The sequence below is a fragment of the Bacillus sp. FJAT-28004 genome (assembly GCF_001280845.1).
GTDB lineage: Bacteria > Bacillota > Bacilli > Paenibacillales > Paenibacillaceae > Pristimantibacillus.
This window is the reverse complement of record NZ_LGHP01000003.1, coordinates 114,801-230,143: the sequence shown is the minus strand read 5'-3', so window position 1 is coordinate 230,143 and position 115,343 is coordinate 114,801. Positions and strand designations below refer to the sequence as shown.

General features: G+C 44.2%; 103 protein-coding genes, 2 pseudogenes and 1 other annotated feature (2 of these 106 cut by a window edge). Of the genes and pseudogenes, 21 read left to right on the top strand and 84 right to left on the bottom strand.

Annotation, left to right across the window (positions count from 1 at the left end):
• On the bottom strand, positions 1-559 hold the 5' end (the start) of the coding sequence (locus AC787_RS28865) for a PLP-dependent aminotransferase family protein (RefSeq protein WP_054028643.1). Its footprint begins 845 nt before the window's first position; the window shows 559 of its 1,404 coding nt (coding positions 1-559); it begins with the start codon at positions 557-559; its stop codon lies beyond the left edge, outside the window.
• Between the two features lie 103 nt (positions 560-662).
• Between AC787_RS28865 and AC787_RS28860 the strand changes: the two genes are divergently transcribed.
• Positions 663-1,208 carry a pyridoxamine 5'-phosphate oxidase family protein gene (locus AC787_RS28860; protein WP_054028413.1) on the top strand — a complete coding sequence of 182 codons (546 nt, stop codon included), beginning with the start codon at positions 663-665 and terminating at the stop codon, positions 1,206-1,208.
• Positions 1,209-1,311: 103 nt separating this feature from the next.
• Here AC787_RS28860 and AC787_RS28855 read toward each other — a convergent pair whose 3' ends face one another.
• From AC787_RS28855 to AC787_RS28770, 19 genes are all read right to left on the bottom strand, one after another.
• Positions 1,312-2,817 carry a stalk domain-containing protein gene (locus tag AC787_RS28855; RefSeq protein ID WP_054028412.1) on the bottom strand — a complete coding sequence of 502 codons (1,506 nt, stop codon included), beginning with the start codon at positions 2,815-2,817 and terminating at the stop codon, positions 1,312-1,314.
• A gap of 248 nt (positions 2,818-3,065) precedes the next feature.
• The gene (locus AC787_RS28850; RefSeq protein WP_054028411.1) at positions 3,066-4,910 is read right to left on the bottom strand and encodes a glycoside hydrolase family 127 protein; all 1,845 of its coding nucleotides are present in this window, start codon (positions 4,908-4,910) and stop codon (positions 3,066-3,068) included.
• A 27-nt stretch (positions 4,911-4,937) separates the two neighbouring features.
• Positions 4,938-5,768 carry a carbohydrate ABC transporter permease gene (locus tag AC787_RS28845; RefSeq protein ID WP_054028410.1) on the bottom strand — a complete coding sequence of 277 codons (831 nt, stop codon included), beginning with the start codon at positions 5,766-5,768 and terminating at the stop codon, positions 4,938-4,940.
• The gene (locus tag AC787_RS28840) at positions 5,765-6,703 is read right to left on the bottom strand and encodes a carbohydrate ABC transporter permease (protein ID WP_082361241.1); all 939 of its coding nucleotides are present in this window, start codon (positions 6,701-6,703) and stop codon (positions 5,765-5,767) included. Before AC787_RS28840 ends, AC787_RS28845 begins: the two co-directional genes overlap by 4 nt.
• An 85-nt stretch (positions 6,704-6,788) precedes the next feature.
• Positions 6,789-8,228, bottom strand: coding sequence for an ABC transporter substrate-binding protein (locus AC787_RS28835; protein WP_054028409.1), 1,440 nt, complete (start codon positions 8,226-8,228; stop codon positions 6,789-6,791).
• Between the two features lie 121 nt (positions 8,229-8,349).
• Positions 8,350-10,122 (bottom strand): sensor histidine kinase, encoded by a 1,773-nt coding sequence (locus AC787_RS28830; protein ID WP_054028641.1) that lies wholly within the window; start codon positions 10,120-10,122, stop codon positions 8,350-8,352.
• Between the two features lie 2 nt (positions 10,123-10,124).
• Positions 10,125-11,720: a response regulator transcription factor gene (locus AC787_RS28825; protein WP_054028408.1), complete on the bottom strand. Its 1,596-nt coding sequence runs from the start codon at positions 11,718-11,720 to the stop codon at positions 10,125-10,127.
• A 245-nt stretch (positions 11,721-11,965) separates the two neighbouring features.
• Positions 11,966-12,340 carry a RidA family protein gene (locus AC787_RS28820; RefSeq protein WP_054028407.1) on the bottom strand — a complete coding sequence of 125 codons (375 nt, stop codon included), beginning with the start codon at positions 12,338-12,340 and terminating at the stop codon, positions 11,966-11,968.
• A 38-nt stretch (positions 12,341-12,378) separates the two neighbouring features.
• Positions 12,379-12,948: a histidine phosphatase family protein gene (locus AC787_RS28815; protein WP_054028406.1), complete on the bottom strand. Its 570-nt coding sequence runs from the start codon at positions 12,946-12,948 to the stop codon at positions 12,379-12,381.
• Positions 12,949-12,987: 39 nt separating this feature from the next.
• The gene (locus tag AC787_RS28810; RefSeq protein WP_054028405.1) at positions 12,988-13,944 is read right to left on the bottom strand and encodes a serine hydrolase domain-containing protein; all 957 of its coding nucleotides are present in this window, start codon (positions 13,942-13,944) and stop codon (positions 12,988-12,990) included.
• Entirely contained in the window at positions 13,941-16,343 is a 2,403-nt protein-coding gene (locus AC787_RS28805; protein WP_054028404.1) for an ATP-binding cassette domain-containing protein, read from the bottom strand. The genes AC787_RS28810 and AC787_RS28805 overlap by 4 nt, the downstream gene beginning before the upstream one ends.
• Before the next feature lie 119 nt (positions 16,344-16,462).
• The gene (locus AC787_RS28800; RefSeq protein WP_054028403.1) at positions 16,463-17,482 is read right to left on the bottom strand and encodes a DUF4871 domain-containing protein; all 1,020 of its coding nucleotides are present in this window, start codon (positions 17,480-17,482) and stop codon (positions 16,463-16,465) included.
• The gene (locus AC787_RS28795; protein ID WP_054028402.1) at positions 17,479-18,033 is read right to left on the bottom strand and encodes an RNA polymerase sigma factor; all 555 of its coding nucleotides are present in this window, start codon (positions 18,031-18,033) and stop codon (positions 17,479-17,481) included. Before AC787_RS28795 ends, AC787_RS28800 begins: the two co-directional genes overlap by 4 nt.
• A 158-nt stretch (positions 18,034-18,191) precedes the next feature.
• A complete protein-coding gene (locus AC787_RS28790) occupies positions 18,192-19,070 on the bottom strand; it encodes a phosphotransferase (protein ID WP_054028401.1) in 879 nt (292 codons plus the stop codon).
• 177 nt (positions 19,071-19,247) lie between these two features.
• Positions 19,248-19,595: a hypothetical protein gene (locus AC787_RS28785; RefSeq protein WP_054028400.1), complete on the bottom strand. Its 348-nt coding sequence runs from the start codon at positions 19,593-19,595 to the stop codon at positions 19,248-19,250.
• On the bottom strand, positions 19,580-20,278 hold the full coding sequence (locus tag AC787_RS28780) for a Crp/Fnr family transcriptional regulator (RefSeq protein ID WP_054028399.1): 699 nt from the start codon (positions 20,276-20,278) through the stop codon (positions 19,580-19,582). Before AC787_RS28780 ends, AC787_RS28785 begins: the two co-directional genes overlap by 16 nt.
• Before the next feature lie 83 nt (positions 20,279-20,361).
• Positions 20,362-20,508, bottom strand: coding sequence for a hypothetical protein (locus AC787_RS34230; RefSeq protein WP_161807582.1), 147 nt, complete (start codon positions 20,506-20,508; stop codon positions 20,362-20,364).
• A gap of 4 nt (positions 20,509-20,512) precedes the next feature.
• Positions 20,513-20,722 carry a DUF2249 domain-containing protein gene (locus tag AC787_RS28775; RefSeq protein WP_054028640.1) on the bottom strand — a complete coding sequence of 70 codons (210 nt, stop codon included), beginning with the start codon at positions 20,720-20,722 and terminating at the stop codon, positions 20,513-20,515.
• A 115-nt stretch (positions 20,723-20,837) separates the two neighbouring features.
• Complete coding sequence (locus AC787_RS28770) at positions 20,838-21,389, bottom strand: hemerythrin domain-containing protein (protein WP_321166181.1); 552 nt, start codon at positions 21,387-21,389, stop codon at positions 20,838-20,840.
• A gap of 373 nt (positions 21,390-21,762) precedes the next feature.
• Between AC787_RS28770 and AC787_RS28765 the strand changes: the two genes are divergently transcribed.
• Entirely contained in the window at positions 21,763-22,440 is a 678-nt protein-coding gene (locus AC787_RS28765) for a Crp/Fnr family transcriptional regulator (protein WP_054028638.1), read from the top strand.
• A gap of 316 nt (positions 22,441-22,756) precedes the next feature.
• Here the strand turns inward: AC787_RS28765 and AC787_RS28760 are convergent, their stop codons facing one another.
• From AC787_RS28760 to AC787_RS34950, 13 genes are all read right to left on the bottom strand, one after another.
• Positions 22,757-23,047: a hypothetical protein gene (locus tag AC787_RS28760; RefSeq protein ID WP_054028398.1), complete on the bottom strand. Its 291-nt coding sequence runs from the start codon at positions 23,045-23,047 to the stop codon at positions 22,757-22,759.
• A gap of 5 nt (positions 23,048-23,052) precedes the next feature.
• Entirely contained in the window at positions 23,053-23,385 is a 333-nt protein-coding gene (locus AC787_RS28755) for a hypothetical protein (RefSeq protein ID WP_054028397.1), read from the bottom strand.
• A gap of 15 nt (positions 23,386-23,400) precedes the next feature.
• The gene (locus tag AC787_RS28750; protein ID WP_054028396.1) at positions 23,401-24,906 is read right to left on the bottom strand and encodes an MFS transporter; all 1,506 of its coding nucleotides are present in this window, start codon (positions 24,904-24,906) and stop codon (positions 23,401-23,403) included.
• On the bottom strand, positions 24,903-25,091 hold the full coding sequence (locus AC787_RS28745) for a hypothetical protein (protein ID WP_054028395.1): 189 nt from the start codon (positions 25,089-25,091) through the stop codon (positions 24,903-24,905). The genes AC787_RS28750 and AC787_RS28745 overlap by 4 nt, the downstream gene beginning before the upstream one ends.
• Positions 25,081-25,617, bottom strand: coding sequence for a Rieske 2Fe-2S domain-containing protein (locus tag AC787_RS28740; protein ID WP_054028394.1), 537 nt, complete (start codon positions 25,615-25,617; stop codon positions 25,081-25,083). Before AC787_RS28740 ends, AC787_RS28745 begins: the two co-directional genes overlap by 11 nt.
• Positions 25,618-25,642: 25 nt before the next feature.
• Positions 25,643-26,206 (bottom strand): 4Fe-4S dicluster domain-containing protein, encoded by a 564-nt coding sequence (locus AC787_RS28735; RefSeq protein WP_054028393.1) that lies wholly within the window; start codon positions 26,204-26,206, stop codon positions 25,643-25,645.
• Positions 26,203-28,374, bottom strand: coding sequence for a molybdopterin oxidoreductase family protein (locus AC787_RS28730; protein ID WP_054028392.1), 2,172 nt, complete (start codon positions 28,372-28,374; stop codon positions 26,203-26,205). Before AC787_RS28730 ends, AC787_RS28735 begins: the two co-directional genes overlap by 4 nt.
• On the bottom strand, positions 28,361-29,401 hold the full coding sequence (locus tag AC787_RS28725) for a hypothetical protein (protein WP_054028391.1): 1,041 nt from the start codon (positions 29,399-29,401) through the stop codon (positions 28,361-28,363). The genes AC787_RS28730 and AC787_RS28725 overlap by 14 nt, the downstream gene beginning before the upstream one ends.
• A gap of 669 nt (positions 29,402-30,070) precedes the next feature.
• Positions 30,071-30,757 (bottom strand): iron-sulfur cluster repair di-iron protein, encoded by a 687-nt coding sequence (ric, locus tag AC787_RS28715; protein ID WP_054028389.1) that lies wholly within the window; start codon positions 30,755-30,757, stop codon positions 30,071-30,073.
• A gap of 345 nt (positions 30,758-31,102) precedes the next feature.
• Positions 31,103-31,645, bottom strand: a complete 543-nt coding sequence (locus AC787_RS28710) for a hemerythrin domain-containing protein (protein ID WP_161807581.1) — start codon at positions 31,643-31,645, stop codon at positions 31,103-31,105.
• A gap of 88 nt (positions 31,646-31,733) precedes the next feature.
• Complete coding sequence (gene moaA, locus AC787_RS28705; protein ID WP_414731010.1) at positions 31,734-32,765, bottom strand: GTP 3',8-cyclase MoaA; 1,032 nt, start codon at positions 32,763-32,765, stop codon at positions 31,734-31,736.
• A 7-nt stretch (positions 32,766-32,772) separates the two neighbouring features.
• Positions 32,773-33,993: a gephyrin-like molybdotransferase Glp gene (gene glp, locus AC787_RS28700; protein ID WP_235561163.1), complete on the bottom strand. Its 1,221-nt coding sequence runs from the start codon at positions 33,991-33,993 to the stop codon at positions 32,773-32,775.
• Positions 33,935-34,099: a hypothetical protein gene (locus tag AC787_RS34950; RefSeq protein ID WP_235561166.1), complete on the bottom strand. Its 165-nt coding sequence runs from the start codon at positions 34,097-34,099 to the stop codon at positions 33,935-33,937. The genes glp and AC787_RS34950 overlap by 59 nt, the downstream gene beginning before the upstream one ends.
• Before the next feature lie 138 nt (positions 34,100-34,237).
• Here AC787_RS34950 and AC787_RS28695 point away from each other — a divergent pair.
• Both AC787_RS28695 and AC787_RS28690 read left to right on the top strand, forming a co-directional pair.
• A pseudogene (locus AC787_RS28695) lies at positions 34,238-34,966 on the top strand (Mrp/NBP35 family ATP-binding protein); the annotation flags it as partial.
• Between the two features lie 165 nt (positions 34,967-35,131).
• Entirely contained in the window at positions 35,132-35,335 is a 204-nt protein-coding gene (locus AC787_RS28690) for a hypothetical protein (protein ID WP_054028385.1), read from the top strand.
• Positions 35,336-35,453: 118 nt separating this feature from the next.
• Here the strand turns inward: AC787_RS28690 and AC787_RS28685 are convergent, their stop codons facing one another.
• On the bottom strand, positions 35,454-36,059 hold the full coding sequence (locus AC787_RS28685; RefSeq protein WP_054028384.1) for a molybdenum cofactor guanylyltransferase: 606 nt from the start codon (positions 36,057-36,059) through the stop codon (positions 35,454-35,456).
• A gap of 182 nt (positions 36,060-36,241) precedes the next feature.
• Between AC787_RS28685 and AC787_RS28680 the strand changes: the two genes are divergently transcribed.
• Positions 36,242-36,961: a Crp/Fnr family transcriptional regulator gene (locus AC787_RS28680; protein ID WP_054028383.1), complete on the top strand. Its 720-nt coding sequence runs from the start codon at positions 36,242-36,244 to the stop codon at positions 36,959-36,961.
• Between the two features lie 60 nt (positions 36,962-37,021).
• On the opposite strand, the gene pyrH is transcribed toward AC787_RS28680, so the two are convergent.
• The 3 genes from pyrH to AC787_RS28665 all read right to left on the bottom strand — a co-directional run bounded on the left by pyrH (position 37,022) and on the right by AC787_RS28665 (position 40,172).
• Positions 37,022-37,759, bottom strand: a complete 738-nt coding sequence (gene pyrH, locus AC787_RS28675; protein WP_054028382.1) for a UMP kinase — start codon at positions 37,757-37,759, stop codon at positions 37,022-37,024.
• 207 nt (positions 37,760-37,966) lie between these two features.
• Complete coding sequence (locus AC787_RS28670) at positions 37,967-39,040, bottom strand: Gfo/Idh/MocA family protein (RefSeq protein WP_054028381.1); 1,074 nt, start codon at positions 39,038-39,040, stop codon at positions 37,967-37,969.
• A 4-nt stretch (positions 39,041-39,044) separates the two neighbouring features.
• On the bottom strand, positions 39,045-40,172 hold the full coding sequence (locus tag AC787_RS28665; protein WP_054028380.1) for a Gfo/Idh/MocA family protein: 1,128 nt from the start codon (positions 40,170-40,172) through the stop codon (positions 39,045-39,047).
• 172 nt (positions 40,173-40,344) lie between these two features.
• Here AC787_RS28665 and AC787_RS28660 point away from each other — a divergent pair, with 172 nt between their 5' ends.
• The 3 genes from AC787_RS28660 (at position 40,345) to AC787_RS28650 (ending at position 42,998) form a co-directional block, all read left to right on the top strand.
• Positions 40,345-41,202 carry a helix-turn-helix transcriptional regulator gene (locus AC787_RS28660; RefSeq protein ID WP_161807580.1) on the top strand — a complete coding sequence of 286 codons (858 nt, stop codon included), beginning with the start codon at positions 40,345-40,347 and terminating at the stop codon, positions 41,200-41,202.
• Positions 41,203-41,301: 99 nt separating this feature from the next.
• On the top strand, positions 41,302-41,754 hold the full coding sequence (locus AC787_RS28655; RefSeq protein ID WP_054028378.1) for a MarR family winged helix-turn-helix transcriptional regulator: 453 nt from the start codon (positions 41,302-41,304) through the stop codon (positions 41,752-41,754).
• Positions 41,755-41,783: 29 nt separating this feature from the next.
• Entirely contained in the window at positions 41,784-42,998 is a 1,215-nt protein-coding gene (locus AC787_RS28650; RefSeq protein ID WP_054028377.1) for an MFS transporter, read from the top strand.
• Here AC787_RS28650 and AC787_RS28645 read toward each other — a convergent pair.
• The 16 genes from AC787_RS28645 to ilvB form a co-directional block, all read right to left on the bottom strand.
• Positions 42,990-44,801: a PAS domain-containing sensor histidine kinase gene (locus AC787_RS28645; protein ID WP_152970794.1), complete on the bottom strand. Its 1,812-nt coding sequence runs from the start codon at positions 44,799-44,801 to the stop codon at positions 42,990-42,992. The two genes, AC787_RS28650 and AC787_RS28645, sit on opposite strands and share 9 nt — an antisense overlap.
• 236 nt (positions 44,802-45,037) lie before the next feature.
• Positions 45,038-46,258 (bottom strand): 2-oxoglutarate dehydrogenase complex dihydrolipoyllysine-residue succinyltransferase, encoded by a 1,221-nt coding sequence (gene odhB, locus AC787_RS28640; protein WP_054028375.1) that lies wholly within the window; start codon positions 46,256-46,258, stop codon positions 45,038-45,040.
• A gap of 6 nt (positions 46,259-46,264) precedes the next feature.
• Entirely contained in the window at positions 46,265-49,180 is a 2,916-nt protein-coding gene (locus AC787_RS28635; protein ID WP_054028374.1) for a 2-oxoglutarate dehydrogenase E1 component, read from the bottom strand.
• A 309-nt stretch (positions 49,181-49,489) separates the two neighbouring features.
• Complete coding sequence (locus AC787_RS28630) at positions 49,490-50,479, bottom strand: acetylxylan esterase (RefSeq protein ID WP_054028373.1); 990 nt, start codon at positions 50,477-50,479, stop codon at positions 49,490-49,492.
• 166 nt (positions 50,480-50,645) lie between these two features.
• Positions 50,646-51,353 (bottom strand): DNA alkylation repair protein, encoded by a 708-nt coding sequence (locus AC787_RS28625; protein WP_054028372.1) that lies wholly within the window; start codon positions 51,351-51,353, stop codon positions 50,646-50,648.
• Between the two features lie 147 nt (positions 51,354-51,500).
• Positions 51,501-53,024: a leucyl aminopeptidase gene (locus AC787_RS28620; RefSeq protein ID WP_054028637.1), complete on the bottom strand. Its 1,524-nt coding sequence runs from the start codon at positions 53,022-53,024 to the stop codon at positions 51,501-51,503.
• A gap of 232 nt (positions 53,025-53,256) precedes the next feature.
• Entirely contained in the window at positions 53,257-54,627 is a 1,371-nt protein-coding gene (locus AC787_RS28615) for an ATP-binding protein (protein WP_054028371.1), read from the bottom strand.
• 198 nt (positions 54,628-54,825) lie between these two features.
• A complete protein-coding gene (locus tag AC787_RS28610; protein ID WP_054028370.1) occupies positions 54,826-56,181 on the bottom strand; it encodes an anti-sigma factor domain-containing protein in 1,356 nt (451 codons plus the stop codon).
• Positions 56,178-56,993, bottom strand: a complete 816-nt coding sequence (gene sigI, locus AC787_RS28605) for an RNA polymerase sigma factor SigI (protein WP_054028369.1) — start codon at positions 56,991-56,993, stop codon at positions 56,178-56,180. Before sigI ends, AC787_RS28610 begins: the two co-directional genes overlap by 4 nt.
• 132 nt (positions 56,994-57,125) lie before the next feature.
• Positions 57,126-57,542: a hypothetical protein gene (locus AC787_RS28600; RefSeq protein ID WP_054028368.1), complete on the bottom strand. Its 417-nt coding sequence runs from the start codon at positions 57,540-57,542 to the stop codon at positions 57,126-57,128.
• A 474-nt stretch (positions 57,543-58,016) separates the two neighbouring features.
• Positions 58,017-58,565, bottom strand: a complete 549-nt coding sequence (locus AC787_RS28595) for a peroxiredoxin (RefSeq protein WP_054028367.1) — start codon at positions 58,563-58,565, stop codon at positions 58,017-58,019.
• A gap of 144 nt (positions 58,566-58,709) precedes the next feature.
• A complete protein-coding gene (gene leuB, locus AC787_RS28590) occupies positions 58,710-59,789 on the bottom strand; it encodes a 3-isopropylmalate dehydrogenase (protein WP_054028366.1) in 1,080 nt (359 codons plus the stop codon).
• 374 nt (positions 59,790-60,163) lie between these two features.
• On the bottom strand, positions 60,164-61,708 hold the full coding sequence (locus AC787_RS28585; RefSeq protein WP_054028365.1) for a 2-isopropylmalate synthase: 1,545 nt from the start codon (positions 61,706-61,708) through the stop codon (positions 60,164-60,166).
• A 122-nt stretch (positions 61,709-61,830) separates the two neighbouring features.
• Positions 61,831-62,823 (bottom strand): ketol-acid reductoisomerase, encoded by a 993-nt coding sequence (ilvC, locus tag AC787_RS28580; RefSeq protein WP_054028364.1) that lies wholly within the window; start codon positions 62,821-62,823, stop codon positions 61,831-61,833.
• 123 nt (positions 62,824-62,946) lie between these two features.
• Positions 62,947-63,432: an acetolactate synthase small subunit gene (gene ilvN / locus AC787_RS28575; RefSeq protein WP_054028363.1), complete on the bottom strand. Its 486-nt coding sequence runs from the start codon at positions 63,430-63,432 to the stop codon at positions 62,947-62,949.
• On the bottom strand, positions 63,429-65,174 hold the full coding sequence (gene ilvB, locus AC787_RS28570; RefSeq protein ID WP_054028362.1) for a biosynthetic-type acetolactate synthase large subunit: 1,746 nt from the start codon (positions 65,172-65,174) through the stop codon (positions 63,429-63,431). Before ilvB ends, ilvN begins: the two co-directional genes overlap by 4 nt.
• A gap of 519 nt (positions 65,175-65,693) precedes the next feature.
• Between ilvB and AC787_RS28560 the strand changes: the two genes are divergently transcribed.
• Entirely contained in the window at positions 65,694-66,194 is a 501-nt protein-coding gene (locus AC787_RS28560) for a GNAT family N-acetyltransferase (protein ID WP_082361233.1), read from the top strand.
• Between the two features lie 68 nt (positions 66,195-66,262).
• Here AC787_RS28560 and AC787_RS35470 read toward each other — a convergent pair.
• The 5 genes and pseudogenes from AC787_RS35470 to AC787_RS28535 form a co-directional block, all read right to left on the bottom strand.
• Positions 66,263-66,415, bottom strand: a pseudogene (locus AC787_RS35470) (hypothetical protein); the annotation flags it as partial.
• A gap of 407 nt (positions 66,416-66,822) precedes the next feature.
• Positions 66,823-67,182 (bottom strand): 50S ribosomal protein L20, encoded by a 360-nt coding sequence (gene rplT / locus AC787_RS28550; RefSeq protein ID WP_054028358.1) that lies wholly within the window; start codon positions 67,180-67,182, stop codon positions 66,823-66,825.
• 50 nt (positions 67,183-67,232) lie between these two features.
• Positions 67,233-67,430, bottom strand: coding sequence for a 50S ribosomal protein L35 (gene rpmI / locus AC787_RS28545; protein WP_053374531.1), 198 nt, complete (start codon positions 67,428-67,430; stop codon positions 67,233-67,235).
• A gap of 34 nt (positions 67,431-67,464) precedes the next feature.
• A complete protein-coding gene (gene infC / locus AC787_RS28540) occupies positions 67,465-67,962 on the bottom strand; it encodes a translation initiation factor IF-3 (protein ID WP_054028357.1) in 498 nt (165 codons plus the stop codon).
• A gap of 56 nt (positions 67,963-68,018) precedes the next feature.
• Positions 68,019-68,176: a sequence feature (ribosomal protein L20 leader region), on the bottom strand.
• A 66-nt stretch (positions 68,177-68,242) separates the two neighbouring features.
• Positions 68,243-69,481 carry a glycosyltransferase family 2 protein gene (locus AC787_RS28535; RefSeq protein WP_054028356.1) on the bottom strand — a complete coding sequence of 413 codons (1,239 nt, stop codon included), beginning with the start codon at positions 69,479-69,481 and terminating at the stop codon, positions 68,243-68,245.
• A 704-nt stretch (positions 69,482-70,185) separates the two neighbouring features.
• On the opposite strand from AC787_RS28535, the gene AC787_RS28530 reads away from it, so the two are divergent.
• Complete coding sequence (locus AC787_RS28530; RefSeq protein ID WP_054028355.1) at positions 70,186-70,758, top strand: phosphatase PAP2 family protein; 573 nt, start codon at positions 70,186-70,188, stop codon at positions 70,756-70,758.
• On the opposite strand, the gene trmB is transcribed toward AC787_RS28530, so the two are convergent.
• Both trmB and AC787_RS28520 read right to left on the bottom strand, forming a co-directional pair.
• Positions 70,755-71,522, bottom strand: coding sequence for a tRNA (guanosine(46)-N7)-methyltransferase TrmB (gene trmB / locus AC787_RS28525; RefSeq protein WP_054028354.1), 768 nt, complete (start codon positions 71,520-71,522; stop codon positions 70,755-70,757). The two genes, AC787_RS28530 and trmB, sit on opposite strands and share 4 nt — an antisense overlap.
• A 241-nt stretch (positions 71,523-71,763) precedes the next feature.
• Entirely contained in the window at positions 71,764-71,973 is a 210-nt protein-coding gene (locus AC787_RS28520) for a hypothetical protein (protein WP_054028353.1), read from the bottom strand.
• A 281-nt stretch (positions 71,974-72,254) separates the two neighbouring features.
• Here AC787_RS28520 and AC787_RS28515 point away from each other — a divergent pair, with 281 nt between their 5' ends.
• The 3 genes from AC787_RS28515 to AC787_RS28505 are packed head-to-tail and all read left to right on the top strand — an operon-like array spanning position 72,255 to position 74,840.
• Entirely contained in the window at positions 72,255-73,220 is a 966-nt protein-coding gene (locus tag AC787_RS28515; RefSeq protein WP_054028352.1) for a TIGR01212 family radical SAM protein, read from the top strand.
• 6 nt (positions 73,221-73,226) lie between these two features.
• Positions 73,227-73,820 (top strand): tRNA (mnm(5)s(2)U34)-methyltransferase, encoded by a 594-nt coding sequence (locus tag AC787_RS28510; protein WP_054028351.1) that lies wholly within the window; start codon positions 73,227-73,229, stop codon positions 73,818-73,820.
• Between the two features lie 39 nt (positions 73,821-73,859).
• Complete coding sequence (locus tag AC787_RS28505; protein ID WP_054028350.1) at positions 73,860-74,840, top strand: type I phosphomannose isomerase catalytic subunit; 981 nt, start codon at positions 73,860-73,862, stop codon at positions 74,838-74,840.
• A 76-nt stretch (positions 74,841-74,916) separates the two neighbouring features.
• On the opposite strand, the gene AC787_RS28500 is transcribed toward AC787_RS28505, so the two are convergent.
• Together AC787_RS28500 and AC787_RS28495 are read right to left on the bottom strand one after the other, a co-directional pair.
• Positions 74,917-76,815: a B12-binding domain-containing radical SAM protein gene (locus AC787_RS28500; RefSeq protein ID WP_054028636.1), complete on the bottom strand. Its 1,899-nt coding sequence runs from the start codon at positions 76,813-76,815 to the stop codon at positions 74,917-74,919.
• 157 nt (positions 76,816-76,972) lie between these two features.
• A complete protein-coding gene (locus AC787_RS28495) occupies positions 76,973-78,523 on the bottom strand; it encodes a stalk domain-containing protein (protein ID WP_161807579.1) in 1,551 nt (516 codons plus the stop codon).
• Between the two features lie 190 nt (positions 78,524-78,713).
• On the opposite strand from AC787_RS28495, the gene AC787_RS28490 reads away from it, so the two are divergent.
• Both AC787_RS28490 and AC787_RS28485 read left to right on the top strand, forming a co-directional pair.
• Positions 78,714-79,640 (top strand): RluA family pseudouridine synthase, encoded by a 927-nt coding sequence (locus tag AC787_RS28490; RefSeq protein ID WP_082361231.1) that lies wholly within the window; start codon positions 78,714-78,716, stop codon positions 79,638-79,640.
• Positions 79,641-79,728: 88 nt separating this feature from the next.
• The gene (locus AC787_RS28485; RefSeq protein ID WP_054028347.1) at positions 79,729-80,064 is read left to right on the top strand and encodes a DUF1904 family protein; all 336 of its coding nucleotides are present in this window, start codon (positions 79,729-79,731) and stop codon (positions 80,062-80,064) included.
• Between the two features lie 156 nt (positions 80,065-80,220).
• Here the strand turns inward: AC787_RS28485 and AC787_RS28480 are convergent, their stop codons facing one another.
• From AC787_RS28480 to AC787_RS28430, 11 genes are all read right to left on the bottom strand, one after another.
• On the bottom strand, positions 80,221-85,458 hold the full coding sequence (locus AC787_RS28480) for an S-layer homology domain-containing protein (RefSeq protein WP_054028346.1): 5,238 nt from the start codon (positions 85,456-85,458) through the stop codon (positions 80,221-80,223).
• Positions 85,459-85,463: 5 nt separating this feature from the next.
• A complete protein-coding gene (locus AC787_RS28475; protein ID WP_054028345.1) occupies positions 85,464-87,137 on the bottom strand; it encodes a DUF4091 domain-containing protein in 1,674 nt (557 codons plus the stop codon).
• A 182-nt stretch (positions 87,138-87,319) separates the two neighbouring features.
• Positions 87,320-88,579, bottom strand: coding sequence for a Gfo/Idh/MocA family protein (locus AC787_RS28470; RefSeq protein ID WP_054028344.1), 1,260 nt, complete (start codon positions 88,577-88,579; stop codon positions 87,320-87,322).
• Between the two features lie 50 nt (positions 88,580-88,629).
• On the bottom strand, positions 88,630-89,517 hold the full coding sequence (locus tag AC787_RS28465; RefSeq protein ID WP_054028343.1) for a carbohydrate ABC transporter permease: 888 nt from the start codon (positions 89,515-89,517) through the stop codon (positions 88,630-88,632).
• A 17-nt stretch (positions 89,518-89,534) separates the two neighbouring features.
• Positions 89,535-90,389: an ABC transporter permease gene (locus tag AC787_RS28460; RefSeq protein ID WP_054028635.1), complete on the bottom strand. Its 855-nt coding sequence runs from the start codon at positions 90,387-90,389 to the stop codon at positions 89,535-89,537.
• 188 nt (positions 90,390-90,577) lie between these two features.
• Complete coding sequence (locus AC787_RS28455; protein WP_054028342.1) at positions 90,578-92,293, bottom strand: extracellular solute-binding protein; 1,716 nt, start codon at positions 92,291-92,293, stop codon at positions 90,578-90,580.
• 99 nt (positions 92,294-92,392) lie between these two features.
• On the bottom strand, positions 92,393-94,078 hold the full coding sequence (locus tag AC787_RS28450; protein WP_054028341.1) for a response regulator transcription factor: 1,686 nt from the start codon (positions 94,076-94,078) through the stop codon (positions 92,393-92,395).
• Positions 94,079-94,091: 13 nt separating this feature from the next.
• A complete protein-coding gene (locus AC787_RS28445; protein ID WP_161807578.1) occupies positions 94,092-95,825 on the bottom strand; it encodes a sensor histidine kinase in 1,734 nt (577 codons plus the stop codon).
• Between the two features lie 343 nt (positions 95,826-96,168).
• Complete coding sequence (locus tag AC787_RS28440) at positions 96,169-97,755, bottom strand: glycosyltransferase family 39 protein (RefSeq protein WP_082361229.1); 1,587 nt, start codon at positions 97,753-97,755, stop codon at positions 96,169-96,171.
• On the bottom strand, positions 97,755-99,047 hold the full coding sequence (locus AC787_RS28435) for an MFS transporter (RefSeq protein ID WP_054028338.1): 1,293 nt from the start codon (positions 99,045-99,047) through the stop codon (positions 97,755-97,757). Before AC787_RS28435 ends, AC787_RS28440 begins: the two co-directional genes overlap by 1 nt.
• Before the next feature lie 107 nt (positions 99,048-99,154).
• Positions 99,155-99,715: a GNAT family N-acetyltransferase gene (locus AC787_RS28430; RefSeq protein ID WP_054028337.1), complete on the bottom strand. Its 561-nt coding sequence runs from the start codon at positions 99,713-99,715 to the stop codon at positions 99,155-99,157.
• Between the two features lie 69 nt (positions 99,716-99,784).
• Between AC787_RS28430 and AC787_RS28425 the strand changes: the two genes are divergently transcribed.
• Complete coding sequence (locus AC787_RS28425; RefSeq protein WP_235561152.1) at positions 99,785-102,019, top strand: UvrD-helicase domain-containing protein; 2,235 nt, start codon at positions 99,785-99,787, stop codon at positions 102,017-102,019.
• Positions 102,020-102,037: 18 nt separating this feature from the next.
• A complete protein-coding gene (locus AC787_RS28420) occupies positions 102,038-103,024 on the top strand; it encodes an HD domain-containing phosphohydrolase (protein ID WP_054028336.1) in 987 nt (328 codons plus the stop codon).
• A 70-nt stretch (positions 103,025-103,094) separates the two neighbouring features.
• Here the strand turns inward: AC787_RS28420 and AC787_RS28415 are convergent, their stop codons facing one another.
• From AC787_RS28415 to AC787_RS28405, 3 genes are read right to left on the bottom strand one after another with little or no spacing between them, the layout of a single operon-like run.
• Positions 103,095-103,658, bottom strand: coding sequence for a GNAT family N-acetyltransferase (locus AC787_RS28415; RefSeq protein ID WP_054028335.1), 564 nt, complete (start codon positions 103,656-103,658; stop codon positions 103,095-103,097).
• A 30-nt stretch (positions 103,659-103,688) separates the two neighbouring features.
• Positions 103,689-104,183, bottom strand: coding sequence for a 2,4'-dihydroxyacetophenone dioxygenase family protein (locus AC787_RS28410; protein WP_082361228.1), 495 nt, complete (start codon positions 104,181-104,183; stop codon positions 103,689-103,691).
• Positions 104,184-104,209: 26 nt separating this feature from the next.
• On the bottom strand, positions 104,210-105,187 hold the full coding sequence (locus tag AC787_RS28405) for a phosphotransferase (RefSeq protein ID WP_054028334.1): 978 nt from the start codon (positions 105,185-105,187) through the stop codon (positions 104,210-104,212).
• Between the two features lie 252 nt (positions 105,188-105,439).
• On the opposite strand from AC787_RS28405, the gene AC787_RS28400 reads away from it, so the two are divergent.
• A complete protein-coding gene (locus AC787_RS28400; protein WP_235561151.1) occupies positions 105,440-106,468 on the top strand; it encodes a Leu/Phe/Val dehydrogenase in 1,029 nt (342 codons plus the stop codon).
• Between the two features lie 94 nt (positions 106,469-106,562).
• Here AC787_RS28400 and AC787_RS28395 read toward each other — a convergent pair whose 3' ends face one another.
• From AC787_RS28395 to AC787_RS28385, 3 genes are all read right to left on the bottom strand, one after another.
• On the bottom strand, positions 106,563-107,066 hold the full coding sequence (locus tag AC787_RS28395; RefSeq protein WP_054028632.1) for a ferritin: 504 nt from the start codon (positions 107,064-107,066) through the stop codon (positions 106,563-106,565).
• A gap of 95 nt (positions 107,067-107,161) precedes the next feature.
• On the bottom strand, positions 107,162-107,383 hold the full coding sequence (locus AC787_RS28390; RefSeq protein ID WP_054028332.1) for a DUF1450 domain-containing protein: 222 nt from the start codon (positions 107,381-107,383) through the stop codon (positions 107,162-107,164).
• Positions 107,384-107,451: 68 nt separating this feature from the next.
• Positions 107,452-108,876, bottom strand: coding sequence for a S41 family peptidase (locus tag AC787_RS28385; RefSeq protein WP_054028331.1), 1,425 nt, complete (start codon positions 108,874-108,876; stop codon positions 107,452-107,454).
• Positions 108,877-109,089: 213 nt separating this feature from the next.
• On the opposite strand from AC787_RS28385, the gene AC787_RS28380 reads away from it, so the two are divergent.
• Both AC787_RS28380 and AC787_RS35465 read left to right on the top strand, forming a co-directional pair.
• Positions 109,090-109,893, top strand: a complete 804-nt coding sequence (locus AC787_RS28380; RefSeq protein ID WP_054028330.1) for a Cof-type HAD-IIB family hydrolase — start codon at positions 109,090-109,092, stop codon at positions 109,891-109,893.
• Positions 109,894-109,917: 24 nt separating this feature from the next.
• Positions 109,918-110,103, top strand: a complete 186-nt coding sequence (locus AC787_RS35465; protein ID WP_054028329.1) for a cysteine-rich CWC family protein — start codon at positions 109,918-109,920, stop codon at positions 110,101-110,103.
• 60 nt (positions 110,104-110,163) lie between these two features.
• Here AC787_RS35465 and AC787_RS28370 read toward each other — a convergent pair whose 3' ends face one another.
• Positions 110,164-112,590, bottom strand: a complete 2,427-nt coding sequence (locus tag AC787_RS28370; RefSeq protein ID WP_054028328.1) for an EAL domain-containing protein — start codon at positions 112,588-112,590, stop codon at positions 110,164-110,166.
• A 182-nt stretch (positions 112,591-112,772) separates the two neighbouring features.
• Positions 112,773-113,252, bottom strand: a complete 480-nt coding sequence (locus tag AC787_RS28365; RefSeq protein ID WP_054028327.1) for a Fur family transcriptional regulator — start codon at positions 113,250-113,252, stop codon at positions 112,773-112,775.
• A gap of 228 nt (positions 113,253-113,480) precedes the next feature.
• Between AC787_RS28365 and AC787_RS28360 the strand changes: the two genes are divergently transcribed.
• A complete protein-coding gene (locus tag AC787_RS28360; protein ID WP_054028326.1) occupies positions 113,481-113,729 on the top strand; it encodes a type B 50S ribosomal protein L31 in 249 nt (82 codons plus the stop codon).
• Positions 113,730-113,818: 89 nt separating this feature from the next.
• On the opposite strand, the gene AC787_RS28355 is transcribed toward AC787_RS28360, so the two are convergent.
• The 3 genes in view from AC787_RS28355 to AC787_RS28345 are tightly spaced (at most 30 nt apart) and all read right to left on the bottom strand, a layout consistent with a single transcriptional unit that may run on beyond the window.
• On the bottom strand, positions 113,819-114,601 hold the full coding sequence (locus AC787_RS28355) for an SDR family NAD(P)-dependent oxidoreductase (RefSeq protein ID WP_054028325.1): 783 nt from the start codon (positions 114,599-114,601) through the stop codon (positions 113,819-113,821).
• Between the two features lie 30 nt (positions 114,602-114,631).
• Positions 114,632-115,060 carry a DUF4265 domain-containing protein gene (locus AC787_RS28350; protein ID WP_054028324.1) on the bottom strand — a complete coding sequence of 143 codons (429 nt, stop codon included), beginning with the start codon at positions 115,058-115,060 and terminating at the stop codon, positions 114,632-114,634.
• A 21-nt stretch (positions 115,061-115,081) separates the two neighbouring features.
• On the bottom strand, positions 115,082-115,343 hold the 3' portion of the coding sequence (locus tag AC787_RS28345) for an antibiotic biosynthesis monooxygenase family protein (protein ID WP_054028323.1). 35 nt of this gene lie beyond the right edge of the window; the window shows 262 of its 297 coding nt (coding positions 36-297); its start codon lies beyond the right edge, outside the window; the stop codon is at positions 115,082-115,084.

The following is a 115,343-nucleotide window of genomic DNA, read 5'->3' as shown; positions in this document are numbered from 1 at the left end:
GCAATAACATGCTAACGGCATGTTGTGTACCGGAGCAAATGAGAATTTGATTTGGGCTGCACGAAACTCCGCGAGATTGAAATAAGTATTTGGCAATTTCCTCCCTCAGTTCTTCGTCTCCTTGAGGATGTCCATATCCTAATATTTGATAAGGGTCCTTGTTTAAAGAATCCGACAAACATCTTTTCCATATGCTCATTGGGAATCGATTCCATTCAATATCACCATAGTTAAAATCATACCGATATTTTCTCTCGCTAACATCTTTAATGGAGCTATATTGAACCAAACCTCGGGTTGTGTTCAAATCCTCTAGCGGCAGCACTCTTAACCCATTTCGACTTTTACTTTCTACATACCCTTCTGCCAGCAACTGTTGATAAGCAGCTTCTACTGTGTTTTTGCTAATCTTCAAGTAATTCGCCAATTCACGAATGGATGGAAGCTTGGCACTTTCAGCAATTAATCCTGATTCAATTTGATCTTTAATATACGTATACAACTGCGAATATAAAGGATTTTTTCCCTGCTTATCGAGTAAAGGAGTTATCTCTATCACTTGCAACACCTGACCCCATGAAATATTTGAAATCTGCCCCTTTTCACAGGGACAATTCTTATTTACTATTACATTATCATAAAAATAAAGGGTGTGTATGAATATGTTTCCCGTTAGATTGCAGAAGAGAGAATGTACCGATCAGGACAAAATTCAATCCTTTTTATTAAACGCAAAAACGGGATTCCTTGGCCTTTCCGCGAATGGACTCCCTTACGTTGTTCCGTTAAACTTCACTTGGCTAAACGATACTGTTTACTTTCATGGTGCTGCTGAAGGGCGCAAAATCTCCTATATACAGCAAAATCCAGAAGCTTGTTTCACAGTGAGTGAAGAATATGGTACATTAACTCACCCCGTACCTGCTCATACGGATACGTCTTACATGAGCGTTATCATTTCTGGACAAATACAGTTTGTTAATGAATTAGATGAGGCTGCGGAAGCTATGCAAAGTATGCTGGACAAATATGTGCCTGGGTACTATAAACAACCATTGTCCAAATCACATTTGGAAAAATACGAATCATCTATGGGAAGTAAAACAAAAGTATTTAAATTAATCACGACTTCCATCTCTGCAAAAGAAAATGAAAAAGTAGAGAGCGCAATGTTTTATCCAGGAAAAACGGTACACAACGATTTGTAATAACATATTGGCATTAAAAAAAGAAGCCCCGGCAGCTCATCTTAACGCTGCTTGGGCTCTTTGTTTTGAAATATACTTTTACACATTCTAGTGACATACCTCTCTACTCGTTAGGACTGCTGATTGAAATTAATCGATTGTCCGGGTCCCAATCAATTTTATTATCAAGAGCCTCTATAACAAAACGTAATGGCACCATCGTCATCGTATCCACAATCATAGGAGGAAAGTCTAACGTTACAGCTCTTCCATCAATGGATGCCTCATTTTGTCTAATGGTAAGTTTCAGAATATGGTTAGCATTCGAAATCGTCATTTTACCCTGTACATATTCCACTTTTGCTCCTAGTTCATTAAATGTACTGCGCAGCGGCACAAACGTAACACCTTTGTAAATATATGGGTTAGTGGTGAGTGATATCGTCTTTCCGTCTAGCTGTACCGTGATTGCCTTCTTGACCTGACGCAGCTTTTCCCCCATTTCGTTGTATGGTACATTCATTTGATTGTAGTAATCAACTAAAGATTCATTTCCCGCTAAATATCCGAACGGAACTTTAGTCCAGAGTGTTCCATCTGCTTTTACAATAATCAGCTGATCTTGGTTAAGAGATTGGATAGCAAACTGCTTCACGTTAGAAATTCCTGCAATGGGTACTGGATTTAAGGTTTCTTCGGAGCCTCCGATTAGCCCCCGCACTGTTCCATCCGAAGACAGAGCTGCACAAGCAAAATTCCCACAGCTAATATCGGTGCCAGAAGTTAAAAGTTTCTTTAGTATTAAACCCTTCTTAACTTCCCAGATTGTCCCCTCTTTATCCATTACAATTGTGTTTTTCCAATTGCCAGTTACTTTATTGGCAAGGATCCCTTCGAGTTTAACTGGAGTCATCAAGTCCGTTGATTGATCTCCCCAGCCATTGTAATGACCCCAAATCCAAGTTTCTCCTTTGGTATTAATGGCAGCTGACAGGAAGCTTCCTGCATGGACAGATACGATATCCTTGAGACCCGTTACTTGTTTGGGAATATTCTCTTCACTAATCCGTTTTCGGAACTCTTCAGGCTTGTAGGCATTTATATCCATACGGCCTAATTGACCGAACTGACTGTTGCCCCAAGACCAAACTGTGCCATCAGCTTTTAATGCCAGATTGTGGTCTTCTTTTGCCGCGATATCAATAACATTCGAAAGATTACTGACTTTAGTAGGTGATGATATCGAAACGTTTTCTTTTGTTTCAAAGTTATCTAAGCCGCTTACCCTATTCCCATTGCCACCCCAAAACCAAACCGTACCGTCTTTTTTTAGTACCAGACTGTATCCACTTGTGGCTTGTATCTTATTTACGTCGCTGAAAACAGGTACAGCAGCCGACTTAAAACCAGTGGTACCGTCTCCGAGCTGCCCGTTGAAGTTTGCACCCCATGCCCATACAACTCCTTGTTTGTCTAATGCGAGAGCATAGCTACCGCCCATTTCGACATGAGTTATTTCTGTAAGCTCTTTGGAGCTGCTATCAGAGGCAGCATTTAGCGGAATAATCGGAATCAACATAACGGTCAACATAGCAGCTAGGCCAACTATTGCATGATATCGTTTTTTCAATTTATTCATCTCCTTTTTGTTCAATCTAAGCTAATTCCACTGCTATAAAGTCTAGATAATCTAGTTAAATAATTCCCAATTTATATTAAATTTGTTAACTCCTAAACGAACGAAATCCATTATTTGTTGCACAATTAGTTATTGAAACTTAGCCCAATGGCAAGCCAAATGAACAAAAACCCGAAAGATAGACACTTTGTAAAGAAGTGTCTTGCTTTCGGGTTTTTGTCGATTCTTATACTTGCTTCTCAATAACGATATAAGCCCTGATCTTCCGCTTCACGAACCCATATCTGCATAAAGCCGGCCTCACGGTTATCCCATGCATAATAAGGAATGAATAAACAAGGGAACCCTTCGGCTGCTTTCCCTCTCAGAACGGTCACGCCGCCAAGCAACTCAGCTCGGTGCTCGGTCAACAGCTGCTCATGTGCGGCAAGGGAAAATTCGTCATAGGATAACCCCAAATTATCGGTCTGCTCCATGCAGTACACGATCGGCCCACGTTGCAGGGCAATTCTTCCAACGTTAGCTTCCACTTCCATCCGTGACCGGACAACCTCAACCGGCATATCAAGCTCTAGTACAACAGAGTCTCCCGGCGCCCAGTGACGATTTAGTACGAGATAACCGTTGTCGATCAGTCCTTCCGATCCCAGCGTACGCTCGCCTAGAACCGATAGCTTATATCCTCTGCACCAGCCAGGTACACGAAGTCGAATCTCGAACATTTCCGCTCGATCTGGGCTTACCGTAAGCTCAATTCTTCCATCCCAAGGATACGCCGTTGTCTGCTTGAGCTTGACGGATATCCCGCTCTTCGCTTCCAAAGTCGTTTCCCCGTTCATGTATTGATTGACAACAAACCCATCATCCGTTGCAGCATAGGTATATTGACCAATGGATGGCAAGAACCTAACTAGGTTTGTCGGGCAGCAAGAGGTGCCGAACCAGTCTACTCGGTGGTGCTCCCCCTTTGAAGCAAGCGGATTAACGTAGAAAAATTTGTCGCCTGACAGCGAGATTCCGGCTAAAGCACCATTGTACATCTCCCGCTCCACAACATCTGCATATTTGGCATCGCCAAACAGCAAGTTCATCCGGTGATTCCAAAATACCATAGCGATAGCCGCGCAGGTCTCGCAATAAGCAGATTCATTCGGCAGATCGTAATCATGCGTAAAACCTTCATTATGCTGAGAAGGCCCGATGCCTCCTGTCACATACATATTCCGTTCAACTGTATGTGCCCAAACGCGGTGCAGCGCATCAATATACGTTGGATCACCTGAGGCATGCACAACATCCGCCATCGCGGTGTACAAATACATCGCTCGTACAGCGTGGCCCGTTACCTTCTCGATATCCCGAACGGGAACATCATCCTGACAGTATGCTGGGCCCCATTCCTCCTTGTCCCATATTGCACCGACACCATGGCCATGACCGCGTTCTTCAAGCAGCCAAAGCGCAAGCTTCCAATAACGATCCTCGCTCGTTGCGCGATACAGCTTCACAAGCGCAAGCTCAATTTCCTCATGCCCTTCCACCCAGTGTCGCTTGCCTGGTCCAAACAAACTGTCATAATGATCGGCCATACGGCATCCAACATCGAGCAGCTTCCGCTTGCCTGTCGCTTCGAAATAGGCAACCGCTGCTTCAATCATATGACCACCGTTATACATCTCATGTTTTTCCATGTCAGACCATTTGAGATCAGGCGCTTCAAGTGTGTAGTAAGTGCTCAAGTATCCATCCGCTTCCTGCGCTGAAGCTATGAGATCAATAATCCGATCGATTTCCGCTTCCAGTATAGGATCACGATCCGTCATCAGTGCATAGGCTGCGCCTTCAAGCACCTTATATACATCGGAGTCGTTATAATACATTCCTTCGAATTTGCCTTCCAGCAACCCGCCAGCTATGGCGAAGTTGGCAATGCGGCCCGTCTCCTCACATTTATCCAGACAAGCCTTCAGCGTAATATTTTTGAGCACTTCCAGCCGCGGCCTCCAGAAAGCGTCATCGATCGCAACATTTGTAAAGGATACGTCTTGCCAGCCTTTTATGGTCTTCGTTTCCGTTTGTGTCATGTCTAACCATCCTTTCATCGTTTATTCTTATCCTTTCAATCCCGTTAACGTAATTCCTTCCAGAAAATAACGCTGACCGATTAAAAATACGAGCACGCAGGGCATAACGACGGTTGCCGACGCCGCCATGAGCAAATCCCATTGCGCCGTATAGCTGCCTTGAAACATTTGCAAACCCAGTGCCAGCGTAAAGTTGCTATCACTCTTCAAATAGATAAGAGGTCCCATAAAGTCATTCCACGAACCTAAGAAGGTGAATAGCGCAACGACGATAACAGCCGAGCGGCTAAGCGGCATAAGAATTCGCCAGTAAATTTGAAAGTAATTAGCCCCATCTACATAAGCAGCTTCATCAAAATCACGCGGAATCGTCATGTAGAACTGCCTTAGCAGGAAGATATTAAAGATACCTCCACCGAAGAAGGCCGGAACGATCAACGGATAGAACGTATCGTAGAAGCCAAGCGTCTTCCATCCGAGAAAACTCGGAATTAAGGTAACCGCAGCGGGCAGCATCATACTGGTCATGAGAATCGCGAAGATGGTGTCCCGGCCCTTCCACTGAATACGGGAGAAGCCAAAGGCTGCGATTGTGCTCGTCAACACCGTGCCTATAATAACGCTGAACACAATAATAAGTGTATTTTTGAAGAAATCACCGAACGGCAACACGGTAAGTGCTCTCTCGTAATTGTCCCATTTAAAAGGATTCGGAATCCATTCAGGCGGCATAACGAAAATTTGCGATAAATCCATCACCGAACTCCGAATCAACCAGACAAACGGAATAATGAACATGGCCGAAACAAGTATAAGGGCAATATATCCTGCTGTCAGCTTGAGTCTGGACTCCCTCATGATTTCTCCCCCTCGTAGTACACCCAAGATTTCGAGGTCTTGAATACGATGAACGTAAAGAACAAAATAATGATAAATAATATCCATGCCAAGGCGGATGCATAACCCATCTCTGTATCACGGAATGCTGTACTCCACAGGTAAAATACGAAAAATAAGCTTTTGTTATTCGGTCCGCCCTGTGTCAAAATGTACGCTTCGCTAAACACTTGGAAGGAACCGATAATCGTCATAATGGTGTTGAAGAAAATCGTCGGTGTTACCATCGGGATGGTAATATGCCGCAGCTTATGAAACCAACCTCCGCCATCGACATCAATAGCCTCATAGTACTGCTTCGGAATACCCGAGAGTCCCGCTAGGAAAATGATAACCGTGCCGCCAATTCCCCAAAGAGTCGTTAAGACAACAGAAGGGATAACACTGCTTTCGCCGAACAGCCAGTTGCTTGTCGGTAGATGAAACCATGTTAGCACCGTATTTACTAAACCTAAATCAGGATTGAGCAGCCATAGCCATATCATGGACGATGCAACAGCCGGAACAATACTTGGCAAATAGATAATCGTGCGAAACAACGACCTTCCCTTTACATTCATATTAAGGAGCAGCGCCAGTATGAAGGAGATAATGATGACGGCAGGTACCCGCAAGATAACGAAGTAGAAGGTAACACCTAGCGATTTATAAAATAAGTCATCTTCACCTGAGAACAGCTTGGCGTAATTATCGAATCCAATAAACGAGGTTGTATCTTTAAACACGCTATAATCCGTTAGACTCAGCACCAGACTTGCAATCATTGGGCCGAGCGTAAAAATAATAAAGCCCAATATAGCGGGAGCTGTGAATAATAATCCATAAAATAAAGCCTTACGCTCTCTTATTCGGCTTTTTTTCTTTATTGCTGGAATGGTTTGCACAGGGATATCCATGTCGATACGTACCTCCTATCATAAGAAGACGGCGGTCCTCAATAAGAACGCCGTCAATCCTGACTACAGTTCTTTCTTTAAATCTTTATTGTACGTCGCGACGCCCTTGGACTTGCGCCTGTGCTTTAGCAGCGATAGAATCCATTGCCTCTTGAGCGGTTTGTTGGCCTAGCCATACTTTATCCAATGCGGGATTAACGATATCCATAATTTTATTGAAGTTTTTCACATAAGCGGTTGGCGTTGCATGGCTGTTGCTCAAGACCATCTCAACGACCGCATCCTTGTAACCTGATGGACGAGAAGGCAGGTTTTCGGTCCATCTGGATAGGTATGTCTCATCCGTGTACCACTCTTTATGAGAGGGCATCCAAGTACCGGCAGTAAGCAGTTCGATTGAAGCCTCTGGATCGATCAGCGCCTTCAAGAGCTCCCATGCTTCCTCGGGGTGCTTTGTTGATTTAAACATTGAGAACATGCCAGAAACGACAGTTGTCATCGGCTGTTTCATGACTGGAAGCACGCCAACGTTAAAATTGAATTTGGATTGTGCTAAGCCCGTGCTCGCCCATTGTCCGTCAAAGGCCATTGCTACTTTCTTTGTTTGAAGCGCAACGTTCGTGCCTGGAATATTTTTAGCTTGAACCGGTGACGGTGCAACATGGTGGACATTGATTAGATCGGAAATCTTTTGAATAGCTTCAACAGCCTCAGGCTGATTCAGAGCAAAACTCTTGCCGTCCGCGGATAAGAAGTCTCCGCCATTCGAATAGATGAAGTTACTATATGAGCCCCACCAAGTAGGTACGTTGACTCCGAACTGTTTAATATTTTTAGCATCAAAACCTTCTTCGGTCGCATTCTTGCCTTTATTGTCGATCGTAAGCTTTTTGGCAACCTCAACGAATTCATCCCATGTCCACGCTTCAGAAGCTTTGGCTGGTGGAGGTGTTAATCCTGCATCCTTAAATACATCTTCGTTATAAAATAGGGCAAAAGATTCTGGACCAGGCGCAATTCCGACTACATTGCCGGGCTCTGAGGAGTACATGATGTTAGGAACTAGTCTGTCAACAGTCAGCTCCGAATCCTTATCAAGGAAGTCCTGAAGGTTAACGAACTTACCTTCTTCTGCTAAAGGATAAGCGATCGTGCTAGACTCCATCATGGCAATATCAGGCTCGTCATTCCCAGCTACCATGGTCGTTAATTTCGTATCGTAATCAGCTGAGATCGCTTGGAAATCAACCTTAATATTCGTGTGCTTATCCTCAAAACTAGCGACTGCTTTCTTAAATGCAGCTATCTCATCAGGTGCACCCCAAGCTGTAAGACGCAGTTTGATAGGGTCTTTGGAGACATTTTCGCCGCTTCCAGTATTTTCTGTGCTGCTTGTACCGTTCGTGGCTTGAGCCTGAGAGTTGTTGTTACCCGAATCAGACTTCGTGCATGCCGATAATACGCTGATTGTCATGAGTAGTACAACCAAGAGAACGGAAACCGATTTCCATTGTCTTCTCATCATCGTAACGAGCCCCTTTCATTTATCAATCTCATTGGCTCATAGCTGCAGTCTATGATGCTTTTATTGTAATGGATAGATAACGCTTTCAAAACCCGAGTATTATTAGAATGGTGGACTATTATTAGGTTTGGAGCGGAAGTCGTATCAGAATGCTTGTACCTGATCCTTGTACGGGTCGAATCTCGATGCCGTATTCGTCGCCGTATGCCATCTGTATACGGGAGATGGTGTTCTTAATTCCGACCGAGGAGGACTCCTTAAACAAAATCAGTTTAATCATCTCTTCACTTATTCCTCGTCCATTATCGTTTATCTCAAAAAAACGGCTTCCTCCATCTTCCCATCCGCGAATGAAGATGACGCCTCCCTCATCCATCTGATTAAACCCATGCAGAATAGCATTTTCAACAAACGGCTGAAACAGCAGCCTCGGCACCTTATGATCATAAAGAGAAGGATCAATTTCATAGTTAACCGTAAATTTGCCTTCGAACCGAGCAGACATAATATAAAAATAGTTTTTCATCCACTCGATTTCTTCCGAAAGATGAACGGCACCCCATTCCTTCCGAGAGGTATAATGCAGCATATTGGACAAACAAACGAGCATTTTACTTAGTTCCTTCTGGTTATTCTCAATAGCCGTCCAATTCATAATATTGAGCGTGTTATACAAAAAATGAGGATTCATCTGCATATTAAGCGCGTGAATTTCAGCTTCCTTTTCCTTTAACTTAATCTCATAATTCTCTTTGACCAGCAGGTGAATCCGATCATTCATCCGGTTAAACCGCTGCATCAAAATTCCAAATTCATCATTCGTGCTGACCTCCACCCGGGTTTGAAAGTCACCTTCGCCAACGGATCTCATCGCTCCGAGCAGCTTCTTAATCGGACCGGTGATGCGGCTTAATATAAAATAAGCAAATAGAAAAGCGATGCCCCCCAAAATAGCAGCTAACACAATCGTCGAGGTTCGAATAACAGGCACTAGGTTGCCTACCAAGGCAGATTCTGGCGTTATTACGATAGATAACCACCCGGTTACGGTTGAGCGGTCAAAACATATAATCATATTCTCGCCGTTCAGCTTCATCCGCTGAGTGCCGCTTCCCGTCATGCGGAATGAATCCACCCATTTCTCGTTGAAACTTTTCGTTACTTGTGACACATCACTGCCAGCAACCACGATATTGTTCGGATCTAATACCATATAGCGAGAACCGACTGGTATGCTTTTCTCAAACAGAGCATCCAGTACGGTGGATTTGAAGCTAATCGTGAGCACAGGCCGCTCCACATTCGGATCCAGCTTAATTAAAGTACTGTCTTCCATATGTGTGAAATTGAGCAAGCGCGTAGCCGAATATAAATAGCGATAGTCGATCTTGCTCTTGGAAAGCCAAGACTGATCAAACATATCTACAAAGTCATAGGTAGGATACCAGATCATTTTCCCACCCGCTTGCTCGGCTTGCCGGTAAATATTCGAAAGTGTGGGATCTCCTTGCGGCATGTTTTGCGAATTGCCAAAGGTGAAGTAAGAAGTCCAAAGCTGATAGGCGTAAACATCCTCGTTTTGCGAGAAATATTTACTGAGAATGGTGGATACTCGTCGATCGGCTGCGAGCAGCTCCTCGTCCTTTGCTGGATTCAGCTTACTGAATATTTGAAATAGATCCTTGTCTACAAATAAGGCCAAGCTGTTCTGATCCACAACTTTGAGCTTCGTATCGATGACTTCATTATTTTTTTTGACGATCTCATAAACGTTTTTTTGCGCTTGCTCCGTCACGACCTTAAGGCTTGTACGATAAAATAATGTACTTAACACGAGGAACGGCAAAGCAATTAAAATAATATAGCTGATGAACAGCCGTCTTCGAAATGTCATGTTCATATCTCGTCTCTATTCGTCGAAAGGGATTTGTGCTTATAGGTTTCAGGTGATAGACCATTCTGTTTCTTGAACACTCTGCAAAAATACTTCGTATCACGGTAACCGCATTGCGCAGCAATATCATAAATTTTCAGAGTACCGGCTCTGAGCAATTCTTTCGCCCTTCTCATTCGAGCCTCAGTGATATGGTCAGAAAAAGACTTTCCGGTACGGCTTTTGATTAATGTACTGAAATAAGACGGATTAAAGGCGAACTGTTCAGCTGCCATCTCGAGTGTCAGATCCTCCATATATTTCTCTTGTATCCAGCTCAAACACTTATCCATAATGATTTCGCTTTTCCCTTGCTTCATGTTCCGTAGTGCTTGATGCAAATCACGAAGTTGATATTCTAAGAGCCCAAGCAGCTTACTGAAACTATCGCATGTGGGGATTTCCGTTATAACCGTATTCGTGAGGACGCTTCCAAAGTTTCTTTCGACAACATCTCTTGTTCGGCTTTTAATCTTCATGAGCGTGAGAGAGGCACACTCTTTAATGAGTTGCGGTTCTGTTTGACCTTCACCTGCCAGATCATGAAAGGCAGACCGGCACAGCATTATCGCAGCCATCGGATCGGTATCCTGCAAAGCTTCGAATAACCGTTCCCCATCTAAGTGAAAGGACTTGCTGGAAAGTCGCAGCTCATCATGAAACAAGACACCCTGCCAACGATCATGAAAATTATATATACATGCGGTTTGAGCTGATCGATACGATTGAGGCAACTGCTCTAGTAAGGAAAAACAGCTACTGCCAATTCCATGTACAAGTCTGCCAATCGGCAGCCATTCCTTGCTCAAAGCGGTAAATGCCGAACGAATTTCTTCGCGTCTATGCTGGAATGGGGCCTGAGTACGTACAATCGTAATGGCTTGGAATACATCATCTCGCAACGAATTTAAGGAGAAGGTACTAGCTTGACCGTAATATGACCCTAAATGCTCCAACTGCTGCAACAACGCTGGTGTATGGAGACTCTTATCCTCCTCTAGGCGAATGGTGAGTTCGGAGAATATTACTGTACCGCTTCCTTGCACAATATCGAGTGCTTCAAGTTCCTCTTGTTCCACTGCCGATAAGTTACCGCTCAGCCATAACAAAAGCAGATTCTTTTGGTAAGCAGAGGAGGTGAGTTTAAGTCTATCCTTTAGCTTTTCGGATACCTCATCCTGCTTTGACTCCGTTGCTATTTGCGCATCAAGTCGCCGCAAAATATCCTCCACTTTATCTGTATCAATCGGCTTCAACAAGTAGTCGTAAGCGCCATGACGAAGCGCGGTTTGCGCATATTCAAACAAATTATAGGCAGATACCATGACTACCTTCGGTCGATGTGGCTCATTCTCAAGCCATTTAAGCAAAGTAAGGCCATCCATATTAGGCATCTGGATATCCGTCAACATGATTTGGGGCCGATCCACTCGAATGATCTCCATAGCAGCCGCCCCATCTTTCGCTACAACAATTTCAGCGTTTGGCCGCATCTCGCTAACTAATTTAGCCATTCCTCTGAGATGCCTTGGCTCGTCATCCACAATTAGTATTTTCAATCCGCTCACGCTCCATCTTCATGCGGTCGCTTTCACTCATTAACTAATGAATTTCCGCATTGGTTGTCAATTTATAAGCGAGTATAACACTAAACAACTCGACTGTTGCAAGAAAATATTACAAGATTCTATGAATATAGTGAACGATTGGCATTGGAACTATAGGATACAAAAAGGCCATCCTTTGCAGGATGACCTTTGGTTTCAATGGATTACTTGTCGCCTTACTTACGCGGCTAGACTATTTACTCAATGACAGCAATTGCATCAATTTGCACTAAAATATCCGCACTTACGCAGGTAATTGCTCTTGCTGGATACGGAGCAGAAAAATACTCTTTATAGTAGATGTTGAACTCGTTAAAATCAGCCCCTGCTCCAAGAAACACGGTTACTTTGACGACATCCGTCATTTGGGCTCCTGCTTCTTCAAGAATGGCTTTCAAGTTGTCCAATGTCCTTCTTGCCTGATATTCCAACGTGCTGTCCTCGCACATGCCGCTTATAGGATCGAAAGGTCCCTGACCAGCTACATAAACGGTATTTCCAACTTTGACGGCTTGAGAATAAGGCATTCCTCCTGGCTGTTGAGCTTTGTCCGTTAAAATAATTTCTTTCATAAAACCAACCTCCTATAATGGATTACTATTAAATCGGTTCACTTCCACATTCTTTGCACATGCTCCAGCTGGTTCTGATTAAATGTCATTTTATAAATGTCTGGCTTGGAGGTCGTATTCCAAAAATCAAAGCCATACTTATCATCATAATGATTCATTATGATCGTCATAATGTTGCCATGTGTACCTATGATGACGTTTTCGCCTCGGTGTTCCACTAGTATCCTCTCAATGACGGGTATCGCTCTTTGCTCAGCGCTCCGAGTCGTTTCTCCGCCCTCCAAGGCAAAATCTTTGTCCGTAAAGGAAGTGCGTATTCCTTCATACAACACATCCCATGGAGCCTTATAATCCAATCCCTTTATCGGCCGCTCCACCAGCTCTTCATACTCTACAATATTCATAGATTTAAGTTCAGCTAAGTACTGAATCGTCTGCATAGCTCTTGTGTAAGGACTCGATGCCATATAATGAATATCTACTTCACTTAGCACCTCGGCAACTTGTTTCGCTGCTGCTATTCCCTCCACCGAAAGTCCGCGAGTTCGTTCTTGTCCAAATTCAAAGGGAGATTCTGCATGCCTTACCATATAAATGACCGTATTCATATACCTGTCCTCCGTTAGTTTCCAAATAATAAATAGCATTTATTTAATCGCTTTGCTAAGAAACATTTCGTGAATATCCGGATAAGATTTACTCGATGCCGTAGGTGTAGCTTGTATGACTGATACAAATTGATGTTTTGGAATAACATTCACCTCTTGCCCTCCAAATCCACGACATCCATATCCATTTGGAGACAGCCACCAAAGAAAACCATAAGACGGATTCGATGGAGTAATAGCTTGCTTCACAAACTCAGAAGAAACAATCTGCTTTCCATTAACCCTTCCATCTCCTAAAAATAGCAAACCTACCTTAGCCATATCTCTAGCAGACAAGTCCGATTGTTCTTCTCCCTTCATCACCGTATAGGAGAAACCGCATGGACTACTCGGCCAAATTCCACTGGCAATATCAAGCGGTTTATACATTTCATTATGGATTAAGTCGTAGGATGTACCTCCATATGCTTTACCTATAATCGCAGATAACAGCATGACGTCCCATTCCTTATATTGAAATGTCATGCCGGGAACACTGTGCATGTCAATATCAGCGATATGAGTCATCCAGTCCTGCGTACGCATCATTTGCTGCAACATCGGACAATGGTAATGAACACCGCCATTCCAGTAAATGCCTGATGACATAGTTAGCAAATGCCGAATCGTAATCAGCTTATGATAATGATGGTTATGCCCCGCAAATGAAGGCAAATATTTGCCAATCTGTTCATCCAGATTACCGATCAAGCCTTTGTCTAAACAAATGCCTATTGCAATGGCTAGAATGCTCTTCCATACCGATTTAATCGAATGCCTCGTGTTTTCATTACACTTATTGAAGTAGCGTTCGTAAACCAACTTCCCGTTTTTCACAATGATTACGCTGTTTATGAGTCTATATCGCTTTTGTTTCACATAATCATCTATCTGCTCAAGAAGATTAACATCCATTCCCTCCGCTTCGGGAGTGGACAAATGCCACTCAAAGCTCATTGCAGCACCTGCTTTATATATTTCCCTATGATCGATTTGCTGTTTGTCACAAGCTCCTGAGGTTTGCCCTCCGCGATAATATATCCCCCATCGCTTCCGCCTCCTGGACCCATTTCGATAATATAATCACAATTGGCGAGTACAGCAGGATCATGCTCTGTCACAATAATCGTATTGCCAGCATCCGCAAGCTGCTGCAGCAGTGTAATCAGCCGCTCCGTATCTGAAAAAGAAAGACCTGTCGTTGGCTCATCCAAAATATAAACATTTTCTTTCCCACTTTGCCTACACAGTTCTTTGGCGAGCTTAATTCGCTGCGCCTCACCGCCTGATATAGATGGCGTCTTCTGACCGAGCGTAATATAACCCATGCCTACACTTTCGAGCGTACTGAGCGTGCTCGATATCATTTTGTCATAAGCTATAGATTGTTCATTTCCAAAAAAAATGCTGGCCTCTGCCACGCTCATCATCAAAACTTCCTTAATGTTCTTTCCCTCTAGCGTCACACTTAAAGCTTCTTCGACGAATCCTGTTGCACCGCACATTTCGCACTCTACCTCAATGAAGTTGCCGAAGCCGACATAGTGGTTTTTAAAACCTTCCCCTTTGCAGCCCCTACAGCCTCCTTCAGAATTGACGGTAAACAAACCGGCTGTATATCCTTTTCCCACCGCATCGGGTGTTTTGCTGAACAGTGTACGGATTCGGTCAAATATGCCCGTATAGGTCGCTGGACAGGATGTTTTGCTCCTTCCGATTGGTTTCTGGTCAACCACTATGCATTTCTTGATATGCTCGATTCCGAGTAACGTCACCTCTTCTTGCAACACAAACTCCATTTCGTCATTCTCATAAACGAACTTGCTTTTGAGTGACTGTTTAAGCTTCGGTACGAGTGTATCTTGAATTAAACTGGACTTGCCGCTGCCCGATACACCGGCTATACCAACCATCAGTCCAAGGGGTATCGTTACAGAGACATCGCGAAGATTATGTAGATTCGCATGCTCCAGCCTAAGTACTTTACTTGGATCGACTACCTTATAGCTTTTTTTGGCATGCAAAGTTTTGGTGCCTTTCAAGTAAGGAGCTGTTCTCGATCGTTCACAAGACATAAAATCATGATAGCTTCCCTGAAAAATCCGCTCTCCACCATAGACTCCCGCTTCAGGTCCAAGGTCGACGATGTAGTCAGCTGCTTGCATAAATTTATGATCATGCTCTACAGCAACTACTGTATTTCCGCGCTCGACTAAGCCTTGAATGATACCGATCAGCATCTCCTTTTCTACTTCATGTAATCCGATTGTAGGTTCGTCGAATATAAAAATAATAGAATCCATATCAGCAATAATAAAAGACGCCAGAAATAGACGCTGGATTTCACCGCCTGAGAGGGTAGGAACTGGACGCGATAGAGAAAGATGATGTAGGCCTACATCGACCAAACACTCAAGCTTCATTATCATTTCATCCAACAAATTTTTACTCGATACATTGCTGTGCTGATTTTGCAGAAAAACAAGCAGTTCATTGATGTACATATCCTCGAGCTCTTTAATCGTACGCTCACCTATTGTTGTATGGATAGCTTGTAGACCTAGACCTGTTCCTTTACATTTCGGACATGGCATGGAATCCGCTTTAATCCCCCATAAAATCACTTCTTTGTCCTTGCTTCCATGTCTCTTCATTTTGCTCGTCATATGTTTCATCATTTCTGTAAAAACAACAACGGCACCTACAAATCCACTCTTACGGCAGCCATACTTAAATGAATGAAAAACATCATCAGGTAAAGCTCTGATTTTGTCATTAATATCAATCTCGTATATTTCACAAAACTTTTTAAAATTTCCTCTGTGAAAACGATGTTTGATCAAAAATCCATCAAACAAGTTTTTAATTTGCATTTCCGAATTCAAAATAGCTTCTTCTTGAATCAGGTGATGGCTTCCAGTACCGAGACACTTCACGCACATTCCCTTAGGCGAGTTCCTCTGAAACAATTCCATTGAAAGCGGCAGCCCATCATTGTAAGCAGCATCACGTACACCATACGTTGCAAATAAGATTGCAAGTAAATTGCCGATTTTCGTCCTCGTGCCTACTGTACTTCTAGGATTCGATTGCCGAATGATACGCTGCTCAATAGCTACTGCGGGAGACAAACCCGTTATTTTATCAAAAGACGACACCGCATCAACCATATACTGCGTACCCGAGAACAAGAGATAGCGCCGCTTTCCTTCTTCATACAACGTATCGAAAGCCAGACTCGACTTGCCGCTTCCCGATACGCCTGTAATGACCGTCAGCTTATTTTTTGGAATTCGGACATCGATATCCTTGAGGTTATGCAGCCTTGCTCCTTCTATTTCAATGAAAGCTTTCATGCATGCACTCCATTCTGGCATTAATCTCATAACCATAATTTACCGTACACACGTTCTTATGTAAATAGTTTACTAAAGGACTGCCAAATGGCAGCCCTCCCGTTTTCAAGAAATTGAAGTTAGTTCTCCGGTTCTACCCGGACATAAATGCTGCTGAACAGCTGATCATGGATATATACGTTTAGCCGCCACATGCCTGCTTCAGGCAGCTCCATTGATGATGGAATAGCAGCATCGGCACCATTCAAAGGACCACCAAGACCACGCGCAGAGAAAACATCGATTTCCCGAGTGGTGCCTTCTTTTACGGCCATAACGTTAAAGCTGCCCGCGAGCTCCTCCTTGCTCCCCCAAAAGTGCCACATATACTTATTTCCTTTGCCCGCAATAACTGGCTGTTGTTCGAGCAGCTCGCCTTTATCATTTTGATAGGGTCCGACAAGGAATCCAACCTTATCTTTCTCGCCTGCATGCACATAGTTATAAGGCATCCCATCGTTACCTGTATACGGCAAATTGAAAGTAGATGTACTCCTCCATGGTGAAGACTCCTGCACCTCCAAAACGAAGTCACCGTAAAATTGTTCATTCAGCTTGACCTCGAATCTCCATGTCCCGCCAATTGGAAGGCTAAAGCCTGTTGTAAAACGATCCAACGTCTCATAACCTGAGCTGGGCTCAGTAATTGTCACTGGGGGCATGACGATCAGGCGTTTCCCCGATAATGAGTGAAACCCCTCGATGGAAATCTTTTTCCCAAGAAAAACATCAATGGGCTGCGTAAAATGGATGACATATCCTTGATCAGCACCTGCAACAACATTCTCCTCAGGAAACACCTGAAATATCACTTTGCCGTTCATCATATATTCGGTTCGAGCTTCCTCTCCCCTACTGCTTCCAATCGTTCCGTTTATTTTCGAAGGATTAGTAAACAGCTTACTCAAATCTGCGGCAAACAACATATAAACAAGAACGGCTACGAGTGCACTTACTGCTCCCAGACGAGCTATATACGTCTTTTTCTTCGGTTTGTGATTGGCCTTATCAATAATTTTATCCCTCAACTGCGCAGTGAAACGAGGATTCACAAACGGAGAGTGGCTAAGCGCTTCTTCCCACTGTTTTTGCTCCTTCATAAGATGTTTCCTCCTTTTGACTCACTTTGCAATAAAATTGATATTTTTTTGCGTGCGCGGTGCAGCCTCGATTTAATGGTCCCTTCTGCTACATGAAGCATGCTCGCCATTTCCTGAATGGAAAGTTGATAATGGACTTCCAGTAAGAGAACTTCTCGGTAGCGAAGCGGAAGCTTCATAACGGCGTTCCAAATATACTTGGTTTCCATCCGGTCAAAAACTTCCGCTTCCGCTGATCTTGAAGTATCCTTTCGAGTTACGAAATCCATTAGCACCACTTTAGAGAAATAAGCATTTCTTCGGTACTTATACGTTTTGTTGCGTGTGACCGTCAGCAGCCAGCTCTTAATGCTGGCTTCGCCTCGGAATGTATGAATTTTCTCGTACACTGTCAAAAAAACGTCCTGACAAATATCATCCGCCGCATCTGCATCCCGTATCAAAAAGAAGGCAAAATTCCAAACGTCGTTGCCATGCGCATTCATCAAATCAATTAATACGGCATCCGTTTCATATCCTTTTGCCAAATACTTAATATATTCCAGCTCCACCTCATCACCTCTCTAATTAAGAAGACCCATCTGCGTACCAAAAGTTCCCTAAATCTGAAAAAATAATATAACTAGCCCAAAGCGCTTAACGAGCTCAGTTAGCATCTGCAAAAATGAAAAAAACGTAAGAATCAAATAACAATTCCTACGTCTCTTTTTCAACTGATCAATAGATTGGGCATGGACATCCACTTATGATAGTCAAAGGCTGGCCCCTTAATTTCCAGTAAACAAAAGAAATATCGGTACAATTCTCGAACCTCTGATAAATCAGGAAAAGGTAGGACTTCAGCGTAACCTTTCCGGAAAAAATGAGCTCCCAGCTCATCTAATGAACATTCAATCGCTATTAAATCCATTTCACGAGGACCAAGAACGTAGGCTTCTGTATCGACAATTGCGCTAACACGTTCCCCATTTGAAAGAAATTGTCTCGGATCCATATCAAGCATGATACATGAGGCATAAGTCGGTACCGGCATACTAGCAGCTAATGAACAGTAGTGATCGAGACGTTCGTTTATTACAGTATTTCCCATGTAATAACGTACTGCCAAGATTCGCATCGCATCTGCGAGCTTCTGGGGAAAATCACCCAATTCATATCGCAGTGATCCGTTTAGAGAGCCCCACTCAAAAACTTTATGGGAATGGATCTCCGCGATCGATCTACCAAGATCCTCCATCATCATCGAGGGTTTGGCTTGAAATGACAAATTGGTTCCATTCATTTTTTCAACTGCAATCACTTGTCTTCCATCTATTATGGCCTTACTAAATACTTTTGGAATAGCTATATTGCTCGTCAATCGTGAAAGATATTGATTAATAAGCTCCATATCAAAGGTTTCGCTTAATTCTTTACCGAACAAATTGCTGCATGCCCATACAAAAGGAGCATCAACCGTTTCATCCACGCCCGACGACCGAACAACGTATTCCCCCGCTTCCGTGTTTACTAGGAACACATCACTAGACCATCCACCCAGTGTGGATTGTGAAATAATCGGTTCATAAAATAATGTCTGTAGGTTCATGCCTTACCTCCTATCCAAGTTAATCAAATTTTTACATATTCTCACGAAAAAATATAGACTTATAATTACTGCTCTGTTATGATGTTGAATAAGGTCTTTACAAAATTCCCGACTCCTTAAAACCTCAAAGGACTGCTTTAAAGGCACTTATCCCGGCTTTTATCTAACGGGAGTACCTTAAAAGCAGTCCTTTTTATACGCCTCTATTCGTTCAAGTTCCTGATTCATTGCATCATGTACATTCTTGACTATCTCATCAATCTCTTCCTTTGTTGCATGGTCGACATGGATGCCCATCAATACGGTTACGGTTCGATTGAGCTTAGAAGCTGCAATTTCCGCGATTTCTGCCGCTAACTGATCTTCCCGATGTCCTGGTATCGTTATTGTTTCCGTATGAATCCGATCCATCTGTGGAAAAGCAACGGCTACAGCTCCGATATGAGCTTGACCGCCGCTAATAAGAATGATCAAATCATTCCCCATTGGGTAACTATGAATTTGAATACTTAAATCTCTCTCCAATGCCGAAGCGCCTCCATATCATGGATTACAAATCCTGAACGATCGGTTTCTACAATGCCCTCTTTGCGGAGTTGATTAAGCAACCGATTTACCGTTTCTCTCGTCGTCCCGATTGCATTGGCTATATCCTGATGGGTCATCGGGATTTCGATATGGTGTTTACCATTTTTCACCGTCCCATTATTCTCTGCAAGTTTCAACAAGAACAGTTGACCACGGTTTTGCACATCTTGACCAGTCAACTCTTGCAGCTTTTCCTGTAATTCAAGGATTTTTTGGCTCATTACCCACATGAGCTTAACCGCTATTCCAGGGTTACTTCTTAGAAGGAGTTCAAAGGGCTTGATCGGCATAGCAAACAGCGCCGTTGGAACAATCGTCTCTGCGGTTGCTGGATAATGATTCGTATGAAACAACCCAGTATGAGGAAACATATCTCCTGTTTTCAGAAAAGATACGATTTGTTGATGACCATTTTCATCCGTCTTGTAGGTTTTGATCAAGCCATTCTGAATGAAATATATCGCTTCTTTTTCACTACCTTCAGTAAATACAATTGTTTTTTTACGGTACGAACGTTGAATCATAATCCTGCTAAGTCCTGCTATTTCTTCCTCGGATAAATCACGAAACAACGGAACTTGACGAAGAAGTTCCTCGACATCTATTGTTTTTTCCTTCATTGTTATGTCCCTCTCCTTTCTTTGCATTTATCTTGTGTCAAACATGCAAAAAAGAGCCAGACTTTTACTCCGGCTCAATAATATTAAGAATAATCTAACTGTTCTTTTGCCACTTCTGTCATATGCTCTGGCGTCCATCGCGGCTCCCACACAACAGCAACATTTATATGACTAATACCTAGTTCCCCTTCCAACGCTCGATGAACTCCGCCAACAATTGTATCATGCATGGAGCTATGTCTCTGGCCCTTGTTCCAGGTACTCCCATGAAAACTGTCCGCTTCGTGTAGCTTCAAATTGATAACGCAGTGGACGCGGATCATGGTCATTAATCAGAAGCATAACCTCGCCCGGTTTTAGCTGATCGAACGATTCAAAGATAACTTTATGTTTTAACTGCGGTGGATACTCAGGAACTTTTATAATTGTTGTAAATAGGTCCATCATTAACCATCCTCCTTAGATATTCATTCTCAATTACAACTTCATTATACGAGAATGCTGCGTCCCAGCTTTTGATGGGTATCACGTTTATATAAAAAAATAGAAGTGATCTATATCATATCTGGCGATCCTTCAACTTTTGGAGTAATTGCTCCTTATCCTCCGCTGACAGCATTTTTTCGGCCAGTGGGAACAGGATATTTTCTTCTTTCAAAAAGTGATCTGTTAGAATCGTATAAGCTTTATGCACATACAACGCGATTTCTTTAGCTCGATTCAAATTTATTATTTTCAGATCCAGCTTTTTCATAGAAACCTGAAAGATTTTTAGATTTTCTTTGGCCTGATCGTGTTCATATTCCATCACAGCTATTGGCCCTGTAGTACGACCGATGTAGTTAGCCATCATTGGAAACAACACTCCTTCTTCCTGCTCAGAATGGGGTCCCAATTCCTTCATAAATGTTTCAACCTTGATTTCCAAATCAACTAATTCTAACTGCCAACGGTCGGACCCATTTTCAGAAACAATCGTATTCACTGAAAATGCAAGATCCTCCATTTGCTTACGCAGTGGATCATGTTCCTTCTTTAACCTTGCTAAAGGCTCACAAAGCACCTCATTAGCTCCCTCGCTAAACATTTTACTTGCACATTGATGTTCCACTTGTATCTCCTCGCTTTCCATTTAGATTACACGTCTAACTTCTCTTCTTTACAGTTTACCCTAGGTTCAGAAGTAAGAATGTTATATAAATCACACTTGTGAAATGACCTCATTTAGAATTAAAGCATTTGTAATTTCTATCACAACGAAGCCACTTTTTTTAGCTTTGGGGAATTGTGATTTAAATCACACCGGAATAGGGGATTTCGACTTAAAAGATCAGTGGAACTCCCGATAAACAAAATCAACGGAAACCTTTATGATGAAGGTAGCAAGAAATGTTGAGGAGTTGGTCCACATGACCACAAACTATCTGGTAAAAGAAGAAAAGAGTACTTGCGATAGAACGGAAATTGCAAATCATAAAGGAATTATGAAATTTTTCTCTGAAACAAATTTTGATAGATTGAAAAGCATTATGTATGCGAAACAAGCCATGAAAAGTGAGTATCTATTCTGGGAAGGCGATCCCGCAGATCGATTGTTTTACGTAATAAAAGGTGAGATCCGCATCACGAAGATGTCGGAAACAGGAAAAAGTTTTATCCTGAACCTTCATCAGGCGGGTGATTTATTCGGCCAAATGGATCCGTTTCTACATTCCGTACAAAGCTTCAGTGCGGAAGTCACAGTTGATTGCGAGATCGGTGTAATTCAGCGAAAAGATCTCGAGATTCTGCTATGGCAGCATGGAGATTTGGCTATTGAATTTATGAGATGGATGGGGCTCATGCATCGGATGACGGAAACAAAATTTCGCGATTTAATGATGTACGGCAAACCAGGCGCGCTTTGTTCCTTATTAATTAGATTAAGTAACACATTCGGGATTCCAAAAGGTGAGCATACCCTGATCAATTATAAAATCAACAATTCCGAGATGGCAGATATGATCGGTTCTACTCGCGAAAGCGTCAATCGGATGTTAAGCGATATGAAGAAAGAAGATGCTATTGAATTTATTAATGGTCAAATTGTGATTAAGAATGCAACCTACCTCCGTGATATCTGCCACTGTGAAAACTGTCCATTAGAAATCTGCAGGATGTAATTTCATCATGATACTCTATAAACTAAAAAGGACTCCATGGAAGTGGGATCCTTTCTTTGCATATTTGATCGTCTTATTTTACAACTAATACAGGAACCTTAATGCTTTAATTGTTCGATTTCATCTATTAGTTGCCGAGACCTCTTGGCATTCCCTTCAGCTAACTTATGCAGCCTGTCCCTCAACTGCAAGTTACTATGCAATCGTTCCGAAGTAATTGAAACACATTATTTATCCGACATCGAAGGCATACAAAAAAACCATTTTGAGCCTAGACATTGGCTGAAAATGATTTTTTTAAATATCCTAGTGATCACTATAAACCAAATTGAACTTTATACACTAGCTGAGCTGATAAATCAACTGAGCGAAGCACCGTTCCTTGATCCGAGCTTACCAAGCTCGTAAATTCAACTCCCCTCAAGGGGATAGCCAGAAATTGATGTTCATTCAGATACATTTGCATAAATCCTTGGTCATCGGAAATACGTATTTTTTCAAGAGTCATTTTTTTAGGCGGTGCTACAGGATCCAGACCTGCCTGATCCTCAATATGCACCTCGATCTGAGTGCCTAGCCAGCGCGACAGTTTTTCTTCCCACTTCATAGCTTTCACCTCGATTTTAAGCGGCAACAGCCCGCATCTAATTTAGGAGATACACTCACCTGGTACCCCTGCAGATGATCCCAGCAAGCCGATTCAGATGCTGAATCCATCCGTGCGGACTCTTCAATATACCGAATGATTTCGTCTTCAGTTTCCCAGGTCGCCAAACCTTTGACTTCGGCGACAGCGATGTCGAGTCCTTCCTCTTCCCTGTGGTCAATATACCAGGATCCTTTGCCGGCAAAAAGACCTTGCAATTGCTGATTAATGACCGACTGAAAGGGAGACTGTGTATGCTCACGAATAAAGCAAAGATTCAAAGTAAACTCAAAAGGCATCGTTCATCTTCCTTTCTACTTAAAGCCTTTTTGTTTGGTAATATCACTAAACATTCCGGCATAATAAACGACATCTCCGGCGTCATTTTTCACTGCGCTTATGGTAAGCCACTCCAGATAAATATCGCCATTCTTTTTACGATTCCAGATTTCGCCCTGCCAGAAGCCCTGACCACGAATTTTATCCCACATCACATTGTAAAAATCGCGATCTTGTTTCCCCGATTTTAACACGCTAGGCGTCAGACCAATAACTTCATTTGCCTCGTAACCTGTCAACTGAGTGAAGGCTGCATTAACCGAATGAATTTTTCCGATGGTGTCCGTCACCATAATGCCTTCTACTGTATTCTCAATGATTTTTGATGAAAGTCCCAATTTTTCCTGATAAAACATCCAGACTATAAGAATTAGACTGGCTAATGCCACTTCGGATAAAGCCATAAAACCAATTGCATAATGACCTGTTAGTTTTAAAAGGAAAGTAAGCATCAAGGGAGGGAAAAACCCTCCCAACCCGCCCATAGCGGAAATGATCCCGTTCGCAATACCAGCTTGTTTGGTAAAGTACATAGGGACGAGTTTAAAGATAGCCCCATTACCTGTACCAGCACAAAACGCGATAGTTAAACAGCCAACTGTGTACCAAGTCATTGTTGGTGCAAAAGATAACAATACCCCAGCCGCCGTTAACCCCGCAAAGACGAACATGAGAATTTTGAAAGGATTGAATTTATCCCCTAAGTAGCCCCCGATAGGTCGCATTGCTGTTGCTAGTACGATAAATCCGCCAGTACGCATCCCTGCATCAACTTTGGAAAGATGGAAGCTGCTAACCAGAAAGTTTGGCAAGTAAACAGTAAAGGCAACGAACGAACCAAAAGTTATAAAGTAGAATAAACATAAGAACCATAGCTTTGAATTTCCAGACACCCCTTTTATTTGCTCAACAAGAGAGGTTTTTACAGGAGGTTCTTTACGATCTCCGACGAAAAAGTTCAATACCGCCATCACAACGAGTAATATACTATAGAGCAGTATGGTTTTGGACCATCCAATGTGATTGGCAATTAATGGCGCACCGAAGGTGGAAAGCGCTGTACCTAGATTACCGATCCCATAAATTCCATTAACGAAACCATGCTTCTCCTTCGGATAATATTTAGGTAAGGAAGTAACACCCACGGAAAATACGGCTCCCCCAATCCCCAGGAAAAATCCTCCTATGATCAGATCTTCAAATGAGTTGGCTTGACTGACCCAATATACCGGCGCAAGCAAGAGAATAAAACTGATGGCAAAAATTTTTCTAGCTCCATATCGATTTGTCCAGTACCCTACAGGTACTCGCATCACAGAACCGAACAAAATTGGAATAGCGGTTACCCACGTAAGCTGAGAAGGCGTTAACTTAATAGTCTCTTTAATAAACGGCATTAACGAAGATAAAATGACCCATACCATGAAGCCTAGAATAAGACTGACGGTCTGCAGCGGCAATTGTATTTTTTTGATATTCATCGGATGTTACGCTCCTTACGATAGATCAATATTGCAGCTGGGAATAACAGAATATTACACACAGCGTAAATAATAACAGAACGATAGTGTTCGAAATAGTACGCATTCACTGCCTTCTGTGTACAAAGAATGTTCAGAAACAACACGACACAAAGTAAAATAACGCCTAAATAACTACGTTTCATAGCGTTTCACTCCCGTCGCATAAATCGCGCCTTGTTCCTTCTTCAGCAGCACCTCAGGCAGAGGTCTTCTCGGAGGGCCTGCTGTCGGAGTACCTGTTCTCGCGTCGAAGATACCGTGATGACAAGGACATACCATCTCATCCTTCTCCTTACTCCAGAAAACGGGACACTTGAGATGCGTGCACGCATTTTGGTACGCCTTGTATTCATTCTCGCCAAGACGAATGAGCAGCGCTGAATCATGCTCTCCCGGATATGCAAACTCAACAGCGTCTCCGACCTTCAGCGAGCTAATATCTGTGACCTTCAGGTCCGGATACGCCTTCTTCTTTAAGCCCGTCAATTCTTTTGCTGCCAGCGTTCCCCAAGGTAGTGTAGCTACAGCGAAGACGCCCGCGGCCCCGACCAGCGTCTTCATAAAACCGCGTCGGTCCAGCATTCTTTCGTTATTTTTTCTAATATTATGCGTATAATTGTCTTCATTAAATGGACTATGATTATTGTCTCGCTTGTTGTCCTGTTCCATATAGGCTCACCCCATCACAAGTAGATTAGAACAATTTTTGTTTTCCTTGTAGAATACCTGGAAGGCTGATCTTTACATTCGTTTCGCCTTCTAACGGGTCAAAAGGCTGATGGCTTGCTGTCCATTTACCGAGTTTATGCTGCTCTTTCTTCGCTGCCAGTTCTTCCTCCGTCACCCATTGTAATGTGTTGGTTGGACAAACCGAAGCACACATCGGAGGTATGCCTTCTTTGGTCCGATCGTAGCAAAGGTCGCATTTATACATCAGGTTTTGCTCTTCATCAAATTTAGGGATTCCGTAAGGACAAGCGATGGTACAATTCTGACAGCCAATGCACTTCTCGACTAAAGCGGAAAGCACTGCTCCTTCTTCCGTGATTTGAATAGCTTGAGCAGGACAACTTCTTGCACACGCCGGATTCACACAGTGTAGACACATGAGCGGAATCGTTTGACGCGTAACAAGTGGATTCACATCGTATACATAGTTGCGATTTCTTTCATCGTGTCCTCCACATTGCGTACAAGCAGCCAAACAGCTTCGACAACCGATGCAGTTATCCATTTCAATGTACAGATGTTGTTTCATCGGATGTTCACCTTCTCCGGTTGCTTTTCGATCTGGGCTGCACAGGCCTTAAATTCTGGCATTTTTGAAATCGGGTCTAACGCCGAGATCGTTAATAGATTAATAGATAGGTCATGACCGAAATGATAAGGAACGAATACAGTATCCTTACGGATTGCTTCAATGATTTTAACTTTATAAAAGGTTTCTCCGCGGCGTGTATACAATCGCACAACTTCGTCATGCGATATACGATATCTCGCTGCGGTTTCCGGATGAACCTCTACATAAGGCTCTGGGCACATGTCTCTCAGAAACGGAATTCTTCTTGTTTGATTCCCGGATAAATAGTGATACACGACTCGACCAGTGGTCAGACGAAGCGGATATTGTTCGCAAGGTTCCTCTGCAGGCGGTCTATAAGGGAGCGCGCATAATTGTGCTTTTCCATCTGGATGGTAGAACTTATGGTCTAGGAACATATGTGGTGTACCCGGATCTTCTTCGCTTCGACAGGGCCAGAAGACACCGTCTTGTTTATCGATTTTCTCCCAGGTGGCTCCGTAGTAATCTGCATAGCCTCCTTTGGAGGCAAGGCGGAATTCGTCAGCTACATCTCTTGCTGTCTTCAGATGGCGGAAATACTGGCCTCTGCCAAGTCGTTCTGCAAGTTCTACTGCAATCAACCAATCCGGCTTGGATTCACCGAGAGGCTCTTGGGCTTTATTAATCTTGATGATCCGTCCTTCAAGATTGGTTACCGTCCCCTCATCCTCCGACCAAGTAACAGATGGCAGTACCACATCGGCAAATTCAGCGGATTCCGATAAATACATATCTGAGCAAACCATAAAGTCAAGATTCTTTAATGCGGCGCGCACATAATTTAGGTTTGGCGCGGATACGGCCGGGTTAGAACAGAGTAAATAGAGGCTTCTGATCGTTTTGTTCATCATAAGCTCAAACATCTCGTAAGCAGAGACACCTGGCTGTGGCATTTCTTCAGGTGTAATTCCCCAAACCTTACAAACCTCTTCTACATGCTTAGGATTTGTAATCTTGCGGTATCCTGGTAGTGCGTCTGCCTTTTGTCCATGCTCCCTTCCTCCCTGACCATTTCCTTGCCCTGTAAAGGTAGCAACACCTGATTTAGGCCGGCCAATTTTGCCAGTTACCAGACACATATTGGTGTAGGCTGAAACATTGTCGGACCCTTTGATCTGCTGCTCGATGCCACGAGCAAACATGACGACAGCATTTGGTGCTTTGCCATAGATTTCCGCAGCACGAATCAATTTCTCAGGAGCAACTCCAGTGATCTCGCTTGTAAATTCAGGTGTGAATTCCTTCACAACCTCTTTCATTTCTTCAAAGCCATTCGTGTGATCCGTGACAAATTGGGCATCAACATGACCATTTTGAATCAAGAGATTGATCATACAGTTGGCGAGCGCCAGATCTGTACCTGGGCGTAGATCGAGATGAACATCAGCACGACGAGCGATTGGTGTTTCCCGAGGATCAGCTACAATGAGATAACCGCCGCGATTTTGTACCTCCCATACGCGAAACATGGAGGTAGGATGACACTCTGCTGTATTGCTGCCTGCAATAAACAAGCAATCCGTTTCATGAAGATCCGTCCAAGGTAATGTTGATCCCCTGTCTACGCCAAAGCTCCGAAGAAAACCTGCGGCAGCACTTGACATACAGAACCGTCCATTGTAATCAATGTAACGAGTTTGCAAAGCTACCCTTGCAAATTTCCCCGTCAGATAGCATTTCTCATTGGTCATCGATACACCGCTAAATACGGAAAGAGAATCTTTGCCATACTGACCCTGAAGCTTTTGGAATTTCCTTACGATCAAGTCGTAAGCCTCTTCCCAACTTGCTTCTCGGAAACCTTCTTTCGTTCCTTTTAAAGATGCATCATCTCGAATTAATGGAAGCAGCAACCTGTCGTCGTGATTGGTTTGTTGATAAGCTGTTACTCCTTTGGGACACATTTTGCCAAGCGTTACCGGCCAATCGTATCGCGGCTCAACACCGATAATTTTATTTGTATGTGTATCCACTCTCAGGTTCATGCCACACTGCATACCGCAATAAGAGCAATGCGTTTTCACCAACTTTTCATTCGGATGTGTCTTATTCGCGATTGCCTTAAAAAATTTATCCTTTGGCATTTTGGTTGGCCTCCTTCACACGAATCTGATGGGTCGGTATTCCGGTAAAGCGGGACATTCTGTATTTCCGGCGGCATGGCAGGCAAAGCTCAGCCAGGTGATAGCCCTCTTCTGTTTTGAATTCAATTTCGTTTACTTTCAACACGTCGATGACGTCATTGGATTGCTCGACCGATACAAAGCCATTTCCGCAAACCCTGCAGCTTTTCGTCGCTTGCTCGGCGTAATGCTCTCGATAATTTCTGGCAAACACGCTCATTGGACGGAATGGAATATGTGCCAATTTACCGAAAGGGATATAAATCAAAGTCACGATCACGGCCCATTGGTGGACTAACGTTACAACCGAGTGCCCATAGCCATGAAGGAATATATTGCAGAAGGTGAGCAGCAATCCTGTTAAGCTTACGAATAGAAGCATATACAGCGGCAGAAAATCATAGATTAGCGTTTGTTCAGCACGTGCCTGCATATTCTTAAGTCTGCGGTATAACGCCATGCATACGCCGCCGATAACCATGAAGGCTGTAATATTTAATGCGTTGTAGAAGAGAAACCCAAGAAGCCCATCCGCTTTAATCCGCATGATGTCGATGCCGAAACCAACGACTGTATAAGTTCCATTCTCTCCCATCGTGAAGTACATCCAGCCGAACACAAGGGGGAAAGTCACGAAGGCTGATAGAATGCAACCCCAACCAAGAAGAACGTGTTGTAACCAGCGGTACCACCCGCGATTCCAAATAAAGCGATAGGTAACCAAATGCTCCGTAGTTGTCTTTGGCGTACTTTTTCGCAGCAATAGCTTAATGCCTTTCTTCAAAATGATTTTGGCAGGCGGCCGTTCTCCCCAAGCAATAAAACGATAGAAGAAACCGCAGATGAAAACGACAGTACCTACCATATATCCATATAGAGCCAAGTCAATGTGTGTAAAAAGCCTTGATCCGATTCCCATGAGAATCACTAAACCACAAACTGCGATAAAGACACATTTGGCGAATTTTGACGCGAATGCTCGATCCATATTTATCTTTGCCCCTTCACTATTCGATCTCCTAAATCATTAAACCATGAGTTGACCACTGCGCTCTGTGAGAAAAATCACTATGAACCCGATTTAAATCGAACTACCCGTGACAATTTGAAATAAATCGCAATGATCAACGATCTTGTTTCTAATATACGTATAAGCAGCCTTCGTGAATGTGATCTTCAGCACACCTTTTCAGTTGTCATGGATTTGACAAATAAAAATGGCTTTCCTTCAGATCTTGTTAGATCTCAGGGAAAGCCATAGCCACCACAATGCGATTCATACTTAACGTACGAATACACGGGCGATTAAACTCATATACAGCAGTGAACCTACCGAAAGCAGGCATCCGCCAATCCAAACCAATAACATGCTATTTATACCTATGCCCAGTGCTGTAGATCGTCCAGCGAATCCCGGAGCCCGGGCTGCCTTTATGACGGTGCTTACATATATCTCTCAAGTGGATCTCGTAAATAATAGGTGTAGCCAGCATCAAGGCGATAACGATTCCGCCTAATGGGAGGCTCTCCTATCCATGATCCCAGAGAAAACAGGTATAGCACGTGAAATCCTAGAAAACTGAGAATCCCAGTCACTATGAACAACAGCGGAAGCCTGAACATAGATACTTCCCCCTTTTAAGACAATGACCATTCGCTAAGCGCGATTAAAAAGTATATTGTTCTCTAAATGGATGTGCTGAAACATATCCGATTCCAGTTCCTCTAGCTTCAAAAACGTGAGCTGAAACGTTGTGCAGGCATCCTTTGGCAGCTCGTAGTCGCCTGTGATCTCCCGGATTTGTTTTAATAGATCACCTGAGCCTTCATGCTCTTGCTCCAGCGTGTTCAGAATTTCTAGTAGACGATCCCGCTTTGCTTCCGTCGGATCATTTTCATAGGCAATCACAGCAGGGAAAGCTTCCAGCTCTTCCTTTTCCATATGGTGCTCCATATCGCTTCGCAAAGTTTCGAACCATTGGTGCACTTGGAAGAGTTCAGTGTGATTCGGTCCATGCACGCGAGCCACCTTTTTCACATATTCACTTATTTGCGGCAGTGCAGATTTCAAATAACCATGATGGATGCTAACGATGTGATCAATTAATTCACTCGAGCTTAATTCATTCCAGTTCAAGTCCTTGGATTTCGAGGATACCGCCGCCTTTCTGAGACTTTTTAACAATATCTCCTCCTCGATGTCTTGGTCGCGAATCACTTGAAGAAGCGATTTATTGCCCCCGCAGCAAAAATCAATGCGGAATTCCTTGAACACCTCAGCTGTTTTGGGATAGTTCGTTACAATATCTCCTACGCTGTGCATTAATTGAATGTTCATTCCCATGATAAAACCCTCCAAATCATTTGTGTTTCTACCCGATATCAACTATACCTGAGCATTGTAAAAGAGTTTGTGATAGTCATCACATTTGTGAAAATGATTCTCTATTGTCTTTTATGAAGGCTGCTTTATACATGCGCTTATTCAAATCTACGGCTAAATTGCCATAAAAATATGGCGACCTCTCTCTGACTGATTGCCGTGAGATGGTCGCCACATAATACTCATGTTATGCTTTATGCTGTTGTAATTAAACCATAGGTACCGTCATCGCGCCGATAAACCAATTATGACTTGTTGGAATCTCTAATAAGAAATAAATAGAAATAATTTCATATGATCCATCTCCTATGAGAAAAAGTGTTCCAGATCCGTCATCACTTCCTCGGTTAAGGGTAATATAAGCTTCTCTTCCATCGTGAAGTGGTCATTCAATATCAAGCATGCCTGTACGAGATGCGAGGCAGTTTCTGCTAACCGTTTTTTATTGACTAAAGGAGTTACTTCATTAACGGCCTCGTTGAACGATTGAATAAACGAAACGCCTAACTGGTGATCCTTTTCCAGAACCCAGAAGGAAGGCATGATAGATGGAGCCGGTTGACGGTGGAAATATGCCAATAGAAAGGGGAACAATTCCTGTTCCTCCCATTCTGAATGCTGCTCCAGTTCGTTCTCAAATTGAGCGGTCTGAGTCCTTAGTTGCTGAAGAATTTGCAAACCTTTTGCTGTATCAGCGATCAAGATCACTTCTTTGGCATTCGTTTCGAGAATCCTTAATTGACTTCGTAATTTTTCATGCTCTTCCTTTAAACGGTCTGTTGCAAAAGTAAGCGCAGCCGAGTTTGAAGCAGCGAGCCCTGAATTGTAGATTAAGTCATTTACCTCCACTCCGAATCCCTCCCAAGTTCTCATTACATTTTGCTTTATGTCTTTAGTATAGCTCCATATACAGGTTCTCGCTGTGCGATACATCACACTAACCACCTATATGAGACATTTCAACCTTCGGCACGGGTGTCGTTTGCGTAAGTCGCGTTTCAGAATAACGATCCTGGCGCTTCCCCCAAACTTCTGCAATTAATGATCTTATTTCGGCATCACTAGCACCGGCTCTCATTACACTTAGCACATCTGTCTTATCTGAAGCAAACAAACAAGTATACAGATGCCCTTCCGCAGAAAGTCGAGCTCGTGTACAGCTTCCGCAAAATGCTTGGGTTACGGAGGATATCAAGCCGATTTCATCTTGGGATCCCTGATAACGATACCTCGTTGCAACCTCGCCAAAATAATTTGATTCCGCCGGTTCCAGCGGCATCTCTTTATGAATGATTTCAATAATCTGCTTGCTGGGCACGACATGCTTCAAATTCCATCCGTTGCTATTTCCAACATCCATAAATTCAACGAATCTTAAAATATGCCCGCGCTCCCGGAAGTATTGGGACATGGGGATAATATCCTGATCGTTAACGCCCTTTTGGACAACCATATTCACCTTCACGGATAATCCTGCCAAAGCCGCGGCATCGATGCCTTCCAGCACCCCTTTTACCGGAAATCCTCTCCCGTTCATAACGCCAAATCGCTCATCATTCAGACTATCCAGACTTACTGTGATACGCTCTAACCCGGAGTCTCTTAATTCCCTTGCCTTTTGTTTCAGCAGTGATCCATTGGTCGTAACAGCAATATCCCTAACGCCTTCTATATCGCGGATCATGGTAATGATTTCGCCAATATTTTTCTTTAACAGCGGCTCTCCACCAGTAATGCGAATTTTCTCAACACCAAACGATACAAATATCCGCGTTAATCTTTCCAATTCAGGAAGGCTAAGCAGCTTTTCTTGCGGAAGAAAGCGAAAATTGGGGCCAAACACCTCTTCGGGCATACAATATCGGCATCTGAAATTGCAGCGATCTGTAACAGATATACGTAAATCCCGAAGCGGTCTTCCAAGAGCGTCTGTGATTTGAGGAGCTTGCTTATTGTGATTTTCCATCATTCGTCTCTCACTTTCCGCACAAGGTAATTTCATAGGGAAGAGGAATAACCTCTACTTGCTGACCTGCAGCAATTCCTTTCGAACCCGAAGGTATCAGGATGAGGCAGTTCGCATCTTGTATGGAAACCAGCATACTTGAGCTGTTTTTTTTCAACACACTTACGCTCATTTGCTGATTGGAAAAGGTCATATGTCCTCTGATATATCGATCGTGCGGACACCCTTTATCAAAATCATCCGCCATTACCGCTTTGATAGTGTGAATGAACGGGCTTGAGATTCCTTGCATGGCAAGCAGTGCAGGCCGCACTAGTAGTTCAAAACCAACGAAGCAAGCACCAGGGTTGCCAGACAAACCGAACAAAAGTTTTTTGTTGATTGCCGCCGCGCTAGTCGGGCTGCCTGGTCGCATGGCAATTTTATTGAAGAGAAGTTCCATGCCGTTCTCATTCTTCGCAGAAAAAAATTCAGCCATCACATCATAATCACCAACGGAGACACCTCCGCTAACAATGAGCATATCGCATTCTTCTATCGCCGTTCGAATCGTCCGAGCGACTTCACGAATGTCATCGGGAGCGGTTCCATACCTGACCGCGCGACCACCATATTGCTCGATTTGCGCCGCAAGCATGTAGGCATTACTATTGCGAATTTTCCCAGGTAGAAGTGGTTCACCAGGCGTAATCAGTTCACTTCCAGTTGTTAACACGCCTACGACAGGGCGACGGATAACAGGAACTTTTTCATAGCCTAATGACGCGAGCAGAGCGATTTGACCTGGTCCTATCCGGGTGCCTGCTCCCATGAGTAACTGCCCTGATTTGATTTCATCCCCTACATTGACGATGTTCTGTCCATAATTAACTTTATGCTTAATGTGGATAAAATATTGTCCATCCTCTTGGAGCTCTTCAGTCTGTTCGAACATGACAACAGCATTCGCTCGATCTGGAACGGAGGATCCCGTCATAACGCGAATCGCGGTTCCAGGAACCACCTGTTTACTTGATATACTTCCTGCAGGCACCTCTTCGATTACCTTAAGGCGTGTAGGATTTTGTGGAGTCGCGAATGAAGCTTCTTCACTCAAAATCGCATATCCATCCAACCCGGATCGACGAAAATGAGGCATACATTCTTTCGAGTGCAATGGCTCCGAAATCCTTCTATATAAACATGAATCGATGTATGCATGCTCGCTGTCCAGCTGCTGTACGTGCTGCATAATCATACTCTGGGCATGAACGACCTTGACTGCCCTGCGAGCAAACCTCTGGCTCCTGTTGATCATCCTGAAAAGTCCTTCCTTCATCCCATAATAATTGAATCATAAAGCTTTACGCCTCGTACAGATGTGATATTAATCACATTCACAACAAGTTGAATGCTGGGATACTTTCTATAGTGACATACATCACATCTACAGAAAAGGTTGACCGATATAATTTCCATTTCATAAACGAACCGACGTTACCTTTATTGCGATTGCCAGCGGCAAAGGCGGGGTAGGTAAATCTACTGTAACGGTAAACCTTGCTATAGCTCTTGCCAGACGGGGGAAAAAAGTAGGCATCATCGATGCTGACATCTATGGATTCAGTATCCCGGATATGATGGGAATCGAAACGAAGCCAAAGATTATGGACAACACGATACTTCCCGCAGAAAATCATGGCGTCAAGGTCATCTCAATGGGCTTCTTCGTAGAAGACAATTCACCGGTTATTTGGCGAGGCCCTATGCTCGGTAAAATGCTAGGACAGTTTTTTACCGATGTTGCTTGGGGGGAAATCGATTATCTGCTCTTGGACTTGCCGCCGGGCACTGGCGATATCGCACTTGACGTGCACCAAATGCTGCCTGAGTGCAAAGAAATTATTGTCACCACACCTCATCCACCCGCCTCCTACGTGGCAGCAAGAGCAGGCTCAATGGCTAAGCAAACAAACCACGAAATTATGGGCATCATCGAGAATATGTCCTACTTAGCTTGCCATACATGTGGAACCAAAGAATATGTTTTCGGCCGCGGCGGTGGAACAGCCCTTGCTGAACAATTGCAGACAAAGCTGCTTGCCCAAATCCCATTGGGGGCGCCAGACAATCATCCTTCGGAACCAGATTATTCGCCATCCATTTACAAGGCAGACAGCACAGTAGGAAAGTTATATTTGGATATTGCGGATCAAATCATCTAAGTAGAATGATTCAGAGGTAGACAATGGTGCAGTGCCGTGTTTGCCTCTTTTTGTTTTTATGCCATTAAATGCTCACATTAAGTAGAAAATCATGTGAAATAAATCACATACTAATACGCATTAAGAGTATATATTGAAATCATAAGAAGAGAAGGAGTGATTTCTATGACAACCCTGCAAAACAAAGACCTTGAAACTCTACGTGATGACTTCTGTTGCGAGTACGGCCAAGTATTCGCTGAACGGGTCTGTGGTTTACCTCATCAGGTTGAAGAAGCTATACACACGCAAGATGAAACCGATGCGGACATTGTAACTACCATGGACTATTTGCATAAAATCGGCCTTCGGGAAGAGTACTTACTGTGAGTTATTCTTTAAAAGAACAAAATAATAGTGCCTCGAATTATTCCGGCACTATTTTTTTTGTTGATTCATGAATTTAGGAAAGATGGAAATCCTCCTCTAAGAAAACTTGAACCATTTGTTACTTTTGCAAATTCTCCATAAGAAGCATAGCCTCGTAATCCGCCAACGTTTTGAAACTGGAAACAAAATTTAAATCCACACCATTCTCATATAAGAGCTGATCACCCAGTTCACTCCAGAATGCATGCTTAAGCAAAGCCGAAACGTGAATCTCCCCTTGTTTTAAAAGTGGAACGATGTGGGATACGCAAGCCCGATCATAGATGCCGTGTAATAGATGAGTCTCACCAGCCACCAAAGGCACAACAGCTTCGAAGCCATCCAACTTTCTGTTCAGCAATAATTTAGCCGCTTTACTTGATATATAAGGCATATCGCAGCCGACTACCCACACGGATGGATGCTTCGCCAGAGACAGTGCTGCATGCATCCCGCTAAGAGGACCATGGCTTTCAAAAAAATCGGTTATAATGCGAACGGAACGATCAACTATATTTAAATAGGGCTTTGGATCATTTGTGACAATAATCAACTCATCGCATAATTCCCTCATACGGTCAATTTGTCGAACGATTAAAGGCTTACCGCCAAAAGGAAGTAGTGCCTTCAGTTCTCCCTTCATCCGACGATTTGCTCCACCTGCCAAAATAACTCCTGAAAGCATGATCATCACTTCTCCTTTTCAATTTTTTGTATAGTTCAACTTTAGACAAAATAACTTGGTCTGTAAGTGAATAATGTCACACTGCCCATAAGTGCTGTTGTGACATGAATCACATCCAACAGTTAAAAAGATGGCTATACTTTATTAACTGAGGAAGCCTTGAGAATGGAGCGATCCCACGAATGAATACAATAAATTGTTCAAATGAAAGTAATGTCCGCAATACAGAATGCTTCTCCGCCGATAACTTAGTTAAACTCCAGCAAATGATGTGCGAAATCAAAGTTGCCAGTGGTTCACTTCTATTCTGGGAAGGCGACACTGCTGACAAGCTGTATTTCATCAAAAGCGGCCGGATAAAAATAACAAAGTCTTCTGACGAAGGAAGAAAATTCATCTTATATATGTATCAGGAAGGCGATATGTTTGGCCAAGTGGACCCTTTTCGCCAATCCTCTCATGTTTTTAACGCGGAAATCATCGAGGATAGTGTCGTCGGGGTTATTCTACAGAAGGATTTGGAAGTATTGTTTTGGCATAACGGAGATTTAGCTGTTGAGTTCATGAAATGGATGGGGCTTATTCATCGGATGACGCAGTCCAAATTCCGTGATTTAATGATGTTTGGCAAGCACGGCGCGCTATGTTCATTGCTCATTAGACTGGCCAACACTTATGGCATTGAACAAAAAAATCATATCGTTGTTTCAAAAGTACACACGAACACCGAACTCGCTGATATGATTGGCGTTACTAGGGAGAGTGTAAACCGTATGCTAAGTAAACTTCGTAAAGCGAATGCCATCAAAATTGAAAAAAGTCACATCATTGTAGAAGATCTTCAGTATCTCCGAGATATTTGCCATTGTGAGAATTGCCCTAAAGACATTTGCAGAATGTAAAAAATGCACCTGCCGAGTTAATCGGTTACAGGTGCATCTATCGTCCTCTTGTCTATATCGCTATTCATTATATGCAAGAACAGATTCACCGCTTATGACGGTTCCGTTATTTGCACCTTCACAAATCTCTTTCATCGAACCTGGCTTGTCGAAGTTGAACACATGCATAGGCAGATTATAGTCTCTCGCTAAAATGAAGGCTGACTGATCCATTACCTTTAAATCATGTTGTAAAACATCATTGTAATGAAGGGATTTGAATTTCCTCGCATTTGCATCATATTTAGGGTCTGCATTAAAAATACCGTCTACGCCTTGTTTTGCAACCAAAAGTGCTTCACTATTCACTTCAATTGCCCTTTGTACTGAAGGATAATCTGTTGTCACGTAAGGTTGACCGTTCCCTCCTGCAAATATGACGATATATCCTTGCTCCAAATGGTGGATCGCTCGCAGTCTGATATACGGCTCAGCGACCGATGTAATCGGTATTGCTGTCATTACACGAACTTCTTTGTCGGTCTTGGCTTTAAGAACTCCACGAAGCATCAAGCTATTAATGACTGTTGCAAGCGTGCCAATGTTGTCTGCTTCCGCTCTTTCGATTCCCCAGCTTTCCGCCATATTACCGCGGAATATGTTACCCCCGCCAATAACGAGTGACACTTCTACTCCTAAATTAACGACTGATATAATTTCATTCGCAATGTAATTCAACCTCTCAGGTTCAAATCCAAATTCAGTATTTCCTGCGACTGCTCCACCGCTTAGTTTAATAAGAACCCTTTTGTACCTCATTCGTCGTTACACCTCCATGTAATAAAAAAAAACACTAAAGCAATGGATGCTTTAGTGTAAAAGTGAAATGGGAATATGAAAAATGAAATTGGGATAAGGTCATCCTTCTTTTGATCCTCATATCCCCACTCCTTCCATTTATTATTTCCAACCTATTTTATACTGAGTACGAGTAAAAAAGCAACTGTCTATTAACAGAAACCATTTCTACTCCACTTTTGTCGCATGCTTCTGAGCAAGAAGCGACAGCTCTGCTGCTTTGAAGGTATGCTCCTGCGTCATTGCAAGCTCCGTCCCATTCAAGCAATCGAGAATCAGCTGTCCAAAATAAGGGAAGCCGACTTTGCCACGAAGCTGGATATGCTGTTCACCATCCCCGTTTACCAGATAAAGCTGGTCGCCGTCCTTATCTTTAGTGATATCAATATACTTCCTCATCTCGATGTAACCTTCTGTTCCGAGAATAATTGTACGACCGTCGCCCCATGTGCCAAGTCCGCTTGGTGTCAGCCAATCAACACGGAAGTAGCCGGTTGCCCCGTTATCTCCTACAAGCGTCATATCACCAAAATCCTCAAGCTCTGGATAGTCCTTATTTGCATAGTTGGCAACCTTGCTGTTTACGACACTCGCATTCTGATTACCTGTAAAATATAGAAATTGTTCAATTTGATGCGATCCGATATCACAAATAATGCCTCCGTACTTTTCCTTCTCAAAAAACCATGCCGGACGGGATGCTGCGTTCAAACGATGCGGGCCTAGTCCAATGACCTGAACAACACGTCCAATTGCGCCTTGTTCGATCAATTGACCCGCATAAACCGCACATTCCACATGCAATCTCTCACTGTAATATACAGCATATTTTTTTCCGGTATCTGCGTAAGCAGTGCGTGCGTCCGCGAGCTGCTCAAGCGTCGTAAATGGCGCTTTATCTGTGAAATAATGTTTGCCGCTCCGCATGACGCGAACGCCTAGCGGTCCACGCTCCGAAGTTATAGCAGCAGCTGCAACCAGCTGCACCTCAGTGTCGGAGAGCACCTGCTCTTCCGAGTCAGCTGCCTGCACCTGCGGATATTGGCGAACAAATGCTTCAACCTTAGCAGGGTCGGCATCATACACCCATTTTAAAGTTGCCCCTGCTTCCACGAGTCCATTGCACATGCCATAGATATGACCATGATCAAGACTAACAGCCGCAATTACGAATTGCCCGTCCTCAACTACTCTATTCGGTTTTCCCTTTGGCGCATACTTCATGCCATCCGCATTACTCATCGATCTAGTCCTCCTTCTGATAGGCAGAGCTTGCGATTCGCTCTTGCAAATGCTTATAAAATAACTCCTCATCAATCGGCAAATCTACCCAGCCATCGGTCCATGTCGATAGAAGCATCGCATTGGAGAGCATAAGCCCTTTGATGCCTTCTTCTCCTGGAGCAATTAATGGTTCATTGAACAGGATGGCATTCACCCAGTTTTGTGTAATTCCTTTATGATCGGGATTGCTTCCGTTAATTGGAATTTCGCATTTCCAGCATTCCGGCTGACCAAAGCCGCCTTTAAATTGCTTGTTGAATTCAGGCTCGGGAACGGTTAGACGCCAGAAGGTTAGCTGATTATTTTCGATTACAATTTTACCGCGATCACCGCTCACTTCCAGTCTATTCGTTCCTGGCGCTTCGCCCGTCGTCGTCACGAACACCCCAGTAGCTCCATTCTCGTATTCAACGAAAGCTGTTACATCATCCTCGACCTCGATGTCACGATGCTTGCCGAAGTAGCAGAAAGCACGGACACGCTTTGGCATCATACTGATCGTCCATTGCCACAAATCGAGCTGATGGGGATCTTGGTTAAGCAGTACGCCGCCGCCTTCACCACCCCAAGTTGCTCGCCAAGTACCCGAATCGTAATAGCTTTGAGAGCGATACCAATTTGTAATAATCCAGTTGGTCCGTCTCACTTCGCCTAGCTCACCGTTATCAATCAATTCTTTCAGCTTCACATATATCGGATTTGTCCGTTGGTTATACATCATGCTGAATTTAACATTCGCCTTGCTGCCCGCCTCATTCATCTCGCGAACCTGCTTCGTATATACACCCGCCGGTTTCTCGCAAAGCACATGCAGACCACGCTCGAAGCAAGCAATAGAAAGCTCTGGATGGGAGAAATGAGGAGTTGCGATAAGTACACCGTCAACAAGTCCAGAGTCCATCATTTCATAAGGATCCTCATACAATCCGACTTGATCACCAAGCTTTTCTTTTGCCCACTCAAGATTTGCTTGTACACAATCACTAACTGCGGTTACTTGGACTCCACTTACTTCGCCCTTCAGTAAGTAGCCAATATGCCCCTTGCCCATATTTCCTAATCCGATAATTCCCAAACGAACGATCTGCATCCGAATACCGCCCCTTATTTACGATGTTATAATAACAAAGCTTGCTTAATCGTTTTCACCTGCCTATATGGTAGCATTTTGGAATGCAGCCAACTTCATTCGCATTAACTTGTTTACGCTTTTATTTGACTGTGGTTGGTGTATAATGAGGGTATTTATAAGTGGAGGCGAAATGATGAGCACGCAGCAACAAATCCAATTACCTTTTACAATGGGAACCAGCTCTGATTTCAACGCTCAAATCCCCTATCATAGTCATTTTCATTATGAAGTTTATTATTTCCATGGCGGCAAAGTAAACTATCTCATTAATGATCGCATATATGTCCTTGAACCTGGTGACTTGCTGCTTATGCACGGGATGACATTGCACCGGGCAAATGTCGATCCAAGCGCTACTTACCACCGGTCGATACTCCATTTTGATCCCTATTACTTTAAGCAATTTATACAACCTCCTTTTGCTGCGGACCTGCTCGAACCATTCGAGAAGCTTCAAAATATACGATTGCAGCTGAGGGGGACCGAGAGAGCTGAAATCGAAGCAAGCCTTCATAAGCTGGAGCAGCTTTACGTGCAGCAGGACAGCTTCTCCAGGCAGCGATTTCAGGCGTTAATGCTCGATTTTCTTATTCAGATCAATCAGCTTTGTCAGAAGCCGCTAAAGGATAAACCAACCTTTCCTTCCTCCAAGGAGCGCCATGTTCAAGCCATCATCTCTTATTTGGAGTGCCATTATAATGATGATATTACGCTTGAGGCCATTCAAACAGAGCTTCACTTAAGCAAATATTATTTGGCCAAAACGTTTAAAGAGGTTACTGGATTTACAATCTTTCAGTTTCTAATGCAGCGCCGAATCTATCAGGCCAAAATTGAGCTTATCAATAGCGTTCTCCCCATTACCGATATTGGCTATGATGTTGGATTTAAGCATCCCTCTCACTTCAGCCGCGCTTTCAAGCTTCATACTGACCTTACGCCCGAACAATATCGCAAGCAGCATCACAACCCTCTCGATTCTCTGTAAGCAGCTTCATTCCAGATTTATGGATTGAAGCTGTTGACCTATTTAGTTGTTAAGCGTATTATTGTCATAACAACTAAATGGATATAGCAGGTGAAATCATTGGAATTTAAACAATCGGTAGGTTATATGCTCAGCAATACAGGCCGCAAACTAAACCTGCGGCTTCATCAGCTTTTTCAAGATTATGACGTTACGCCTGAACAATGGTCACTGCTCATGTATCTTGATGAGCATGATGGCATGACTCATAAAGATTTGGCACAGCGCTCCGACAAGGATCCAGCCAATATTACACGGCTTGTTGACCAGCTGGAGCGGAAAGCGCTTGTACGCCGTGTCGCAAATCCGAATGATCGTCGCTCACAGCTGCTTTATTTAACCGCTAATGGCAGAACATGCTCTAATGAACTGGCACCCATCGAAGAAAACTTTGTCGCACAGCTGTTGACGGATATTTCCATAGACGAAATTCAAGCATTCAAAAAATTTATGGCCAAAATAATTAAAAATGCGGATCAGCATCATGAATCTAACACAAAGACGAATCAATGAACGGCGAACATCTGAGAGGGGAACCTGTAATGAATGCCAATAAATTATGGAGCGCTGACTTCATAAAAATATGTTTAAGCAGCTTTTTTCTATTTTTTGCTTTTTATACGTTAGCAACAGCTCTGTCCGTTTATGTGACCAATGGTCTTGGAGGGTCTGACACGCAGGCGGGATTGTCAATGACCGTATTTGTTATCGCCTCTGTACTTCTTAGGCCCTTTGCTGGGCAACTGATGACTCGTTATGGAGAACGTAAAATCGTCATTATTTCCTTACTGCTGTTCTTATTGTTTTCCATCGCATATTTAGGTGTTTTTGGGTACGCCATGCTGCTGCTTGTTCGTTTTTTTCACGGCGGCACCTTCGCTATCGCAACCACCTCTACCAATACGACTGCAATTGGAATAATACCAGAACATCGTAAAGGTGAGGGGATTAGTTACTTCAGTTTATTTATGAGCCTAGCCATGGTCATTGGACCATTCGTAGGTTTAACGATAACGACACATGGCGGTTTTACAGCGATGTTCGCTTTATGCGCAGTATGCGCACTCATCTCATTTTTACTAGGTGCTTCAACAAAAGGCCAATCCAGCATCGCCAAAGCGAAGCAGCCGATCATAAGGACTAAGAGCAAGTTGCATTGGCGAGATCTTGTGGAACGGAAAGCCGTGCCCATCGCAATTAGCGGGTTTGTTGTCGCGTTCGCTTACAGTGGATTAGTGACGTTTATGTCCGTTTATGCTCATGAGCAGGCTATTGATCAATATGCCAGCTATTTCTTCGTTTGCTTCGGCATAATGATCGTATTGCCTCGTCCAATTGTAGGAAAATTGCTCGATCGTGTAGGCGAGCATGTCATTGTTTATCCCAGCATTGCTATATTTGCAATCGGCATGCTGCTGCTTAGTCAAGCGAGTTCGCCAGTGCTTCTGCTTGTTTCCGGTGCTGTCATTGGTCTCGGATACGGCGCCCTGCTGCCTTGCTTTCAGACCATAGCTATACTTGCTGCTCCTGCTCATCGCAGAGGGCTCGCTACAGCAACATTTTATTTGCTATTCGATCTTGGGTATGGCATTGGCTCATACACGCTTGGATCATTGGCTTCAAGCTACGGCTACAGCGCTATGTATGTGCTTTGCGCCATTATTATTGCCTTATCTTCCGTCATATACTTCACGCTTCATCATAAACGCAAAAGAATGATGGCCACTTCAGATGATAATGCCTATAGTTCATCCTAAGCTTGCCGGCAACTGCTCCTGAAAAGGCAACATGATTTCCACGACTGTCCCTTCATTCATCACACTGCTAATTTGAAGCGTACCTTTGTGCGCTTCAATAATGCGGTTGCTGATCATAATACCAAGTCCCGTCCCTTTTTCTTTCGTTGTCAGAAAAGGTTCACCGATTTTCTTAATTAGCTCCTCCGGTATACCCGAACCGCCATCTTTAATTCGGATATGAACGAAGCCATCCTCCAAACTTGCAACAGTCACAACAACTTCGCCGCCATACGTCATCGCCTCTAACGCATTTTTGATAATATTCAAGAAAACCTGCTTAAGCTGATCAACATTGCAAAATATCAACGGCCGTGTTTGGTCAAAACAAACCTTCAATTCCACGTTTATCAAAATAGCCTGTGTTTCCAGTAATGATAAGACGCTTCTCAGTATCGGCTCTAGAGGCTCGTTGCGAAAGTTCGTGAAATGCGGCTTGGCCAGCGTCATAAACTCATTTACGATAAGTGTAATACGGTCAATTTCATTGGCCATAATTGAAAAATAATGTTGGTTCTCCGGATACTTGCTGCTCAAAAGCTGCGTGAAGCCCTTAAGCGCCGTTAGCGGATTTCGAATTTCATGTGCTACTCCTGCGGCAAGCTGCCCAATCGCAGACAACTTCTCCGAACGAATAAGCACCTCCTCGGATCGCTTATGATCGGTCAAATCCCGAATAACGCTGAGCATGACATCCTTACCTAAATAATTATTAATCCGAATGCTTGATACTTCCACATCCAACAATTGTCCGTCCTGACGAATAAGAACTCGTTCTTCAAAAGGAGTAGGGTCATCCGTCGTCATGATATTATGCATTTTCTCCAGTGCTGATGCATGGTGGTTCGAATGAATAAAATCGAGTACACTTTTTCCTATAACTTTTGCTTCCGACTCAAATCCAAGTGCCTGCAAAGCTAGCTTGTTCGCGTAAAGGACGATCCCTTGATCACTCATAATGATGGGTTCGGGAACAAACTTTATAATTTTCTGATAAAGCTTAGCATTTTCTCTTAGCAAATTTTCCTTCTCACGTTTAGGTGTAACGTCTTGTATGGTACCGAGCAAGGACAGCTGCCCGTTGAACATTATAATTGTACCATTTCCTTCCAAATAAATGATGCTGCCGTCTTTTTTTATGCCCCTGCATTTGAGTGGAAATTGATTTAATCCAATAGCCATGCCATGCAAAATCTCGCTTTCATGGCGATTGATTTCATCCTGTGCCACCAAATCACTTGTCGACATGGCGTATATCTCCTCTACTGTATAGCCATACATCTCCGCCAAATAGGGATTGGTATAAACAATCTTATTATTTTGCCCCACGAATACGCCCGCTACAACATTTTCCATCAAGCTTTTATATAAATAATCCTTCTCGTGCAAGGAGGCTTCCATTCGCTTCTGCTTGGTTATATCATGCACAATAAGCTGGACAGCATTTTTACCATCAAATTTCACGGCAACTGCTCTCATTTCTACCTCTATCGCCTGCTGATCCAGACGAAGCAGCTCGTAATAGGTAAATGTAGAAGGATTGGCCTCACAAATTAAATAGTTAATCATTGCCGGAAACCGCTCCAAATACTCGGGATGAATGAACTTGTTTATAGGGAATCCAATTATATTATCGAATTTACTAATACCCAGCATGTTTAGCATAGCGTGGTTAGCAAATACAATATCACCTTCCAAAAATACGATAAGCCCGTCAGGAAGCATATGAACCAAATGCTGATATCTCTCTTCACTTTCCCTCAATTGTTCATTAACCTCGACGATTTCAATCCCCTCTTCTCATCACATTTCAACAAACTGCTCTCTCCTGTTGATTACTTTCAACATTCCCCGCCTTCTTCCTGCTCGTTTTCGACTTTAAAATATAAAAAAATTGCCGCTAACTGCGGATATACGATATATAATCGCAAAAAAAATAGAGACTGCCCATAAAGTAGATCATTCTACTTTAAGGTCAGTCTCTATTGGAATTCTTATTATTAGCCTTCGAGAAGAAGTGCTTCTGGATCTTCTAGAAGCGCTTTGACGGTTACGAGGAAACGAACAGCTTCGCTGCCATCCACGATACGGTGATCGTAAGACAATGCAAGATACATCATCGGACGGTTTTCCATGCGAACATCATCGATAGCTACTGGACGAATTTGAATTTTGTGCATGCCGAGAATACCAACTTGCGGTGCATTAAGAATTGGCGTTGACAGTAAGGAGCCAAATACGCCGCCATTCGTAATTGTAAAGCTGCCGCCTTGCAAATCAGAAATCGCAAGTGTGTTTGATCTTGCTTTACCAGCAAGCTCAACGATATTTTTCTCGATTTCAGCGAAGCTTAGACGGTCCGCGTCACGAACGACTGGAACGACAAGACCTTCTTTTGCAGATACTGCAATGCCGATATCATAGAACTTTTTAGTAATAATATCTTCACCGTCGATCTCAGCATTAAGCAGCGGGAATGCTTTAAGCGCACCAACTACTGCTTTTGTAAAGAAGGACATAAATCCTAAGTTCACATCATTTTTCTCGAAGAAAGCTTGCTTACGGCGTTTGCGCAAATCAAGAATAGCTGTCATATCCACTTCATTGAAAGTCGTCAGCATCGCTGCTGTGCGTTGTGCTTCAACAAGGCGGTTAGCAATTGTAACCCGGCGACGGGACATCCGTTTGCGTTCAGTCGGCTTAACATCTTTGCTTGCGTTAGCAGGCTCTGATTGTGTAAGCGGAGCAGATTTAACCGGAGTAGCAACCGCAGGTGCAGGAGCTTGTCCTTGCGCTTGCGAAAGATCAATGCCTTGCTCACGCGCACGTTTACGAGCTGCTGGTGAAGCATTAATCACTGCTGCACTTTCGCTTGCAGAAGATGCCGCAGGCGCTGCTGGTGCAGCTGGTGCTGGAGTTGCGGCAACAGGAGCTGCAACTGGTGCTGCCTCAGCTGCCGGAGCAGCAGGTGCGGCTGCGCCGCCCGCTGCTTCTCCAATCGAACCGATTGTTTCGCCTACAAGAACAACATCTCCGTCTTGCTTTGCGATGCGAGATACAACACCGCTATTGTCAGCGCTAATTTCTATGTTAACCTTATCGGTTTCAAGCTCTAGTAGGACATCTCCCTGATTGACGGAGTCGCCTTCCTTCACGAACCATTTGGTAATTGTGCCTTCAGATATGGACTCGCCTAGTTCCGGTACAATAATTTCAGCCATTAGTCACTACCCCCTTATCAAACTTGTTTCAACTGGTTTGCCGTTCAAAGCTGTCGAAATAATCCATTTTTGTTCTGCAGCATGTACTTCTTGGTGCCCGCTTGCAGTACTTGAGCGATCAGGTCTGCCAATGTAGCGAACCGCTGCCTTCTTAGGTGACAATGCACGAAGACGAGGCTCCATGAAGCTCCATGAACCCATATTTTGCGGTTCTTCTTGTACCCATACGATTTCTTCCAGCTTATCGAATTGCTTCACTATGCGTTCGATTTCTGCATGAGGGAACGGGTACAGCTGTTCTACTCTTGCAACGCGCAGCCATTCATAATCTTCAGCATTTGTCGAAGCAAGCGCCTCTTCAATATCAATGGCTACTTTACCTGTGCAAAGAAGCAAACGTTTTACTTTATCCTTCTGTTCCTTCGGCTCTGTCAGCTTGAATTGCGGAAGCACCGGCTTGAATGAGCCTTCGCTGAACGCAACACCATGAGACGCGACACGAGGATTACGGATCAAGCTCTTAGGCGCCATTAGAACGAGCGGGCGAACCTGCTCCGTACCAAGCGACGCTGCTTGCTTGCGCAGCAAGTGGAAATATTGAGCGGACGTTGAAAGGTTCGCAACTGTCCAGTTGTTATCAGCTGACAGCTGAAGGAAACGCTCAAGTCTAGCGCTGGAATGCTCCGGCCCTTGACCTTCGTAGCCATGCGGCAGCAAAATCGTGATTCCTGATTTTTGCGACCATTTCGCACGGCCAGCTGAGATGAACTGGTCAAAAATAACTTGGGCAACGTTAGCAAAGTCACCATATTGCGCTTCCCAAATGACGAAGGTTTCAGGCGCAAATACGTTGTAGCCATATTCAAAGCCTAGTACTGCCGTTTCCGACAATGGGCTGTTATGAACGGCAAAGGAAGCTTTCGCTTGCGGCAAAATGTGCAGTGGCGAGAACTTGGCTGCCGTCACATTATCATTGAGCATAATGTGTCGATGTGCGAACGTTCCACGCTCTGAATCCTGACCACTTAGACGGATTGGTGTACCGTCAGCGAGAATCGTTGCGAATGCAAGCGTCTCGGCATGTGCCCAGTCAACCTTCTCCCCGTCATTCAAAGCAGCAGCTCTACGCTGCAAAATACGTTGAAGCTTCGTATATTCTGTAAAACCTTCCGGACGGTTAAGCAGCTCAAGGTTAATTTCACGAAGCGTCTCAAGAGGCACAGCTGTGCGTGCTTCCTCAGCAGCAGGAAGCGCTGATTTACTTTGCTCTCCGCGAAGCTTCGGCTCGCCTTCCTTCGCTTTCATTGCATCATAAGCAGCTTGCAGCTTGCCGTTTGTACGTTGACGCAATGCTTCTATTTGCTCTGCCGTGATCGCTTTCTCACCTTTCAACTGCTCGCTATAAAGCACGCTTACGGTCGGATGATTACGAACCTTTGTATACATGAGCGGTTGTGTTACTTCTGGATCGTCCATTTCATTATGACCGAAACGACGATAACCAATCAAGTCGATAACAAATCCTTTATTGTAGCGGAGACGGTATTCGCAAGCAAGGCGAACAGCTGCTAGACAAGCTTCCGGCTCATCCGCATTTACGTGTACGATTGGAATATCAAAACCTTTTGCAAGGTCACTTGCGTAATGCGTCGAGCGTGAATCAATGCTATTCGTTGTAAAACCAAGACGATTGTTCGCAATAATATGCAGCGTACCGCCGTTGTGATAGCCTTGCAGTTTATTGAAATTGAGCGTTTCGGCAACAATTCCTTCGCCAATGAAAGCCGCATCGCCGTGAACGGCAATCGTAACAGCTTTCGCGGGATCTTGTGTAGGCATCCCCGGCTTGCTGCGATCCTCTTGTGCAGCGCGTGTAAAGCCTTCGACTACTGGATTAACAAACTCCAAGTGGCTCGGGTTGTTGGCGAGGGTAAGATTCGCACGAATCGTTTCGCCTTCCTTCACAGCTCTGTCTGCGCCTAAATGATATTTCACGTCGCCAGTCCAGCCGTAATTAAGACCCATAGAACCTTCAGACGGAATAAGCTCTTTGTTTGGTGCATGGTGGAACTCGGAGAAAATTTTCTCGTAAGGCTTGCCGAGTACATGCGTCAGTACGTTTAGTCGACCGCGATGCGCCATACCCATCAGAATATGGTTTGCTCCATCATGTGCAACGGAACGGACGATTTCATCAAGTACTGGCACGAGCATATCAACGCCCTCGATGGAGAAACGCTTTTGTCCAACGAATGTCCGGTGCAGGAAGTTCTCGAAGTACTCGACTTCCATTAGACGCTCAAGCAGCGCCGAACGTTCTCTTGCAGATAGCGGCGCTGGGAAGCTTCCCGATTCCGCCTGTTTGTTAAGCCAATTGCGTTCACTCTCATCATGAATATGTGTAAATTCATATGCCGCTGAACGGGTATAAATTTCTCTCAAGCGGTTTATTGCTTCCCAGCCATTTGAGATCGATGCTGGCGCATTATCCCAAATAAGCGATGCCGGGATAGAAGTCAAATCCGCTTGCGTAAGTCCGAAAGTTTCTGGCTCAAGCAGCTTTGTATCAGCAGCAGGGCTGAAGCCGAGCGGATCAATATCTGCAGCTAAATGGCCGTATCTGCGAATGTTCAGCATTAGCTGATGCGCAGCGACAACCTTTTTCAACATATTTGAATCAATCGGACCAGGTGCTGCTGCATGTGATGCAGCCTTTTGCTCGCTTGGCTTAGCGATAAAGCTCGGAGCATCTCCTTGTAGTGTAGCCGGAGGTTCCCCGAAACGTACAAACAGCTCACGAACAGTTGACTCCACGGAGTCAGGATCAGTTAAGAAACGCTCGTATTGCTCCTGCACATACCCAAGGTTGGGGCCATAGTAGCTTTGCCAAGGCGAATAATTTCGCTCATCATGGTTGCTCATTGCAGAAAATTCCACCCTCTCTATTCATTGCCATCCTATTATTTTCTAAGGCGATGCTCGCCATACATGCTCGCCAACTTGCACTTGCCTAAATCGTTTTCAATAATAATCAAGCAAACCCTATTCCCTTAACATTTAAAGGGAAAAGTAAGAAAAATGAAGATGTGTCAAGGACACAGATTAATAGCTCATATATATTTTAGTATATAGTACGCTCCCCATCCATAACCTTATTAGCATCGATATCATCCATTTCAAGCATTGATTGCCGCATTTGGACAACAAATTGAGCATTAATCCAGCACTTATTCACTCGATTGTATCAATAGGCGGCATTTCGTTATTCTTCAGCGCTTCCTGCAAAAACAAAATGGATTCTCGTGTCTGGTATTCGCTCACCTCATGCCCTGAAAACGGATAATCATTTAGCTGTTTAAGCGAGCGTATCCGGTTATAAACGGCGTAGATGGTCTCGGGCAAACATACCGTGTCTTTCCAGCCAACCGACATTAACACAGGCGCCTTAATACGTTCAGCCAAATTCAACAAATCAAAATGAGCAAGCGTAGACAACACAGAGTTAAGCCGCTCAGGATACCTTTTGATGTACTGCGCAATTTCCGTAAGCGAGCTTGTCGAATTCATAAGGCCAAAATCCATATGGCACATATTCGGAATATCAGCGACGACCGCGCTTACTTTGGAATTGAGCGCAGAAGCAAGCAAAGACAATCCGCCTCCTTGACTAGCGCCAACAACCGCAATCCGTGTTTCATCCACCTCATCCTGAAGGGCAGCTACATCTACCGCTCTAACCGCATCCATTGTAATCGCTCGGTAATAACTGCGATCAACATTTGTTATCCCTTGCGAAACCCAGCCTTTGACATCGCCTTCTTCAGACGTTAGCAAGTTACCCGTTTCGCCGCCCTGTCCTCTAGCATCAACTGCAAAAACAGCATAGCCCAGCAGCAGCCATGCGGCATAACGCTCCGGAAGTCCTTTATCACAAGTATATCCCTGAAAAATGACGACACAAGGGAGCTTCTCGCCAGTCAATCCTTGCTGAGGCAAAATGTATAACCCGTGAATTGGCGTATCATCTCCGCCTTTATAAGTTAGACGCTCTGTTCTCACAGTTGTGATAGGAGTTTCAACCGTTTGTCTGCTGACATCAAGCGGCCGCTCTGCATAGCTGTTTAATACATCTTGCCAGTATTGATTTAACTCTTCAACGTCCATCGTTGCTGATGGCCGATAAGCTAATAAATCATTTTTTCTTCTATTTATAGCATGCATATAAGTATACCCCTATTCCGCTATGTATTTTCGTTCTGACACTCAAAGAAAAATCTTCTTTGCTACTTATAATAAAAAAAGCTATCTCTAGTTTAACTCATGGAGTCAGACCAAAAATAGCTTTTTAAACTTTCGGACTTCATTATACTTTTTTTGAAAATAATATTTAGCATATACATGTTTTTTTCTTAACGCCTACTTTGCCCATGGAAACGGCTTTTTGGATATAATTAATAGCTAAAGGGACCTTGCATGCTGTATTTCCGAGATCCACATGCACCTTCCCGATGGATGAAGCAACAGCCTCTGCTACCTCACTCAGTTCTGCTACATAAATACCTACAGTAATAACGAAGCTGTTCATCGTATAACGGACTCGGTTTTGCTCATTATGAATAGTTTCCTCTATTCTTTTTAGCAATGAACGTATTTCATCTAGGCCCAGCTGCTCGTCAGGTGTAATAGATATGTAATTCGCATAAGTGTTCCAGCCGCAGATGGACACTATCTCTTCCGGTGAATCCATCCATTCTATCGCTAACTCATGGGCAAAAGGGCTTTCTGCTGCGACACCTGCTATTGTAAATTCTGCTGTAGCATACCAATAAGCTTGTTTGATCCATTGCTGAAGTGTCGCTTTGGCAATTGTTTTTGGATTAACTGTTAGTCCGGCCAAATACATGGCATCGCTATTTCCAGATTCGAACAGCTTAAGCGCTAGTTCTTGGTCTTTTTTCACAAACTTAACAAGTTTCTTCAAATCACCGATTTTCACACCGAAGAGCGGTTCCATCGCTCCATGACGTATAAAGGTCATTTTTGTTTGTTCACTACCTAATCGTTCTAACTCCCTCATTACCTCGTCATAGGTCATTAGCCAGCCCTCCACCCTCCACAAAGATCAAAAAATGAATAAAACAGTCAGCTACCAGCGAAGCGACAGCACATCATCAAGCTTTGCTAAGCAAATAAAGGAGGTGCGCTTAAAGCAGCGAACCTCCAAATACACTCTCCACATCACTTATTCTTGATGTACAATCAATTCAACTAAAGTTCTCACCATTACACCGGTAGCTCCTTTTGGCTCCCATCCTCTGCTCGAATCCAGCCATGCAGTTCCTGCGATGTCCAGATGAACCCAAGGCAATCCTTCTGCAAAATGACCGATGAACAATCCGCCAGTAATCGTACCGGCATATCTTCCGCCGCTATTTTTCAAATCTGCTGCATCACTCTTAATCTGCTTCTTATACTCCGGATAAGAAGGAAGCTGCCATATTCGCTCGCCAGCTCTCTCTGAAGCGAGCTGCACCTGCTTGTAGAGTGCGTCATTATTAGTAACTGCGCCTGTTGCTTGCGTACCCAATGCTACAGAGACAGCTCCTGTCAACGTTGCCACATCAACCAGCTTCGTTGCTCCTCTAGTGATTGCAGTCGTAAGTCCGTCTGCAAGCACTAATCTGCCTTCAGCATCCGTGTTCACAACCTCAACGGTATGACCGCTCATCATTCGCAGCACGTCTCCTGGCTTAATGGCACGGTCAGAAGGCATATTCTCAGCTGTTGGAATGACTGCGATGACGTTGATTGCAGGTTTCAGCTCTCCAATGATACGAATGGCTCCAAGTACTGCTGCCGCACCACCCATATCCGAGATCATTTCCTGCATGCCTTCCGCTCTCTTCAAGGAAATACCGCCTGTATCAAACGTAATTCCTTTTCCGATAAGTCCCCAGGCCTCTTCAGAATTCGGATTGCCTTTATAATGAATAACAATCATACGCGGCGGATTTATGCTGCCTTGACCGACACCTAACAAGCCGCCCATCCGCTGCTCAGCTGCACTCCACTCGTCAATAACTTCTATTTCCAAATCAAGCTCTCGCGCTAGCTCCTCAGCATGATGCGCTAAACGTTCAGGTGTTAGATCATTTCCGGGTAAATTAGTAAGATCTCGAGCTAAAATTACCCCTTCAACGTACAACTGACCTTTTGTTATCCCTTGCATCCATAATGCGGCTTCCTCTGCTGATGCAACTGCCCCCTGTGGTACGAACGCAACCTCTTTCAGCGTAAATCGCTCATTCTTCTCCCGTTTTAGCGGCTGACGATCATGAAGCGCGAGCAACAAGCCCTCAGTCAGCGCTTGAGCAGAAGACTCCGCTCCAATATTTGCAGTTGGTCCTTGAAGCAATGCATCAGACAGCAATACTTGAACATTCACCGCATGCAATTTTTTCAACGCTTTGGCAGCAGCCGCGGCAGCAAGCCGAAGGCTCGTTGATCCGCATTCTTGTTCAAGCCCAACAAAAACAATATGCGACGCGGGATACAATCCGAGTGTCGGCATTATTTCTATTTGCTCAGAATCCGCTTTAAACAATCCTTTAGCATAACTACCTCGAAGCGCTTCATCGATTTGAGGCTGAACAATCGGGTCAGCCGCTCCTCCTTGAACCAGTTCTTTTTTGCTGACAAAACGAACGACTGCATCCACCATTGCTTGTTCAGTGCCTCGAACCCCGTATGTAAATTGAATATTCATTATTATTTCCTCGCTTTCCAAATGGATTTACCTCACTGTATCCATTCCTTTTGAATCGTTTCAATGGCTTTTTTCAAACTCATTATACCTAAGCTCTCCGCTCTTTTCCATGTTTATAATTTTGGACTTGTCAATCAGCTATGCCTTAAGTGAAAAAGAAAAATACTCCCCGCCCGCGATAGGGGGAGAGCATTTGATTCATTTCTGCTGTGCCAATCCTTCTGTATATTCATTAAGCTAAAGGTAGAGTAAGGGTAAATTCAGTTCCCACTTCTAATTGACTATCGACACGAATCGTGCCGTTATGATTGCGGACAATTCGGTAGCTTACCGATAACCCTAGCCCTGTACCCGTTTGTTTCGTCGTAAAAAAGGGATCAAACAATCTGCTCATTGTCGCTTTGTCCATGCCTTTTCCATTATCTTTGATAATAATTTCGGCAAATTGTCCATTACCGCGCGTAACAATATCAATCAGGCCTCTTCGCTCGCTTTGGACCTCTTCAATCGCATCGAGCGAATTTTTAATGATATTCAAAATGACCTGCTTCACTTGTTTAACATCAATCGAAACGAGATGCTCTGAGCAATAACACTCTGCTTTGATCTCACAATTCCGCATCAATGCTTCGCTTTCCGTTAGAAGCACAACTTCTTTTATTAAATGATCGATAGACACCAATTGTTTCATTGGTGCTGATGGCTTGGACGAATTTAGAAATTCATAAATAATATCATTGGCCCGATCAATTTCCGTTAATATAATTCTTGCGTACTCCTCTTTGCCCACTTCCAGCAAATATGGCCGCAATAGCTGAATAAAGCCGCGAATGCTCGTTAACGGATTGCGAATTTCATGCGCTATAGCAGCTGCAATTTTCCCAAGCATCGCAAGCTTGTCATTTTGCAGTGCCGTCTGCTCGATTTGCTTATATTCAGATACATCCTTGACGCTAATTAAAAAATCACCGTCTAACTGATCACCGTATGTAACCGTTACCAATAGATGTTTACCGTCTTTGTGTTGGAACTCATAGTACCTGCTATGCATGAGAAACATTTCTTTGTAGAGCCTGAGAACGGTTCGCTTCGTGCTGCTAGTAAGCCGACGATGTCTTAAAATTTCCTTTATCGTACAACCAATCAATGTCTTGCGAGGGATGTCGAGCAGCTTGGCCATTTGCACATTAATAAACGATAAAATCCCATCGCTATCAAACAAAGCGATACCGCTATCCATATGCTGCAGTACGTTTTCGTACTTATTTTTGACCCGTTCAAAAGAGCGATTGGATCTGAAAAGCATTTCTCGCATTTCAGTAAATTTCTGTTCGGTTGATCGTTCTGGCTGCAAACGAAACCGGCAAGCTACCATGATCTCCATTAAGAAAACAAAGGAACGATTATATAATCGCACAGCCTCCTCCGAGTCAACATTCGCGGCCAAAGACTGTATGCATTCCTCATGTACGGCAATAATTTCTTCTGGATTTATTCCATAAAGCTCCTTGCCAAGCTCGTTAGCATGGAATAATGATACTTCCTTACCACTACGAATATACTCGGCAAGCGCCGGGAAATAGCGCTTTCGAATGGCCGACATCATCTACTCCTCCCCGACAACGTCTATAAATAACGGTTACAGTTACTACTAATCATAGGTCGAGTTTACAATCGCTGTCAATCGGAAATCCTGTCGAATTATGTACTCCGAGTAGGCAAAAAGTCGTCCCCTTAATCACCTAGGACTTTCGCCTACTACATTTCAATACGCCAAATTATTCATACATACAACGGAATTCTAGTCATTATTATTGCTGTTTTGACCTTTATCCCCTTTATCCTTATTCTGCTTCCAATCCTTATTATTTTTATCATCATATCGATTTTTCCAGCTTTGGTTTTCTTGCTTGTTGCGATAATTATTTTCATAATCGTTGCGGTTGCTGTAACGATCATAATTTCTATTATTATCATTACGATTTCGATTTCTATTATCGTTACGATCACGGTCATCATCATCATCGTTATTATTTCGATCATAATTTTGATTCTTGTCATTGTCTTTATCATTATTTTTGTCGTCGTTGTTGCTATCGTTTTTACGGCCGTTCGGCTGTGTTGGCTTATTTGGTTTTCCCGGAGTGGTTACCGGCTTGTTGCCCCATGTCCCGTTTTTATTGGGCTTATTTGCCCTGTTATCCTTATTTACACCGCTAACGACGGGTTTGTTTGGTTTCTCCGCTTTAACAGGCTTATTCGCTTTAGGAGTCGAAGACGGCTTACCCGCATTCGTTTTTGTCTCTTTCTTTTTCTGCTTAGCCTTCTCCTCTTTTTCCTTTGCTACCAGCTTCTTCAGCTTTTCCTTACTCTTATCTTCCGCCTTGTCTACAATGGTCTTCACTCCACCAACAGACGCCGTTGCCTTATCGATGGATTGCTGCTTCAATTGCTCTAATTCGATATTGTAGCCTTCATCTTTTGCCATCAAATATACGGCCATCTTGCCTGAGGAAATACCATTAAGAGCCGCTTCCTCACGCACCTCATTCGGCAATGACAGCGTTGTTATCGTAGCAGTTGCTGCCTCTGCCTCAAGCTGGCCGAGCAACAATTTAAGTTTCTCGTCGACTTTTCCCGTCAAAATATTCTCAAAATCGAGTTTACTCGCGAAATTGTCGTCTATTAGAACACTCGTAATAAAGATATCTTTGTTCGGAGTATCCAGATAATGTGAGCCTTTAGCCCTCTCCAAAATAGTAGCAGCTACCTCTTCCACGTGAACACCCGCATACTTGAGCCCTTTAATAATGACTTCCCCATCTTCGTTTAATGCGCGAAGCTCACGTACTTTTTCATTTTCATCTACGCCTAGCTCCACGCTTGGATTAATATCCATGCTTACATAGGCAACTACGGAATGTGAATCTCGCTGTATAAAAAATAGAAGAGGGACTAAGAAAATCAGAATTAGGGCAGCAGCGCCCCCATACCAATAAACCGACTTCTGGTTGACAGGCTTCTTATACTCATCTTCGAATGTTACTTCTTCTCCGATTTGTGTAGGTCCCTGAATAGGGGTTTGCAAAAATTGACCGTCTGCCGTCATCACAACTGCGTACTGCTTATGAATGCTCATAACGACTCCACGTTTCATTTGCTTGCCTCCTTATTCTCTACGATGCGTTCATCGGATATATGTAAATAATCATGCATGTATGGATATGTTCCAGAAATGATGAGTGCGATAGCAATGATATATTTACGATTTCTTTCCACCGTTTTGCGGGAAACTCCGCACATTTCCGTCAGCTCTTTTACAGCTAACTTATTCGTTTGCCTCAAAGAATCTAACAAGTCTGTTTCATTTACGAGCGTTTGCGCAATACCAATCAATAGCTTTCTTGAATCCGTATGCTTTGGCGAATTCTCTACCAATTCTGCAAACGATATGCCAAATCGCAAAAGCTCATTGTTAAGCTCAGTGATCTCAATCCTTCTCTCGTCCTCTGTCCGCTTCATATCAAATGCAGTCATTGCTTGTCTTGTCTCGACTGAATTGTATTGAGGCTGCTCCTCATCCTCTGAATCGAACATACTGTAAGGTATGACCTGAGAATGCCTTTGCTCTTTTCGGACATAGTCAATAAGCCGACGACGAATGACGGTTTCAGCAAATCCGAGAAATGATTTTCCAGCAGTGCTGGAAAACTGATTGATGGCTTCGTTAAAAGCGAGCAGCGCTATGCTGAATTCATCATCTCGACTCGGATCTATATACCGTTTACAAAATCGACTTGTTACTTTCATTATATAAGGTTTATAGTCTGCTATGAACTGCTCTCGCAGCAGCTCTTCACCTTGATGAATTTGAGCAACCCATTGTTCTGGAGTGAGCTTCTGCTCATCCTCTGCTGCTTTGGGAGAAACGGACTTCCGCAGAAAGCGTTTGAACAAAACAAGTAACAACCGCTCCACCTCACTATTAGTATGATTCGTTTCTGTCAGCCCGGTTTCGGGGGGTACATTCTGAGAAAATCTTCATTTATTTTAAAAAAGAAAAGCCCCCGTGAAGGAGGCTCACCATTCATGTCTAAAAAACTAAACGGAAGTACGGCGTTGACGGAGCTTATTCCTTCTGTTGTTAAGCATCCCTAGACGCTTCTTAAGTACAAGCTGCCATTCCGTATCCTCAATCTGCTTAGCAAAGCTTAGCAAATCAAGCGCCATATCGATTTGACTATAGACAACATCCATTGGATCCTCATTCTCATGGTTAACGCAATTCTCAAGCAGCGCCTTGCCTTCTTGTTCTACGTACTCCTGAAAATCAACTTCAGCAGCACCGTCGCCATGCGCATATTCGGCTAGTATCTCATATTCATTCTCAATTAAATAATGAATATCTACACGGTGACAGACAGGACAAAACATAATGGGCACATTATGAATATGCGTCCGAATATGCTTTAGTGTACCTTTTGTTCCAATCATACTAGCTCCACAGCAAAAACTCATTGACGACTCCTCCTTAGAGGTTTGCGAATGCAAACCTTACTTCGTAAGCATCAACTGAGGTTTGCGAATGCAAACCTTACTTCGTAAGCATCAACTGAGGTTTGCGAATGCAAACCTTACTTCGTAAGCATCAACTGAGGTTTGCGAATGCAAACCTTACTTCGTAAGCATCAACTGAGGTTTGCGAATGCAAACCTTACTTCGTAAGCATCAACTGAGGTTTGCGAATGCAAACCTTACTTCGTAAGCATCAACTGAGGTTTGCGAATGCAAACCTATCTTCGTAAGCATCATCTATGGTTTGCGTAAACAAACCTATCATTTCTTATTATCTGTCGCTAAGTATACCATATTCGCTCTGCATGGACGAAATTCCTGCTTTCTCCTCATATTATCCGCCTCGCTATGTAAACAAAAAACAAAACCCGCACCATTAGATGGCACGGGTTTTGGAAAACTACGATACGAAATTTATTATTTCGATACCAAAGTTTGTTGACCTGGTTTCCAGTTGATTGGGCAAAGACCACCGGATTGCAAAGCTTGCAATACGCGAAGAGTTTCATCTACGCTGCGGCCAACGTTGTTGTGGTTAACAACTTGATATTGTACTTCGCCTTCTGGATTGATGATGAATAGGCCGCGAAGAGCGATACCTTCTTCTTCAATCAATACACCGTAGTCACGAGCTACGCTTTTCGTAATATCAGCAGCAAGAGGGAATTCTAGTTGGCCTAGACCGTTATCGTTAACCGGCGTGTTGATCCAAGCACGGTGACTATGTTTGCTATCAATGCTGACACCAAGAATTTCAGTATTCAAGTTTTTGAACTCAGCTGCAGCCATGCTAAGTGCAGTAATTTCAGTTGGACAAACAAATGTGAAATCTAGTGGGTAGAAGAACAATACCAACCATTTTCCTTTATAGTCTGCAAGTGATGCTGTACCGAAATCTTTACCGTCACCTGTTGCTGTTTCCATTGTAAAATCAGGGGCCTGGCGGCCTACCAAACGTTCTGCCATAATAGAAAACCTCCTTGACCTATCCATAAATTTTATTGTTTATGTGACTTTATCTGTGTCACTCACCTAGTAAATACTATCACTAGTTTATAACGAAGTCAATATTATAATGAATATTTATTTATAATCATTATAATCTAAAAACTATTTTCTAAGAGCTGCTACGATCAAATCGCCCATTTCTGTCGTTCCAATTGCTTTGCTCTTATCAACAGCAATATCACCTGTACGGTGGCCTGCATCAAGAACTTCTTTTACCGCAGCTTCAATTGCTGCAGCAGCCTCGTGATAACCAAATGTAAGACGGAACATAAGCGCTACAGACAAGATTGTTGCAATTGGGTTAGAGATGCCTTGACCCGCGATGTCAGGAGCTGAACCATGTACGGGTTCATACAAACCAAAGCTTCCTTCGCCTAGCGATGCAGATGAGAGCATTCCGATCGAGCCAGTCAACATTGCAGCTTCATCACTAAGAATGTCGCCGAACATATTTTCCGTTACGATTACGTCAAAGCTCGAAGGACGGCGAAGCAGTTGCATCGCACAGTTATCAACAAGCACGTGCTCTAGCTCTACCTCTGGGTATTCAGGAGCGATCCGGTTTACAACTTCACGCCATAGACGGGATGTCTCTAGAACGTTAGCTTTATCAACCGAAGCAAGACGTTTGCCGCGAGTCATAGCGATATCGAATGCTTGACGAACGATGCGCTCGATTTCTTGCACGTTGTATACGCAAGTATCAACCGCTTCTTCGCCGCCAGCGCCTTCGCGACGGAATTTCTCGCCAAAGTAAATACCGCCAGTCAATTCACGAACAACGATAAGGTCTGTGCCTTCAAGAACTTCTGGCTTCAGTGTCGAAGCTTCTTTCAAGCAATCGAACACTGTTGCTGGACGAATGTTCGAGAAAAGGCCGAGTGCTTTACGAATGCCGAGCAAGCCTGTTTCTGGACGAAGTTCCTTGGAGTTGTTGTCCCATTTCGGACCGCCTACTGCGCCAAGCAATACCGCATCTGCGCCTTTGCAAAGCTCAAGTGTTTCTTGCGGCAACGGTGTGCCTTTCTCGTCGATTGCAATACCACCGAACAAGCCGTGCTCCGTTTCGAATTTGTAGCCGTAAAGCTCTTCGGTTTTTTTGAGTACTTTAAGAGCTTCGCCAACAACCTCAGGGCCGATACCGTCGCCGGCAATAACTGCAATTTTTTTAACTTCTGACATAATAATGTAACACTCCTCGTTTTCAGTTAAACTTGTCCATTCAACGTTTTCAAAAATATAAGAATTTATAAGTTTGTTAGCTTATAAAGGGCTTATATTTCACCGTCAAAGCTACTTCAGCGTCCAAAGGACGCCAAAGGCGTTTTTGCTTGGCGAAACCTGTTGAAAAATGCAAGTCTACACATTCATTCTCATTCTATTATCATTTGTACCATAAAAACGAGTTGATTACCAAGATATAAAATCTATTTACTCTATAGGCTGTAACTATAAGATGCATGATTATCCCTTTTTTAAAACTATATCTATAAAATAACAAAAAAACAGCCCGCCATTTGGTTAAATCGTGGCGAACTGCTTTTCGTAATACTTAATTAAATTAGACTCATCTTATCACGACGACCCGGCGACTTGCGTTTCTCGATCAAGCGGTTAAGCGCATCGATATAAGCGCGCGCGCTCGCCTCAAGGATGTCCGTGCTTAGTCCGCGCCCTTGAGCAGAAACTTCATCCTGCTTCAGAACAACGTGAACCTCGCCTTGTGCATCCTTTCCTTGCGATACCGATTTGATCGAATAATCTTCAAGCTCCACAGCTTCCTGAGTTACCTTGTCGATAGCGTTATAGATAGCATCCACGGAACCGTTGCCGATTGCCGCTTCATCAATGACCTCGCCCTCAGCTTTACGAATCCGAACGGATGCGCTTGGCGTAGAATGATTGCCATAACTTACTTGGATCATCTCTAAGCTAAATACTTCAGGTGTATCAATAAGCTTCTCTTCAAGCAAAGCAAGAATATCCTCATCGCTAACCGTTTTCTTGCGATCTGCCAAATCTTTAAATTTAGCAAAAGCAGCATTAACGGCTACTTCCTCAAGCTCATAACCTAGGTCAATCAGCTTCTCACGGAACGCATGGCGTCCTGAATGCTTGCCAAGCACCAGCTTGGATTCCTTCAGACCGATCGTATCCGGTGAAATAATTTCATACGTTGTTTTTTCTTTCAACATACCATCCTGATGAATACCAGATTCATGCGCGAACGCATTGGCACCAACAATAGCTTTGTTGCCTGGAACAACCATACCGGTCAGCTTGCTGACAAGGCGGCTCGTCTTGGCGATTTCCTTCAGGTTCAGCGTCGTTTGGGCACCGAAGTAATCCGGACGTGTTGCAAGCGCCATTGCGATCTCTTCGATCGCTGTATTGCCTGCGCGCTCACCGATACCGTTAATCGTTCCCTCAACTTGATCCGCACCGTTCAAGATCGCTGCCAGCGAGTTTGCTGTCGCCATGCCGAGATCATTGTGACAATGCGCGCTCAGCTGAATTTTCTCGATATTCGGTACATTTTCTTTCAATACTTTGAAGATATTACCAAATTCCTGCGGGTTCATATAACCGACAGTATCCGGAATATTTACGACCGTTGCTCCTGCCTTGATCGCCATTTCAACGACCTGACACAGAAAGTCCAGCTCTGTACGTCCTGCATCCTCTGCTGAGAATTCAACTTTGTCAAAATATTGCTTTGCATACCGAATGGCACGTTCCGCTGTTTCAAGCACCTGCTCCTTCTCCATCCGCAGCTTATGTTTGCGGTGAATTGGGCTCGTAGCTAGAAAAACGTGAATACACGGATCCTGTGCGCCGATAAGCGCTTCACGAACAGCATCGATATCCTGCTCACGCGAGCGTGACAGACCGATAACTGTAGCATTTTTAACTGCTCTCGCTACCGCATTAACTGCAGCAAGGTCTCCTGGAGACGCAGCAGGGAAGCCAGCTTCCATGCGGTCCACTCCCAGCCTTTCAAGCTGAAGGGCAATCTCTACCTTTTCCTTCGTGTTCAGGTTTACACCTGGAGATTGCTCTCCGTCACGAAGCGTTGTATCGAAAACATATATTTTCCGCATTTGTGCAATGCACCTCCGTGAACAAAATGATCCCGGTGCGCGCTTGGACCACATGGCGATACTACGTGCTCATCGTCAAACGATCCGGCGAACCGGGATATTTTCCTTCATTCTATCTTATATTACTTCTTGATCCAGTGCATCAATTCACGAAGCTGTGCGCCTGTTTGCTCGATTGGGTGAGCTGCTTCATTACGGCGTGTAGCTGTAAGCATAGCACGGTTCGATTGGTTTTCCAAGATGAAGTCACGAGCGAAACGACCGGATTGGATATCTTCCAATACGCGTTTCATTTCTTTCTTCGTTTCTTCTGTTACGATACGAGGACCCGTTACATAGTCGCCGTATTCTGCAGTGTTGGAGATGGAATCGCGCATCGACGAAATTCCGCCTTCATACATCATGTCAACGATCAATTTAAGTTCGTGCAAGCACTCGAAGTAAGCCATTTCTGGAGCGTAGCCAGCTTCAACAAGCGTTTCAAAACCTGCTTTAACTAGTGCGGAAGCACCGCCGCAAAGAACAGCTTGCTCACCGAACAAATCTGTTTCTGTTTCTTCTTTGAAAGAAGTTTCGATAACGCCTGCACGAGTACAGCCAATACCTTTAGCATATGCAAGGCCGATAGCTTTAGCATTGCCAGTAGCATCTTGCTCGATTGCGATTAGTCCAGGAACGCCAAATCCCTCTTGGTACGTACGGCGAACCATGTGACCAGGAGATTTTGGAGCAACTAGGAATACGTCTGTATCTGCGTTAGGAACGATTTGGCCATAGTGAATGTTGAAGCCGTGGGAGAACATAAGTGCCGCGCCTTTTTTCAAGTTAGGAGCGATTTCTTCTGTGTATACTTTTGCTTGTGTTTCGTCAGGAAGCAAAATTTGTACAACGTCAGCCACTTTAGTTGCTTCAGCAACTGTAAGTACTTCGAAACCATCTTTTTTAGCAACGTCTGCGGATTTACCAGGACGAAGACCAATAACTACTTTCAAGCCGCTATCGCGAAGATTTTGTGCTTGAGCGTGACCTTGGCTGCCGTAACCGATAACTGCGATTGTTTTACCTTGTAGTACGCCTTGATCAGCGTCTTTTTCATAGTACATTGTAACTGCCATATTAATAATTGCCTCCTTTAGTTTAACCCTTTTGAGCGGGTGTTTAAGCAGAGAATGACCCTTAAGCAGCGGTTCTCCCCTTAAACTCCCGCTCAAAGCGGGATGTTGAATGTTGAGCTCTTACTACTTGGAATTGCCTCTGTTCAATGCCGTTACTCCCGTACGCGACAATTCACGAATGCCATATGGTTTAAGCAATTCAACCATGGCATCAATTTTTTCTGTGTCTCCGACTACTTGTACCATAAGAGAATGAGTGCCAATGTCCACAACCGCTGCGCGGAAAGTTTCAACTACACCTAAAATTTCTGGACGAGATGCTGGCTCTGCATTGACTTTAATAAGTGCAAGCTCGCGTGCAACCATCGGATTTGAGCTAAGATCAATAACCTTGATAACGTCAATCAGCTTATACAGCTGTTTCGTTACTTGCTCGAGCGTATGATCATCACCAGAGGTGACGATGACCATACGCGACAAGCCTGCTTCTTCGCTCGAACCAACTGTAATGCTTTCAATATTGAAGCCGCGGCGTCCGAACAAACCTGATACGCGTTGTAGAACGCCGGGCTGATCATTTACGATTACTGCGATCGTGTGTTTTTTCATTCCGCATCCCCCATGATCATTTCGTCGATGGTGCTTCCTTGCGCTACCATTGGGTACACGTTCTCATCTTTGCGAACGACGAACTCAACGACTGCTGGACCTGGATGGCGTAATGCTTCTTCCCATGCGGCGCGTGCTTCTTCTTTGTTCGTTGCGCGGAAGCCTTTAACGCCGTAAGCCTCTGACAGCTTAACAAAGTCGGGGCTGCCTGAGAGATCAATATGACTGTAGCGGTTATCATAGATAAGCTCCTGCCACTGCCTTACCATACCGAGCACCTGATTATTGATGATTACTACCTTAACCGGAATGTTGTTAATTGCGCAAATCGCAAGCTCTTGCGCGCACATTTGCATTCCGCCGTCACCATTAATGGAAACGACTACGCGATCCGGATTCGCCATTTGAGCGCCGATAGCAGAAGGGAATCCGAAGCCCATCGTACCTAGTCCACCGGAAGTAACCCATGAACGAGGCTTGTTAAACTTGTAATACTGCGCAGCCCACATTTGATGTTGGCCAACGTCAGTTGTTACAATGGCATCGCCATCCGTTGTCTCATGGATTAGCTCTATAACCCACTGCGGCTTCAGTTCAACGTCAGAATCCTTATAGCTGAACGGATATTGCTCACAAGAAGCTTTGAGCTTCGCACGCCAATCGTCAGCTTTATCTGCACGTTTCGCTAGCTTATTAACAATCTCAAGAACAGTCTTAACATCACCAACGATCGGGATATCTGTTGGTACATTTTTACCGATTTCCGCAGGATCGATATCGATGTGTACGATTTTCGCAAGTGGAGCAAAGCCCGCAAGCTTGCCGGTCACGCGGTCATCGAAGCGAGCGCCAATATTAATTAGCAAATCTGCACTTTGAATCGATTTATTAGCCGTATATGTGCCATGCATGCCTGGCATGCCTAGGAATAAATCATTGCCGCTTGGAAAAGCTCCCAAACCAAGCAATGTTGTTGTAATTGGAATTTGAGTTTTTGTAACGAATTCGAACAGCTCTTCATGTCCGCCTGAGTAAACAACACCGCCGCCTGCTAGAATTAGCGGGCGCTCCGCTTGTTCAATCGCCTTAATCAGCTTATCCACTTGATTTTTGTTAGGCGTCACCGTCGGGTTGTAACCACGGATGCTCACTTCTGTTACCGGCTTGAACAATGTCTTAGCCGCTGAGATGTCCTTCGGAATATCGATCAATACTGGACCTTTGCGCCCCGTGTTGGCGATATGGAACGCTTCGTGGATAATACGAGGCAAATCCTCAACATCGCGAACCAAGTAGCTGTGTTTGGTGATTGGCATTGTAATTCCTGTAATATCTGCCTCTTGGAAAGCATCGCTGCCAATCAGACTGGAGATGACATTACCAGTAATAACAACTAGTGGTACGGAATCCATATATGCAGTTGCAATTCCCGTAACGAGGTTTGTAGCACCAGGACCTGATGTAGCGATACAAACGCCTACTTTGCCGCTTGCGCGGGCATAACCGTCTGCTGCGTGAATCGCGCCTTGCTCGTGCCGTGTAAGTAAATGATTGAAATCGGGGTTTCCGTGCATCGCGTCATAAATGTACAACACTGCTCCACCTGGATAGCCGAACACACAATCTACACCCTCAAGCAATAGACTTCTTAGCAAAATTTCCGAACCAGATATAACCTCGGGCTTCGAGAGTCTTTCCTTCATTTCCTCTTTTGACTTCAGTGTTGCACCTTGCGTTATCATCAGTCATCCTCCTCTCAGAAAAAACAAAAAAACCTTTCGTTCCTCATGCTTCAATACGAAGCAACGAGGGACGAAAGGTATATCTTCCGTGGTACCACCCAAATTCGTTATACATCTCCCGATATATAACCTCTACAAGTAAGAACGTCATACATATACGTTCTACCAATGGCACTGTAACGCTTGCCCTGCGATTCCCCCTAATAGGCAACTTCGTAAGTTGTTGCTTTTCAAGGAAACAGCTCCGAGGTGAGCTCGTAGAAAAGGGATTTTGGCGATGGTTGCAGCTGATCCATCCGCTCTCTGTTCAAAAGGGCCCTAAGCACTTCGTCCTCATCAATGCTGATTTTGTATTTACCACATGGTACGAATACCAGTACGTGGTAGATAAGACTTTCCTTATTATATGCCGTGAATCTCCGTTCGTCAAGAACCATAAATAACTCTTGTTATAAAATGTATTAGGCGCAATCCTTCACTGCGTTACATATACTAGTTTAGCCCTAATGCGGCAAATTCATGCTGCGTCAAAGATCAATTCGGCGCAGTAGAAATGGAATGATGAGTATGATTCGAATTTATGAGCCCAGATTGGATGAAGCCGAAGTCGTTCGCCTCATTCGTAAAGAGCTTATCCCCTTATCCCATACGGTGCATCAACATGATGCGCAAACGATTCGAGAACTCCCTAAGCGTTTTAGGCGCGGCGTTACTTTTGTTGCATCCTTATCTAAAAAAAGCCCTCCTGTATCCTTCATTCATTTTGAAGTGATCGGTGAGGTGCTTTATTTAGATATGATGGTCACGCATCCTGATCACCGAAATAGACAGTGGGGAAGAAAATTAATGGCTCATAGCGAGGCTTACGGCAAGACGCAGAATTGCAAGGTTGCCAGGCTGTTTGTCGATCAAGTTAATGGTAAAGCACATCAACTCTATAGCAAGCTTGGTTACTATACCGTCCACTACTATCCTGAACTGCGCTGCTACGAATTACTTAAACCGCTCCCCCCGCTATGATTACTTAACTGCCATTAAAAACCGTTATAACCTTGGTTTCCATATCCGCCATTGCCACCATAACCACCATTGCCACCATTACCACCATAACCACCATTACCATAACCACCGTAGTTGCCATTGCCGTATTGGTTAAAATTGTTGTTGCAGCAATTGCCGCCACCGTAGCCACCACCAAAGCCACCGCCAAAACCACCGCCCCATAAAGGAAGCGTGCCGATTGCAAGAAGGTCAAACAATACGAGAGGCAAGATTGCTTTCGTTTGCACGAACTTACCTTTGTCTTTGTCAAGTGGAACGATAATTAGTTTATTTTGGTGTATCCGAACGAGCTTGCCAGTGACGACAGAGCCGTCTGGACGTACAGCATAAATGGATTTGCCGACCAGTTTCCGTATTTGTTGCTTGGAAACGTTATGCATGCGAAATCCCTCCTTTCCCGTTGTCCTACAGCATATTCGCGGCGAACGGCAACCGTCTGTATATTTGTCCACTGATCCTATAAATGTGCATATGTCGGTTCAAAGGGCAATTTCTTACTATCACGGCATGATCCTCGATTACGCAAAAAGGCTGTCCAAAAATCATCGTATAGATGACTTGGACAGCCCTTATATGTTGTCAACGACTAAGCGTTGATTTTTTCTTTTGCAATGCCTGCAAGCGAATTAAACGAAGTCATATCGTTAACTGCAAGGTCAGCAAGGATTTTGCGGTTTACTTCTACGCCCGCAAGTTTCAAGCCGTGCATAAATTTGTTGTACGAAAGTCCGTTAATACGAGCTGCCGCGTTAATACGAACGATCCACAGTCTGCGGATGTCACGTTTTTTGTTGCGACGGTCACGGTAAGCGTACATTAGGGACTTACCAACTTGCTCCTTCGCTGTTTTAAACAGACGATGTTTCGAACCGAAATAACCTTTAGCTAGCTTTAGAATTCTTTTGCGACGACGAGTGCGGACAAATCCGCCTTTAACTCTTGCCATGAGTGGAAACCTCCTGTAGGTTGAATTAGCTTATTTGGTGTAGCTTATTATTACAAGTTAGAAAGGCCTTGTTTCAAACGACGAACATCGCCAGCAGCCATAAGCGGTTGGCCAGCAAGTACGCGTTTTTGACGACCGGATTTGTGTGAAAGCAAGTGGTTACGGTAAGCTTTGTAACGTTTTACTTTACCAGTTCCAGTAATTTTAAAGCGGTCTTTCAGACTGCTGTGAGTTTTCATCTTAGGCATATCAGTTATCCTCCTTAAAGTTCTTCATCAGTAGTTAGCTGTTGGTTTTGGGTGCCAAAATCATAATCATGCTCCGGCCTTCCAGCTTAGGAGCGCGCTCAACGCTGCATAATTCGGCAACCTCTTTTGAAAGACGATCCAAAATCTTTTGGCCTAGAGATGCATGAGCAATCTCACGACCGCGGAATCTTACGGATGCTTTCACTTTATCGCCTTCACCTAGAAACTTAACTACGTTACGATATTTCGTTTGGTAGTCATTTTCATCAATGTTAGCACGGAACCAAACTTCTTTAAGATCAACGATCTTTTGGTTTTTGCGTGCTTCTTTTTCTTTCTTCTGCTGCTCATAACGGAATTTCCCGTAGTCCATGATGCGGCATACCGGCGGTTTAGCCGTCGGAGCGACGTTCACCAGGTCCAAATTAAGCTCGACAGCAAGCTGCATAGCATCGCGAATGGATTTAATACCGATTTGCTCGCCTTCAGCGCCGACTAAACGCACTTCTCTGGCCCGGATTTCATCATTGATTTGATGTTCTCTGCTAATAACGTGCCACCTCCAAAAATGGTTTGTTCATGTCTCCACGCAATAAAAAAATGCGGGTTCGCTCGAACCCGCATCTCATAACCGTACATGTATGTCAGAACATTATTTCAGTTGAAATAATGGAATGACTAATCGATTATCGCGAACCAGCCAGCCTGAGCCGAAAGGTGAGAAGCGGGTGCTTCTACTTGTGCGTATTAAGTTAGTTGTAAATGTTACCGTGTTACTATACCATGGCCTACAAAGCCTTGTCAACAACCTATTACACTTGCTTGCTTTGAACTTCTTCAAGCCTAATGACACGTGTATGCTGGGTATGGCTCCACTTTTTATTGTTTTGCGTGAAAAATGCATGCACGGTTATCGGCCACCATGACAAGGTGAACAATAAAAAGGTCGGTATACGCAAATACAGCTTCCACGAAACTTTAGCCATATACATGGATAAAGGTATTTGCACAAAGATATATGCCATATACGGAATGCTTAACCAAATCGGAAGCAGGTTGTACACGGAGGTGACGTTGTCTCCGCCTGACAGCAGGATGTCTCCCCAAATAATCGCTGCAATAAAAAATCCAGCCAAATAATTATAAGCATTGAACACATAAAGGGCAGCATCAATCTTCGTCATGCTGCGATCCTTGATCCCCTGCCAGAGCAGAGGCAGCATATATTTACGAGTAACATCAAAGTGGCCTTGCATCCAGCGAAGCCTTTGGCGAGCTGATGCTTGGAACGTAATGGGCTTCTCGTCGAACACCTTTGCCTCAAAGTTGAACTTCGGATAAATCCCGCGTTTAATGCAGCGGATTGTAAATTCTAAATCCTCAACCAAGCTTGTTGCTCCCCAGCCCATTTCCTGAAGCAGTTTGGCATCAAAGCACATCCCTGTTCCACCTAGGAAATTTGCAAGGCCAAGATTTGTCCGCGGAAGCTGCCAAAGCCGGTTGCAGAACCAGTAGTTGATCGCATTAGCAGAACTAACCCAAGAGTCATTTGGATTTTTGGTATCCAAGTAGCCTTGAATAACTCTGAATCCATTGCTCAAATCATTATTCATATACTGCAAGAAATCAGTAGCTACAAGATTATCTGCATCAAAGATCGCAACGCCATCGTAGCTCTTTGGCATATTCCACAACTCTTTAAGCATCCATTCAACTGCATACCCCTTACCGCGTTGGTTTGGGTTTTCACGAACACATGCGTATACTCCATCGTAGCTATTTACAACATCGACTGTGCCATCGGTGCAATTATCGCAAATTACAAAAATATCATAAAGCTCCCGTGGATATTTCATTTTTTGCAGGTTTTCAATCAGTGCGCCAACAACCTGCTCTTCGTTATGAGCGGCGATCAGCAATGCGAATGTTTTTTTCGGTGCATGGGAAAGATCTTCTTTTTTACGTCGCCATCCGAAAAACGTTAAAAACAGCTGATACACGCCTAGCACTGCAAAAAGAATTTGAACTACAAACATAATCGTATTGAACATGCGGCATTACCCCTTTAGACCCCATTTTTTTTGCTTTTTTCAGCATCCACCCGTGACTGCCGTAAGCTTTTTATTATATATTTTCTCTTTGTATGAGTGTTTCTCTGCAAACACTCTCGGATCTTAATTGATTCTCCACAGAAACAACTTCTTTGTCAAAAGTTGAATTAGTCTTCATTAGGCTTAATCTCGGCAGAAAAACGCTTGCATTGCTCACGAATGAATACATTACCTCCTTTTACGACGACTTAGCCTTATTTTCAACCAATTACTAAGTTTTTAGCACTAACGTCCTTATTTACGTTAAAATGTGTGAAAATGTTTCTTAATTCGAAATGGGTCTATGTGACGAACAGGTGAACGAGCTTTTTCGTTCCGACACCTTTTGCGGTTTCGACATGATCTGTCATAACGGCGAGGAATTTGTCCATTACAGTTTTACCATCAAATACACATTATTAAACAGTAATTTGAAATCAATATTTATACCCTTTATTTGGAGCGAAAAAAGGCTATCAATTCGCGTATGATAGCGCATTCGCATCAGACAGGACCCATGAACAGTAAGTTAGTGATATAATACTTACTTATCCTTAATATAGGGACAAGAAATAGTTTACGCTCAGCGAACAAAAACATGCTAAAATTAAGTCTGGAAATGATAAAAGTTTTAGGAGTAAGCCACCGTTAGGAGGATGACAGCGATGGAACGAATGATAGGCTGGCTGAAAACGAGTGAGCAAAGATTATTAATTTGGGCAAACCGGAGACCTTCAGGGAGAAAGAGATATCGATTTCTGGGGAAATGGTTAAGCACGGTCACACATATGGGCGGCGCAACCTTTACGCTGGCAACCGCCCTTATATATGCACTACTTGCACCTGCTCCTTGGAGCCTTACTGGCTGGCAATGCTTGACTGCGGTCGTCATAAGTCATTTGCCAGTAGCAATCGTAAAACGTAAATTCAAACGTCTTCGACCTTATCAAGCTTTGCCTGATGTTAATACAGGTCATAAGCCACTGGTTGATTCTTCTTTTCCATCAGGGCACACAACAGCGATCTTCGCATGGCTAGTCCCTATTTTGCTGACTAGCGGTATATGGATGACTCTGCTGGTGCCACTTGCCATAATAATTGGACTATCCGTTGGATGGTCAAGAATGTATCTAGGGCTTCATTACCCATCTGATGTTGCAGCTGGCGCACTTATCGGAACGGTAACTGCTTTGGCAGTCAACTATTCTTGGGTCTCATCCGCAGCAGGACTAAATTAATTATCTTCGTCATCAGAATCATGCGCTACGGATTCACTTGCCTCTGCTTCTTCTATAAGAGACTTCTCATGCTTCGCTTCACGATGCTTCCGGATTGCTTCGGAGCCGATTACGGCTTCAACACGATAAATATTTTGTCCTTTTTCCATAAACTTCATCTCATATTCAGTAAACACAAGGTCCTCTCGAGGGCCTTCTTTGTGTAAATGAAGCGAAATATTGCGCATAATAAGCTCCATTTCCGCGAAGCTGTTCAATGAAAATTCAAACAAAGATTGTGAATCCGTCTTAAAATGGATCTCTCCGCGCTCGTTGAGCAGCTCAATGTACTTAGCAACAAGCCTTGGGTGAGTTAGTCTTCGGCGCGCATGCTTGGCCTTTGGCCATGGATCGCTGAAATTTAGATGGACGCGCTCAAGCTCACCTGGCGCAAACATAGTCTCGATTCCTTCGATATTAGCGCGAAGCAGCGCGAGATTTGGCGGATGAGACTCCCCTTTTTGCTCCCATACGATGCGTGCCTTCTCGCTTGCGCGGCGCAGAAGCTCATCATACATGTCGACACCAATAAAATTGATGTGCGGGTATCTGGCGCTCATTTGGCTAATAAAACGGCCCTTACCCATGCCAAGCTCTACATATATAGGCTGGTCGTTGCCAAAAAACTCACGCCACTTTCCTTTGTGCGGCGCAGCATCAAGCACGACTAGCTCTGGCTGTCCCTCTAGACTTTCACGAATACCTTTTCTTCCTCTTAAACGCATATGCAGTGATTCCTCCATTTATCGTAGACGATGCAACGAATAGACTAGTCCTTATTGTGCCCAAGAATGTGAGCAATGTAAAGAGGAATGGAGAAGCATAATTACCTTTCTTCACCCTTTACATAAAATTTCTTACTGTACAAGAAAATACCCACTGACCATTTCCGTCTCTTTATAGAAAAAAGCCGCAGCCAATTATCGGCGATGCGGCTTACTTATCGTGTATTCGAATGTATAGTTGTTAGAGCAAAAGCTGATAATCTATCGGAGCATTCTCTTTCTGATCGCGCTCGTACGTTTCCACTAATACTTCATTCAACTTCTTGCGAGCGGAAATTTCTACACCATGGTTATTGTGAAAACGGACGCCTGTAAGCGCCATCAATTCTTTTACAGTTAGCTCTACAGTTACGGTATCGTCGCCGTGCGGGATTTTGGTTACATTATTCATCTCTAATCACCTCATCGATTTATTATAAGAGTATTTCCATCTAATCGACGTTTCATGAATGCAGGTGCAATTGGGCTATGTCAGGTTTATTTGTTGTTTTGTCGCACTTTTAATATAACACTTCATGTAAGGTTAAGCAAGTCTAAAAACACCCATTTCAAAAATATTTTCCAATTAAAGCGTTTTCCGAACATTCTATATCCATTTGCATAACAAACGTGGCTTTTCCTCTCGTTTTTCGCTAAAATATAGGGTGTACGTCTTGAAAGTAGGGGAAAACGATGATTCAATTATCAACATCCCAACAGCAGCAGCCGATGCTCTGGGGCGATAAACGATTTCATACATGGAATTTCGAAATGCGGGAGCAGTTCGGAGGCAAGGTATTCAAGGTCATGCTTGATGCCGGCTTTACTTGCCCGAACCGCGACGGCTCAATTGCGAAGGGCGGCTGTACATTTTGCAGCGCTCGCGGCTCTGGTGATTTCGCAGGCAGTAGACGGGACGACCTCGTTACACAATTCAATAATATACGGGACCGTCAGCATCAGAAATGGCAAGATGCGCAGTATATCGGATATTTCCAAGCTTATACGAATACATATGCGCCCGTTGAAGAGCTGCGTGAATATTATGAAGTAATTTTGCAGCAGCCAGGCGTTGTCGGCTTGTCGATAGCAACCCGTCCCGACTGTTTACCTGATGACGTTGTCGATTATTTGGCTGAGCTTAATGAGCGAACCTACCTTTGGGTGGAGATGGGACTTCAAACCGTCCATGAATCCACTTCAGAGCTCATAAACCGGGCACATGACACGGCCTGCTATCTCGATGCCGTAAAGCGTCTTCGTGCCCGCGGCATTCGCGTATGTACGCATATCATTTACGGCCTACCACAGGAAACGCATGAAATGATGCTTGATACGGGTCGTGCCGTTGCCAGGATGGATGTCCAAGGCATTAAAATTCATTTGCTTCATCTCATGCGGAAGACACCTATGGTGCGTCAGTACGAGGCTGGTTTGCTTCAATTTCTCGAGCAGGATGAATATGTGAAATTGATTGTTGATACACTTGAGTTTCTGCCGCCAGAAATGATCGTCCATCGACTTACTGGCGATGCGCCGCGTGACCTGTTGATGGGTCCGATGTGGAGCTCAAAGAAATGGGAAGTGCTGAATGCATTTGACGCCGAGCTGAAACGCCGCAATACATGGCAAGGCAAGCTATGGCAGCAGGAGGTTTAGCAAAAAATGGGTTTTCTTTCTGTCTTAAGCATGGCTCACAAATGGATCAATGAGCGTACTTCACCTGGTGACGTCGTCATTGATGCTACTGCTGGCGGCGGTGTAGATACACTGGCACTTGCAGAGCTTGTTGGGCCTAATGGCACTGTATATGCCTTTGATATCCAACAAGAGGCGCTAGATCGCACGCAATTGAGACTTTCTTCACTGAGAGATAATAATAAACTTCCCGATATAAGACTTGTGCTGAGCAATCACGCAAGTATGGCTGAGTCTGTTGATCCCTCTGTTATTGGGCAAGTCTCAGCCGTAATGTTCAACCTCGGTTATTTGCCGGGAAGCGATGATCTCACGATCATAACCGAGCCTGCAACGACACTGGCCGCGCTCGATGCAGCTGTCATGCTGCTGCGTCCTGGTGGTATCGTAACCTGCGTATTGTATCCAGGGCATCCTGGAGGGGCTGAGGAAGCCTACTCCGTAGAGTCTTGGGCAGAACAGCTTCCTCAAAGCTTAGCGCAGACAGTCATCTACCGTCAGACACAGCGCAAGTCAGCACCATATCTCATAGCAGCAGAGAAGCGTCCGTATACACGTTAACATTTGAACTGCATACTACTTACATAGGAGAGATGAATAATGACAGTAAAACCTTATCCATTACAATTTAAAGCAGAAATGAAAGAGCGTATCTGGGGTGGACGGGCATTAGAGGGCTTTGGTCTTGAAATGCCTGATGGCTCGATTGGCGAAGGCTGGATGATCAGTGATCACCCTAATGGAATTACAAAAGTAATGAACGGTGAGCTAGCTGGCGTTGGTCTTGACCAAATCCGTGAAACTTATGGTCCCATTTGGTTCGGCACACAAGGCTTTTCCGAGAAAAACGGACGTTTCCCGCTCCTAATCAAGCTGCTCGATTGCAATGATGACTTATCCATTCAAGTACATCCAACAGATGTATACGAAGGGCTTCCTGAAGGCGAGCTTGGCAAAACAGAAATGTGGTACATTCTCGACGCTAAGCCGGGTGCAAAAATCATCTACGGCCTAAAAGACGGCATCGATCGTTCTGCGATGGAATCAGCAATTGCAGAAGGCCGCATTATGGACGCACTTCAAGAAGTACCCGTAGAAGCTGGGGATGCGTTCTACATTCCAGCGGGTACGGTTCATGCCCTCTGCTCCGGTGTTGTTGTAGCTGAGATCCAGCAAAACTCCGACACCACTTATCGCTTGCATGACTATGATCGCCCAGGACTTGACGGTCAAATGCGCGAGCTTCATATCGAAGATTCCCTTAACGTCATTGCCTATGAAGGCGCAGGCGCAAAGCGGATGAAAACAGATAACGCGGTAGCTGGTGAGTGGCTGACAATCGCTTCATCCCCTTACTTCATCGTTGAGAAAGGTATCGTAGCCGCGCCTTGGAAGTTGTCCACGTCGCTTGATAGCTTCGTTATCCTTGTTGTAGCTGATGGAGAAGGAGTAATGAAATGGGCAGATGGCGAGCAGTCCGTTAAAGCCGGCGAGTGCTTCCTTCTTCCCGCTAACCTTGGCGACTATGAGCTTTCGGGCAGCATGACTGTTCTTCGCAGCATTGTCCCTGCTTCTGTTTAAATTCATTTTCAAATCAATAAAAAAAGAACCTCCAAACCCGCTTGCTTGATGGGTTTGGAGGTTCTTTTTATTTCTGTCAAAACGATTTAATCATCGCTTCTTGCCCTGCTTCAATTTTCAATGTGAATGGACGCGGCTTCGGCTTGCTGCTGCCTGCCTCAAGTGCATACAAAACAACGAGCAGCGTATGGTGATCGCGAACAACCTCTCCGGTTGCAAGGAAGGTTGCAAGATCAAAAGGCAACTTCTCGATAACCGCATGCTTGTGAAGCTCTTTCTCGCCGAATCCTAATGCTGCGAATTCAGCAGATACATCTTCTGGGCGATCCGCTAAGTGACGCATCCAGCCGCTCCATAACGACTTGTCCATCGTAAACTCCCACCAAATTTTGCGCGGCTTATAATTGTGATTAAGGAAATAATCGTATTTCATAAGCCCCAACACCACATCATTATCAAGACGTTCGCCAGCTATGGCGAGTATCTCTTCTGCCGAAGCGGATGTTCTCTTCGTATCCTCCTGCAGCGCTAGCACGAGTTCGCTATTCTTCTCTGCCGAGATAGGCAGCGATCCAAGAAACGCCCATAGCCGTGAGAACAGATCCTCCAGCTGATGGCCGATCTTTTGCCAGCCGCTTCGTTCCCAGAAATCGCCGAATGCTTGGAAGAAGTCGAATGGCGATGGAAACACGCGATCAACCAAATAAAGCAGCGTATGATCCATCCGGTGCGCATTCCAATATTTCTCCAAAACATCCTCTACCCGTTTAATGCGAACGATATCGCCAAATGGCATCAGGTCATTGCCTAACATTTCATAAGGCGACCTGTCCATATAAATATAGCCCCACTTATCTGCTTCACGGCGGAGACCCGTACCGCGCAGCATTTTCAGAAAACCTAACTGCAGCTCTTCGGGACGCAGCTCGAATACATCATTAAAGGTTCCTCGGAACGTATCATAATTCTCCAGCGGAAGTCCGGCAATCAAATCGAGATGCTGATCGATTTTTTGCGAATTTTTCACTTTCATAACGGTACGTACAAGCTTCATCCAGTTTTGGCGACGCTGAACCGCTTCATTCGTTGGATCATTCGTAGACTGAACGCCAATTTCAAAACGGAATATGCCTGGAGGCGCATTTTCAGCTAGGTAATCAAGCACCTCAGGACGCATGATGTCTGCTGTTATTTCAAATTGGAAAACACAGCCCTGATGGTTTTGAATCAAGAATTCAAAAATTTCCAGCGCGTAATCCCGTTTAATATTGAAGGTGCGATCGACGAATTTAATAAGCTTGGCGCCTTTTTCGATCAAATACAAAATATCCGCCTTCGTCCGCTCCATATCATAATAACGAACGCCGACCTCAATGCTGGATAAGCAAAACTGGCAGCTGAACGGACAGCCCCTGCTTGTCTCAAAATAAACAACACGGCTTCCCAAATGAGGAATATCCTCCTCAAATCGATGCGGGGAAGGCAGCTCATTCAGATTCAGTTTTGGACGCGGCGGATTAATAAGCACCTCGACGCGATCCTCGCGCTGCTTCCGATAGGTGATTCCGAATACCATATGGTATTTGCCGTCACCTTCAATCTCGGTAAGCAAATGATGGAAGGTCTCTTCGCCCTCGCCCACCACGATAAAATCAACCTCTTGCACACGTTCCATCCAATAGTCCATATCATAGCTGACTTCTGGACCGCCTAAAATTATTTTAATTTCAGGCATGATTTTGCGCAGCATATTAATAACCGTGATCGTTTCCTCGATGTTCCAAATATAGCAGGAGAACCCTACTACATCAGGCTTTCTCGAAAAAATATCCGACACGATGTTCATCACTGGATCTTTGATGGTGTACTCTGCAATTTCAATATCGAATTGATCGCCGCTAAAAGCCTTCAAACAGCGCAGCGCCAGTGATGTGTGTATAAACTTGGCATTTAATGTGGACAGTACCACTTTCATAAGTAATAACCTCTCTAACTTAAGCATTTGCTTATAAAGCACGATTACGAAAGCCTTCAGCGCTAATAGCAAGTTGCCTTCTATTGTACAGAAAAAAAACAAAAAAAAGAAGAGGCATCCCTTGCCGCTTATCGCGACAGTAGATGCCTCTGTTTATTTACACTCTTACTTTAATATAGAGTTCATTTTTCAGCTGCATATTGATAATGGGATAGCGAACCCGCCATTTGTCGCCGCCAAGCGGTGTGACTTCACCCGAAGCAAAGTCGCGCGGCTCGAAACCGTAATCGCGCTCGAAGGAAATGAGCACCTGAATTTTCTCATCCGGCAGCATCATATGGAACTCATTCCCTAGGTTAATTGCCCAAAGCCTGAGCTCCTGAGACATCGACGGTCCATACAGCATGTAAAACCTTGGATCAATATCCGCTGTCAACACGATCCAGCCTGCGGAATCGCGTTTTGCTTCCCACTTCGTAAATGCGGCCTCGCCTTCCGTAGTGGATACAGAAGAGAATTGGTCCTTCAGCAGCTTCTCAATATCAGCCAGCGGAGCGCCTACAAGCGTTTCCGGCAAACTTGAAGGTAAAAACTTGGCGTTCTTTACTTTATCCTCTGTCACTTCACTATTAAGACTAGCCCCATGAATAATCGAGACAGCAAAATTCAAATCAGCGTTCGTCCCCGAGTAACCAAGTGTGGTGATACCAATAAGATCACCGAACTCATTAAACAATGCCCCTCCTGAACTGCCGTGATCTATAGGAGCACTTGTCTGAATATACCGGATACCGTCTTCATAAGTGATATTGCTAATCAGACCGTCAGAAACTGTATTTTGCAGTCCAAGCGGACTTCCAATCGCAACAACCTTACCGCCTTTATACGAGTTTAACCCGTAACCTAGGACGATCGGCGGAATGTCTATTGATTTTTCTGTTTTGACGATGGCTAGATCCGCATCCTTATCATAGTTGACTACACCTGTTATTTTCAGCTCGTCACCATAAACGTCAAGCATGGTGGCGGAGGCTGCATCAGCTATAACATGATAATTGGTAAGAATCAGGTTATCCCCAATGACAACACCGCTGCCTTGAGCACGATTCGTCATAATGAGGACAACGCTCTCATCATATTTATCTACGATTTCTTTGCCAGTAAGTTTAGGAAGATTTTTCTGCTGCTCAAGCCATTCATTGTATTCCGATTGCTCGGCTGCCTCTTGCGATGTTATCCGAACTGCGTTAGCGGCTTTATCCCATTTCACCTTTGCGTTAAGAGCTTCCGAAATAAAACGAACCGGTACAAATGTAACACCTTTTCGAACGACAGCAGGAGAATCGAGTTTGACTGTCTTTCCGTTAATGACCGCTTGCTTCATGCCTACTTTAAGAGAAATAGAACGATTGCCTTTACGTCCAATAATCGTTTCTGTCTTGCCTTCCCAAGTTACGGTAGCTCCCAGTGCTGTAAAAATATCGCGCATCGGAACAAATGTGACGCCTTTCTCGGCATAAGCGCCGGCTGAAAGTGACAGCTTCTTGCCATCTACAATCACCTGCAGTTGTTGCGTCGATACGGCAACTGTCTTGCTCGCAGCGCTAGCTGCCGATACAGAATCTACGCTTAGTGCTTGCAATGGGGCAAGCAATAACCCGGCTACGAGCAAAGGACTAAGCATAGTCTTTATAAGTTTTGTTTTCACGCGATCATTTCCTCCAAACTTTTCCTTTTTCACCATTTGGTAAATCTATCATTTATCCTACCACTCCTCTTAACTCTTTGTCTATTAGATCAAAATTCATAGAGAGAGAATAGACAGCTAAACAGAAGATTAGAACTGAAGCCCATACTCATGGTATAGTAGGAGCATTGAATCTAGGAGGTTTTTTGGCATGCACAGGGGAAAAAAGCGCGGAGCTCCTCAATCACAAGCAGATAAGAGCAAGTCCTATCCGGTTATCGAACCGATGGAACTGCTTCCCTTTCTCATAAAAAATATTTCTGGTGCTGGACGCAATGTGGTGAAATCCATATTAGCAAATGGACAAGTATCTGTAGGCGGAAAATCAACGACTGCTTATAACTATCCGCTGCAGCCTGGTCAAACCGTTACGGTTGGCAAAGAACGGCCGCAAGATAAAATACCGCTGGAAGGGCTCACGATCATGTTTGAGGATGAGCACATTATCGTTATCAAGAAGGAATCAGGACTGCTGTCCATTTCATCTGATGCCGCTCCAGAAAATGAAGTGACCGCCTATCGCCAATTAATGGCGCATGTACGGGTCGAAAATACGAAAAACCGGATTTACGTTGTGCATCGGCTAGATCGCGATACGTCCGGTGTCATGATGTTCGCAAAGAGTGAAGCTGTTCAGCAGCAGTTGCAAAACAGCTGGCAGGACTCGGTTCAAGAACGAAGCTATATCGCGCTCGTCGAAGGGACCGTCAAGAAGGAGCAGGGAACAGTCAGCTCATGGCTGAAGGAAAGCAAAACGCTCAAAATGTACTCAAGCTCCTACCCGAACGACGGTCTGCACGCAGTTACCCATTATAAGGTGCTTCGTGCCAATAAAAACTTCTCCCTGCTCGAAGTGAATCTCGAGACAGGTCGAAAAAACCAAATTCGCGTTCATATGGAGGACATCGGTCATCCCGTTGTTGGCGACAAAAAATATGGCGCTCGCACACGAATCATTGGCCGCCTTGGATTGCATGCTCGCGTATTATCCTTCACGCATCCGATTACCGGCAAGCTGGTAAAGTTTGAAACTGAAATTCCTAAGCTGTTTCTTAAGCCGTTTCATGTGACGGAGTAAGCGGCAGCATACAAAAAAGCATCGTCCGCCTTATGAGAGGAGGGCGATGCTTCTATTTTACAGCTGACAAACCAGGAGGTTGATCACTATGCCACATCTATTATTCCGCGGAGTGCCAGCCGAGAAGCTGCAATCCGTCACCGCTCCGCTTGCGGACGAGCTCGCCGCCCTGTGCGAATGCGGCACCGACAATTTCACGATGGTTTGCCTGCATACGACAAACGTCTTCGGCAGTCAATCGGCTGAATCTGACTTCGCCTTCATCGAGGTAGGCTGGTTCGAGCGAGGACAGCAGGTTCGGAACCGCTTCGCTCAAGCTGTTACCAATTATGTCCGTCAGCTGGGCATATCCGAAATCGAAATCGTGTTTCATGCGTATCGCGAGGACAGCTACTATATTAATGGCGAGCCTGTAGACGGATAAAGGAATGCTACATTAAGTTACTGACACATGTTCGAATGGAGCACGCGCATTGCTGTTTCGGGCAAAGCTTGCAAAGAAGGTCTACGACGTCGCAAGCATCTTCAATACGAATTGAACCGCCAAGGAAATTTCCCTGGCGGTTTTTGAGCTTGCTTGTCAGCCTATCTTATTCAACAAATTGTATATGACTTGTGCAGCTTCCGCGCGTGTAGCCGTTCCTTTGGGAGCGAATTTGTTCTCACTGCGTCCATTGATGATACCTAGCTCTACAGACGCATTAACATATTTTACAGCCCATGATGAAACTTGGTTCATATCATCGAACTTGGAGCCAGTGTAATCGTCTAGCTTCTTGCTTGTCATCACTTCGTAGGCTTTAATCAACATTGTGACCATTTCTTCACGGGTAATCCTACCGTTTGGATCGAACATCGAATCACTCTTGCCGTTAACGATGCCCGCTTTCACAGCAATGGAGATCGCATCTTTGTACCATGCATTGTCCGCTACGTCAGCAAATTTGATTTCGCCAGGTGTTGCGAGCTTTAACGCCCCTATAATCAGAGCGGTAAATTCAGCCCGGGTTATCGAGCGGTTAGGCTCGAATGTAGTGGGGCTGGTGCCTTTAATGATCTGCTTCGCCGTCAATGCTTGTATTTTGCCGGAAGCCCAGTGCGCATTTGGAACGTCCTCAAATTGTTTCTCAAACTCCAATACCGCGTAATAACTGAAATGCGAGACTTCAGCGTAGATTTCTCCGTTCTTGTATGTTCCCCCGATATATTTCAACGTACCGTTATCAGCAATATAGTAGATTCCGGCTAAATCCGGATTTATGGACGGGTCCGTTTTCATTCGGACGGTAACCGCGTGTTCGAATTGCGATAGACTCGTTGCTTTACCGCCTTTTGTTACGATTGAAAGACTAAAATCGTATACTTCACCGGAGAGCTTAAGTTTCGCATGGCTAAAAGCCTCTCCTTTGGCAAGAATCCCCTTCGCGGACGATTCGGACAGCGGATTAATCGTCAGCACGATGCTGCTGTCCTTCAGATCATCAACTGACACCAATGCAGTCAACTGTTTAATGATTTTAGGCGATAAAGCCAACGACAATTTATCCGTTTGAATGACTAATTGATTTTGCCCTAGCAATTCAGCCGTATTGGCAGGTAGCACGATTTGCTGCGCATCTCCCGGAACCGATAGGATAACCTTTCCATCTACCACCGGTTTTCTAAGCTCGTCTGGCAGAACGACATGTTTACCAGGCTCTGCGCCGCTTGAATCGCCACCGGCGGTATTGCCCCCAGGGTTATTGTCGATCTTCTTAAACGTGGCATGAATCGTATGGGAGTCGGATATGTTTGTAAACGTGAAACTATTGTCTACCGTTACCTCCAAGCCGTCTACCATCACCTTGTCAATCGCATAACCGTTGTCAGGCGTAATCGAATAAACTTGGTTTGCCCCTTCCAAGACATGAACGGCACCGATCGGAGCAATGACTCCGTTCTCGCCTGCACTTGCTGTAATGGTATGGGTATCCACCGCTTCGATCACGATTGGACCATTAGCTGCGATATTTGAAATTTCGATTTCATTTATTTCATAATAAGAAGGAGAGCTGTAGAACCGGCCGTCGTAAATGACAATCTGCATTTCGGTAATGTCCTCCTGCGCGAGGATCGGCAGCGGTTCATTGTGAAAGCCGCTCCTATTGTCCGTATGGATTCCCTCATATAGAGGCCAAAATACTAAATCGCCGCCCTCTTCCCAGTACCATGTATAATTGTCGGACATGATTTGGATCCACGGGTCTCCCGCAGCTTTCCTCACTTTTATCGCGAGAACCGACGGTTTATGGTCAATTGCCCCGTCAGGGACGACCATAGTTACCGTATTAAAGGTTTGCGGCGTGGCCCATTTCAAATCAATCGTATGGGGAAATTGAAAGTCATTCCAATTACTTCCCTTACCATTGGTAAATACAGTGGAATAATTCCCGTCAATGAGACGAGCAACATCCGTTGAACCTTCCCTTACCTTATCCAAGGCGATAGAAGACACATTCGCCGCAAGATTATTGACCCTCTTGATCGCGATGTTATATTCCTTGAAAGCTCCTTCGCCTCCAATTGCTTTCACCGTCAAGGTTTGCCGGCCCTCGGGAATGGCTGCGGCAGCGATCTGGCCCGGCGCGATAGGAACGCCGTTAATCTCAATCTCCCCATAATGATCTTTCAATGAAGGGGCAATCGCGATTTTATCCGTTTCCATCCCTATTTCAATCGAATAATCACTTACATTTGGATCAAAAGGAAGCTCAATCGGCAAGCCGCTCTTCCAATCCTTTATTTCCAATCCGGACAGCTGGGCTTCCTTCGTTACTTTAATGTCGTCAATCTCACCGTTATCCGGCAAGCTGTAGAGCTCCAGTTCATACACGGCGTACATATTCCAAGACCTGTAGTAAGCATCGTTAATCTGCACTCTCAACTTGAGAACGTCACTGACTGCAGGGATGTTGGCATACGTATGTTCCATCACGCCGTCGTCTTTGTCGCTCTTCCAAATAAGTGGGACTCTCTGTGCTACCGTCTCCCAGCTCTCCCCATCTTTAGAAACCTGGACATCCACTTCATTGATGCCCTGAATAAGACCAGAGGCAGTCGCCATAACAATGGTGTTAAAGGCCTGCGGCTCATCCCATGCCATGATGATCTCGTGCGGGAAAGGATGGGTATCGTTATAGCCCTGCATGCTCGCGAACATAGTGCCGTAGTCGCCATCAGCCAATTTAGCCGGACCGTAGGTAACGCCCTGATCGCCCGAGCGTGCAGCCGATGCCGTGATCTCAGAATAAGCTCTGGCGGCATTGGCGCCAACTTCATTCACATTGCCTTTCAAAAAGTTCAACGTATACAGCTTGGTTGTTACTCCGTCGCTGGCCGTGCTTAATAGATTGATGCTGCTCTTTCCATTTGGAATCGCTGCAGTGGCCACCTTACCGTTGCCAATACTTTTGCCATTGATTGCAATCGTGCCGTCTTTGTCCATTAGCGTCGGAGTCAGAGTAATCGTATTTACATCCTCCGGCAGCATGATTTGGTAATTGGTTATGCTTTTGTTGAATTTAAAATTAGTTGCGTTGGTAATAGCAAGGCTTGCCAGAGAGGCATTGTAAATTTGCTGGCCTTCGTACATTTTCACTCTGAATGCATCAATGCTAAGTTCTTTGTCCTCCAAGTTCACAACCTTAACCGTATGTTGCTCACCTGAAGGCAGATTGTTCACACTGAAAATCGTATAATAATCATGTTGAACCTTCTCATACAGATCAACCGTAACCGGGTCAGACCCGTCAACGGAAATGGCAGCCTTACCGGATAATTGGTTCTTTTCGACGACTACGTCAATACCGGAGCCGATAAAAGTATATTCCGCGTAGGCATTGGCCCCCGATGTCGACTGAGCGGTGCCTAGGTAGGCGAACTGCCGATTCTTTCCGAACCAGCTGCCCGAATATTTAACATCGCTGTCCGTATTGTCTACCAGATGAGTCAGGGGCAGTTCCTGTCCTATGAATGGATTTACAGGCTCCGGTATCTCTCCCATTATTTCACCTGCAGCCGCCATGACCGAATAATCATGAAGCGTTTTGACATAGTTCGGGTCTAGTGTATATTTTTTCGGGTCATCGCGATTAACAACGATATCGGCAAGCTGCTGAGCCAGATCCGGATTCGTTTGCTTGATGATGTGCAGCAGCTCATAATCTTCCAATCCGTCCCTCATAGCTTCATGACGCAGAGAGCTTTTTATCGTCATATTTTTCTTGTCCGGATAGACAATATAGGAGTCGCCGTTCCAAGGTCCCACATACCATGCGTTCCATGCCCAGTGCAGATGGCCAGTGACGTTCTCTTGGCTAATATTCCAGTACAGCAGCCTTCCGGTCAGGGTTGGCTGCGTCCAAAAACGATTCAGCCAAGGCGGCTGATTCACTTCCATCGTGTAAACCCATAGGTCTTTACCGGCAGCTTGCTTCGCTTGATACTGATCTTTCAGTTCATGGAATTTGGTCGTATAAGGAACCATGACATCCAAATAATCAATGGTTCCGTCTCCCAATAGCAGCGCGTTTGGATCCGCATCCATTGTTTTGAATTCCGAGCCAAGACCCGCGTTGATTTCTTTTATTTTCTTGGCGACATACGTCCACCAGTTTTTGTGGACGTCGCTTTGCGGCTCATCGAGAATATGTTGATACCAAGTGAAGCCGTTCTCACCCAGCCAACCTTTATCCTTCAAATGGTCGTACAGGGCGGTCAAGTAATTTTTCAGAAACGCGTCGGTTACCGGAAGCGATTCGGGCAGTGCCGTATTCCACGCCGCCGTAGGTTTTTCTTCATCAGGCATTTTGTTTAAGAAATGGATTAAATGCTGGTTGGCAAAGTGGGTGATGCCATTCTTCATATAGGTTTCAACGTATCTGTCAAACAAAGACCAGTCGATGCCAGCAGGAATTCCGTCAACAAAGTCCGAAAGCTGTGTCCCCGTAGCATTCAAGAAAAGGTCGGTACGGACCCAAACCATGTTCGTCCGATATTTGCTCATGGCTTCTGCGAACTCATTCATCAAATCGAACCATTCGTCGCTGTAAGTTTCTACGCCATAATAATATTTGCCTGCGTCATATGCTTGAGTTCCACTGCCCTCCCATGTCACGCCGTCCCATGTAAAACCGTTCGTCATATTCCAATGATAATTGACAAAATCGGTCTTATCTACTTCGGGAATGCTTACATCGTATACGCTCACACGGATGGGAACCGAATAATCGTCTATTGTCGTTTTTATCGTAATGATCCCCTCATAGATACCGGGTTTCGCATCAGAAGGAACATAATTGGTAATAAAAATAGGCTGCGTTGCATTAGCTGCAACCTCAATAGACGCTTCGTTTGAAAGCGGATCAGGAACTTCTGAGAGCGGATAGAGCTCAAGACCCTCTCTTTCCGGCCAGAATGGGTTCGCTTTGGCCGTTTCCTTGTCCTCGTATTCCACAAAGTGATAGGAAAGATTGCTAGCCGCAATGATGTCATTTCCCGGTGTTTCCAGGTCAGAAAACTGAACTTCGGTGATATCAAAAGCTTGGCTGCTCCTAACGGCAAGTTGCGCACTTTCATATTCGTTTTTGGCCGATACCATACCAATGTTCAACTGAGGGCTTTGGGGCATAGTGCTGGTCCGGTACACGGTTTTTAACGCATTTTCCACCCATACGTCTATCTCGTCGCTTTCAGCATCGGCTGTATTCGCATAGGCGACAGGTACAGCGGACAGCAGTAAGCTGATCACAAGAACAAAGGAAAGCATCTTTATTCGCATTTTTTTCACTCGCTTCCATTCAGAATGTAAAATTCCTTAATAAGCCGGTTGATCTCTAATCTTTTCTCCAGCAACCAGCTGCTGCTGTTTGGATATTGACTAAAGGTCAATGGATGATTGAGGCCCCTCTCCAACAGCTCTATCACGCTTTCCCTTCCAATTAACTCCTCTAGAAGTTCACAGGCTCTCAGGTCTTGAAGCGCTTCATATAAAACTTCGATGCGGATGGACTCGATCGGCCCCTCTTTCCCTGGATAAACAAGGAAAGCATCGCCAGAAGCAAAAGCACCGTCAGCATCGGTTGATTGATATGGGTTTAGTTTATTTATGGAATATTGCGAATACCAAAAGTTATATCCCCAGTGCAAAAATCCTTTTATGTTGAATTTATACAGCTGCATACCGAGGATACGGTTGCGGAATGATGGAAAGGCGAAAAAGCGGTTGGAAACTTCCTTATATTGTACGCAGCAATAATAGGTCCACAAATCCTTCACATCGCGGCTAAGAAACGGTTCCAGGTGATCGCTCGCGCTCACGGGTTGGTTAACCATTCCTTGTTCATAGAACGGATAATCGGATATCGCGTCGATAATGGGCAATTCTCCGATAAACGCTTTGACTAACTCGCTGGCTCCGCGATAGGCTTCCAAATGCTTAAGGCCGGGTTCATCCGAAATATGAAAAAAGCAACGACCGGACAACTCGTTTGTATTAATAAAAGCGACAAGCTCAGGTAAAAATTGCGATAAAAAGATCCGGTACTCTGCTCCGGCGGCATCCGTTTCCCAGCCGAATATTTGCTTATAGGAGCCATCCGCAACAGCCATAATTTTCGGAGCATGCCCAGCCCCCCATTGCGTGAATAAATGGGAAAACTCGATATATCGAATGCCTTTGCGGCTGCAAAGATCGATCCAACGCTGTAAACGTTCGAATCCGAACCGGTAAAACAATCCGTCTTTCGTAACGTCGATGAGTTGAACGGTCGGACGCTCACCGCCTACCGCCGTGTCGAGCGGAGGGGTGAAGAGGGGAGTCAGAATCATATTGATTCCATGCGCTGCAGCATTTTGCAAAAATTCGTCAATAAGCCTCCAATGCTGCTCCCCGAATATTTCAACCTGATAGTAAGTCGATAGACAATCTGCATGAAACCACTCGGTATGAATGAGCTTTTGCTCAGGTAATAGAGCCGGAATAACTTCCAGCAGGAACCTTTCATCGCCAAGCTTCTCGCCGCTCTCTGCCACCAATCGGACTCGAATTTTTTTGAGCCCTGGACCGATTTGCTCATTGACTTCAACCGTAATCCAGAGCGCCCGCCATTGTCCGGGAAAGGCTGAAATACCTTCACTGCTCAGGATCGGATATAACGGATCAGGGAACAATCCGGGCGTCGAACGGAGAATGACGTCGTCGTGATCTTCGTATACCGGCAATTCCGACGGAACCAGGCCTACTTGCCTTATGGAAATGACATCGGACAGCTCCGATTCGATTTGAACGCGGATTCCATTCATCACCCGATCCGATTTGTAGGCCAACTGAAACGCGAACGTTTCGTTCCCTAACGATGAGGCTTCGCGAAAAGCCGACTCCTCAAGCTCAGCATCGGTAAATACTTTAACCAGCGAACTCAAACATCTTGTTTCAAGTCGAATTGCGTTTTCGCTCATGTTAGACCTCCTTACCAGATGTCATATCCTGTTTTGCTTCCCTCGGTTAAAGTACGGATTCTCCCTTCCCTTGCTCCAAGCTGTTAAAGTCAGACCCGATGCCCGAGATCGCCTCGGACGTATGGAAATCAAGATGAACCTGTCGAAATCGCATCGATCCTTTGCCTGCCTTTTATTCAGCTTTACACCCGCACTTTAATGAATTCATCCAATCGAACGACGCGTTTTTCCTTTCGTGAACGCTCTGCGGCAAAAGCCATCATATGGCTTTCCACCGATTTGGCGGCTGAAGTCAGCGTATCCTGGCTGCCGTTTTTACGGATGACATGCACAAAATCACGCATCAATCCGTAATCGCCTCCACCATGGCCCGCATGCCCGCCCTGGTCGGTAAACGTGATGAGCTCTCTTCGACCGGTGCCGAAATACAAGATTTCAATCTCGTTTTTCTCCATTGAGCCCCGGATTTCGCCCTTGGTGCCCATCAGCTTGATCGTCCGATCGCATTCTTTCGTAAAAGCCGTCATCGTAAATACAGCTGTTACTTCATTATCAAACTCCATACTGACTACTTGATGATCCACCACATCGTTATCGCAATGATACACACAACGGCCATATGGCCCCGTAAGAAGAGCTTGATAGCGTGCTTCATAGCTGAGATCATTACTGATTGCCATATCCATCCATCCAGGATGATTGGTCAGATAAACTTTTGGCGCATAATAAGCACATGTATCGGCAGCCGGACATCCGTCAAGACAGCGCAGCGGCGCTCCCTCAGGAGCTTGGTCAGATTTAAAATGGGATAATGCTCCGTATGAATTAAGACTGCTGCAATCCGCTCCCGCCAACCAGAGCAAAATATCCATGTCATGGCAAGACTTAGCAAGAATCATCGGACTCGATTCACTTTCATTACGCCAGTTTCCCCTTACAAAGCTGTGCGCTTGGTGCCAATAGCCTACATTTTCATTATGCGAAATAGACATAAGGCGCCCGATCTTGCCTTCATCCAGCAAACTCTTAAGCGTTTGAAAGAAACGCGTATAGCGGAGCACATGGCAGATTGTAAGCACGCGATTGTGCTTTTCCGCTTGTTCTTGCATTAGAATGCATTCTTCGAAGCTGGCGGACATCGGCTTTTCAAGCAGCACATGATAACCGGCTTCCAAAGCCTGTATTGTCGGTTCGAAGTGCATTTTATCTTGTGTGCAGATCAGGACCGCATCCGCACTTACCTCCGCGTCCAGCAGCTCCTCCCACTTCTCAAAACACATTTCATCATCAATGCCGTGATCCTTCTGCAGACTTAACCGGCGCCGCGCATCCGGTTCTGCTACAGCAACCACTTTCATATCCAGCGGATTGTTCAGCGCATAGCCCGTATAAACCCCGCCTCGCAATCCAGCACCAATTAACGCAACGGTAATCTGTTTCATAATTATTTCCCTTCCTCTCTAAAGCGGCGCGAAATATCCTTCACGTTCTCTTACTCTTTAACACTGCCGATGGTCATTCCCTTAACAAAGTATTGCTGCAGGAAAGGATAAACCAGCATAATCGGAAGTGCGCCAAGAAATATTTGCGCTGTCCTGAGCGTTCTTTCGCTTAAATTTTGCAGCATCGACATATCCTCGGTCGTAATCATTTTAATATTAATGGACGTTACCAACGTTGAAAGATAGGTTTGCAGCGGATAATTATCCGGTGAATTCATGTACAATATACCGTCAAACCAGGAGTTCCAATGACCAACCAGCGTAAACAGGCCGATTGTGGCAATGGACGGCAGCGACACGGGCAAATACACTTTCCAAAGAATAGACCAGTGGCCGGCGCCGTCGATCAAAGCGGCCTCTTCCATCTCTCTCGGAATTCCCCTGAAGAAATTAAGCATCAATACGGCATTCCATACACTAAGCGCACCGGGAATAATAAGTGCCCAAATACTGTTCATCAAACCAGTCTCTTTGACGACGATATAAGTAGGAATGAGACCGCCGCCAAAAAACATCGTAATCGCAAAAAACCAAACATAGACGACTCTATGACGGAATTGCTCAAATGTCTTCGAAAGCGGATACGCGGTAATAAAGACAAGGAACATGTTAATTGCCGTTCCGAGGACGACCCGCTGCAACGTTATCCCAAGCGAACGGAGAAACTCAGGCTTCTGCCCGAGAAAACCGTACGCTTCAAGCGTAAATCCGATAGGCCACAGTTTTACCGAGCCGGCTGATGCGGCCGCATTTGAGCTTAACGATACGGCAAGCAGATGGATGAAAGGAACAACGCACAAAAACGTTATAAATGTCAGAATACATAGGTTAACAATATTGAAGATTTGCCTCCCGGCAGACTGCTTATAGAAATGCAATAGGTTCCACCCGCCTTCTAGAATATTCTATAGTTGCTGAATCTGTATGCGAGGTAGTAAGACAGCGATACCAATACGACCGAAATAGCGGATTTGAACAATCCAATAGCCGCAGCCGGCGCATATTGATGATCGAACAAGCCAAGTCGGTACACAAAGGTATCGATTACATCGGCTTTCTCATACACGATCGGATTATACAGAATCAAGATTTGATCAAATCCTGCATTCAGCACGCCTCCCAAGCTCAATGTGCAAATCAGGATAATAATCGTAGACATTCCCGGCAGCGTAATATGCAGCATCTGTTTCCATCTGCCTGCTCCGTCAACCTCGGCAGCCTCATAGAGATTAACGTTAATGCTGACAATGGCAGCCAGGAATATGATCAAGTTGTATCCCATGCCCTTCCAAACGTCGGATGCGATGATGATGGAAACAAACCAATTGTTGCTCGCCATAAACATGATCGGATCAACGCCGAAGAAAGACAGCAGGCCATTGACGGGACCGCTGAGCGAAAAAAGCTCGATCATAATTCCACCTAGCACGGCCCAAGAGAGAAAGAAAGGTAAAAAGATGCTCGTCTGAATCATCCGCTTGAACCAGTTTTTCGCAACCTCGTTCAGCAATAAGGCCAAAATCAAAGGAACAGCCAAGCCGAAAATAATTTTTAATAAGGAAATGAAAGTGGTATTCCACAGTACCTGATTAAAATCAGGCAAGTTAAACACATAACTGAAATTTTTAAAACCAATCCATTTGGATTTAAAAAAACCGAGCGCTGGTTGAAACTTCTGAAATGCCATCACGATCCCTAACATCGGTCCGTAAGCATAGATCAGCGTTACAATAACGCCGGGGATGAGCATAAGATGCAAAGGGAGTTCTCTTTTCAATTTCCAGCGATTCTGAGGCAGTGTCAATGGTACCTTTCCGATGTTCGTTGTCGTTTGCTTCACATCCGGAGCCCTCCGATTTTCAATAGAATGTTAAAATAAAAAAGAAGGGGAACGATGCTGTGTAGCTTCCCCCTCCTTGCCTTCCGATGACCATGCCCTTATTTATTTCCGTTTTCGGTATACCATTTATTCACTTCGGCAGTAATGTCGTTCCCGCCTAGCTTCTTCCAGTCCTCAACGTATTTGTCGAAATCGGTAATAGGAGCGGAGCCTACGATGATCTTCATGAACGTTTCATCCCTCATCTTGTCTAACGACGAACTCCGTTCGATCATTGTTGGTGTAGGAGGTCCGAAATACTCATCCCATACGACCATTCCATCGTCAACAATCTTCTTGGAGAAACCGACTCCGCCGTCTCTGGCTCCTCGGCTAAACCACATCCCCCAAGCTGCGTTGTCTGTCGGATCTGCAGCATATTTCTTCGCGTTTTCGAAAACAGCCTGTGCTTCGCCTGCGCTCGGGAAGTCTTCAGGCAGATCAAGTGTTTCCTGTCCCGCTTCCACGGCTTCGCTGACCGTTTCCATTATCAGATCAAATACGCCAGGATAATAAAATCTAGGTGTGTACCAATTATAAATGTATCCGTTGGACGGTCCTTTATAATCAACACTTTTTTTATCTGTATACTTGGTTTTGTTCGTCTCAAGGAAGTAATTGGCCATCTTGATCGCCGCTTCCGGATGCTTCGCCTTTTTATTGACGACCAAAATGCTGTTAATAGATCTTTGATTCAAAGTCTTACCCGGTTTGCCTTCAAAAGATGGCAGCTGCAGCGGAATCCAGTCTGCTTTCTGATCGTTATCCTTGTTCAGGTTAAGCGGCCAGTTCGGATACCACCATTCTCCAAATGAAATCCCTACTTTGCCGACCACGATATCTTCACTAATCTTGTCTTCATCCGCCAGCATGAACTCTTTATTCAAAATCCCTTTCCCGTACCATGATTGCAGGGTTGATAACGCTTTCTTTGTTTCTGGCTGAATGTTGCCAGATACAAGGCTGCCGTCAGGACTTTTTAACCAGGCGTTCGGATAGGAACCGTGGCTGTAGAACAATCCTTTGGCATCAAACCCCCAGCCAAAAATATTTTTGTTTAGTATTACGCCGTAAGTATCATCTTTGCCATTGAGGTTTGGATCATCTTTAACGAATGCCTCTGCCACCTTTTCCAGTTCTTCCAATGTGGCAGGAGGCTGCAGCTTTAGGTTGTCAAGCCAGTCTTTGCGAATCCATACGATTTGCGTCCCACCCGTTCCGCTTCCCGTAACGCCCAGCAGTTTGCCGTCGAAGGTAAGGGAATTCAACGCAAAACGATCGTCCTTCTCGATGATTTTCTTCAATGCCGGAGATGCATAATTTTCATAAGCATCAGTCAGGTCAGCCAATATGCCCTGCTCCCGGAATTTCTCGAAGGTTGTCAAATCGACCTGCATGACATCGGGCAGATCACCTGACGCGATCGACAAGCTAAACTTCTGATCAAATTGGTCTTGAGGGACAGACCATAAATACTTAAGATCAATGTTCAGCATTTCTTTCAAATCTTTGACAAACCCGCTAGTTTCAGGCTTGACGCCAGGAAGGGCGTCGGTATCCTCCGGGGGGCGGTATGAAAGGACTTGGGTAACGGTTACAGGCTCATCATATTTGCCCAGTGGATCAAAATTTTCTACCTCATTCGTTTGAGTATCACCTGCTGGCGGTTCTGAGGCCGTGTTGTTTGGAGTCCCCCCGTTGCTGCATGCAGGCAAAACCACAAAAGTGAAAATGGTTGAAGCGATTAGTGCATAGCTAGCAAACTTTCTCCTCATGTTATTCCTCCCCTTTAATGCGTGTCAGTTTTCTTTACAAATTAATCATATCCCGGCCATTACTTCGGAACAATAATAAGATCTTTACATGCTTCTGTTCTATTTACTTTTTATGATAGCGGTCTCTCTATACTCCTGAGGCGTGGATCCGGTCATTTTTCGGAAAAAGGATGTGAAATAAGAAGGCGACTCAAACCCCAGCTTAAGGGCGATTTCATTCACCTTCAACTGCGTGTGTATAAGCATGTCCATCGCCGCCTCAGCTTTCGTTTCATTGATGAAATCAGATAAATTACGTCTGGTCAACTGCTTATAAAAGCGGGAAAGATAGGATGGATTGAAATAAACCACTTCCGCAATGCGGGCAAGCGATAGATCATTTCCCAAATTTTCGTTCACGAAACGATGAATTCGCTCCACAATCTGATTCTCGCTTTTCTCCACCTGCTCCTTTTTCATATGGCAGATCGATACGCATAATCGGTCCAACTGCTTTTCGATTGTCTCCCATTCCGCTGCCGGCTCCATAACCGAAAGACTTGCTACCCCGATGTCTTGGAACGATTTATCGTAACAATCCATGCTGTTTAATGCAGACAGATAGACTAGCAGAAGCTTATAATACCGCTCCATCAAGGCTATATAATTAGAATTTATCTCCTGCTTTAACCTCCCAACCAATTCGGAGGTTAAAGCGGACGCTTCCTTCTCGTCCCCTTCATCAAGAAGTTTTTCTAACACCTTAAGTTTTTTATTGAACTCAACCGCTGGAGGTACGGCGGACTTTCTTGTTTCCCCCTTGAACCATTCGTCGGACTTATCGAGATCGATGATTGCCATTGCCGGTCCGAATACGGCCCGTTGCTTGAAAGCCGCTTTTACCAAATCAAACGTTTGTCCAATTCCATTCCATTCGACGGCTCCCTTACCGACGACAAACGATACCGGAATTCCGAGTTCATTGCGGCAGCTGTTTTGTATCGGTTCCAGCATCCCCTTCAAATAAAAGACCAGCGCCTGCCAGTCCGTTGCGCCGCTCTCTTCGTTAAATTTATCAGCAGCCACGTCAGGTTGTACAAACCATACCAGCTCACTGCGGTCATGGATGACTGTTTCCGCTTTGATTTGCAAAGGCAGATGCTCAGAAAATAGGCTCTGAACAGAATAAAAGAGTTCCATTTTTTTTATATAAGTAGTTTTTTCTTCCCATAGATCCACTTTTCCCGCAATAATCATTAATGGCCTTCCAAGCTCGATTCGCAGAGAAAGCCCCTCATACCATTCGCTGCGCCAAACATTTGCGGCATTATCCCCTGTCAGCAGTGCTTCAAAAAATTCTTTTTTTAATAAAGGCTCTGCCACCGTTAGCTTCAAGCTGGCCCTCTCCAGCATATTCCGATTTCGGTGTTCCTCATCAAGTTTGTTAATCGCTGTGCTTACCGTTTGATGAATAACCTCCATTCCTTCCATTTTCAAAATATAGCTGTCCACATTTTTCTGAATCGCTTTATAAGCATAATCAAACTCACTATGTCCGGTTAACAGAATAACCCTGCAGGAAGGCCAATAAAACAATACATCATCGACAAGCTGCAGCCCGCTTTTACCAGGCATCCGGATATCGCTGATAAGCAGATCTATCTTTGTTTTCTTTGCAATTTCCAACGCCTCGAGCGCCGAATAAGCTTTGCATATGTCGAGCTCCCATTCTACATTATCCTGGAAATGCTGCAGCAATCCGTCTACAATGGAAGGCTCGTCGTCAACAATCAATAATCGATACATTTATCCCATCTCCTTAAATGTCAAAGTAAATGCTGATCTCTGCTTTTAAACCGCCCAATGTACTGCGGGAAACAAAAACGCCGCTTCGTTCCCCAAATTGAAGCTGAATCCTTCGGCCGACGTTAATCAGTCCCGTTTTTTCAGGAATAGATGAGGCAATATTTAGTTTTTTTCGAAGTTCAAAAAGCGATTCGTCCGTGATCGCGTTGCCGTCGTCCTCCACAACAATGGACAAATGGTTATCCTGAAAAGTCGTTTCCATTCTTACGTTCCCACGCCGCATCCCATTTTCGAAGGCGTGTTCAAAGGCATTTTCAACAAGCGGCTGGACGATCAAACGAGGAACCTCAATCGATTTAGCGGCCTCGGGCAGCTCAGTCGCTTCCACAATGATCCGATTTGAGAAGCGGATGCTTTGAATTTCACAGTAGTCAAGCGCATGCTGATACTCCTCCACGAAAGGTACCGAATCCTTCCCACTGCGCGTAATGAATTGGTAATATCCTCCAAGCTTTTGTGCTAATGTCGCAGAGCTTTCCATATCGCCGCTCCGGCAAATCATATAGAGATTAAAAAAACTGTTATACAGAAAGTGAGGATTGATCTGCGACTGCAGCTGTTTCAGCTCGGATTGCTGAAGAGCGATTTTTTGCTCATAATTCTCATTGATCGATTGCCTCAGCTTATCGACCATCTGGTCAAAATTACGGTACAAATAGCCAAATTCATTATCGTGCTGCTGATTTCGAAGGGAGACGATCAGGTTGTCTGTCTCTAATCTTTTAAACGCTTGGATTAGCTTATTTATAGGCTTGTGGATCATCAAATTTACTGAAAAGGAAAACATGATAACGATTGCTATCGATACGAAGGAAAAGAGGATTAACCAGAAGTTGAATTTTTTGAGAGGTTTGATCACTTCGCTCTCATTCATATAAGTGTATAACGTCAATCCAAGGACTCGAATATCCGTACTAGTGATCATATAGTTTTGACTCTCAACCTTAACCATAGTAAAGTCCATCGTTTGTTCAGGTTCATTAAGCGCTTTAGTTGCTTTAATATATCCCATTACCGGATCTTTAGCTTTCACCGATATAACGTCATCGAACTCTTCATCTGCCAGCAAAGCGCCAGAATCCTGAGAGTGCTCAACAAGCTTTAAAAGCGTCTCCTTAAGTTTCGGGATGGAGAGCTCCATATACACAATGATATTGCCGTTGTTTCTGGATTCGATAAAGAGCATTTTTTCATCTTCAAAATAGAATGGCTGTGCAGGCTGCTTGGTACTAAAACTCGATATAGTGGAAAATTCAGAATTTTTAGCTACCTTCATAACACCATTCTGCGTTGAAATCGTTCTGCCGAGGGTTTTCACATATGCTCCTACATTTACAAGAAAATCGCTAGAGTCTTGAATGGTTAGCAGCCGTTCTTCGATCCGATTTACTAATTGAAAATCTTCAAATTCATTTAGCTGTTCACCAAGAAAATTCAACTTTTCTAAGTCAGAGTCGTTCAAAAGATGCAGCTGCTGTTTACGGACAAACGCAATTTGATCATCCAACTGACTGGAATAAAACGTAACATTCGTCAAGCTTGAATTAGCAAATCCTTGTTTCATAAGCGAGAGCCCTGACATATTCATCCATAGATTAATCAGATAAACCGGAATCATCATCACCATAAATACGATGATTACCCTTTGATAGACGTGCAAGCGAGACAGCATTTTAAGTTTCTTCAAAGTTCTGCTCCTTTCAGTCGAGATCATCCCAGCTTTTTTCGAAATTTGTTGAAATGCTTTTAATCTTTTCGACATATAAAAAGCAATTCCTGTAATGAAGTAATTTGAGCATGAAAGAACAAAGCTCTTCTTTTAAAGAACGTTATGTCTCAATTTTGATTAAACTAGTTTTCCGAATGAGAGGAAAGGACATTATAAAACAAAAAAGCAGCTTACTCCTCGTCAGAGGGCGGGCTGCTTTGATCTATTAATCTATCATTCTAACTATTCGTTTCGCATTTACAGCGAACGATCACAATCTGCAATATGAATTTCGCATTCAATCAAAGACTCCAGTTCGTGCCTAAAATGATTCATTAACCTTCGGAGCCGGAATCGTTCCTGTACCGCTCACGACCGTATAATGTTTAAATCTTTTAATCTTATAGCCTGAATCCTCACCCGGAATAGAGTCACTATTCTTGAAAATATAAGCGGCCTCCTCGTTTGTCCTCAGCTCAGGCTTCTCAAAATAGTATCTGCCAAACGATCGAACAAACTGAAAGGGCTCACCCGGATTTATATAGTCGACTGTTCTTATAAACTGTTCTGGATCGATTTTTTCATAAAATAATACATAAATATAAGGCATCATCACTTGATCCGTCACATAGATATTGCCTTCCGTTTCATCTGATGCGTACTGTATAGCTTCTCCAAATGACTCATAGAAAAGCGGGCTTATTTGCTTCGCATAAGTAGTGAAGTAGTTAGCACAGAAGAAAACAAAGAAAATTGAGAACGCCGCTATAACTATAGGGAAAGCGTATTTAACCCGCTTGTGCAGCCACATTAAGCCTGCAACTGCCAAGTATACCGTCGGATAAAAAATAATATTAATACGATTGATGTTCACGTCTGTAATCAGTGTCATTAGTACAGCCGTTCCGAACCAAATCGCTATTACAGCAGTCTCGATACGGAAATGCTTAATCAATTTCATAACACCGTATAGGATGCCAATACCGATAAGCGGCAAGGCTAACGGGTACATATATCCGAATTTAGGGATAGCATTCCACAGCAAACCATCATTTTGAGTCAGATACATTTGCAAAAATGATTTGAAATGGTCTGCAAACGTTGAAAAAATATGACCTTCGAAAGCGGTAGATACTTGCTCTACACGGGGAACGGTTAGTTTTGGAATAGAGAACAGAAACTGAATCGTCGCCATACCATACCGATTAATAAGAACAAACAAGCCGATTGGTGCTGCAAGTATTATGAGAACTGCGCAATTCCAAAGCAGAACTCGCAGCTTGAACGTCTTGCTGACCACGAGTAGAGTTAGTACAGCTGCTCCAAAAACCGGTACAAAAAAATAGGCAGTACCATAAGCATAAAGTGAAGCGGCAAGTGTTAATGTGAAGCCAATCAGCCATTTCGGCTGATGCAGCGCTTTGAACAAGAAAAACACTGCGGTCAGCACCAGAGTAGGAAAAATATTCGACTCTAGCGCCCATCGTGACATCATAATATGCCAAGGGCATATGACGATAAAAAAAGCTGCAGCCGCAGCTGCATGCTTTCTCTTAAATAACTGATTTGCAATCAGATAAAATAACACCATGCCCAGCAGCCCAAATAGGATACTAACCATCCGAACTGACAACTCAGATAAACCAAATAAATAGATAAACGGCATAGATAAGTACGCATAAAGCGCGTTTTGTCCGCTTCCCCATGCTATCAAATGAACGGGCAGCGATATGCCATTGCGATCGATTCCATAATAAAGAATAGAATAGGCCTCATAGCCGATCGATGCCTCATCCTGATTCAAGCCGCCAGGAATGGAGCCCGCGTATACCATTCTAACTGCAGCCCCCATTAAAAACAGAAGCAGCAAAAATGGATTCTTTTTTACCCAGTCTATAAAACTAGTCATTACTGTGGCTCACCGCTTCTTGTCATATGATTAGAATGACGAATAGGATATAAATAGAAGAATAGAAGAGCCACTATTAAAGCTATGAATGGGATGAAGCTGAGCATCGAACGAATACCCCACACTGCTGCATCCGCTTGAACCGCATCCTTCACATAACCTGTAGCCTCCAAAACAACGCCTAGAACAACAGCCTGCAGCGAGATTCCCCATTTGACGATGAAGCCATTCATGCCAAAATACATGCCCTCTCGGCGTAAGTTTGTCCGCTTCTCATCCTCATCAATAATCTCGGACAACAAAACATCCAGCAAAACGAGCAGACCTGCTAAACCAATACCGATAACGACCGCTGCCAAAGCTGCTGTTGCAACACTGGATACGAATAAAAATGGAATCATTGCTAACGCATAGATGCTTACTGCGATCATCACGGTCATGCGCGCCCCCCATCTCTGCAACAATCTACCCCATATGTAGACACAAGGAATTGCAGCGACAAAGATAGCGCCGAGTAGAATCGTATTGCTGCCATCATCAGCCCCAAGTACATATTTGGTGAAGAAAGGAATAGCTGCAGGCAGCATTGCAAAGGTAAATTGTACGAAAAAGCTGCCGATAACGAATAAAACAAAAGCCTTATTTGAGAACGTGAATTTCAAGGATTGAACAAAACCGACTTCTTCACGCGAAACGACAACCTTCTCTTTGCTGGCCGATACCATAATAATAAAGAAAATCAACGCAATACCTGCAAAGATTGCTCCCATTGGCCCCCAGCCCAGATTGCCGTATACGAGAGGAGGCAGCGCCACGCCAATAATCATCCCCACGATGCCGAACATTTGACGCCAAGAGGACACCGATGCTCGTTCTTTCATTGTTGTAAACATTTCAGGAAAGAGTGCTGAATAATTCAATACAACCATAACGAACATAATGTCATAGAGCAACACGATCGTTAAAAAATACCAAAACAACTCTGATCCAGTGCCTACTGGAAACCAAATAGCCGTAAACAAAGCAGCCAGCGGTAACATTCCAAACAGCATGTACGGAATGCGCCTGCCAAAACGGGAGCTGGTACGATCGGAAATATGCCCGAACAACGGGTTTAGCACCGCATTTACGATGCCATGAATCACCATTGCCAGACTGATTAAAGTCGGTTTTACACCAAGCACATCCACATAATAAAAAACGATGTAGGATGCGAAGGCCTGTGCAATTAAGTTGACTGATAAATTTCCCGAGCTGTAAGCTAATTTCGATTTGAAGCTTGCAATAGCCATAAATAACACGCCCCCGGTTACGATGAAAGTCTATGATAAATTACATATATAACTCTCTCATCTTACCGCACAAACCCTTTTTATTCCATAATTAACTTAATGAACAATTACTGCATTTTTACCATTCGGATATAGGGACTTCCACTCACTAGGATCGTACCATCCTCGGTAAAACCAAGCTTTTTGTAAATCGCATAAGCTCTCGTATTTTCTGGCTCCACAATTAATGACAGCCTGTTATATCCTGCCTCTACACCCTTCTGTTCAAAAGCACTGATTAGCGCCTTAGCGATGCCCTGCCCCTGATAGCGTTCAGCAACTGCGATGGAATCCAAGTAATAATCGCCCTCTTGCGCCTCAACAGCAATGATTTCATCCGCACGAACACCTGTATCCCGTCCAGGACGTGTAACAAAGGGCAAATCAAGCTCAGCAGCTCCATCACCTGCATAGCTGATTAGCATACCCGCAATACAATCTTCTCTTCTATCGACAAGAACATGCTTGTAGCTGATCCGATTGTCCTCCCGAATGTAAAATTCACCAAGGATGCGCTCTACTTCAGAATCATCCTCAGTACCAGCTAAAGTATAGGCAATGTGACCGATCGCAGAGAGCAAGAGCGGCATTACTTCTTGTAAATCTTGTTTCATAGCTTGTCCAATCATGATGTCATCCCTCATTCTTTTAATGTTCTGTTATAATAAGTGAATATTATTCTTAAAGGTGATGAAATAGTGAGTAATGTCTATTATACATTTCCCATAGGCATTCGGAACAGTCAGGTTCCTTTTGCCGAGCAAGCGGAAGCCGAAACCAGCCGTCAGCTTGTTGATGCTAACCAGAAAGATGCCGGTTTTTTCCGCTCTTTAGAGCAATTCGGCATTTCACTCAATAGACCTCAAATTGCCGCGGTTCGCCATAATAAAGGTCCTGCGCTGACGCTTGCAGGAGCCGGTTCAGGCAAAACGTCTGTACTCGTATGCCGAACGGCTTATTTGCTTGCTGTACAGGGCGCTTTGCCACAGCATATTTTACTTATGACCTTTTCCAAAAAAGCAGCCGATGAAATGCGCAGCCGCATTCGAGCGCTTCCAGTTCTTAGCCCGCAGGCAGCAAGCGGCGTGGAGGCTCGCACCTTTCATTCCTTCTGCCTCCAGCTGCTGCGGGGCCGCGGATATCGCCAAGGGATTTTGGGAGAGACCGGACAAAAGCATATTTTTTTCAAACGACTGATGCGAGAGCTTTTGCTGCAAAACGAATATGAGCCCGAAACATTGCTTGCACAGCTCTCAGCAATTAAGCTGCAGATGATCAACATCCAGGACCTTCCCGCTTCTACAACGGAGGAAAGAGAGTTAAAGCTGCTTTTCACCCGTTATGAACAGTGGAAGAAAGAGATGGATAAACTCGATTACGATGATCTGCTGCTTGAAGCCTATAAGCTTCTGAGGGACGACAAAGCGCTTCTCGCAACACTTCAGCAACGCTTTCAGTACATCATGATCGATGAATTCCAAGACACGAATCAAGTGCAATATGTGCTCGTCCAAATGCTTGCAGACAAGCATCGCAACCTTATGGTCGTCGGTGATGACGATCAGACGATCTACTCTTTCAACGGCGCAAAAAACGATTATATATTGAACTTCGAGCATCAATATCCGGGCGCAGCAACTTATGTACTTGATATTAACTACCGCTCAACCAGCACAATCGTTGGTCTTGGCAATGCCATCATTCAATATAATAAGCTCCGCAAAGAGAAATCGCTCTTAGCTGTTAAGCCTAAAGGAGTCAGCCCATCCTATGCAAGGCTCAAAACGACGCAGGACGAAGCAAAGCTCATTACGGATACCATTAGTTCGCAAATTGCACAAGGTTATCGCTCCTATGGTGATTTTGCTGTTTTGTTCCGTACAGCGAGCAGCAGCAGGGCACTCATCGAGCTGCTGCTCACGAGGGAACTGCCGTTTATCGACTTCGGCGATGGCCAGCTCTTTTATGACCAGTGGGCGATAAAGACATTAGTTGCACATCTGCGGCTTGCGATGGATCGCCGAAATTTCGATGCTATGGAAATCTTGCTCCCCTCGCTGTATGTCAATCGCGAGCAGGCTATGGCATTCATATGGAACCAGGACAAGCAGCGCGCAAAGAAATGGCCGCTCATTCACTTGCTTGAATTTCCACAAGTGAAAGAGTTTCAGAAGGACAAAATCAAAGAGCGCATCAAGCTTATTAAAGCACTAGCTGAATTAAAACCTGCTGAAGCTATTATGCAGCTTCGCCAATCCTTTTATGACCAATTTCTCGAAACGAGCAAGCGTCATGAGATGACGGAGCATAAGGAAGGTTTAAAGGAAGTGCTGGATGAATTCGAGGCCGCTGCGAGCGCATACGATACCATCGAGGCTTTTCTGACCTATATTGATGATATTACGAACAAGCATGCTGCAGTGCAGCAGCTTCAGAAGCATAATCATAATCGCAGCGCGATATCGCTGATGTCGATTCATAGATCCAAGGGGCTTGAATTTCCGATCGTATTCGTTATCGGTGCCTCCGAAGGTATTTTGCCGCATAGCTCTGCGCTAGCTGCGGATAAGCATAGTGATCGGAGTTCTATTCAAACGGGTGACAACGCGCTTGCAGAAGCGCTTGAGGAAGAAAGAAGACTCGCTTATGTTGCCGTCACCAGAGCCCAAGAAGAATTGTACATCAGCTCTCCTGCTCTGTACCGAGGCAAACCAGCTGAATTATCCCGATTCATTCGTTCTGCATTCATGTCAGGACAAGAAGAGGACGGCGAATCGGAGTCAGCTCTTGCATGGTTATGCACAAGCGATTCCTGCGAGGTATGGCAACGAATTATTACGTACGAGGATTCACAGTCAGTGACGCGAGCTTGCCCATTATGCCAGTCCCCGATGGAGCAAGGAACAAAGCTATTGCCTAAGAAAAAGAAGTGAGGAGAAACCATTAGCAACATGAATGAAAATCTAGTCCATTACCTCAAACTAGCAGATGCTGTGATCATCACAGATATAGAACATCATATTCTTGCTGTCAATCCGTCCTATGAGAAAATTACGGGTTACTCTTCCCAAGAAATAACCGGGAAAAAAGCTGGCATTTTACGTACATCCTATACGCCAAAAGAAACGCATGATCAGATGAAGCTGGCGCTTAAACAAGGCTTGCCATGGTCTGGCGTACTGACGAATCGAAGAAGAGACAGCAGCATTTGGCATTCCTCGATTACAATAACGCCTCTTCATGCTGAAGGGGGGACCTATTATATCGGTGTTTTTCGTGAGCTGGAAAAGCTAAAGAGCGGCTTTTATTTACCTGAGGAGCGCATCGGCTCCATCCAAAGCTCCATGCTCAAGGTGCTGGCCATTTCTTGCGAAATACGTGATCCCGGTATCGAGCAGCATCTCGTACGTGTGCGTGATTTAACGGAACGGTTCACTCACTTCCATAATGAACGCATGTTATTAGGCTGGTCGGAGAACTCAGTGAACCGCATCTCGCATGCGAGCATTTTGCATGATATCGGCAAATCAGGAATCCCGGAGGGCATTCTGTATAAGCCCGGACCTCTAGCCTATTATGAACGACAAATTGTTGAGATGCATACGCAAATCGGCGTTGATATCATCGATAAAATTTATGCTGAGCTTACTGATGATTTATTTAAGCTTGAGCTCGAAATGGGCAAAAATATTATTTTGTACCACCATGAAAAATGGGACGGTACAGGCTACCCGCATCAGCTTGCTGGAGAAAATATACCGATTGAAGCGCGAATCGTTAGCGTCGTCGATGTTTATGATGCATTGACCAGCACTCGTCCATACAAAGAAAAATGGTCCGAAGAGCGTGCATTAGAGTATATTAGTGAACAGCGCGGGCTGCATTTTGACCCTGATCTCGTTGACTCCTTCCTTGCACTCCATTCTAACGAAATGTAAATTTTAGCAAAAAAGCGTCAAACTAGAACATGCTAACCATGTTTTAGTTTGACGCTTTATTTATGTTTGTTTATGCCCCGTATTTAGTGTGGAACTCATCCTCTAGTATAGACATCGTTATGAGGTCATGAAACTTCCCATCCATATATAAAGCGTCCCGTTCTATTCCCTCGCGTTGAAAGCCAATTTTCTCATACACATGGATGGCGCGCGGATTAAAAGCATAAACTCCGAGATGGATCCGATGCAAGTTCAACTTTTCAAATCCATATCTAAGCATAAGAATCATCGCTTCCGTACCATAACCTTTGCCCCGATGCTGCGCCCCTTGAATTCCAATACGTATATTCGCGCTCCGGTTTGTAGCATCAATTTCATTTAATACAACCTCACCGAGCAGCTCGTCTGTTTCCTTCAAAATAATGATAGAATCAAAACGCTCTTCATCCCTCACACTAATTTTGCTAATCCATGCTACAATTTGGTCACGTGTAAAAGCTTTTTGCGAACCTGTCAGCAGATTCATCTCTGTATCTTGGATAAAAGCAAAGTAAGCCTCGATATCAGACTCCCTCGCAGGACGTAATAAAATAGAATGACCTTCTATCATATGTTCTGTTAATTGTTCCTTCAATTTTGATCTCTCCTAATCCTACTCTTCAGATTAATAAATCAACTCATGATTTTCCTGTATACTATTTTGTTCACAAAAGTCCTTATACTTCTTGAGAACGGTGAAAATATCATCTTGACCGGTAATTTCATCGTTGTCATTGAAATATTGAAGTGCTCCTCCTAATATAAAGAGCGTCAATACTTCCTCATCTTCCGTGATCAGTGTATGAATATCTCCGGGCGGTTCAAATATAAATGTTCCTGGGGTAGCTGCCCAATCACGCCCTTCATATCGCCATTTCCCTTGAATGTTATACCCGATCACAGATCCGCCGGTATGCCTATGCTTGCCTAACACTTGATTGCTCTTTATTTTGAATAAATATATCCATGTTCCCGTGCTAAGATCAAAGCGTAAAGGTTTAAAATAACAGGTATGATTTTCATTAAAGGGAACCCATGGTAAATCATCTATTTGAAATATACGTTCAGGCAGTTGAAAGGCTTCTGCTAATTTCACAACCGTCTCATCAATTAACTTCAATTGATAACACCTCCCATTTGTGACATCTATTCTAAATTTCTAAAATACTCCATCTTGCTGTCAATAAATCCATCATCAAAATCAGCTGCTCCGATTAGCTCAGATTCACTGAAACATAAACTAAAGAGCCACAGCTGTCTAAGCGCTACGAATATCGGAACAGCTTTAATATCATTATCGCTTATAGATCTGATTTCCTTGTACCCATTAATAAATGCATTCCATAGTCTTTCAACCTCATCTTTATCATGCCCGCTATGAATTTCTCTCGCCAGTCTAAACTCAGCAATGTCATAAGCTCTCCATCCATACCCACAAATATCAAAATCATAATGTGTCAGTATTCCATCGTCCGAAAAAGCGACATTCGTATTGCCATGCAGATCCCCATGGCAAATTCCAAAGTCCAGTCCTGCTTCCAGATGGATGACTAGCTGATTCTTTAAGCGCATGATCAGCTCATACAGAAATTGATAATCCTCTTGCCGATTTTCCATATGCAACTTGATTATGCTAAGCGGAGTCTCCATTAAATGTTCAAAATCAAGCTCGCCTCTTGCGTGTTCCGAAGTGAAATGGTTTGCAGCTTGGTGAATTTGGGCAACTGCTGCTCCAAATAAACGACTATCTTCTGTATGCTGCATTCTCTTTTCATTACCTTCAGCAAAACTAAACATTACCCCGTACTTTACACCTTCAGGAACATAAAATTCGTTAATTAATGTGCCGTCATTTTTTTGTATCGGTATGGAGACGTTTATACCTTTTGCATGAAGATCGTTTAATAAATCTAATTCAAAAGCAACTTCCGATTTGTTTCTTCTGTCCGCTCGGTAAACTCTAAATATGTATTTGCCTTGCCCCGCCTCTAAAATATAAGTATCGTTCATCCCTCTCAGAAAATATTGCAGACGAGCGGGCTCAAGAATGTCATAGTGTGCTTTAATATGCGACAATAACGCTTCGGTTGATAATAGCGAGTAGGCTACAGGAAATAAATGCAATGAAACCCCATCCTTTTTCATTATCTTATTTCTATCATAAATAAATCATAAATATAGGATTGCGATGAACCTATTAAGCTCAACTATAAATATAATAACAAATTATTTTTGCCCTATCTGGTAGAGAATTACTATTATTATTTTCACCCTCATTTTGGAGCGGCTTAAGACACATGATGTAGCCCATGCAAGCAGCATTGAATACACTACATACAAGAAGCATGACATGCAGACTTCAAAGGAGGAATCCACTTGGATGTATGGAATCAAAGCTATGAGCAGCTCATCTTCCTCCAGGACCGTTCTATCGGGTTGAAGGCAATCATTGCAATTGACAGTACAAAGCTTGGCCCTGCCCTAGGCGGCTGCCGGTTTTGGCAGTACGCAAGCGACGAAGCCGCTGTCTTCGATGCACTGCGACTAGCTCAAGGAATGACCTATAAATCAGCAATCTCAGGTCTTCCATTTGGCGGCGGCAAAGCCGTAATCCTCAGCCAACCTGGTCAAAGCTCACGGGAAATATTGTTTCGGGCGCTAGGTCAGCATATTAAAAACTTACATGGAAGCTATATTACCGGAATGGACCTAGGTACAGATGTTACGGATATGGACTGGATTCGTCTTGAGACTTCCTATGTGACTGATACATCGGGGTCGCTTGGGGCAGTGAATGATTTTACGGCTAAAATGACCGCATACGGGGTGTTCCTTGGAATCAAGGCTTCTCTTAAAAGGGTATTCGGTAACGAAAATATGCAGCAAAAAATAATTGCCGTTCAAGGCTTAGGCAAAGTAGGCTATCAGCTATGCCACTATTTGAAGCGTGCAGGCGCATCGCTAGTCGTAACGGACGTCGATCCAACACGAGTAAAAAAGGTGGTTGAGGACTTCGGGGCATTTCCTTGTAAGCCACATGACATTATGCGCATACCTTGCGATGTATTTTCACCATGCGCATTAGGTGGCATCCTAAACGATTTTACATTAGGTCAGCTAGACTGCAGCATTGTTGCTGGGGCAGCTAACAATCAATTAGCGGAAAGTCGCCATGGCGAGAAGCTTCATGAGCTTGGCATTTTGTATGCACCGGATTTTGTAATCAACGCAGGCGGCATCATCGTAACTTCTGTCGAGCTTACTTTCGGGGATGCGGCCTCAGCGCAGAAGAACGTTGAGAAAATAAAGGATACATTGATAAACGTATTCCAAACAGCTGAAGAAAATGGGATCTCGACTGCGGCAGCAGCCAATCGAATAGTGGAGCAATTACTTAAGGGCTGAATGATCCATCGATAGAAAAAAGGGATGTATCGAAAGTAGGTTTCTCTACTTTCGGTACATCCCTTATAATTCATACATTATAGTTGTGTCCTGCTTATACTGCTGGAGGAGTGAAGGAACGTCCAGCGAACTCAGCATCAAGCATATAGAATGCATTGCTATCCTTGTCGATGCGTTTCAGCTTATGGATAATATTATCAAACAGCGCTTCTTCTTCAACTTGCTCATCGATAAACCATTTGAGGAAGTTGATCGTTGCGTGCTCGCGATCGTTGATCGCAAGGTCAGATAAATTATAGAAACGTTTCGTATTTTGCTGTTCATGTCCGTAGCCCTGCTCAAAAGTGTCCAGAATGGACGAATATTCGTTATTCGGCTCTCCAAGAGCAGAAAGCGTAGCCCGACGACCACGGTCATTCAGGAACTTGTATATTTTCATTGCATGAAATCGTTCTTCCTCAGCCTGTATAATGAAGAAGTTAGCGAAACCATCAAGACTTTCACCTGAACAGTATGCCGCCATTGCAAGATACACATGCGCTGAATAAAATTCAAAATTCATCTGTTCATTTAATGCTTCTGCTAATCCATCATTCATGCTCATGCACCTCAGCTTTCCTAGATTGTACTCATTCTAACATAAAAATAAAGAACGGCAAATGCCGTTCTTGTTAATTTATTCAAATGAAGTTGCTATCCAATCATTTTTTTCAATCGCTTATAGAGCTTCTCTGCGGACGGCGCGCTAACCGTCTTCGACTTAATCACGACGAAGCACTCTAGCTTGCAGGTTTTGCAATCGCCAAGGCAATCACTTTTTTTCTGCTTAATATTCGGATATCGATTTTTCATAGCCTTATAAATCGGCTCCAAACCGTTCTTGAGATTCCGTCTGCAATACTTAATCTTCTTCATAAGATACACCCCGCAGCGCAACGAAGGATTTGCTTCCTATTTGATGATAATGATTATCATCCCCGTTGTCAACTGCGATTTTTAAGAACGTCTAACCCTTTAATAAGTTGACTGTCCTCACGTCCAAGCTTCTCGCGCAGACGTTCCAACAGCTTATACCCCGTTTTGTCATTAAAGCTGCCCGTAGCCTCCAGCTTCTCAGCTGTCTGGAATTCGCTTAATGCTTCCGCTGTTTGTTTATCGAACATGCCTTCCTGCCCTGTAGGAGAATAGCCGAGCTCCTTCAACATCATCTGCAGCGTCTTTACATCCTCGCCATAGCTTCCTATCTTCATATGTGTACCGATTGCAAGCGGTCTTAGCTTCGTATATTCAGGGAGAGCTACCGCAAAATCCGGTGACACGCCTGTTTTGTTAATCCAAGTACCGCCCGGCGTCTTCCACTGTGCTTCCGTTAAGCTTAAGACAGAACCGTCTTTAAACTGATTAAATGCTTGTACAACACCTTTGCCATACGTTTTTTCACCGATGACTGTCGCTCCCGCTGATTCCTTTAATGCAGCCGTAAGCACCTCGCTCGCACTCGCAGATTGACCATTTACGAGGACGGCAATCGGAACTTTCCATTCTTTCTTCTGATCTGACTTATAAGAAATCGTTTGCCGCTCATTTTTGTACACGACATTCAAAATAACCTTATCCTTTGGAATAAGCTTGCTCGCAATCTTAATGGTCGGCTGCAGCAAGCCTCCTGGATTGGATCTCATATCTAGCAGCAACCCATTAAGCGGCTGCTTAGCCTGCAGTTCAGTAATTGCAGCCTCAAATTCGTCTGCTGTTTTCTCTGCGAAACGGCTAATCGTAACATGCCCGATACCGCCTTCTAGAAGCTCAGAGGTTACCGTATGTACCGGAATAGCTTCCCGCTTCAGAGTTAATGTGATCGGCTCAGCTTGATTCGCGCGCTGAATCTGTAGCGAGACTGATGTTCCTTCCTTACCTCTAACGAGACCGAGCAGCTCCTCAAACGTCTTTCCAGCCAGCTTCTGATTATCTACCGCAATGATAATATCGCCCGCCAGCAAGCCGCCTCGCTCGGCAGGAGCTCCCTTCGTGAGATTGGTAATGATGAACATTCCTTCCTCTTCGCGCAGTTCAGCACCAATTCCATATATTTCACCCTCATAGGATTGGGTATAGGCATTACCCTTCTCCTCAGCCAAATAACGGGAATACGGGTCCTCAAGCGAGCTAACCATGCCTGAAATAGCTCCGTTAATTAGCTTCTTCGGCTCTGCGCCATTTAAATAGTCATTCATGATTTTGTTGTATGAAACCGTAAATTGTTTAAAGGTTGGCTCCTTCAGCATCGGATACTGATTACCCATCCAGAAAAATCCTATTGCAAAGCCAAGAGCAGTAAATAACACAGCTCCCATTACACAGAGAGTCAGAAATCTTTGTTTCGCTGCAGCTGATGTAAAATAGTTCATCTGTTCATCTCCTTAAAAGTTTTACGAAGTAAAACTTACTTCGAAAGCATACGCTTAGTTTTGTGAAGCAAAACTTACTTCGAAAGCATACGCTTAGTTTTACGAAGTAAAACTTACTTCATAAGTACGCTTAGTCTTGAATGTCTGGATCATTTTAGCTACAATCAACCTATTCTTAAATATAGAGAGCTGGAGAGGAGCTTCACCGCTAGTATGTATAAACTTATCGCTATTGATGTTGACGACACGTTATTAACGGATGACCTAACCGTAACGGAAGGCACAAAGCGTGCCATGGAAGCTGCTATTGCCCAGGGCGTAACGGTTACACTGGCAACAGGCCGCATGTTTGCTTCCGCTCAAAAAATCGCAAAACAAATTGAACTTAATGTTCCTATTATTACCTATCAAGGAGCCCTCGTCAAAACACTGCTTGATGGACAAGTATTATATGAAAGAAACGTACCGATTGATGCAGCTAAAGAGCTTCACGCCTTCGCTGAGGAGAACGGTTTGCACCTGCAGCTTTACGTAGACGATGAGCTTTACAGTACACATGACAATGACAAAATCAAAGCTTATTCTAAGCTTGCCAATATTCCTTACAAAATAGAGCCTGACTTCAACAAATTGCTGGACTTTCCGATGAACAAAATGCTTATAATCGACGATCCTGCTCGTCTTGATGAAATCGCTGAGCAGCTTAAGCCCCTTATCGGTGATCGCGTGCATATTACCAAATCCAAAGCACATTATTTAGAGTTCATGCATAAGGAAGGTACAAAAGGGCATGCCCTGAAATTTATGGCCGAGCATCTTGGTTGTACGATGGATCAAACGATCGCGCTTGGCGATGCATGGAATGACAATGAAATGATTATCGCTGCCGGTCTCGGAGTAGCTATGGGTAACGCCATTCAATCGCTGAAGGATATTGCAGACTATGTGACGTTTTCAAATAACGAGGAAGGCGTTCGCCACGTAATCGAGAAGTTTGTGCTTAACGTATCCGAATAACAAAGCAAGGAGGCGAATGCGTTCATGAATTGTCCCCTTTGTAATGAGCCGAACGATTGCGCTATGGAAGAAAGCTCCGCATCGAAGGATTGCTGGTGCTTCCAGAAATCCTTTCCTAGCGAGCTTCTTGAGGCCGTTCCTGTAGAGCTCAAAAACAAAGCCTGCATCTGCCGAAATTGCTTGAGCAAAACGGTTGAAGAGCATAATTAAGAAGCTGTCTCTGAAAGGTTAATCACCTTTTAGAAACAGCTTCTTTTTTAAAAAGATTGCTTACCGCGCTGGCACAAAAAACCGTTCTTCCACAGCACTTGCGGTCAACGGCTTGCTGAAATAATAGCCTTGAATCTTTCTGCACGAATTGTCGGTTAAAATATCCAACTGATCCTTCGTTTCAATTCCCTCCGCAATAACTTCCATGTTCAAATGCGCAGCCATTGCAATGATGGTTGACACAATAGCTCTATCATCGCTGTTATTCGTAATATCACGGATGAAGGAACGATCGATCTTAACTTTTTGAATAGGGAACATTTTTAAATAGCTAAGTGAGCTATAGCCTGTCCCAAAATCATCTAAGCTAATGCGAATCCCATATTCGTTTAGTTGGTTTAAAATACTGCTAGACAATGCAGCGTCCATCATCATGCTTTCTGTTATTTCCAGCTCTAAATATTGTGGCTCCAAACCTGTCTCCTGCAATATAGCCATTATATAATCCGCAAGTTTAGGCTGATGGAATTGCTGAGAAGATAAGTTTACCGATATAGGGATGAGAGGGCCTCCCTCTACATGCCACAACCGCATTTGTTTACAGGCTTCGCGCAGCACCCATGTTCCCAGTTCATAAATGAGACCGGTCTCCTCTGCAAGCGGTATAAAGACTCCCGGATTTAATAATCCTCTGGTCGGATGCTCCCAGCGTACAAGCGCCTCCATACCAATCATAGCATGATCCTCTGTTCGGATTTGCGGCTGATAATGGAGCAGCAATTCGCCTCGTTCGATCGCTTTTCGAAGATCGCCCTCTAACTCGATTTTTTCCTGCAATACTCGGTCAAGCTCGCTAGTAAAAAACTGATAATCGTTTTTACCTTTTTTCTTCACCTCATACATAGCTGTATCGGCATTTTTGAGCAGCTGCACAGCATCCTGCCCATGACTTGGAAACAGCGCAATCCCAATACTCGCGGACACATAAAAATCACTGTCCTTTAATCGATACGGTGCTTGGATGCACCTGATAATCTGCTCTGCCAACCGCTGAATCGTTTCTTGCGACACGTAATCACGGCATAGCAGCGTAAACTCATCTCCGCCTATGCGAGCAAGCATAACATCATGCCCTGCTACAGCTTGTTGAATGCGTCCGCTAACTTCCTGCAAAAACTGATCGCCGACCATATGCCCGAGCGAATCATTAATTATTTTAAAACGGTCGATATCGAGCACCATGACCGCAAATCTCGAATCGCTTGTGCTGCTCTGTTCAATGGTCTCAGCAATCGCTTGATTAAACTTGCGACGATTTGGCAAACCTGTCAATTCATCATGAAAGGCTAAATGATTGATTTTCTGCTGCGCCCGTTTCTCAGCGGTTATATCTTTAAAAATAATATAGCTGCCTACCACTTCACCATCCACTACAACAGGCACATTAGCAACACTCAGCTCAATTCTCATCCCATCAGCACGGATGATGGAGGTTTCGTGATTCAATGTCTCTCCCTCAAAGGATCTTTGAAACATCTGCTTTACACGCTCTTGATCCTCATTCACAATAATCCCACTCAATGTGGAAATCGATTGATGCATAACCTGCTTGCTGCTGAAACCCGTTATTTTCAAAGCATTTGTATTATAACTGATGACACGGTACTGCAAATCAACAGAAACGATACCATCCTGACTATTCTCGTACAAGGATTTATACCATTTTTCATTTTGCTCAATCTCTGTATCCTTATGGGCAAATCGCTTCGAAATATATATGCCAAACAAAGACAGCCCAAGCGTAAAAAATATACCTAGCGCAATGATGTAGGCCAGCCAAGTTTGATCCAAAATAACGCCTATAAACAAAGCCGTCTTATTGCTGTTATGGAAATTAGCTGCGATCATTCCCGTATAATGCATACCAACTATCGCAGCCCCCATAATAGCGCCGCTTCCAAGCTTTTTCAACCATTGTCCTTTCTGTCTATCCTTACGGAAATAAAACGATAGCCAAAGAGCCGCAATGGATGCCACAAACGCGATAAGAATAGAGAGTATAACGATGATCGGATTATAGGATATAGGTATGAGCATCGCAGACATGCCAACATAGTGCATAACAGTGATGCCTGTAGCAAGCAATACTCCGCCAGCAAGCAATTGCGATCTCGAGAGCTCGCTTCGACCAACAACATATAGTGCAGTAAACGCCGCCCCGATAGCTGCAATTACCGAAATGAGCACGATAACCAAATCATATTGGATGGGGAAAGGAAGCTTTAATGCGAGCATGCCGACAAAATGCATCGACCAGATTCCCATCCCCATAGAAGACGCGCCAAACATAAGCCAGCCTAGCTTTGCGCCTCCTTTGGAAGTGCTCACTCTTCCTGCTAAATCCAGTGCTGTATAGGAAGCCATTACTGCTATAATATATGAGAAAATAACTAATAAACTATCATATGTTCCATGAACATGCTCCATTAAATCTCCTCTATTCTGTGTAAGGTGTTTATCTGCTAGAGCATTCTTACTATTATACAATAATGTTTTGAAACATTTTTGAAAAATTTTGAATATTACAAGGTTTGCAAGAAGTGAATGAAAAACAAAAAAAGAGCCTCTCCAACTTAGTGGAGAAGCCCTTCTCATAAACGTTTATTAAGTTAAGATACAGCTTTATTTGTACGTTTGCATTCACCCTTGCTGCATGACTGGTAGTTACCTGTAAAATCAAGCCGATGATCTGTAACGATAAAGCCATACTCCCGTTCAATCCGCTGCTCAAGCTCTAACAGCCAATCCTCTTTAATTTCTGTCAGCGAACCGCACTTTTCACAGATTAGATGATGATGCATATGCTCATGATCTTCACCACGAAGGTCATAGCGAGCTACACCATCGCCGAAGTTCATTTTCTCTACGACATGAAGCTCTGCAAGCAATTCAAGTGTCCGATATACAGTGGCTAGACCGATCTCGGAATTTTTCCGCTTAACGAGCATGAAGACACCTTCTGCGCTTAAGTGATCCATATCGTTCTCAAGCAGCACTCGCAATATAATCTCACGCTGAGTTGTCAGTTTATATCCATTCGCCATCAAATGACGATTTATTCGATCCGTTTCTGCTGTGATATTTAACATGCAGAGCTACCTCCTTTTATTGAAAAGCCAGTACATGAAAACATTCCACTTTATGTAAAGGCTTACTTTTAGAATGATTATAATTTAATGGTAGTATACTTTTGCGAATTTAGCAAATACCATATATTAATACGCGTTTGAGCGAGCTCCTTGACACCGAAAACGTTTATCATCTATAATACAAAAACAGTTGATCGTAATTATTACTAATAAAAGGTGGGGATTAAAATGAAAAATGGTATCCATCCTAATTACCATCAAGTATTGTTTTTTGATGTGAGCAGTGGCTACAAGTTTTTGACGGGCTCAACCAAATCGTCCAATGAAAAAATGGAGTGGGAAGACGGCAACAGCTACCCAGTAATTCGCGTAGATACCAGCTCCGCTTCGCATCCTTTCTATACGGGCAAACAACGCAATACCGATAAAGGCGGACGAGTTGACCGCTTCAACCAACGGATTCAACAAAAGAAATAAAAACAACTAATTATAATAGCTCCAAACAGATCCGTTCAATACGGTAAACTGAATGGAGCTTTTTTCGTTACTAATTCAAGTATAGAAGATTAAAGCACCGCTGAAATGCCTCCATCAATATTAACAGACGTACCGGTTACGAAGGATGCAGCTTCAGAAACGAGAAAGCCAATAACATTCGCTGCTTCCTGCGCATTACCGATTCTTCCCAAAGGGATGCCATGGCTTTTGTCTGCTGCGAATTCATCCCAGCTAAGCTCAGGTGCCTTCGCTTGCCACATCCGCTCGATCTGAGCGCTGCGAATAAGCCCTATGCAAACCGCATTTACTCGGATTTGATCAGCTGCCAGATCCTTGCTCATCGCTTTGGTGAGCGCAAGACCCGCCGCACGGCTAACAGATGTTGGAAGAGAAGAAGCTCCTGGCGTTTTCCCGCCAATCGCTGTAACGTTGACGATAGCTCCTCCGCCTGCTTTGCGCATATGCGGCAGCACCGCACGCGCAAAATGTACTGCTCCAAGCAGCTTCAAATCAAGATCCGCTGTCCATGCGTCCGTCTCCACCTGATCGAAAGGCTTTGCTGCTGATGTTCCTGCATTATTAACAAGAATGTTGACCCCGCCAAAACGTTCGATGGTCTGCTCAACCGCTCTAGTGACATCCTCAGGCCGCGATACATCCGCACTGATTGCTAACACCTCTTTGCCTGTCCGTTCCTTAATTTGCTCCGCTGCGCTGCGCAGCGACTCTTCCTCACGTGCAACAATGGCTATCTCAGCGCCTTCTGCAGCCAGCAACAGCGCTGTAGCCAGTCCAATGCCTTTGCTTCCGCCCGTAATGACAGCGATTTTCCCCTTTAAACCAAGTTCCATCTATATTTCCTCCTTCTCTTTGCATTTCATTTATTTTCCAACTGCTTTGATCACCTTTTGTACCTCATTGTTAATATCAATTTCCGAATGAGCTGGTAAATTCACGATAAAAATACCGCCAAATACTTGCTGCGACTTTCCTTGACACTCTCGAATTTTATTTTTTAATAGTTTCAGCTCTAATGAATAGATGACTTCTTTGCTTAACAGCCAATTATGTCTTGTGAACGTTGATTTTTCAATCGTTTCTATGTACATGGAAACATCCTTGAACGCTTTTACACGGATTACGTCCCCAAAAGCGACATTTTCCGTAAAAACAGGATTTTCTTCAATGCGATATAGGTCATCACCTAATTGTACAACATCCAGTATCTCGACCTCTTGACCTACACCATCGAAGCAAAGATGTAACGGTATAAAATCTTGAATGCTTCTCACCTCTATGTCTATTTTCAATGATGGCTCTAACCATTCACTCTAGCTAATATCCACATTCGTATAATGCTCCACGGTTGGGAACGGATCATAGAAGTGATGCAGCAGACTCTTCCATTCCAAATACTCCTCAGAGCCGCGAAAACCAATCGTATGATCCTCCAGCGTTTCCCATCTTACGAGCAATATATATTTCTGATCCACTTCCATGCATTTCTGCAATTCATGGCTTACGTAACCCTTCATACTTGAAATAATAGTTGACGCCACTTTGAAATTACGCTCAAACTCCTCTGATAGTCCC

What these genes read in the sequence shown, in the direction of transcription:
- AC787_RS28860 (WP_054028413.1), top strand. Translation starts at nt 663, where the DNA reads ATGTTTCCCGTTAGATTGCAGAAGAGAGAATGTACCGATCAGGACAAA.
- AC787_RS28850 (WP_054028411.1), bottom strand. Translation starts at nt 4,910, where the DNA reads ATGACACAAACGGAAACGAAGACCATAAAAGGCTGGCAAGACGTATCC.
- AC787_RS28845 (WP_054028410.1), bottom strand. Translation starts at nt 5,768, where the DNA reads ATGAGGGAGTCCAGACTCAAGCTGACAGCAGGATATATTGCCCTTATA.
- AC787_RS28840 (WP_082361241.1), bottom strand. Translation starts at nt 6,703, where the DNA reads ATGGATATCCCTGTGCAAACCATTCCAGCAATAAAGAAAAAAAGCCGA.
- AC787_RS28835 (WP_054028409.1), bottom strand. Translation starts at nt 8,228, where the DNA reads ATGATGAGAAGACAATGGAAATCGGTTTCCGTTCTCTTGGTTGTACTA.
- AC787_RS28830 (WP_054028641.1), bottom strand. Translation starts at nt 10,122, where the DNA reads ATGACATTTCGAAGACGGCTGTTCATCAGCTATATTATTTTAATTGCT.
- AC787_RS28820 (WP_054028407.1), bottom strand. Translation starts at nt 12,340, where the DNA reads ATGAAAGAAATTATTTTAACGGACAAAGCTCAACAGCCAGGAGGAATG.
- AC787_RS28815 (WP_054028406.1), bottom strand. Translation starts at nt 12,948, where the DNA reads ATGAATACGGTCATTTATATGGTAAGGCATGCAGAATCTCCCTTTGAA.
- AC787_RS28810 (WP_054028405.1), bottom strand. Translation starts at nt 13,944, where the DNA reads ATGAGCTTTGAGTGGCATTTGTCCACTCCCGAAGCGGAGGGAATGGAT.
- AC787_RS28805 (WP_054028404.1), bottom strand. Translation starts at nt 16,343, where the DNA reads ATGAAAGCTTTCATTGAAATAGAAGGAGCAAGGCTGCATAACCTCAAG.
- AC787_RS28800 (WP_054028403.1), bottom strand. Translation starts at nt 17,482, where the DNA reads ATGAAGGAGCAAAAACAGTGGGAAGAAGCGCTTAGCCACTCTCCGTTT.
- AC787_RS28790 (WP_054028401.1), bottom strand. Translation starts at nt 19,070, where the DNA reads ATGAACCTACAGACATTATTTTATGAACCGATTATTTCACAATCCACA.
- AC787_RS28780 (WP_054028399.1), bottom strand. Translation starts at nt 20,278, where the DNA reads ATGAAGGAAAAAACAATAGATGTCGAGGAACTTCTTCGTCAAGTTCCG.
- AC787_RS34230 (WP_161807582.1), bottom strand. Translation starts at nt 20,508, where the DNA reads ATGCATGATACAATTGTTGGCGGAGTTCATCGAGCGTTGGAAGGGGAA.
- AC787_RS28775 (WP_054028640.1), bottom strand. Translation starts at nt 20,722, where the DNA reads ATGGACCTATTTACAACAATTATAAAAGTTCCTGAGTATCCACCGCAG.
- AC787_RS28765 (WP_054028638.1), top strand. Translation starts at nt 21,763, where the DNA reads ATGAAATTTTTCTCTGAAACAAATTTTGATAGATTGAAAAGCATTATG.
- AC787_RS28760 (WP_054028398.1), bottom strand. Translation starts at nt 23,047, where the DNA reads ATGAAGTGGGAAGAAAAACTGTCGCGCTGGCTAGGCACTCAGATCGAG.
- AC787_RS28755 (WP_054028397.1), bottom strand. Translation starts at nt 23,385, where the DNA reads ATGCCTTTTGAGTTTACTTTGAATCTTTGCTTTATTCGTGAGCATACA.
- AC787_RS28750 (WP_054028396.1), bottom strand. Translation starts at nt 24,906, where the DNA reads ATGAATATCAAAAAAATACAATTGCCGCTGCAGACCGTCAGTCTTATT.
- AC787_RS28745 (WP_054028395.1), bottom strand. Translation starts at nt 25,091, where the DNA reads ATGAAACGTAGTTATTTAGGCGTTATTTTACTTTGTGTCGTGTTGTTT.
- AC787_RS28740 (WP_054028394.1), bottom strand. Translation starts at nt 25,617, where the DNA reads ATGGAACAGGACAACAAGCGAGACAATAATCATAGTCCATTTAATGAA.
- AC787_RS28735 (WP_054028393.1), bottom strand. Translation starts at nt 26,206, where the DNA reads ATGAAACAACATCTGTACATTGAAATGGATAACTGCATCGGTTGTCGA.
- AC787_RS28730 (WP_054028392.1), bottom strand. Translation starts at nt 28,374, where the DNA reads ATGCCAAAGGATAAATTTTTTAAGGCAATCGCGAATAAGACACATCCG.
- AC787_RS28725 (WP_054028391.1), bottom strand. Translation starts at nt 29,401, where the DNA reads ATGGATCGAGCATTCGCGTCAAAATTCGCCAAATGTGTCTTTATCGCA.
- ric (WP_054028389.1), bottom strand. Translation starts at nt 30,757, where the DNA reads ATGGGAATGAACATTCAATTAATGCACAGCGTAGGAGATATTGTAACG.
- moaA (WP_414731010.1), bottom strand. Translation starts at nt 32,765, where the DNA reads ATGATGGAAAATCACAATAAGCAAGCTCCTCAAATCACAGACGCTCTT.
- glp (WP_235561163.1), bottom strand. Translation starts at nt 33,993, where the DNA reads ATGCAGCACGTACAGCAGCTGGACAGCGAGCATGCATACATCGATTCA.
- AC787_RS34950 (WP_235561166.1), bottom strand. Translation starts at nt 34,099, where the DNA reads ATGATTCAATTATTATGGGATGAAGGAAGGACTTTTCAGGATGATCAA.
- AC787_RS28690 (WP_054028385.1), top strand. Translation starts at nt 35,132, where the DNA reads ATGACAACCCTGCAAAACAAAGACCTTGAAACTCTACGTGATGACTTC.
- AC787_RS28685 (WP_054028384.1), bottom strand. Translation starts at nt 36,059, where the DNA reads ATGCTTTCAGGAGTTATTTTGGCAGGTGGAGCAAATCGTCGGATGAAG.
- AC787_RS28680 (WP_054028383.1), top strand. Translation starts at nt 36,242, where the DNA reads ATGAATACAATAAATTGTTCAAATGAAAGTAATGTCCGCAATACAGAA.
- pyrH (WP_054028382.1), bottom strand. Translation starts at nt 37,759, where the DNA reads ATGAGGTACAAAAGGGTTCTTATTAAACTAAGCGGTGGAGCAGTCGCA.
- AC787_RS28670 (WP_054028381.1), bottom strand. Translation starts at nt 39,040, where the DNA reads ATGAGTAATGCGGATGGCATGAAGTATGCGCCAAAGGGAAAACCGAAT.
- AC787_RS28665 (WP_054028380.1), bottom strand. Translation starts at nt 40,172, where the DNA reads ATGCAGATCGTTCGTTTGGGAATTATCGGATTAGGAAATATGGGCAAG.
- AC787_RS28660 (WP_161807580.1), top strand. Translation starts at nt 40,345, where the DNA reads ATGATGAGCACGCAGCAACAAATCCAATTACCTTTTACAATGGGAACC.
- AC787_RS28650 (WP_054028377.1), top strand. Translation starts at nt 41,784, where the DNA reads ATGAATGCCAATAAATTATGGAGCGCTGACTTCATAAAAATATGTTTA.
- odhB (WP_054028375.1), bottom strand. Translation starts at nt 46,258, where the DNA reads ATGGCTGAAATTATTGTACCGGAACTAGGCGAGTCCATATCTGAAGGC.
- AC787_RS28635 (WP_054028374.1), bottom strand. Translation starts at nt 49,180, where the DNA reads ATGAGCAACCATGATGAGCGAAATTATTCGCCTTGGCAAAGCTACTAT.
- AC787_RS28630 (WP_054028373.1), bottom strand. Translation starts at nt 50,479, where the DNA reads ATGCATGCTATAAATAGAAGAAAAAATGATTTATTAGCTTATCGGCCA.
- AC787_RS28625 (WP_054028372.1), bottom strand. Translation starts at nt 51,353, where the DNA reads ATGACCTATGACGAGGTAATGAGGGAGTTAGAACGATTAGGTAGTGAA.
- AC787_RS28620 (WP_054028637.1), bottom strand. Translation starts at nt 53,024, where the DNA reads ATGAATATTCAATTTACATACGGGGTTCGAGGCACTGAACAAGCAATG.
- AC787_RS28615 (WP_054028371.1), bottom strand. Translation starts at nt 54,627, where the DNA reads ATGTCGGCCATTCGAAAGCGCTATTTCCCGGCGCTTGCCGAGTATATT.
- AC787_RS28610 (WP_054028370.1), bottom strand. Translation starts at nt 56,181, where the DNA reads ATGAAACGTGGAGTCGTTATGAGCATTCATAAGCAGTACGCAGTTGTG.
- AC787_RS28600 (WP_054028368.1), bottom strand. Translation starts at nt 57,542, where the DNA reads ATGAGTTTTTGCTGTGGAGCTAGTATGATTGGAACAAAAGGTACACTA.
- AC787_RS28595 (WP_054028367.1), bottom strand. Translation starts at nt 58,565, where the DNA reads ATGGCAGAACGTTTGGTAGGCCGCCAGGCCCCTGATTTTACAATGGAA.
- leuB (WP_054028366.1), bottom strand. Translation starts at nt 59,789, where the DNA reads ATGTCAGAAGTTAAAAAAATTGCAGTTATTGCCGGCGACGGTATCGGC.
- AC787_RS28585 (WP_054028365.1), bottom strand. Translation starts at nt 61,708, where the DNA reads ATGCGGAAAATATATGTTTTCGATACAACGCTTCGTGACGGAGAGCAA.
- ilvC (WP_054028364.1), bottom strand. Translation starts at nt 62,823, where the DNA reads ATGGCAGTTACAATGTACTATGAAAAAGACGCTGATCAAGGCGTACTA.
- ilvN (WP_054028363.1), bottom strand. Translation starts at nt 63,432, where the DNA reads ATGAAAAAACACACGATCGCAGTAATCGTAAATGATCAGCCCGGCGTT.
- ilvB (WP_054028362.1), bottom strand. Translation starts at nt 65,174, where the DNA reads ATGATAACGCAAGGTGCAACACTGAAGTCAAAAGAGGAAATGAAGGAA.
- AC787_RS28560 (WP_082361233.1), top strand. Translation starts at nt 65,694, where the DNA reads ATGCTGCGTCAAAGATCAATTCGGCGCAGTAGAAATGGAATGATGAGT.
- rplT (WP_054028358.1), bottom strand. Translation starts at nt 67,182, where the DNA reads ATGGCAAGAGTTAAAGGCGGATTTGTCCGCACTCGTCGTCGCAAAAGA.
- rpmI (WP_053374531.1), bottom strand. Translation starts at nt 67,430, where the DNA reads ATGCCTAAGATGAAAACTCACAGCAGTCTGAAAGACCGCTTTAAAATT.
- AC787_RS28535 (WP_054028356.1), bottom strand. Translation starts at nt 69,481, where the DNA reads ATGTTCAATACGATTATGTTTGTAGTTCAAATTCTTTTTGCAGTGCTA.
- AC787_RS28530 (WP_054028355.1), top strand. Translation starts at nt 70,186, where the DNA reads ATGGAACGAATGATAGGCTGGCTGAAAACGAGTGAGCAAAGATTATTA.
- trmB (WP_054028354.1), bottom strand. Translation starts at nt 71,522, where the DNA reads ATGCGTTTAAGAGGAAGAAAAGGTATTCGTGAAAGTCTAGAGGGACAG.
- AC787_RS28520 (WP_054028353.1), bottom strand. Translation starts at nt 71,973, where the DNA reads ATGAATAATGTAACCAAAATCCCGCACGGCGACGATACCGTAACTGTA.
- AC787_RS28515 (WP_054028352.1), top strand. Translation starts at nt 72,255, where the DNA reads ATGATTCAATTATCAACATCCCAACAGCAGCAGCCGATGCTCTGGGGC.
- AC787_RS28510 (WP_054028351.1), top strand. Translation starts at nt 73,227, where the DNA reads ATGGGTTTTCTTTCTGTCTTAAGCATGGCTCACAAATGGATCAATGAG.
- AC787_RS28505 (WP_054028350.1), top strand. Translation starts at nt 73,860, where the DNA reads ATGACAGTAAAACCTTATCCATTACAATTTAAAGCAGAAATGAAAGAG.
- AC787_RS28500 (WP_054028636.1), bottom strand. Translation starts at nt 76,815, where the DNA reads ATGAAAGTGGTACTGTCCACATTAAATGCCAAGTTTATACACACATCA.
- AC787_RS28490 (WP_082361231.1), top strand. Translation starts at nt 78,714, where the DNA reads ATGCACAGGGGAAAAAAGCGCGGAGCTCCTCAATCACAAGCAGATAAG.
- AC787_RS28485 (WP_054028347.1), top strand. Translation starts at nt 79,729, where the DNA reads ATGCCACATCTATTATTCCGCGGAGTGCCAGCCGAGAAGCTGCAATCC.
- AC787_RS28480 (WP_054028346.1), bottom strand. Translation starts at nt 85,458, where the DNA reads ATGCGAATAAAGATGCTTTCCTTTGTTCTTGTGATCAGCTTACTGCTG.
- AC787_RS28475 (WP_054028345.1), bottom strand. Translation starts at nt 87,137, where the DNA reads ATGAGCGAAAACGCAATTCGACTTGAAACAAGATGTTTGAGTTCGCTG.
- AC787_RS28470 (WP_054028344.1), bottom strand. Translation starts at nt 88,579, where the DNA reads ATGAAACAGATTACCGTTGCGTTAATTGGTGCTGGATTGCGAGGCGGG.
- AC787_RS28460 (WP_054028635.1), bottom strand. Translation starts at nt 90,389, where the DNA reads ATGCTCATCCCCGGCGTTATTGTAACGCTGATCTATGCTTACGGACCG.
- AC787_RS28455 (WP_054028342.1), bottom strand. Translation starts at nt 92,293, where the DNA reads ATGAGGAGAAAGTTTGCTAGCTATGCACTAATCGCTTCAACCATTTTC.
- AC787_RS28450 (WP_054028341.1), bottom strand. Translation starts at nt 94,078, where the DNA reads ATGTATCGATTATTGATTGTTGACGACGAGCCTTCCATTGTAGACGGA.
- AC787_RS28440 (WP_082361229.1), bottom strand. Translation starts at nt 97,755, where the DNA reads ATGACTAGTTTTATAGACTGGGTAAAAAAGAATCCATTTTTGCTGCTT.
- AC787_RS28435 (WP_054028338.1), bottom strand. Translation starts at nt 99,047, where the DNA reads ATGGCTATTGCAAGCTTCAAATCGAAATTAGCTTACAGCTCGGGAAAT.
- AC787_RS28430 (WP_054028337.1), bottom strand. Translation starts at nt 99,715, where the DNA reads ATGATTGGACAAGCTATGAAACAAGATTTACAAGAAGTAATGCCGCTC.
- AC787_RS28420 (WP_054028336.1), top strand. Translation starts at nt 102,038, where the DNA reads ATGAATGAAAATCTAGTCCATTACCTCAAACTAGCAGATGCTGTGATC.
- AC787_RS28395 (WP_054028632.1), bottom strand. Translation starts at nt 107,066, where the DNA reads ATGAATGATGGATTAGCAGAAGCATTAAATGAACAGATGAATTTTGAA.
- AC787_RS28390 (WP_054028332.1), bottom strand. Translation starts at nt 107,383, where the DNA reads ATGAAGAAGATTAAGTATTGCAGACGGAATCTCAAGAACGGTTTGGAG.
- AC787_RS28385 (WP_054028331.1), bottom strand. Translation starts at nt 108,876, where the DNA reads ATGAACTATTTTACATCAGCTGCAGCGAAACAAAGATTTCTGACTCTC.
- AC787_RS28380 (WP_054028330.1), top strand. Translation starts at nt 109,090, where the DNA reads ATGTATAAACTTATCGCTATTGATGTTGACGACACGTTATTAACGGAT.
- AC787_RS35465 (WP_054028329.1), top strand. Translation starts at nt 109,918, where the DNA reads ATGAATTGTCCCCTTTGTAATGAGCCGAACGATTGCGCTATGGAAGAA.
- AC787_RS28370 (WP_054028328.1), bottom strand. Translation starts at nt 112,590, where the DNA reads ATGGAGCATGTTCATGGAACATATGATAGTTTATTAGTTATTTTCTCA.
- AC787_RS28365 (WP_054028327.1), bottom strand. Translation starts at nt 113,252, where the DNA reads ATGTTAAATATCACAGCAGAAACGGATCGAATAAATCGTCATTTGATG.
- AC787_RS28360 (WP_054028326.1), top strand. Translation starts at nt 113,481, where the DNA reads ATGAAAAATGGTATCCATCCTAATTACCATCAAGTATTGTTTTTTGAT.
- AC787_RS28355 (WP_054028325.1), bottom strand. Translation starts at nt 114,601, where the DNA reads ATGGAACTTGGTTTAAAGGGGAAAATCGCTGTCATTACGGGCGGAAGC.